This window comes from Micromonospora sp. NPDC005305, assembly GCF_040607315.1.
Classification (GTDB): domain Bacteria; phylum Actinomycetota; class Actinomycetes; order Mycobacteriales; family Micromonosporaceae; genus Micromonospora.
In genome coordinates, this window is sequence record NZ_JBEXGL010000014.1 from 57199 (window position 1) to 151202 (window position 94004).

Annotated in this window: 95 protein-coding genes; 50 read left to right on the forward strand and 45 right to left on the reverse strand. The window is 71.4% G+C overall.

What is annotated here, in order from left to right; translation table 11 throughout:
• The first annotated feature begins 162 nt into the window (after nucleotides 1–162).
• The 3 genes from ABZS80_RS22595 (at nucleotide 163) to ABZS80_RS22605 (ending at nucleotide 1667) form a co-directional block, all read left to right on the forward strand.
• Nucleotides 163–378, forward strand: coding sequence for a hypothetical protein (locus ABZS80_RS22595; RefSeq protein ID WP_355058694.1), 216 nt, complete (start codon nucleotides 163–165; stop codon nucleotides 376–378).
• Nucleotides 379–406: 28 nt separating this feature from the next.
• Entirely contained in the window at nucleotides 407–781 is a 375-nt protein-coding gene (locus ABZS80_RS22600; protein WP_355058696.1) for a hypothetical protein, read from the forward strand.
• Between the two features lie 82 nt (nucleotides 782–863).
• Nucleotides 864–1667, forward strand: a complete 804-nt coding sequence (locus tag ABZS80_RS22605) for a BTAD domain-containing putative transcriptional regulator (protein ID WP_355058698.1) — start codon at nucleotides 864–866, stop codon at nucleotides 1665–1667.
• Here ABZS80_RS22605 and ABZS80_RS22610 read toward each other — a convergent pair.
• Nucleotides 1598–2353, reverse strand: a complete 756-nt coding sequence (locus ABZS80_RS22610; RefSeq protein WP_355058700.1) for a BTAD domain-containing putative transcriptional regulator — start codon at nucleotides 2351–2353, stop codon at nucleotides 1598–1600. The two genes, ABZS80_RS22605 and ABZS80_RS22610, sit on opposite strands and share 70 nt — an antisense overlap.
• A gap of 490 nt (nucleotides 2354–2843) precedes the next feature.
• Between ABZS80_RS22610 and ABZS80_RS22615 the strand changes: the two genes are divergently transcribed.
• On the forward strand, nucleotides 2844–3152 hold the full coding sequence (locus tag ABZS80_RS22615) for a TraR/DksA C4-type zinc finger protein (RefSeq protein ID WP_355058702.1): 309 nt from the start codon (nucleotides 2844–2846) through the stop codon (nucleotides 3150–3152).
• A 19-nt stretch (nucleotides 3153–3171) separates the two neighbouring features.
• Here the strand turns inward: ABZS80_RS22615 and ABZS80_RS22620 are convergent, their stop codons facing one another.
• Entirely contained in the window at nucleotides 3172–4059 is an 888-nt protein-coding gene (locus tag ABZS80_RS22620) for an alpha/beta hydrolase (RefSeq protein ID WP_355058704.1), read from the reverse strand.
• A 110-nt stretch (nucleotides 4060–4169) separates the two neighbouring features.
• Here ABZS80_RS22620 and ABZS80_RS22625 point away from each other — a divergent pair, with 110 nt between their 5' ends.
• Nucleotides 4170–4700 (forward strand): GNAT family N-acetyltransferase, encoded by a 531-nt coding sequence (locus tag ABZS80_RS22625; protein ID WP_355058706.1) that lies wholly within the window; start codon nucleotides 4170–4172, stop codon nucleotides 4698–4700.
• 33 nt (nucleotides 4701–4733) lie between these two features.
• Here the strand turns inward: ABZS80_RS22625 and ABZS80_RS22630 are convergent, their stop codons facing one another.
• From ABZS80_RS22630 to ABZS80_RS22640, 3 genes are read right to left on the reverse strand one after another with little or no spacing between them, the layout of a single operon-like run.
• Nucleotides 4734–4982 carry a hypothetical protein gene (locus tag ABZS80_RS22630; protein WP_355058708.1) on the reverse strand — a complete coding sequence of 83 codons (249 nt, stop codon included), beginning with the start codon at nucleotides 4980–4982 and terminating at the stop codon, nucleotides 4734–4736.
• Nucleotides 4979–5308 (reverse strand): DUF4326 domain-containing protein, encoded by a 330-nt coding sequence (locus ABZS80_RS22635; protein WP_355058710.1) that lies wholly within the window; start codon nucleotides 5306–5308, stop codon nucleotides 4979–4981. The genes ABZS80_RS22630 and ABZS80_RS22635 overlap by 4 nt, the downstream gene beginning before the upstream one ends.
• A 56-nt stretch (nucleotides 5309–5364) precedes the next feature.
• Nucleotides 5365–6405, reverse strand: coding sequence for a LacI family DNA-binding transcriptional regulator (locus ABZS80_RS22640; RefSeq protein WP_355058712.1), 1041 nt, complete (start codon nucleotides 6403–6405; stop codon nucleotides 5365–5367).
• 246 nt (nucleotides 6406–6651) lie between these two features.
• Between ABZS80_RS22640 and ABZS80_RS22645 the strand changes: the two genes are divergently transcribed.
• Both ABZS80_RS22645 and ABZS80_RS22650 read left to right on the forward strand, forming a co-directional pair.
• Entirely contained in the window at nucleotides 6652–7602 is a 951-nt protein-coding gene (locus tag ABZS80_RS22645; protein ID WP_355058713.1) for a LamG-like jellyroll fold domain-containing protein, read from the forward strand.
• 37 nt (nucleotides 7603–7639) lie between these two features.
• On the forward strand, nucleotides 7640–9742 hold the full coding sequence (locus tag ABZS80_RS22650) for a PQQ-dependent sugar dehydrogenase (RefSeq protein WP_355058715.1): 2103 nt from the start codon (nucleotides 7640–7642) through the stop codon (nucleotides 9740–9742).
• Between the two features lie 116 nt (nucleotides 9743–9858).
• Here ABZS80_RS22650 and ABZS80_RS22655 read toward each other — a convergent pair whose 3' ends face one another.
• The 3 genes from ABZS80_RS22655 to ABZS80_RS22665 all read right to left on the reverse strand — a co-directional run bounded on the left by ABZS80_RS22655 (nucleotide 9859) and on the right by ABZS80_RS22665 (nucleotide 12104).
• Entirely contained in the window at nucleotides 9859–10797 is a 939-nt protein-coding gene (locus ABZS80_RS22655; RefSeq protein WP_355058717.1) for a cyclase family protein, read from the reverse strand.
• Nucleotides 10798–11464: 667 nt separating this feature from the next.
• Nucleotides 11465–11668, reverse strand: a complete 204-nt coding sequence (locus tag ABZS80_RS22660; RefSeq protein ID WP_355058719.1) for a cold-shock protein — start codon at nucleotides 11666–11668, stop codon at nucleotides 11465–11467.
• Between the two features lie 211 nt (nucleotides 11669–11879).
• Nucleotides 11880–12104 (reverse strand): hypothetical protein, encoded by a 225-nt coding sequence (locus tag ABZS80_RS22665; RefSeq protein ID WP_355058721.1) that lies wholly within the window; start codon nucleotides 12102–12104, stop codon nucleotides 11880–11882.
• A gap of 487 nt (nucleotides 12105–12591) precedes the next feature.
• On the opposite strand from ABZS80_RS22665, the gene ABZS80_RS22670 reads away from it, so the two are divergent.
• Nucleotides 12592–12855, forward strand: a complete 264-nt coding sequence (locus ABZS80_RS22670; protein ID WP_355058723.1) for a hypothetical protein — start codon at nucleotides 12592–12594, stop codon at nucleotides 12853–12855.
• Between the two features lie 405 nt (nucleotides 12856–13260).
• Here ABZS80_RS22670 and ABZS80_RS22675 read toward each other — a convergent pair whose 3' ends face one another.
• Both ABZS80_RS22675 and ABZS80_RS22680 read right to left on the reverse strand, forming a co-directional pair.
• On the reverse strand, nucleotides 13261–13497 hold the full coding sequence (locus ABZS80_RS22675; protein ID WP_355058725.1) for a hypothetical protein: 237 nt from the start codon (nucleotides 13495–13497) through the stop codon (nucleotides 13261–13263).
• A 42-nt stretch (nucleotides 13498–13539) separates the two neighbouring features.
• Complete coding sequence (locus ABZS80_RS22680) at nucleotides 13540–13947, reverse strand: glycerate kinase (protein ID WP_355058727.1); 408 nt, start codon at nucleotides 13945–13947, stop codon at nucleotides 13540–13542.
• On the opposite strand from ABZS80_RS22680, the gene ABZS80_RS22685 reads away from it, so the two are divergent.
• The 5 genes from ABZS80_RS22685 (at nucleotide 13876) to ABZS80_RS22705 (ending at nucleotide 18186) form a co-directional block, all read left to right on the forward strand.
• Nucleotides 13876–14442 (forward strand): YciI family protein, encoded by a 567-nt coding sequence (locus ABZS80_RS22685; protein WP_355058729.1) that lies wholly within the window; start codon nucleotides 13876–13878, stop codon nucleotides 14440–14442. The two genes, ABZS80_RS22680 and ABZS80_RS22685, sit on opposite strands and share 72 nt — an antisense overlap.
• A 203-nt stretch (nucleotides 14443–14645) precedes the next feature.
• Nucleotides 14646–15644, forward strand: coding sequence for an RNA polymerase subunit sigma-70 (locus ABZS80_RS22690; protein ID WP_355058730.1), 999 nt, complete (start codon nucleotides 14646–14648; stop codon nucleotides 15642–15644).
• A gap of 5 nt (nucleotides 15645–15649) precedes the next feature.
• Nucleotides 15650–16354 (forward strand): DUF6069 family protein, encoded by a 705-nt coding sequence (locus ABZS80_RS22695; RefSeq protein ID WP_355058732.1) that lies wholly within the window; start codon nucleotides 15650–15652, stop codon nucleotides 16352–16354.
• A gap of 69 nt (nucleotides 16355–16423) precedes the next feature.
• A complete protein-coding gene (locus ABZS80_RS22700) occupies nucleotides 16424–17383 on the forward strand; it encodes a WD40 repeat domain-containing protein (protein ID WP_355058734.1) in 960 nt (319 codons plus the stop codon).
• A gap of 14 nt (nucleotides 17384–17397) precedes the next feature.
• Entirely contained in the window at nucleotides 17398–18186 is a 789-nt protein-coding gene (locus ABZS80_RS22705) for a hypothetical protein (protein WP_355058736.1), read from the forward strand.
• Nucleotides 18187–18248: 62 nt separating this feature from the next.
• Here ABZS80_RS22705 and ABZS80_RS22710 read toward each other — a convergent pair whose 3' ends face one another.
• Genes ABZS80_RS22710 through ABZS80_RS22740 form a run of 7 tightly spaced genes read right to left on the reverse strand, consistent with a single transcriptional unit; the run spans nucleotide 18249 to nucleotide 25305 of the window.
• Complete coding sequence (locus tag ABZS80_RS22710; RefSeq protein ID WP_355058737.1) at nucleotides 18249–19340, reverse strand: glycerate kinase; 1092 nt, start codon at nucleotides 19338–19340, stop codon at nucleotides 18249–18251.
• Entirely contained in the window at nucleotides 19340–20179 is an 840-nt protein-coding gene (locus ABZS80_RS22715; protein WP_355058739.1) for a sugar phosphate isomerase/epimerase family protein, read from the reverse strand. The genes ABZS80_RS22710 and ABZS80_RS22715 overlap by 1 nt, the downstream gene beginning before the upstream one ends.
• A 56-nt stretch (nucleotides 20180–20235) precedes the next feature.
• A complete protein-coding gene (locus tag ABZS80_RS22720) occupies nucleotides 20236–21399 on the reverse strand; it encodes a dihydrodipicolinate synthase family protein (protein ID WP_355058741.1) in 1164 nt (387 codons plus the stop codon).
• Complete coding sequence (locus tag ABZS80_RS22725; protein ID WP_355058742.1) at nucleotides 21396–22547, reverse strand: Gfo/Idh/MocA family oxidoreductase; 1152 nt, start codon at nucleotides 22545–22547, stop codon at nucleotides 21396–21398. The genes ABZS80_RS22720 and ABZS80_RS22725 overlap by 4 nt, the downstream gene beginning before the upstream one ends.
• A 19-nt stretch (nucleotides 22548–22566) precedes the next feature.
• Nucleotides 22567–23388 (reverse strand): ABC transporter ATP-binding protein, encoded by an 822-nt coding sequence (locus tag ABZS80_RS22730; RefSeq protein ID WP_262285775.1) that lies wholly within the window; start codon nucleotides 23386–23388, stop codon nucleotides 22567–22569.
• Nucleotides 23389–23393: 5 nt separating this feature from the next.
• Nucleotides 23394–24410, reverse strand: coding sequence for an ABC transporter substrate-binding protein (locus tag ABZS80_RS22735; RefSeq protein WP_355058744.1), 1017 nt, complete (start codon nucleotides 24408–24410; stop codon nucleotides 23394–23396).
• Between the two features lie 16 nt (nucleotides 24411–24426).
• Nucleotides 24427–25305: an ABC transporter permease gene (locus ABZS80_RS22740; protein ID WP_355058746.1), complete on the reverse strand. Its 879-nt coding sequence runs from the start codon at nucleotides 25303–25305 to the stop codon at nucleotides 24427–24429.
• A 228-nt stretch (nucleotides 25306–25533) separates the two neighbouring features.
• On the opposite strand from ABZS80_RS22740, the gene ABZS80_RS22745 reads away from it, so the two are divergent.
• Nucleotides 25534–26532: a LacI family DNA-binding transcriptional regulator gene (locus tag ABZS80_RS22745; RefSeq protein ID WP_355058748.1), complete on the forward strand. Its 999-nt coding sequence runs from the start codon at nucleotides 25534–25536 to the stop codon at nucleotides 26530–26532.
• On the forward strand, nucleotides 26529–27683 hold the full coding sequence (locus ABZS80_RS22750; protein ID WP_355058749.1) for an enolase C-terminal domain-like protein: 1155 nt from the start codon (nucleotides 26529–26531) through the stop codon (nucleotides 27681–27683). The genes ABZS80_RS22745 and ABZS80_RS22750 overlap by 4 nt, the downstream gene beginning before the upstream one ends.
• Nucleotides 27684–27776: 93 nt before the next feature.
• Here ABZS80_RS22750 and ABZS80_RS22755 read toward each other — a convergent pair whose 3' ends face one another.
• Both ABZS80_RS22755 and ABZS80_RS22760 read right to left on the reverse strand, forming a co-directional pair.
• Nucleotides 27777–28202: a nucleoside deaminase gene (locus ABZS80_RS22755; RefSeq protein WP_355058751.1), complete on the reverse strand. Its 426-nt coding sequence runs from the start codon at nucleotides 28200–28202 to the stop codon at nucleotides 27777–27779.
• Nucleotides 28199–29038: an LLM class flavin-dependent oxidoreductase gene (locus tag ABZS80_RS22760; RefSeq protein WP_355058753.1), complete on the reverse strand. Its 840-nt coding sequence runs from the start codon at nucleotides 29036–29038 to the stop codon at nucleotides 28199–28201. The genes ABZS80_RS22755 and ABZS80_RS22760 overlap by 4 nt, the downstream gene beginning before the upstream one ends.
• 105 nt (nucleotides 29039–29143) lie before the next feature.
• On the opposite strand from ABZS80_RS22760, the gene ABZS80_RS22765 reads away from it, so the two are divergent.
• A complete protein-coding gene (locus tag ABZS80_RS22765) occupies nucleotides 29144–29602 on the forward strand; it encodes an Lrp/AsnC family transcriptional regulator (protein WP_355058755.1) in 459 nt (152 codons plus the stop codon).
• A gap of 208 nt (nucleotides 29603–29810) precedes the next feature.
• Here ABZS80_RS22765 and ABZS80_RS22770 read toward each other — a convergent pair whose 3' ends face one another.
• Nucleotides 29811–30779 carry a helix-turn-helix domain-containing protein gene (locus ABZS80_RS22770; protein ID WP_355058757.1) on the reverse strand — a complete coding sequence of 323 codons (969 nt, stop codon included), beginning with the start codon at nucleotides 30777–30779 and terminating at the stop codon, nucleotides 29811–29813.
• A gap of 118 nt (nucleotides 30780–30897) precedes the next feature.
• On the opposite strand from ABZS80_RS22770, the gene ABZS80_RS22775 reads away from it, so the two are divergent.
• The gene (locus ABZS80_RS22775) at nucleotides 30898–34644 is read left to right on the forward strand and encodes a S8 family peptidase (RefSeq protein WP_355058759.1); all 3747 of its coding nucleotides are present in this window, start codon (nucleotides 30898–30900) and stop codon (nucleotides 34642–34644) included.
• Nucleotides 34645–34788: 144 nt separating this feature from the next.
• On the opposite strand, the gene ABZS80_RS22780 is transcribed toward ABZS80_RS22775, so the two are convergent.
• Nucleotides 34789–35328: a GNAT family N-acetyltransferase gene (locus ABZS80_RS22780; RefSeq protein ID WP_355058761.1), complete on the reverse strand. Its 540-nt coding sequence runs from the start codon at nucleotides 35326–35328 to the stop codon at nucleotides 34789–34791.
• Nucleotides 35329–35493: 165 nt separating this feature from the next.
• On the opposite strand from ABZS80_RS22780, the gene ABZS80_RS22785 reads away from it, so the two are divergent.
• Nucleotides 35494–35664, forward strand: coding sequence for a hypothetical protein (locus ABZS80_RS22785; RefSeq protein WP_355058763.1), 171 nt, complete (start codon nucleotides 35494–35496; stop codon nucleotides 35662–35664).
• Between the two features lie 35 nt (nucleotides 35665–35699).
• Here ABZS80_RS22785 and ABZS80_RS22790 read toward each other — a convergent pair whose 3' ends face one another.
• The 3 genes from ABZS80_RS22790 to ABZS80_RS22800 are packed head-to-tail and all read right to left on the reverse strand — an operon-like array spanning nucleotide 35700 to nucleotide 37741.
• Nucleotides 35700–35933 carry a hypothetical protein gene (locus ABZS80_RS22790; RefSeq protein ID WP_355058764.1) on the reverse strand — a complete coding sequence of 78 codons (234 nt, stop codon included), beginning with the start codon at nucleotides 35931–35933 and terminating at the stop codon, nucleotides 35700–35702.
• 21 nt (nucleotides 35934–35954) lie between these two features.
• Nucleotides 35955–36797, reverse strand: a complete 843-nt coding sequence (locus ABZS80_RS22795; protein ID WP_355058766.1) for an ABC transporter permease — start codon at nucleotides 36795–36797, stop codon at nucleotides 35955–35957.
• Nucleotides 36794–37741 (reverse strand): ABC transporter ATP-binding protein, encoded by a 948-nt coding sequence (locus ABZS80_RS22800; RefSeq protein WP_355058768.1) that lies wholly within the window; start codon nucleotides 37739–37741, stop codon nucleotides 36794–36796. Before ABZS80_RS22800 ends, ABZS80_RS22795 begins: the two co-directional genes overlap by 4 nt.
• Nucleotides 37742–38256: 515 nt before the next feature.
• Here ABZS80_RS22800 and ABZS80_RS22805 point away from each other — a divergent pair.
• From ABZS80_RS22805 to ABZS80_RS22845, 9 genes are all read left to right on the forward strand, one after another.
• Entirely contained in the window at nucleotides 38257–40356 is a 2100-nt protein-coding gene (locus ABZS80_RS22805; protein WP_355058770.1) for a TOMM precursor leader peptide-binding protein, read from the forward strand.
• Between the two features lie 54 nt (nucleotides 40357–40410).
• Entirely contained in the window at nucleotides 40411–40593 is a 183-nt protein-coding gene (locus tag ABZS80_RS22810; RefSeq protein WP_046564715.1) for a hypothetical protein, read from the forward strand.
• Nucleotides 40594–40775: 182 nt separating this feature from the next.
• On the forward strand, nucleotides 40776–40994 hold the full coding sequence (locus ABZS80_RS22815) for a thiazolylpeptide-type bacteriocin (protein WP_225853738.1): 219 nt from the start codon (nucleotides 40776–40778) through the stop codon (nucleotides 40992–40994).
• Between the two features lie 75 nt (nucleotides 40995–41069).
• Complete coding sequence (locus ABZS80_RS22820; RefSeq protein ID WP_046564718.1) at nucleotides 41070–41255, forward strand: thiazolylpeptide-type bacteriocin; 186 nt, start codon at nucleotides 41070–41072, stop codon at nucleotides 41253–41255.
• Between the two features lie 97 nt (nucleotides 41256–41352).
• Nucleotides 41353–43302 (forward strand): TOMM precursor leader peptide-binding protein, encoded by a 1950-nt coding sequence (locus tag ABZS80_RS22825; protein WP_355058773.1) that lies wholly within the window; start codon nucleotides 41353–41355, stop codon nucleotides 43300–43302.
• 10 nt (nucleotides 43303–43312) lie between these two features.
• Nucleotides 43313–44914, forward strand: coding sequence for a SagB family peptide dehydrogenase (locus tag ABZS80_RS22830; protein ID WP_355058775.1), 1602 nt, complete (start codon nucleotides 43313–43315; stop codon nucleotides 44912–44914).
• Nucleotides 44915–44942: 28 nt separating this feature from the next.
• Nucleotides 44943–47723, forward strand: coding sequence for a lantibiotic dehydratase (locus ABZS80_RS22835; RefSeq protein ID WP_355058777.1), 2781 nt, complete (start codon nucleotides 44943–44945; stop codon nucleotides 47721–47723).
• The gene (locus ABZS80_RS22840; RefSeq protein ID WP_355058779.1) at nucleotides 47720–48769 is read left to right on the forward strand and encodes a thiopeptide-type bacteriocin biosynthesis protein; all 1050 of its coding nucleotides are present in this window, start codon (nucleotides 47720–47722) and stop codon (nucleotides 48767–48769) included. Before ABZS80_RS22835 ends, ABZS80_RS22840 begins: the two co-directional genes overlap by 4 nt.
• Nucleotides 48766–49995, forward strand: coding sequence for a M50 family metallopeptidase (locus ABZS80_RS22845; RefSeq protein WP_355058781.1), 1230 nt, complete (start codon nucleotides 48766–48768; stop codon nucleotides 49993–49995). The genes ABZS80_RS22840 and ABZS80_RS22845 overlap by 4 nt, the downstream gene beginning before the upstream one ends.
• Nucleotides 49996–50090: 95 nt before the next feature.
• On the opposite strand, the gene ABZS80_RS22850 is transcribed toward ABZS80_RS22845, so the two are convergent.
• The gene (locus ABZS80_RS22850) at nucleotides 50091–50603 is read right to left on the reverse strand and encodes an HAD domain-containing protein (protein ID WP_355058860.1); all 513 of its coding nucleotides are present in this window, start codon (nucleotides 50601–50603) and stop codon (nucleotides 50091–50093) included.
• A gap of 176 nt (nucleotides 50604–50779) precedes the next feature.
• On the opposite strand from ABZS80_RS22850, the gene ABZS80_RS22855 reads away from it, so the two are divergent.
• A complete protein-coding gene (locus tag ABZS80_RS22855; protein ID WP_151462299.1) occupies nucleotides 50780–51259 on the forward strand; it encodes an NUDIX domain-containing protein in 480 nt (159 codons plus the stop codon).
• 112 nt (nucleotides 51260–51371) lie between these two features.
• The gene (gene coaD / locus ABZS80_RS22860; protein WP_355058783.1) at nucleotides 51372–51857 is read left to right on the forward strand and encodes a pantetheine-phosphate adenylyltransferase; all 486 of its coding nucleotides are present in this window, start codon (nucleotides 51372–51374) and stop codon (nucleotides 51855–51857) included.
• Nucleotides 51858–52189: 332 nt separating this feature from the next.
• Here coaD and ABZS80_RS22865 read toward each other — a convergent pair whose 3' ends face one another.
• From ABZS80_RS22865 to ABZS80_RS22885, 5 genes are all read right to left on the reverse strand, one after another.
• Nucleotides 52190–52384, reverse strand: a complete 195-nt coding sequence (locus ABZS80_RS22865; RefSeq protein ID WP_355058785.1) for a helix-hairpin-helix domain-containing protein — start codon at nucleotides 52382–52384, stop codon at nucleotides 52190–52192.
• A gap of 139 nt (nucleotides 52385–52523) precedes the next feature.
• Nucleotides 52524–52895, reverse strand: coding sequence for a hypothetical protein (locus tag ABZS80_RS22870; protein ID WP_355058786.1), 372 nt, complete (start codon nucleotides 52893–52895; stop codon nucleotides 52524–52526).
• A 212-nt stretch (nucleotides 52896–53107) separates the two neighbouring features.
• Complete coding sequence (locus ABZS80_RS22875; protein ID WP_355058788.1) at nucleotides 53108–53563, reverse strand: GNAT family N-acetyltransferase; 456 nt, start codon at nucleotides 53561–53563, stop codon at nucleotides 53108–53110.
• A 171-nt stretch (nucleotides 53564–53734) separates the two neighbouring features.
• The gene (locus ABZS80_RS22880; RefSeq protein ID WP_355058789.1) at nucleotides 53735–54184 is read right to left on the reverse strand and encodes an AAA family ATPase; all 450 of its coding nucleotides are present in this window, start codon (nucleotides 54182–54184) and stop codon (nucleotides 53735–53737) included.
• Between the two features lie 66 nt (nucleotides 54185–54250).
• On the reverse strand, nucleotides 54251–55207 hold the full coding sequence (locus tag ABZS80_RS22885) for a sulfotransferase (protein ID WP_355058791.1): 957 nt from the start codon (nucleotides 55205–55207) through the stop codon (nucleotides 54251–54253).
• A gap of 104 nt (nucleotides 55208–55311) precedes the next feature.
• On the opposite strand from ABZS80_RS22885, the gene ABZS80_RS22890 reads away from it, so the two are divergent.
• Nucleotides 55312–56490, forward strand: coding sequence for a hypothetical protein (locus tag ABZS80_RS22890; RefSeq protein ID WP_355058793.1), 1179 nt, complete (start codon nucleotides 55312–55314; stop codon nucleotides 56488–56490).
• A gap of 11 nt (nucleotides 56491–56501) precedes the next feature.
• Here ABZS80_RS22890 and ABZS80_RS22895 read toward each other — a convergent pair whose 3' ends face one another.
• Nucleotides 56502–58481, reverse strand: a complete 1980-nt coding sequence (locus tag ABZS80_RS22895; RefSeq protein WP_355058794.1) for an acyl-CoA dehydrogenase — start codon at nucleotides 58479–58481, stop codon at nucleotides 56502–56504.
• Nucleotides 58482–58829: 348 nt separating this feature from the next.
• Between ABZS80_RS22895 and ABZS80_RS22900 the strand changes: the two genes are divergently transcribed.
• Both ABZS80_RS22900 and ABZS80_RS22905 read left to right on the forward strand, forming a co-directional pair.
• Nucleotides 58830–60863: a hypothetical protein gene (locus ABZS80_RS22900; protein WP_355058796.1), complete on the forward strand. Its 2034-nt coding sequence runs from the start codon at nucleotides 58830–58832 to the stop codon at nucleotides 60861–60863.
• A 466-nt stretch (nucleotides 60864–61329) separates the two neighbouring features.
• A complete protein-coding gene (locus ABZS80_RS22905; protein WP_355058798.1) occupies nucleotides 61330–63501 on the forward strand; it encodes a UvrD-helicase domain-containing protein in 2172 nt (723 codons plus the stop codon).
• Nucleotides 63502–63764: 263 nt separating this feature from the next.
• Here the strand turns inward: ABZS80_RS22905 and ABZS80_RS22910 are convergent, their stop codons facing one another.
• Both ABZS80_RS22910 and ABZS80_RS22915 read right to left on the reverse strand, forming a co-directional pair.
• On the reverse strand, nucleotides 63765–64136 hold the full coding sequence (locus ABZS80_RS22910) for a VOC family protein (protein WP_355058800.1): 372 nt from the start codon (nucleotides 64134–64136) through the stop codon (nucleotides 63765–63767).
• Between the two features lie 50 nt (nucleotides 64137–64186).
• Nucleotides 64187–65092 (reverse strand): LysR family transcriptional regulator, encoded by a 906-nt coding sequence (locus tag ABZS80_RS22915; protein ID WP_355058801.1) that lies wholly within the window; start codon nucleotides 65090–65092, stop codon nucleotides 64187–64189.
• Nucleotides 65093–65164: 72 nt separating this feature from the next.
• On the opposite strand from ABZS80_RS22915, the gene ABZS80_RS22920 reads away from it, so the two are divergent.
• Nucleotides 65165–66088: an EamA family transporter gene (locus ABZS80_RS22920; protein WP_355058803.1), complete on the forward strand. Its 924-nt coding sequence runs from the start codon at nucleotides 65165–65167 to the stop codon at nucleotides 66086–66088.
• A gap of 511 nt (nucleotides 66089–66599) precedes the next feature.
• Here ABZS80_RS22920 and ABZS80_RS22925 read toward each other — a convergent pair.
• Complete coding sequence (locus tag ABZS80_RS22925; protein WP_355058805.1) at nucleotides 66600–66962, reverse strand: metalloregulator ArsR/SmtB family transcription factor; 363 nt, start codon at nucleotides 66960–66962, stop codon at nucleotides 66600–66602.
• 283 nt (nucleotides 66963–67245) lie between these two features.
• Between ABZS80_RS22925 and ABZS80_RS22930 the strand changes: the two genes are divergently transcribed.
• Nucleotides 67246–67410, forward strand: coding sequence for a hypothetical protein (locus ABZS80_RS22930; protein WP_355058807.1), 165 nt, complete (start codon nucleotides 67246–67248; stop codon nucleotides 67408–67410).
• Nucleotides 67411–67646: 236 nt separating this feature from the next.
• On the opposite strand, the gene ABZS80_RS22935 is transcribed toward ABZS80_RS22930, so the two are convergent.
• On the reverse strand, nucleotides 67647–68390 hold the full coding sequence (locus ABZS80_RS22935; RefSeq protein WP_355058809.1) for a DUF4396 domain-containing protein: 744 nt from the start codon (nucleotides 68388–68390) through the stop codon (nucleotides 67647–67649).
• 263 nt (nucleotides 68391–68653) lie between these two features.
• On the opposite strand from ABZS80_RS22935, the gene ABZS80_RS22940 reads away from it, so the two are divergent.
• A protein-coding gene (locus tag ABZS80_RS22940; protein WP_355058811.1) for an IS3 family transposase occupies nucleotides 68654–69822 on the forward strand; the annotation gives its coding sequence in 2 pieces (ribosomal slippage) (nucleotides 68654–68938 and nucleotides 68941–69822; 1167 coding nt in all).
• Between the two features lie 332 nt (nucleotides 69823–70154).
• On the opposite strand, the gene ABZS80_RS22945 is transcribed toward ABZS80_RS22940, so the two are convergent.
• The 3 genes from ABZS80_RS22945 to ABZS80_RS22955 all read right to left on the reverse strand — a co-directional run bounded on the left by ABZS80_RS22945 (nucleotide 70155) and on the right by ABZS80_RS22955 (nucleotide 73668).
• Nucleotides 70155–71150 carry a cytochrome d ubiquinol oxidase subunit II gene (locus ABZS80_RS22945; protein ID WP_355058813.1) on the reverse strand — a complete coding sequence of 332 codons (996 nt, stop codon included), beginning with the start codon at nucleotides 71148–71150 and terminating at the stop codon, nucleotides 70155–70157.
• On the reverse strand, nucleotides 71147–72574 hold the full coding sequence (locus tag ABZS80_RS22950; RefSeq protein ID WP_355058815.1) for a cytochrome ubiquinol oxidase subunit I: 1428 nt from the start codon (nucleotides 72572–72574) through the stop codon (nucleotides 71147–71149). Before ABZS80_RS22950 ends, ABZS80_RS22945 begins: the two co-directional genes overlap by 4 nt.
• Nucleotides 72575–72717: 143 nt before the next feature.
• On the reverse strand, nucleotides 72718–73668 hold the full coding sequence (locus ABZS80_RS22955) for an NADP-dependent oxidoreductase (protein ID WP_355058817.1): 951 nt from the start codon (nucleotides 73666–73668) through the stop codon (nucleotides 72718–72720).
• A gap of 438 nt (nucleotides 73669–74106) precedes the next feature.
• On the opposite strand from ABZS80_RS22955, the gene ABZS80_RS22960 reads away from it, so the two are divergent.
• Complete coding sequence (locus ABZS80_RS22960; RefSeq protein ID WP_355058819.1) at nucleotides 74107–75192, forward strand: CapA family protein; 1086 nt, start codon at nucleotides 74107–74109, stop codon at nucleotides 75190–75192.
• Nucleotides 75193–75223: 31 nt separating this feature from the next.
• On the opposite strand, the gene ABZS80_RS22965 is transcribed toward ABZS80_RS22960, so the two are convergent.
• Nucleotides 75224–76075, reverse strand: a complete 852-nt coding sequence (locus tag ABZS80_RS22965; RefSeq protein ID WP_355058821.1) for a glycosyl hydrolase — start codon at nucleotides 76073–76075, stop codon at nucleotides 75224–75226.
• A 106-nt stretch (nucleotides 76076–76181) separates the two neighbouring features.
• Between ABZS80_RS22965 and ABZS80_RS22970 the strand changes: the two genes are divergently transcribed.
• Complete coding sequence (locus tag ABZS80_RS22970) at nucleotides 76182–77426, forward strand: phospholipase D-like domain-containing protein (RefSeq protein WP_355058823.1); 1245 nt, start codon at nucleotides 76182–76184, stop codon at nucleotides 77424–77426.
• Between the two features lie 206 nt (nucleotides 77427–77632).
• Nucleotides 77633–77983 (forward strand): hypothetical protein, encoded by a 351-nt coding sequence (locus ABZS80_RS22975; protein WP_355058825.1) that lies wholly within the window; start codon nucleotides 77633–77635, stop codon nucleotides 77981–77983.
• A gap of 575 nt (nucleotides 77984–78558) precedes the next feature.
• On the opposite strand, the gene ABZS80_RS22980 is transcribed toward ABZS80_RS22975, so the two are convergent.
• Nucleotides 78559–79731: a malectin domain-containing carbohydrate-binding protein gene (locus ABZS80_RS22980; RefSeq protein WP_355058827.1), complete on the reverse strand. Its 1173-nt coding sequence runs from the start codon at nucleotides 79729–79731 to the stop codon at nucleotides 78559–78561.
• Between the two features lie 821 nt (nucleotides 79732–80552).
• Here ABZS80_RS22980 and ABZS80_RS22985 point away from each other — a divergent pair.
• From ABZS80_RS22985 to ABZS80_RS23015, 7 genes are all read left to right on the forward strand, one after another.
• The gene (locus ABZS80_RS22985) at nucleotides 80553–81581 is read left to right on the forward strand and encodes an Lrp/AsnC family transcriptional regulator (protein WP_355058828.1); all 1029 of its coding nucleotides are present in this window, start codon (nucleotides 80553–80555) and stop codon (nucleotides 81579–81581) included.
• Nucleotides 81578–82489: a polysaccharide deacetylase gene (locus ABZS80_RS22990; protein WP_355058829.1), complete on the forward strand. Its 912-nt coding sequence runs from the start codon at nucleotides 81578–81580 to the stop codon at nucleotides 82487–82489. Before ABZS80_RS22985 ends, ABZS80_RS22990 begins: the two co-directional genes overlap by 4 nt.
• Before the next feature lie 51 nt (nucleotides 82490–82540).
• Nucleotides 82541–83854, forward strand: a complete 1314-nt coding sequence (locus tag ABZS80_RS22995; protein ID WP_355058831.1) for an MFS transporter — start codon at nucleotides 82541–82543, stop codon at nucleotides 83852–83854.
• Entirely contained in the window at nucleotides 83851–84669 is an 819-nt protein-coding gene (locus tag ABZS80_RS23000) for an SDR family oxidoreductase (protein WP_355058833.1), read from the forward strand. The genes ABZS80_RS22995 and ABZS80_RS23000 overlap by 4 nt, the downstream gene beginning before the upstream one ends.
• Nucleotides 84666–85697, forward strand: coding sequence for a 2-dehydropantoate 2-reductase (locus ABZS80_RS23005; RefSeq protein WP_355058835.1), 1032 nt, complete (start codon nucleotides 84666–84668; stop codon nucleotides 85695–85697). The genes ABZS80_RS23000 and ABZS80_RS23005 overlap by 4 nt, the downstream gene beginning before the upstream one ends.
• Entirely contained in the window at nucleotides 85694–86863 is a 1170-nt protein-coding gene (locus ABZS80_RS23010) for a M20 family metallopeptidase (RefSeq protein WP_355058837.1), read from the forward strand. Before ABZS80_RS23005 ends, ABZS80_RS23010 begins: the two co-directional genes overlap by 4 nt.
• Before the next feature lie 162 nt (nucleotides 86864–87025).
• A complete protein-coding gene (locus ABZS80_RS23015; protein ID WP_355058838.1) occupies nucleotides 87026–87562 on the forward strand; it encodes a hypothetical protein in 537 nt (178 codons plus the stop codon).
• Between the two features lie 100 nt (nucleotides 87563–87662).
• Here the strand turns inward: ABZS80_RS23015 and ABZS80_RS23020 are convergent, their stop codons facing one another.
• The 3 genes from ABZS80_RS23020 to ABZS80_RS23030 form a co-directional block, all read right to left on the reverse strand.
• Entirely contained in the window at nucleotides 87663–88160 is a 498-nt protein-coding gene (locus tag ABZS80_RS23020; protein WP_355058840.1) for a GNAT family N-acetyltransferase, read from the reverse strand.
• A gap of 372 nt (nucleotides 88161–88532) precedes the next feature.
• Nucleotides 88533–88958 carry a nucleoside deaminase gene (locus ABZS80_RS23025; protein WP_355058842.1) on the reverse strand — a complete coding sequence of 142 codons (426 nt, stop codon included), beginning with the start codon at nucleotides 88956–88958 and terminating at the stop codon, nucleotides 88533–88535.
• Nucleotides 88955–89806 carry a TIGR03619 family F420-dependent LLM class oxidoreductase gene (locus ABZS80_RS23030; RefSeq protein ID WP_355058843.1) on the reverse strand — a complete coding sequence of 284 codons (852 nt, stop codon included), beginning with the start codon at nucleotides 89804–89806 and terminating at the stop codon, nucleotides 88955–88957. Before ABZS80_RS23030 ends, ABZS80_RS23025 begins: the two co-directional genes overlap by 4 nt.
• A gap of 93 nt (nucleotides 89807–89899) precedes the next feature.
• Here ABZS80_RS23030 and ABZS80_RS23035 point away from each other — a divergent pair, with 93 nt between their 5' ends.
• The gene (locus ABZS80_RS23035; RefSeq protein WP_355058845.1) at nucleotides 89900–90358 is read left to right on the forward strand and encodes an Lrp/AsnC family transcriptional regulator; all 459 of its coding nucleotides are present in this window, start codon (nucleotides 89900–89902) and stop codon (nucleotides 90356–90358) included.
• A gap of 11 nt (nucleotides 90359–90369) precedes the next feature.
• On the opposite strand, the gene ABZS80_RS23040 is transcribed toward ABZS80_RS23035, so the two are convergent.
• Nucleotides 90370–90816: a MarR family transcriptional regulator gene (locus tag ABZS80_RS23040; protein WP_355058847.1), complete on the reverse strand. Its 447-nt coding sequence runs from the start codon at nucleotides 90814–90816 to the stop codon at nucleotides 90370–90372.
• 96 nt (nucleotides 90817–90912) lie between these two features.
• Here ABZS80_RS23040 and ABZS80_RS23045 point away from each other — a divergent pair, with 96 nt between their 5' ends.
• Nucleotides 90913–91398 carry an SgcJ/EcaC family oxidoreductase gene (locus ABZS80_RS23045; RefSeq protein ID WP_355058849.1) on the forward strand — a complete coding sequence of 162 codons (486 nt, stop codon included), beginning with the start codon at nucleotides 90913–90915 and terminating at the stop codon, nucleotides 91396–91398.
• Between the two features lie 53 nt (nucleotides 91399–91451).
• Nucleotides 91452–91577: a hypothetical protein gene (locus ABZS80_RS23050; RefSeq protein ID WP_355058851.1), complete on the forward strand. Its 126-nt coding sequence runs from the start codon at nucleotides 91452–91454 to the stop codon at nucleotides 91575–91577.
• Nucleotides 91578–91655: 78 nt separating this feature from the next.
• Here the strand turns inward: ABZS80_RS23050 and ABZS80_RS23055 are convergent, their stop codons facing one another.
• Nucleotides 91656–91982, reverse strand: coding sequence for a helix-turn-helix transcriptional regulator (locus ABZS80_RS23055; protein WP_355058853.1), 327 nt, complete (start codon nucleotides 91980–91982; stop codon nucleotides 91656–91658).
• Nucleotides 91983–92060: 78 nt separating this feature from the next.
• On the opposite strand from ABZS80_RS23055, the gene ABZS80_RS23060 reads away from it, so the two are divergent.
• Both ABZS80_RS23060 and ABZS80_RS23065 read left to right on the forward strand, forming a co-directional pair.
• Nucleotides 92061–92726, forward strand: a complete 666-nt coding sequence (locus tag ABZS80_RS23060; RefSeq protein WP_355058855.1) for a haloacid dehalogenase type II — start codon at nucleotides 92061–92063, stop codon at nucleotides 92724–92726.
• A gap of 114 nt (nucleotides 92727–92840) precedes the next feature.
• A complete protein-coding gene (locus tag ABZS80_RS23065; RefSeq protein WP_355058857.1) occupies nucleotides 92841–93932 on the forward strand; it encodes an RNA-guided endonuclease TnpB family protein in 1092 nt (363 codons plus the stop codon).
• The last annotated feature ends 72 nt before the right edge of the window (nucleotides 93933–94004 follow it).

Sequence of the window (94004 nt, forward strand, 5' to 3'; positions counted from 1 at the left end):
AGGCTGCCGGTCGTGATCAGTGCTGAAGTGCGAGCCGCGAAACGGTGGCGGGCCCGGCGCGGTCGCCAGGTGGCACGGTGACGCGGCGGGCACGGGCCGGTGACGGACAGGCGGCAGGCTGGGCCGGCCCGCGCACCAGACTCCCGCTCCGGAGGCGCTCCCGTGACAGCCCCTGACCCCGACCGCGGTGGGGTGGTGGTCGTCCGGGTGTGGTTCGAGGACCGGCCGGACGAGCTGGGCTTCCGCGCCCTGGTGACAAGCTGCGTCGACCTGGCCGGCGGCCGGCCGGAGAGCCGGGCGGTGACCTCGCCGGACGCGGTCGTCGAGGTGGTGCGCAGCCGACTGGTGGAGATCCTCACCGGTCACCGAGCGCGGTGACACCCACCGCCCGACCGAGGGAAGGACCATGACCGAGAAGATCAACTGGAGCCTCCAGGTGCGTGTGGCCCACGGGCCGCAGATCGCGGCCACCGGCGTCGTCGACGTCGAGGCGTACGACAAGGTCTCGGTCGAGATCGCGGCCGGGGAGAGCCAGCAGGTGGACCTGGTGCCCGCCGGCACCGAGCGGGTGGGCATGGTGCTGATCGTGCCGGCCACGCCCAGCGCCGACCTGTCGTACGAGATCGACGGCACGGCGATCGCGCTCGACGGCGCGCACGCCTTCCTCGGCACCGGGGCGGCCCGGCTGCTCGGCGCGGACCCGGCGAGCCTGACCTTCACCAACGACACCGCCGAACCGGCCCGGCTGGACATCCTGGTCGGCCGGGACGTCACCCCGTGAGGGCCGCCGCGATGTGACGCCGGGGTGACGCAGCGCGTTCTACCCTGCCGGGGTCAGGCCCGCGCCGCAGGGGAGGTCCCGGATGACCGCCGACTTCGTCGACGCCCTCGTGGCCGACCAGCCGGCCGGGTCCGGTCCGGTGTTGCGGCTGCTCGGCGACGTCCGGGTCAGCCACGGTTCCCGCTGGTACGACGTGCCCGAAGGCAGCAAGCGCCTGCTCGTCTACGTCGCCCTGCACCGCCGCCGCCTCGACCGGGGTCATGCCGCCGCCACCCTGTGGCCGGACGCCCCGGACGCGCGCGCGGCCGGCAACCTGCGCTCGGCGCTGTGGCGGCTCAACCAGGCGCACGTCGGGCTGATCGGGGTGGACCGGCACCACCTCGCGTTCCGGCCCGGCGTGCTGGTCGACATCGACCTCGTCACGGCCTGGGCCGCCCGGTTGATCGCGGGCCGCCCGGCCGGCGCCGACCTGTCCGCGCTGCCCACCGGCGGGGTCCTGTTCGACCTGCTCCCCGGCTGGTACGACGACTGGGTTCTCACCGAACGGGAGCGGGTCCGCCAGCGGGTGCTGCACGGGATGGAGGCGATGAGCCGGCACCTGGTCACCACGGGCCGCTGCGCCGAGGCCGTCGAGGTGGCGCTGACCGCCGCCGGGGCGGAGCCGCTGCGGGAGAGTGCCCAGCGGGTGCTGCTGGAGGCGCACCTGGCCGAGGGGAACTGGGTGGAGGGCCGCCGTGGCCTGGACAGCTACCGCCGGCTGCTGGCCCGGGAGCTGGACATGGAACCCGATCCGCGCCTGGGCGAGCTGCTCGACGCCTATCCGCGCGCCCGGCCGGCGGCCACCGCCGACCGCGAGCGCGCCTCCTCGATCAACGCCATGAGCTGAGGCGAGGGCCGGACCCCCAGCTGCTCGGCGAGCAGCCGGACCACCAGGTCGGCGTGGCGCAGCGCGTCGCTGACGTTCCCGTCGGCCAGCATCGCGGTGAGCACCAGCCGGTGGCCGCTCTCCCGCAACGCGTCGGCGGCGACCGCCTCCAGCGCCCAGCCCAGCCCGGCGGCCGGGTCACCGGCCCGGATCGCGGTCCCGGCGGCGTCCTCCAGCGCCCGCAGGGCCCGGTGGCGCAGCAGTTCCCGGTGCATGAGCACCCAGTCGTCGTACCAGCCGGGGAGCAGGTCGGGGCAGCCGTCGGCGGCGTGCCGGCGCAGGAACGCCGGGTCGACCGGGCCGCGCCCCGCGAGACAGCGGGTGTCCACCGCCACCCCGGTGGCCAGCGCGAGCGCGCCGGTGGAGTCGGCGAGCAGGCCGGGTGCGGCCTTGCGCAGCCGCCACAGCGCCGTGCGCAGGTCGGCCGAGGCCCGTTCCTCGGGCTTGCTCGCCCACATCGACCAGGCGGTGCGGGCCCGGTCCGAGGCGCCGCGCACGGCCAGGAAGGCCACCAGCCGCTGCGCGGTCGCCGGCAGGGCGACCGGCTCGCCGTCGCGGTCGAGCGCGAAGCCGCCGAGCAGCCGCAGCCGCCAGCCGGCCCGGTGCGGGGGTACGGCCTCCGGCGCTGTTCCCGTGGTGATCCACACGTCGGCGCTCCGCTCTGTCCGGGGTGTGGGGCGGAGGGTCATCTTTCGAATACCGCAGGTCGCGGGTCCCCGGGAACGGGCCTGTCGGTGGCCGGACATCCCGTTCGTCCACCCGGTCCGGCGACCGGTCATGATCGGCGGCCGGGACCGGCCGAACGGCTGCCTCCGGGAACGTGCGCGTCGGGGGAGCGGCGGTTGGGCAAAGTCGTTGGCGAACCGCGTGGGCTGGCCTATGGTGGGCGGATGTACCCGGCCGGGCTGCTGTCCACGACCGCCGTCACCACGGCGGCGTTCGCTGCTGCCCGCGGCCGGCGTCCCGAGGCCGTGCCCGCCCGTCCGGCGGGCAGCCGCTCCGTCGCGCCCATCCACGGCCTGCCGAGCCCGGTCCCCACCGACCGTGGCCCACCCGGATCCCGTTGATCCGCGTACGGCCACCCAGGGCGAAGCCATCCGGCTTCGGCCCTTTTTCTTTTCCTGGAAGGGGATCCAGATGGGCACCGACCTGCACGACGACCGGCTCACCCGGTTGCGGGCCACGCTGACCGACGACTTCGCGGCGCAGACGGCCCGGTTGACCGAGCTCACGGCGGACACCGGCGACCCCGGCGAGGCGCACACCCGGGCGGCGCTGATCGTCGCCACCCGGCAGAGCCTCGGGCAGATCGGCGACGCGCTGCGCCGGATGGCCGACGGCGGCTACGGCCGCTGCGAGCGGTGCGCCGCGCCGATCCCGGTGGAGCGCCTGGAGGCGCTGCCGCACGCCCGCTTCTGCGTGCCCTGCCAGCAGAAGCACGGCTGACCCGGCGGGCGCCGGGCCGTCACCGTACGGCCCGGCGCTCCGGCAGCCGGCGCCCGAGCCAGTCCAGCAGGACGCGCTCGTACTCCGGGCTGACGCCGGTCAGGTCGTTGCGTCCGTCATTGGTGGGCGCGTGGTCGCAGCCGGCCAGGCGGGCCACGGTCAGCTCCGCGTCGCGTGCGGCCCGCCGCCACACGGCCAGGCTCTGCTCGATCGGCGTCCACCCGTCGGTCTCGCCGTAGCAGAGCAGCACCGGGCCGGACAGCTTCGCGAAGACCGGCTCCGGGTCGAAGTCCATGTCGACCCAGGTGCCCGGAGCGTCGGGCAGCTCGCGGGGCAGGTACACCAGCGGGAACCAGGGCCGCCGCACGGCCACGTCCAGCTCCGCCTGGGCGGTCGCCCGGGGCACGTCGCCGCGCAGGAAGCCCTCCGCGACGCCGCGCAGCCGGTCCAGTTCGGCGAGGTCGGCCGGGCCGTACCCGTGTCGGCGCAACTGCTCGGCGGTGCCGTAGCGCATCTGCACGGCGGGGCTGACCCCGCTGCACCCGAGCAGGACGAGGAAGTCCACCGGGCGCCGGGTGGCGGTCAGCGTCGCCGCCCACGCGCCCTGGCTGAACCCCCACAGTCCGACGGGCACGTCCCCGACCTGTCGGCGCAGCACGTCGAGGGCCGCCGTCGCGTCGTCGGCCTGCGCCGTCAGCGGCACGTCGTGCCCGTTCACCCGGGGCCGTCGGTCGTAGCGCAGCACCGCGATCCCGGCCGGTGGCAGCAGCCGGGCCAGGTGCTCGTACAGGAAGTACGACCGCCGGTCGGCGTGCGAGCCGTGCAGCACCACCAGGCCGCCGCGCGGCGGCCCGGCCGGGACGTCCAGGGTCGCGGGCAGGTCGAGCTCACCGACGCGCAGCTCCATGCCGGCAGTCAACCACGCCGCACGGGCTGCCGGCCGCCCCGCCGATCGTCGCTCGTCGGCCGGGCTGCGTACCCTGGCCCGGTGACCCGTCGTGACCGTGGAGACCGCCGATGACCAGCCCGCGCACCGTCCGCACCGCCCGTCCCGCCGACGTGGCCGCCCTCGTCGATCTGGTCGAGTCGGCGTACCGGGGGGAGCGGAGCCGGGCCGGCTGGACCACCGAGGCCGACCTGCTCGCGGGGCAGCGCACCGACCCGGCCATGGTGGCCGAGGCCGTGTCGAGCCCGGGCGGGACGGTCCTGGTGGTAGAGGACGGCACGGAGATCGTGGCCTGCTGCCAGGTGGAGCGCCGCGACGACCACGTCTACTTCGGTATGTTCGCGGTGGCCCCGGGGCGGCAGGGCGGCGGGCTGGGCCGGGACCTGCTGGCGGAGGCCGAGCGGCACGCCCGGGAGCAGTGGCACAGCGGCGAGATGCGGATGACCGTGATCACGCAGCGGGAGGACCTGATCGCCTGGTACGAGCGGCGCGGCTACGTCCGCACCGGCGAGCTGAGCCCGTTCCCGTACGGCGACGAGCGGTTCGGCCGGCCCCTGCGGCCGGATCTGGCCTTCGAGACGCTGCGCAAGAAGCTCGGTTGACCGAACAGGTCGCCGACCACCGTCGGCGGCCGTTCACCGACCGCGTGTCGGGCCGTCCGTCGTCGGGCGCAACCGCCGGACGAGGTGGAGAACGCCCTGGTGGACTGCCACGCCCACGCCGGTGTTCAGCAGCGCCAGCCCGGACGCGGCGATCAGCCCCGGCCCGATGTCCATCGCCCCGGTGGCGACCAGCAGGGCGGGCCAACCGGCGGTGGCGACCGGCAGCGGCAGCCACCACCAGCGCCCGAGCAGCAGGCCGAGGAGGATGAGGCTCGGGATCATGGCCCGGGCCTCGACTGCGGCGGCGCGTCGGCGAGTTCGGCGATCACCTCGGCGTGGCAGCGCTCCGGCACGCACCAGCAGCCGAGGCGGCGCCCGCGTAGGTCGGGCAGCAGCGCGAGCAGGTCGGGCCGGCCGAGCAGGTACGCCCGGTACTTCTCGATCACCTCGTCGCGGGTGCCGTCCGGGCCGGGCCGGTACGGGCTGGACAGCGGGGACTGCGGCAGCCGCCAGCCGCCGCGGGACATGGCTCGCCCGACGTAGACCACGTCGGCGTACGCCGGGTCGTCGCGATGGCCCTTCAGGTTGACGACGGTGGTTGCCCGCATGGCCGCGCTCCTCCGCTGCTTCCGTTCGAGCCACCAGTGTCGCAGCACCGGTCCGGTCAGCCGCCGGTCGCGGGCGCCGGGCCGGTGGAGTCGCGGACGATCAGCGTGTGACCGGTGGACCGTCGGCGCGGCCGGGTCGACCGGGGCTTCAGCGCGAGGGTCAGCGCCATCCGCCCCATCTCGGTCATGGGCAGCCGGACGGTGGTGAGGCTGGGCGCCAGGTCGGCGGCGACGGAGACGTCGTCGAAGCCGACCACCGACACGCGCTCGGGCACCGGGATGCGCCGCGACCGCAGCACGGACAGCACGCCGATGGCCATCGCGTCGTTGAGCGCGATGATCGCTGTGCTGTCCGGGTGGTAGTGCAGGATCCGTTCGGTGGCCACCCGGCCGCCGTCGCGGGTGAAGTCGGAGTGGACGACGGCGAGGTCGTCGGGGGAGTGCCCGTGCGCGGCGAGCGCGGCGGTCACCCCGGCGAGCCGGTCGGCCACGGTGGTCAGGCCGGGGGTGCCGGCGGCGACGGCGATCCGCCGGTGGCCCAGCCCCAGCAGGTGGGCGCCGATGTCGCGGCCCCCGGCCTCGTTGTCCGGCACCACGGCGTCGACGCCCAGGGCGTGCCGTCCGATGACGGCGACCCGCCCGCCGGACCGTTGGAAGCCGGCGAGTTCGGCGCGCGCCTCGGCCTCCACGCGCGGGTCGTCGTAGCCGGAGCCGGCGATGAGGATGATCCCCACCTGCTGGGCGATGAGGTGCCGCAATTGGCGCAGCTCGTTCTCCGGGTCGCGTCCGGAGTGGGCGATCTGGACCAGCAGGCCCTCCTCGGCGGCGACCTGGAGCACGCCGCCGGCGATCTCGGAGAAGTACGGGTCGTCGATCTGGTGCACGATCAGGCCGACGGTGGTGCTGGCGCCGCCGGCGAGGGTGCGGGCGTACGGGTTGGCCACGTACCCGAGTTCCAGGGAGACCTGGCGGACGTGCCGGGCCACCTCCTCGCTGACACCCTCCCGGCCGGCGAGGGCGCGGGAGGCGGTCGCCAGCGAGACGCCGGCGCGTTCCGCCACGTCGACGAGGCGCAACCGTGGTCCGGGTCGGGGCATGGGAACTCCTGGCAGGCATTGATCCGCGCCGTGCTCTTGCGTGTGGCGTAGGGCACAGCATAGGGTACGAAAGCGCTTACGTAAGCGCTTTCGTAAGCGCGCCGCCGCCTCGACCGTCCGGCCGGCCCCACGGCGGACCGTCCTGTCCCGACACACTCCGACTCCACATCCGGGCACCGATCCACGCCCGGTACGTAAGCGCTTTCGTCACCGCCACCACCGCACCGACGAAGGGAGCACCTCCCCATGAGAAGACACTCACGCGCCGCCGTCGCGGCCACCGCCCTGCTGGCGCTGGCGCTGACCGCGGCGGCGAGCCCGGCCCAGGCCGACCGGCCCGGACCGCACGACGTCCACCCCGCCCTCCGGCAGCACCTGGTCGCCTTCTACGACTTCGACCACCCGGTGGTCGGCGACCCGGCGCTCGAGCGGGACCTGGGCCGGTCCGGCACCGAGATCGAGCTGGTCAACGGCGGCGCGGCCATGCGGGTGCCCGACCGGGCGTACAAGGGCAGCGGCGACGCGCTGCAGACCCGGCAGGTCAACCCGCAGGCCGCCGGCAACGACGACTGGAAGGCAGGCATCTGGTCCTCCAGCGGCGTCCGCACGCTGCGCGCGTTCAGCGGCGCCGAGGGCACCACGGTGATGGGCTGGTTCAAGCGGGAGATGGACGGCCCGTCGCTGAACTCCACCACCGCCAACCCGACCGACCGGTTCAACGCCATCGGCCTGGCCGGCGTGCTGACCGGCGACTCCGACGGGCACGGCGTGCGCGCCCTGCTGGAACTCATCGACGTGGGCGGCGAGCTGCACCTGGTCGCCCTCGGCCGCCGCGTCGACGGCGGCGCCTCGCAGACCTTCGCCGCCAACGAGGACTGGCGGACCCTGCTGCCGAAGGGGGAGTGGGTGCACCTCGCGGCCACCTACGACTTCACCAGCGGCACCATGGCGCTCTACCGCAACGGCGAGCCGGTCGACGGCTTCTACACCACCGCCGGCGACCCGTGGCAGCTCAACGGGCCCGGCCCGCACGTCACCAGCGCCACCGACGCGCGCGGCATCAAGATCGGCGGGAGCTTCCCGCAGAACAACCTGGAACGCAACCCGTGCGACTGCCGCATGGACGGCCTCATGTTCCTCGACAGCGTGATCCCGGCGAGCGACATCGCCAAGCAGTACCGCTACATGGCCCGCTGACCGTTCCTCGGATCGTCCCACCGAGAAGGAGAACCGCGTGTTCATTCGCGCTGGCAGCACCGGCAGGCTCCGCAGAGCCGCGCTCACCGCCGGGGTCACTGCCGCCACCCTCGTCATGTCCACCCTGGTCGCCGCCCCCGCGCGGGCCGACGGCGCCGTCTACGACCCGATCCCCGAGTCGCAGATCCAGTCGCGGCTGGGGCTGGTGCTCCAGGAGTACGCGAGCTTCCCGCAGTCCACTCCGAACCCGGCGCCGGTCGACGCGCGGCTGGTGCGCAAGGCCCGGATCAACACGATCAGCGAGCTGCCCGACGGCTCCGGCCGCCGGGCCGTGCCGGACCTCAACGGCAACCTCTACTTTGTGGAGAACGGCACGCCGCACGTCTACCTGGACCTGGCGGCCACCTTCGCGCCGCAGTTCTTCTCCGGACGCGGCCTCGGCCAGGGCTTCGGGTACGTCGCCTTCCACCCCGAGTTCGGGCGCAACGGCCGCTTCTACACGATCCACACCGAGCAGGCGTCGCTGGCCACCCGGACGCCGGACTACGCCCAGCCGAACACCATCTACCAGGCCGTGATCACCGAGTGGACGGCCAGCGACCCGGCCGCCGACACGTTCGCCGGCACCCACCGCGAGGTGCTGCGGATCGGCTTCGGCGGCCAGATCCACGGCGTCCAGGAGATCAACTTCAACCCGACCGCGAAGCCGCGCGACCGCGACTACGGGATGCTCTACCTCGCCGTCGGCGACGGCGGCCAGGGCGCCCGCAACGGCGACCCGCAGAACATGGGCATGCCGCACGGCAAGCTGCTGCGCATCGACCCGCGCGGCACCAACGCGCCCAACGGCCGGTACGGAATCCCGGCCGACAACCCGTTCGTCGGGCGGGCCGGCGCGCTCGGTGAGATCTACGCGGTCGGCTTCCGCGACCCGCACCGGTTCAGCTGGGACCGGGCCACCGGCCGGATGTACCTGGGCCACATCGGCGAGCACGCCATCGAGTCCATCTACGAGGTCCGGGCCGGGGACAACTTCGGCTGGAGCGAGCGCGAGGGCAACTGGGTCTTCGACAAGACCGCGACCAACCCCTGCGACAAGCTCTACCCGCTGCCCGCCGACGACGCCAAGTACGGCTACACCTACCCGGTCGCCGCGTACGACCACGACCCGGCGGCGAACTGGAACTGCACCTCTGACGTCGGCGTCGCCGTGGCCGGTGGCTTCGTCTACCGCGGGAAGTCCGTGCCGGCCCTGAAGGGCAAGTACGTCTTCGGCGACCTGGTCGACGGCCGGGTGCTCTACACCGAGGCGAACGAGATGCGCCGCGGCGCCGGGCTCGCCCCGATCCACCGGCTCGCGCTGTACACCACCGCCGGGGACCTGGTACGCATGCAGGACCTGTCCAGCCCGGGCGCGCCCGGCGACCCGAACCGGGTCGACCTGCGCTTCGGCACCGACACCGCCGGTGAGCTCTACATCGTGGCCAAGGCCAACGGGAAGATCTGGAAGGTCGTCGACACGAAGACCGTGGCGGAGGGCAAGGTGGGCCACACCAAGGTCGTCAACACCGCGGGCGCGCAGAACTGGACGCCGGTGACCCCGTCGAAGTGGCGGTTCGAGGGCGACCAGGTGATCCTCGCCGAGGCCGGCGTGAGCCGCCCCGGCCCGCGCCGCCCGTTCGAGTACGCCATCCTCGACAAGGGCCCGGCCTGGTCCTCGGTCCAGATCGACGCCCGGGTGCGCCTCGACGAGCCGGTGGAGGTCACCAACCGGGACGTGATCATCGTCTTCGGCTGGCAGTCGGACACGCAGTACTACTACGCGCACCTGTCCACTGACAACACGATCTACCCGCACAACGGCATCTTCAAGGTCAACAATGCCGACCGGGAGCGGATCGACCACCAGTGGAACGGGCGCTCGCGGGGCGCCAACCCGGCGATCACCGACGCCGACTGGCACAAGGTGCGGGTCGTGCACCTGCCCGCCACCGGTGAGATCGCCGTCTACGTCGATGGGCACAAGGACCCGCTGCTGACCGCGAAGGACACCACCTTCACCTCCGGTCGGGTCGGCTTCGGCTCCTTCGACAACATCGGCCGTACCCGTCAGTTCACCGTGACGGGCTCCCCGGCCTGAGTCGAGGAGCGGAGGGGACGGCGGCCGGGTGCCGCCGTCCCCTCCGGCGCTTCGGTGGCTGGGCGGCCGAGACGGCCGGCGTGATCGCGGTGGCGGGCCGAAGCCGTCCGCCGCGGTCAGAATGTGGCGATCGGGTTGACCGGGCTGCCGGACGTACCGGCGAACCGGACCGGCGCGACGGCGAGCTGGAAGTCCCACTGGCCGAGCTCGGCAGCGGCCGTCGCACACACCTCCAGGTCGCAGTTGTCGAGCATCCACAGACCCATCGCGACGAGGCTCACGGCGTGGACCGGCATCAACACGTCCTCGTACCCCGACGGCTGAACGTCCTGGGGGGTGTCAGCGCCGATCAGCGCGACCTCCCGCTCATGCAGCCACGGCAGGCAGGACGCGTGCCAGCCGGCCTGCGTGAAACCGCTGGCCTCACCGGTCTCGTGCCGGGAGCGGCCGTAGCCGGTGCGCAGGAGCACCGCATCGCCGGGTCGCACCCGCACACCCTGGCGACGTTCGGCCTCCTCGAGATCGTCGGGAAACACACCCTGCCCCGGTTCCAACCACGGCACGCCGCGGACCCTCGCGATGTCCAGCAGGACGCCACGCGTGACGATCCCGTTCGCCGCCGCCGTGACGGCGGCCCAGGCCGATCCTGTTGCGGCGTCGACCAACGAGTGCGACCGCCCGTTGTACATCGTGCCGTCCCAGAAGAGGTGGCACGGCGAGTCGAGGTGGGTGATGGTGTTGCCGTGGAACGTGATGCCGAGCCGCTCGGACGAGAAGCCCCAGCGCCGGTCGGCATGGAAGGCGGCCACCGGCATGTTCTCGGCCCCCGGCATGTCGGCGGCGCACGGGCACGTCGTCGTCGACCGCTCCATGTCCTTCGGTACGGCAACCTCCCAGGCGCACGACACGCTCCTGCCGTGGCGCACTGCCCGCGCCGCCGCCAGCCGGACGTCGTCGGTGATGTGGTTCAGAGTCCCGAGCTCGTCGTCGTCGCCCCACCGTCCCCAGTTCGACAGCGTCCGGAAGTACCCGAGCACGTCGTCCTGGGTGGGCATCGGTCGCTCTGCTGCCATCCCCAGCTCGACTCCTCCGGTCACGTAGTTCGAGGCGGCGCGGGTAAGGTGTCCCGCCCTCTCCTTTGACCTGCCAAGGCCCGCTGAACTGGCAAGACAGTACATCAGCGGGCCGGCAGTCGGCCGGTCAGAAGGTCGGGTAGGGCCACGACCAGTGGTGGCAGGTGACAGGTATCGCCGGCAAGTTGTTGTCTGAGCTCACACTGCCTGGGCGGCCATACTTACCGTCGCTCGGTGTGGCGTCGTGCCGGCTGCGACGGTGAACGGGTGGCGCAGTCGATGCATCGCCACCTCGCCGCAGTCGGATGCACGAGGCGCGGGCTTCTCTTCCTCCGCGGTGGGCGGTGAAAGAAACTGTGCCATGGAACCGCAGGTCGGAGCAGGGGTCGGGCCGCGGAAACGCGGAGCGCCGGCGACCGGGTGCGGGTCGCGGCTGAACCCGCCGGGGACCGTCGCCGGGTGGCCGTCTGGCGTGCGCGGTGACGTGGTGATCACGGTCATGCTGTGCCTTCCTCGAACGGCGCGTCGCAGAGAAGGCACGGGCCGCAGGCCACGGGACATCGCAAAAACGAACCTGAACAAGATGAGGGATGAAATGCCGAACGGCGGCCTGCTGAACCAGTCAGGCCGCCGTTCGGTAGAGCGTGGATCAGAGCGGGCGGATGTCCGACGCCTGCGGGCCCTTCGGGCCCTGGGTGATGTCGAACTCCACCCGCTGGTTCTCCTCGAGGTTGCGGAAGCCGCTCGCGGAGATCGCCGAGAAATGGGCGAAGACGTCGGCGCCGCCGCCGTCCTGGCTGATGAAGCCGAAGCCCTTGTCGCCGTTGAACCACTTCACGGTGCCTGTAGCCATGTCTGCTCCTTCGCAGGCTGTTGAAGACCGCATGGTGCGGACTCGCGCTGCCGCGTTGATCAGCCGCGCCGGGAACGACACGAAACGAAAAAAGCGCCTGGATGGGTTTTGGTGAACCCATCAGGCGCCGAAACGTCTACGGAATCAAAACTGCAACCGGGCGACCATAACACAGAATCCGTCGATCTACGCCACTCATGCGCGCGGCCGGTCACAGCACGGCACCGCGAGGCGCAACTTCGATCGCCGCGACGCCCCGGCCGTAGAGCACGACGAGCCGGTCACCGTGTTTGGTGCGCAGCACTCCCGAGTCCTGCGCCAGTGTCGAGATCACGTGTTCCACGAGATCGTCCTCGTCGGAGACTCCCGGTTCGTCGTACGTGAGGTCCATGCGGTCACCACCGATGAGCCGGACGCGTAGCACCGTAGTTGCCATGTCGTAAGAAGCTAGCGGATCAGGGATGCCAGAGGTCGTGTCGATCCTCGCCGAGAGGGAGCCACGCTCATCGCTGGAGTCACCTCCCTGAGCTGCAGCGGCACCGCTGCGGGTAGTGGGCGTAGAGTAGGCGGTGGATCAGTTCGTCAACATCGTTGGCGGGCCAGCGCCCACCGGGCGTGCTGCCCAGGTATCGGCAGTGTCCCCAGGACAACGTCGAGGTGTAAGGGCGGAGTGTAGGCAGACCATCCGATCGCCACGAACACTTCAGTGCGCTGACGGACAACGCCGCGTCCGTTGAAGGCGACGACCAGCGACGCCGTGAGGCAAATGATCATGACCGGAGGCATGGCTGGCGTCCAGTGGTGGGTCATCCCCTTCAGGCGCCCTTCGGGAAACGTCTGGCTGGCCCGACCGAGCAGCACCGACCACTCAGGAAAAGGACATGACTTTCGTGTTAGCGCCGCCCACGGTCTCTCCGTCACCAATGCGCGAGCCCACCAAGACCCTCCGCGAAAAAGGGGCAGACAGTTTTCAGGCCGCGCTCGCCGCGGTTCTGGCCACCGGGCTGGAGAAGGCTCTTGAAGCGGGTGACCACCCGAGAGCGATCAGCTTCATCAACCGCGGCTTCGCAGAAGGAAGTCCGCAGATGGGCTGCGACCTCCTCTGCCGGGCAATTGCGGTCGTCGGGACAGCCCGGACGTGGACGGTGCAGCTCGCGCCCCTGCGTCACCGTAGCTCCCTGGATTGACGCAGCCCACCGCGCTGCGAATCGCTGCTGCAACGAGTACCACCCGGCGTTCCGCGACGCCTTCACCGACCCATGCCGGCTTTCTGGCCAGGGCGGATGCCCGCACGGCGCTGGCGATCGGTTACCAACAACCGGTCGCCTGGGCCGTCGACGAGCGTTGGCCGAAGAACACCGAGCCCACACGACGTCGCACCGGCCACGCCGTCAGCACTACGAATTACCCGTCGACATCATGAGAACGACAATCCAGGCAGCGGCCGAGGCCTTCGCGCCCCCACGGCCCGATCATCGCGATGATCAATAGGCCATGACCAGGTGCACCATCTCGGAGAGTCGACGCTCCGCAACTGGAGAAAGCCACGCAGCGGGTGGGCGCAGGCACATTCGACCGCTCGGCACCAATCTTCAGTGGCAGCAACGGTGTTCGCTGCCCGTGGGTGCCGTCGCGCCGAGGTCGTCGTCACGGCCAGCGGCGAGGCGCGACCACTGCGAGGTTGGCCGAGCGTCGAGCCACCCGAAGAGCCGGTCGCCGTCCTGCTCACCACGACGGATGCCCTCCTCGCCGCCTTCGGCCGCGAGGACCTGGCCGGGCTCGTAGCGGCCGGCGCGGTCATCACCGGCGATCCCGAGGTCGTCCGCCATCTCGTCGCGCGCGTGCGGGTTTCGGCCTCCACAGACAAGTCCTCAAGCGGCACCTCTGGCCATGGAGGGCGGGCGGATCGCCGCCAGGGGTGAACCAAAACCACACGCGGCATGGATGTCCTGCAGATCTGGGAGCCGTCGATCCCCATCGTCACGGGCATCGGATCGGACGTCTGCGAACGCTTCGGTGGGCTCGTCGAGCTTCTCGGCACTGACCTGGCCCGAGCGCGCACAGCGCGCCTGGGTGCCTTCGCCGCCGTCCGCGAGGGGAAGCAGTCGTACGTCGTCGCTGGGCCGGTGGGCCAGCCAGCCGTTGGCCAGGGCCCGGGCCGCGTCGTCGGCGGCGAGCAGCCCGCCGCCCCCGTTCACAATTTGGGCATGGAGTTCTTCTGTTACCACCGCGACCGGCCCGGCTCGACGGCCCTGCGCAGGAATTTGCTGGAGGAGCACTGGGCCTACATGGACCGGTACGCGGCGAAGATGATCGCCCGCGGCCCGACCTTCGCGGCCGACGGCACGACCCCGAGCGGCAGCGTGCACATCCTCGACCTGCCCGGTCCCGCCGCCGCCCGGGCGTTCGCCTTCGACGAGCCCAACTACCAGGCGGGCGCCTACCGGGACGTGCTCCTGCGCCGGTGGCGCAACCTGCTGGGGCGCACCATGTGGGACTTCCCCGGGGGCCGGACCGGCGGCAACCGCCACCTGGTGCTCGGCCTCGGCGCGGGTCAGGCCGCCGACCTCGCCGCGCCGCACGACCGGCACGACCTCATCGCGTACGGGCCGCTGCTCTCCGACGACGGCGCCACGTGGCTGGGCACGGCGGCGCTGGTCGAGGCCTCGGACCCGGACGAGGCCCGCGCCGTCCTGACCCCGGACCGGTACGCCGACATCGAGGTGCACGACTGGGCGTTCGGCGGGCGGCCGGACGCGCATCTCCCCAGGTGAACCGGGTCTCATCTCCAAGATCAAGACCGCCCTGTCGACCTCGTGCCGTGCCCGTGCGCCCCTCTACTCGCCGCACCGCGCGGTGTGCCCCCGCCACCTGATCCGTCTCTGGACCAACCCTGCCGACCGACCCGGGTGATGAGTTGTCGCGCCCGCAGCCGTCACACCTACGGCGGGACACGACGAGACGGAAGGATGACGTGATGAGTGCGGACACGCGGCTGGAGGAGCTGGGCGTGAGCGGTCTGGGCGAGGTCGGCGAGCCGGCGTTCTCGGGGTTGGCGGAGCGGCACCGGCGGGAGTTGCACTTGCACTGCTACCGGATGCTCGGGTCGTTCGAGGACGCGGAGGACGCCGTGCAGGAGACGTTCCTGCGGGCCTGGCGGCGGCGGGAGACCTTCGAGGGGCGGTCGACGTTCCGGGCCTGGCTGTACCGGATCGCCACCAACGCCTGCCTGGACCTGCTCGCCAAGCGCCGACCGGAGCCCGCGACCGGCGGCGAGGTGCGGTGGCTGCAGCCCTACCCGGACCGGCTGCTCGACGAGCTGCCCGCGGGCGACGCGGACGAGCCGGAGGCCGTCGCCGTCGCGCGGGAGACGATCGAGCTGGCGTACCTGGTCGCGGTCCAGCACCTCGCGCCGCGCCCGCGGGCCGTGCTGATCCTGCGGGACGTGCTCGGCTGGCCGGCGAGGGACGTCGCGGAGCTGCTCGGGGACTCGGTCAACTCCGTGAACAGCGCGCTGCAGCGGGCCCGCGCCGGCATGCGGGAGCACCTGCCCGCCGAGCGGCAGGACTGGACCGGGAGCGAGGAGGACGCCGGGACGCGCGAGCTGGTGCGCCGCTTCACCGCGGCCAGCGTGGCCACGGACATCCCGGCGCTCGCCGCGATGCTGCGGGACGACGTCCGCTGCTCGATGCCGCCCACGCCGGGCCTGCACGTCGGCCGCGACGCGGTGGTGAACGACTGGATCGAGGACGGCTTCGACCGCATGACGGGCCTGCGCGGCGTCGCCACGTCCGTGAACCGGCAGCCCGCCGTCGCCTTCTACCACTGGCGGGAGCGGGAGAACGCGTACCTGCCGCTGACGATCGACGTCCTGCGCGTCACCGGCGGGGCGATCACCGAGATCACCATCTTCCACGACGACCAGTTCCCGCGGCTCGGGCTGCCGGAGCGACTGCCGGCGGACGGCACGGAGTAGCCCCGGTGCGGACGCTCACGCTGCGCGGCGGCGCGCGTGTCGCGGTGGTCGCGGCCCAGTGGTACGACGCGTTCGGCCTCGTCACCCGCGGGCGGGTGCAGCTGGAACTGCGCGACGGCGAGCCCGGGCCGGTCCTCGGACGCGACTCCGGTTTCTGGCTCGGCGGCACCGGCGTCCGCGCCCTGCGCAACCCCGGTCGTCGCACGGCGACGGTGCGCATCCTCACCCCCACTCCCGATCAATGGAGGAACGACATGAACAGCAGGATTGAACCCGGGGTCGTCGCAGACCCGGCACCGGCCCGGACCAGCCACACCCACCGATTCCGCGGGCTCGCCGTCACCGGCCTCATCACCACGCTCGCGGCGATGGTGGCCACCACCCTCGCCGCCGCGCTCGCCCGGGCCGTCGGCGTCGACTTCGAGATCCCCGACGGTGGCGAGACGATCCCGTTGCCCGGGTTCGCCGTCGTGACCGGCTTCTTCTCGGTCGTCGGCATCGTCATCGCCGTCGCTCTTCTCCGCTGGAGCGCTCGCCCGGCCCAGCGATTCGTGTGGACGGCAGTGTCGCTGACCGCGCTCTCGTTGGTCCCGCCCCTCCTCTCCGGGGCTGACACCGCCACTATCACCGCCCTCCTCGGGCTGCACCTCGTCCCCGCCGCGGTGATGATCCCCACCCTGGCCCGGAGCCTCCGCACCTGGACCGACTGACGATCCCGACCTTGACAAGGGTCTATAAAGTACTGCGAAGGTGTGTGGCGATTTCGGGGGAGAGCGCCGGTGAGACTGGTTGCGGGGGTCGCGGTGCTGGCCTGCCTGGCGGCATGCCAGCCAACTCCCAAGCAGGCGACCTCCGACGGCTCCGACCCGATCGTCACCACCAAGGCGGCACCGACGTCGATCACGTTGCCGGCCGAGGCCTTCGACCTGTCCTGGCGTCAGCTCGATCGTTATGTGAGCCAGGACGGGCGATTCGAAGCGAAGCATGTCAACGAATGGATTGTGGTCACCCGGGACGGCGAAGAGTTCGGCCGATTCGGCACCGCTGTGGAGAGAATGCTCGGCGCGGACTTCTCGCCGGACGGACACTATCTCGCCGTAGCCGACCCGGATACCGTGATCCTTTATGACTTGACGACCAGGCAGCCGAAGGCCCTGTTCACCCCGCCCGTGGAGAGCATTCGCTTCTCAACGGACAGCGCCTACCTGGTCGGCCGGGAGGACTACCAGAAGGTTCGCAACGGACGCCTCGTGGTGGTCGATGTGGCGACTGGGAAATGGATCACCTCACCGGTGCCGCCGAAGATCGAAGTGTCCAACGATCCGGGCAAGTACTGGTACTCCGGATCGCTCGCCGTTTTCGATCACGGAAAGCAGGTCGTGGCCGCCGGCAGCGACGGATTCCTGCACTGGGCGGTGGAAAGCCAGAAGCTCACCTGGGTGCCGTGCGGCTGCGGAGCCGACACGGGCGCGGTGAACCGTGCCGGAAGCCTGGTGGCCCTGGTTATCCCGGACAACAAGCTGTCGCTGTGGGAGGTGGCCGGCCGGCGCGAGCAGCGGGTCTGGACGCTGCCTGAGCGGCCGCCGCTCAACGGGGACTATCAATTGCGGTATTTCGGTGTGGAGCCGCACTTCACGGAGGACGGGAAATGGCTGCTGCTCGACGGAGGCGAGGGCGGGCAGGTCTGGTCGATACCCGACGGCGTCCGCGTGAAGATCCTGCCCCGCGGCAGGAACTGAGCCCGCGGCGGCGGGTGCTGCAGTCCATCAGCAAGGGATGGTGGTTCGTGGTCGGCGGCACCGTCCTGGCTGTCATCGGTGCCGCCGCGGGCATCTATGTGCCGAAGATGCTCGACCCGCAGGACGAGCGGCCCATCGCGGTCAACGTGGTGAGCAACCCCGCCACCGTGCCCGCCTGGGGCAACGACGTGTTCTCGTTCGTCATGCCCACGGACGCACGTCCCGCCACACGTCCTCCGCTCGACTGCCCCTCGATCGTGGATTGGGCGCACGGCAACGGCGGGGTGGATCAGGAGGCCACCAGGGTGCGGCTGGTGGTGCAGGGCGCATCCGACAAGGGCGTGCTCATCGAGGGGATGCGCGCCCGCGTCATCAGGCGTTCGGCGACCCCTGACCCGGGCGGCGCCTCACTGACCTGCGGCGGCGGGCAGGGCACCGTCACGCCGCGGCAGGTCGCCATGGATCTGGATGCGGCGGAACCGTCAGCCGAGTACGCCGCCAAGGTGGACGGCCGGCTGCCGCTCTTCGGGTTCACCCTCGAAAAGGGAGAGACCGAGGTCTTCGAGTTGACCGCCACCACCCGGGGCACGGTGGAATGGGTCATCGATCTCGACCTCGTCGTGGGCGGCGAGTCGCAGAACGTCGACGTGACCAACCACGGCCGGCCCTTCCGGACGACGGGTTTCAAAAGTCCGCACGGTTACCGGGTCATGGCCGGGACGGACCATTGGGTGGAATGCACGGGAACCCCACCGACCTGCGGCACCACAACAGTGTCGCCGGCTGAATTCCGCTACTCCTGACACCTCCGCCCCGGAGCCGGCGAGCACCGCGACGCGCGGATGCGACGAGGAGCGAGGCCCTGTCAGGGGGTCAGCCGCCGGGACAGCGCCTCGCCGGCCTCGGCCAGCCACGTCGTCGGGTCGTCCATAGCCGCGTCGATCGAGCCGGCGAGTTCCACCAGGGACACCGCCGCCGCCACCGACCCGGGAACCCGTCCGGCGACCTGCCCCGCGGCCACCGCCACGGGTACGCCGGCGGACGCGGCCGCGTCGAGCAGCGAGCCGACCACCTTGCCGGTCAGCGAGGTGTCGTCGAAGCGTCCCTCTCCGGTGAGCACCAGGTCCGCGCCGGCGAGCGCTTCGCCCAATCCGACCAGCGTGGCGATCGTCGCCGCGCCCGGCGTGATCCGCGCGTCCCACAGCGCCGAGAGACCGTACGCCGTGCCGCCGGCCGCGCCGGCGCCGGGCTGGTCCGGCGCACCGTCGGCCAGCCCGGCGAACCGGCCCAGCGCCGCGTCCAGCAGCGCCACGGCCTCCGGGCCGGCGCCCTTCTGCGGTCCGTAGGTGGCGGCGGCCCCGGCCGGGCCGGTCAGCGGCGCGGTCACGTCGACCAGCAGGTGCACGCCGCCGGGCGGCGGGGGCACCAGGCCGGTGGTGTCGAGGCGGGCCAGCTCGGCCAGCGCCGCGCCACCGAGCGGCAATTCCCGGCCCTGGTCGTCGTGCAGCCGCAGCCCGAGGGCGCGCAGCGCGCCGGTGCCGCCGTCGGTGGACGCGGAGCCGCCGAGTCCGATGACGAGGCGGGTGGCCCCGGCGTCGAGGGCGGCCCGCGCCACCACGCCCAGCCCGTAGGTGTGCGCGCCGAGCGGGTCCGGGCATTCCAGCAGCGGCAGCCCGCTGGACTGGGCCAGCTCCAGCACGGCGGTCCGGTCCGGCAGCAGCAGCCACGCCGCGTCGACCGGCCGGCCGTCCGGCCCCGGCACGACCGTCGTCCGGCGCTCGGCGTCCGGCAGCGCCGCGGCGAAGGCGTCGACCGTGCCTTCGCCGCCGTCGGCCAGGGGGAGCAGCCGTACGTCGTCGCCGGGCCGGTGGGCCAGCCAGCCGCGGGCCAGGGCCCTGGCCGCGTCGCCGGCGGTGACCGAGCCCTTGAACGAGTCGGGCGCGACGACGACGCGCATCAGTCGGCGAGCACGAGCTGGAGGTAGCGGTCCTTCATGGTGGCGAGGACCTCGTCGGGATCGGTCGCCCACACCTCGGCGTTGAAGATCTCCACCTCGGTGTCGCCGGTGTAGCCGGCCTCCTCGACGGCCCGCCGGAACGGCGGGAAGTCGATGTGCCCGTCGCCCATCATGCCCCGGCCGAGCAGCACGTCGGCCGGGAGCGGGGTGAGGAAGTCGCAGACCTGGAAGCTGGCGATGCGGTCGCCGGCCCGGGCGATCTGCCGCCAGACGTCCGGGTCCCACCAGATGTGGAAGGTGTCCACGACGACGCCCACCTGCGCCACCGGGAACGGTTCGGCCAGGTCGATGGCCTGCCCCAGGGTGGACAGCACCGCGCGGTCCGCGCAGTACATCGGGTGCAACGGCTCCAGGGCCAGGCGCACGCCCCGCTCGCCCGCGTACGGGGCCAGCTCGGCCAGGGCGTCGGCCACCCGCTGCCGGGCGCCGATCAGGTCGCGGGAGCCGGGCGGCAGGCCGCCGACGACCATGACCAGGCAGTCCGTGCCCAGGCCGGCGGCCTCGTCGATGGCGCGCCGGTTGTCCTCCAGCGCGGCCCGGCCGGCCTCGCCGCCGGCGGTGAGGAAGCCGCCCCGGCACAGCGACGACACCCGCAGTCCCGCGTCGGCGACGAGCTTCGCGGCGGCAGCCACCCCGATCTCGGCGACCGGCTCCCGCCACAACCCGATGGCCGGGATGCCGGCGCGGACGCAGCCCTCGACGGCCTCCCGCACCGACCACGACTCGGTGGTGCGCTGATTCAGCGACAACTTCGCCAGGCGGGGGTCGACGGCCCTCACGGTGTTTCCTTCCGTTCGCGACTGCGGGGCTCGCAGGACCGGCTCACTCCTCGCGCTCACGCCGACACCCCCGCCACCGACAAATAGCGGCGCATCCGGGCGACGGCCAGGTCCGGGTCGAGCAACAGCCCGGCGGCGTCGGCGAGCCGGAACACCTCCACGAGGTGCGGCACGCTGCGCCCGCTGTGCAGGCCACCCACCATGGTGAAGCCGGGCTGGAAGCCGTTGAGCCAGGACAGGAAGGCGATGCCGGTCTTGTAGTACTGCGTCGGCGGGGCGAAGACGTGCCGGGACAGCGGCACGGTGGGGTCCAGGATCTCCCGGAAGCCCGCCGTGTCACCGGCGTCGAGGCGTTGCAGCGCCGCCGACGCGGCCGGCGCGATGGCCGCGAACGCGCCGAGCAGCGCGTGGCTGAACCGGCGGCCGTCACCGGCGATCAGCTCCGGGTAGTGGTAGTCGTCGCCGGTGTAGACCTTGACGCTGGGCGGCAGCAGCTCGCGCAGCCGCACCTCCCGCTCGGCGTCGAGCAGCGACACCTTCACGCCGTCGATCCGGTCGGCGTGCGCCTGCACCAGCGCCACGAACGTCTTGGTCGCCTCGTCGAGATCCGTCGACCCCCAGTAGCCGGCGAGGGCCGGGTCGAACATGTCGCCGAGCCAGTGCAGCACCACCGGCGTCGACGTCTCCCGCAGCACCTGCTCGTAGACGCTCAGGTAGTCGTCGGGCCCGGTGGCCAGCGCGGCGAGCTGCCGGCTGGCCATCACCACGGGGACAGCGCCGCACTCCTGCACGAAGGCGACCTGCTCGGCGTACGCGCTGACGACCTCGTCGAGGGTGTCGGGCAGGCCGGTGAGCTGGTCGGTGGCCGCCCCGGCCACGATGCGCCCGCCGCAGGCGGCGGCGTCCGCGGCGCTGCGCCGGATCAGCTCCCGCGTGGCCGCCCAGTCCAGCCCCATGCCGCGCTGGGCGGTGTCCATGGCCTCGGCGACGCCGAGCCCCCAGGACCAGAGGTTGCGCCGGACGGCCAGGGTGGCGTCCCAGTCCAGCCGGGCGGGCCGGCCGGGCGCGTTGTCCGCGTGCGGATCGGCGACCACGTGCGCCGCGGCGTACGCGATCCGGCTGACCGGCGGGGTGGCCGGCCGCTGCCAGCCGGCCGGCTCGCGCAGGGTCAGCTCCGCGGCGCCGCCGTCCGGGCGGGGGAGGGCGATGCGGACGGTCACAGCCCGATCTCCTCGATCTCGACCCGTCGTCCCTCCTTGGCCGAGCGCAGCCCGGCCTCGGCGAGCTGGACGCCGCGGGCGCCGGCCAGGAAGTCCCACGGGAACGGCTCGCCGTCGACGACGTGCCGCAGGAACGCCTCCCACTGGACCTTGAACCCGTTGTCGAAGTCGTCGTTGTCGGGGACGGTCTGCCACTGGGCGCGGAAGTTCTCGGTGACCGGGAGGTCCGGGTTCCACACCGGCATGGGGGTGGCGCCGCGGTGCTGGATGCGGCACTCGCGCAGCCCGGCCACGGCGCTGCCGTGCGTGCCGTCGACCTGGAACTCGACCAGTTCGTCGCGGTAGACCCGGACCGCCCAGGAGGAGTTGATCTGCGCGGTGATGCCGCCGGCCAGCTCGAAGATGCCGTACGCGGCGTCGTCGGCGGTGGCCCGGTAGGTCTGGCCGGTCTCGTCGACCCGCTCGGGGATGTGCGTGGCGATGTGCGCGGTCACCGCGGTGACCGGGGCGAAGATCTGCTCCAGGACGTAGTGCCAGTGCGGGAACATGTCCACGGTGATGCCGCCGCCGTCCTCGGCCCGGTAGTTCCAGCTCGGCCGCTGGGCGTCCTGCCAGTCACCCTCGAACACCCAGTAGCCGAACTCGCCGCGCACGGACAGGATCCGGCCGAAGAAGCCGCTGTCGACCAGCCGCTTGAGCTTGCGCAGGCCGGGCAGGAACAGCTTGTCCTGCACGACGCCGTTCTTGACGCCCTTGGCGGCGGCGAGCCGGGCCAGTTCCAGCGACCCGGTCAGCCCCTCGGCGAGCGGCTTCTCGGTGTAGATGTGCTTGCCGGCCTCGATGGCCGCCCGGATGGCCTTCTCCCGCTGCGCGGTGACCTGCGCGTCGAAGTAGATCTGGTGGGAGTCGTCGGCGAGCGCGGCGTCCAGGTCGGTCGTGTACGACGTCAGCCCGTGCCGGGCGGCGATCTCGGCGAGCTTGGCCTCGTTGCGGCCGACCAGGGTCAGCTCGGGCCAGATGCGGCTGCCGTCGCGGGCGGGCAGGCCGCCCTGCTCGCGGATGGCGAGCAGGGACCGGACCAGGTGCTGCCGGTACCCCATCCGGCCGGTCACCCCGTTGAGGATGATCCCGATTGACGTGCGCTCCACGTGTGTGTCCTTCCAGTGGTTATTCGGCGGTCGTCGTCGCACCGAGCAGGTCCCGGATGCGTCCCGTGGCGCGGGCGAACTCCGGCGCCGACATCGTCTGGCCGTAGTCCCGCTCGACGGGCAGGTCGACGTCGATGACCTCGGCGACGGTGCCGGGTCGAGGGGTCATGACGATCACCCGGTTGGCCAGGTAGACCGCCTCGGCGATGGAGTGGGTGACCAGCAGGACGGTGGTGCCGGTCTCCCGCCAGATCCGCCGCAGTTCGACGTTCATCTGCTCGCGGGTGAGGGCGTCGAGCGCCCCGAACGGCTCGTCCATGAGCAGCACCGGGGGGCGGTGCAGCAGCGCGCGGCACAGGGCCACGCGCTGCTGCATGCCACCGGAGAGCTCGTTCGGGTACGCGTCCTCGAAGCCGGTCAGCCCCGTCATGGCGATCAGCTCGTCGGCGCGCTGCCGGGCCTGCGCCTTGGGCATGCCCCGCATCTCGGCCTGGAGCAGGATGTTGCGCCGGGCCGTGCGCCACTCCAGCAGGGCGGCGCGCTGGAAGACGTACCCGATGTCGCGCCGGGGTCCCCGCACGTCCTCGCCGTGCAGGCGGACCTGGCCCGACGACGGCCGCAGCAGGCCGGACACCAGCTTGAGCAGCGTGGACTTGCCGCAGCCGGACGCGCCGACGATGGCGACGAACTCGCCCGGCTCGATCCGCAGCGAGACGTCGCGCAGCGCCGTGACGTCCTTCTTCTTGGTGTGGAACCGGACCGCGACCTCGTCGATCTCGACCGTGGCGCCGGTCGCCGTGGCGTCCGCGGAGCGCTGCGTGGTGGTGTTGCCGACCGTCATCGGTCTCATCCCTTCGGTGCGAAGCTCGCGTCCCAGTAGGCCGACGGGGACTCCGCCTTGGTGATCACGCCGGCGTCGGCGAAGACGGTGATGGTCTTCTGCCAGTCGGACTCGTCGTTGACGCCGGGGGCCTGGCCCTTGGTGGCGTCGGTGTGCAGCAGCTGCAGCGTGGCGTTGAACTGGTCGGTGAGCACCTTGGCCGACGGCAGCTGCTGGGACGCGCCCTGCATGGCCGCGACCGCGCCGGCGGCGTCCTTCTCGGCGGCGGTCCACGCCTCGCTGCTGGCCGCGACCATCCGCTTGACCAGGTCCTGCTTGTTCTTGATGGTGTCGTTCGAGGCGATCAGGCCGTTGCTGTAGAAGCTCAGGCCGTGCTCGGCGAACTTCAGGTAGGAGACGGGCTTGCCGGCCTTCTCCTGCATGGTGGGGCCCTGGTCGGTGGCGAAGCCGAGCAGCGCGTCGGTCTTGCCCGACATGACGGCGGCCATCTTGCCGGCCGGGTCGGTGTTCTGCAGGGTCACGTCGCCCGCGGCGAGACCGTTGGCCTTGAGGAACGCCGGGAAGGTCTTGCTCAGCGCGTCACCGGCCGTGGAGGCGATGGTCTTGCCCTTGAGGTCGGCGGGGGAGGCGATGCTCTTGTCGCTGAAGAACTGCACCGACGACGGGGTGGTCTGCAGGAAGACGCCGACGCTCTTGACGTCCATCCCCTGGCCCACGCCCGAGAGCAGCGCCGGGGTGTCGGCCCAGCCGAAGTCGGTCTGCCCGGCGGCGGTGGCCTGGACGGTTTTCTGCGAGCCCTGCCCGGCCTGGATGGTCAGGTCGATGCCGTGCTTGGCGAAGATGCCCTGCTTCTTGCCCAGGTAGAACGGCGCGTGCTCGCCGTACGGGTACCAGTTGAGGGTCAGGGTGACCTTGTCCAGGCCCTGGGCGTTCTTCTCCTGCTTGTCGGAGGACGAGCCGCAGGCGGTGGCGGCCAAGAGGAGCGCCGGCACGAGCGCGACGGCGAAAGTACGCAACTTCATCCGAGGGTTCTCCTGTTCACAGGGTGGTGGTGGCGGCGTCGGTACGGCGGCTGGCGTGCCACGGCAGCACCAGGTACTCCAGCAGTTCGACGACGACGAAGAGGACCACGCCGAGCAGCGACATGATGATCAGCCCGGCGAAGAGGGTCGGGGTGTCGAGGTTGCCGTTGGCCTGCAGGATCACGTAGCCGAGGCCCTCGTTGGCGCCGACGAACTCACCGACGACGGCGCCGGTGACGGCCATGGTGGCGGCGACCTTCAGGCCGGCGAACAGGTGCGGCAGGGCGGCGGGGAACCGGATCTTCCGGAACGTCTGGGCCTGCCCCGCGCCCATGGTCGCCGACAGTTGCAGCATCTCCGGGTCGATCGACTTCATGCCGGTGACCGTGGAGATGACGATCGGGAAGAAGGCCATGAGGACCGCGACGACGACCTTGGGCGAGAGCCCGAAGCCGAGCCACACGATGAACAGCGGCGCGATCGCGATCTTCGGGATGACCTGGGCGAACAGCAGCAGCGGGTAGAGGCTCTTCTCGACGGTGGGGGAGTAGACCATGACCACGGCGGAGAGCACGCCGACCGCGATGGCGATGGCGAAGCCCAGCACCGTCTCGTACGTGGTGATCCAGGTGTGGTGCGCGAAGTAGCCCGGCTGGGCGAGGACGACGTCCAGCGTCGTGCCGGGGGAGGGAACCAGGTAGGGCTTCACCAGGTCCGCGGCGGTGACCACCCACCAGACGAGGAGGATGGCCACGAGGACCGCGGCCGGGCGCCAGGTGTTCCGGGCGAACCGGAGCAGGCCGGCGCCGGTCCCGCCCGCTCGGCGGGCGGCCGACGTGGTGGCGCCGGCGGGAGCGGTGCGCTCCCGTTGCTCGATGGTGCTCTGCGCGGCCATGACCCTCCGTTCTCCCTGGCTGGCCGGCGGTTTCCGGGTACTCAGCCGCTGGGTAGGCGCGTGCCGTCGGCAGGGCCGGACGACCCCGGTGAGGACGGGGAACCGGCCCTGAATGCGCTTTCAGTAAGCGCTTTCAGGCTGCTACGGTAACCACGCCGAAATAATCCGGTCAAGAACTTCCGCAGGGGGAACTCGATGCAGCCACGGGCGCACGTGACCTTGGAAGACGTGGCCAGAGCCGCCGACGTCTCGCTGGCCACGGCCTCCCGGGCACTCAACGGCATGCGCGTCACCCCGCAACTGCGCGACCGGGTCCTCGCCGCCGCCGAGAAGCTGGCGTACACCCCGAACGCGCACGCCCGGGCCCTGGCCGGCGCGTCCCACCGCACCGTCGGCGTCATCTGCCACGACGTCACCGACCCCTACTTCGCCGCCATCGCCGGCGGCGTCATGCGGGTCGCCGGGGACAACGACCTGCTCGTCATGCTGGCCAGCACCTTCCGCGACCCGGAGCGGGAGATCGCGTACGTGTCGATGCTGCGCGCCGAGCGCGCCCCGGCCATCCTGCTGATCGGCTCCGGCTTCGAGGATGCCCGCTGGGAACGGGCCCTGGAGGCCGAGCTGAAGCCCTACCTGGACGGTGGCGGCCGGGTCGCCGTGGTCAGCCGGCACCGCAGCCTGAAGGTCGACAGCGTGCTGCCGGAGAACAAGGCCGGCGCCGCCGCCATGGCCCGCGCCCTGCTCGACCTCGGCCACCGCCGCTTTGCCGTGCTCTCCGGACCGCGGGCGCTCACCACCGTCGCCGACCGGCTCGGCGGCTTCCGCGAGGAACTGGCCAAGGCCGGCGTGGCGCTCGACCCGGCCGACATCGTCGAGGGCCCCTTCACCCGCGACGGCGGGTACGGCGCGATGTCCGAGCTGCTGTCCCGGGGCTCGGCGGCCACCTGCGTGTTCGCCCTGACCGACGTGATGGCCATCGGCGCCTGCGCGGCGCTGCGCGACCAGGGCCTGTCCGTCCCGGGCGACATCTCCGTCGCCGGCTTCGACGACATCCCCATCGTCCGCGACCTCACCCCGGCGCTGACCACGGTCGCGCTGCCGCTGCAACGCCTCGGGGAGAAGGTGATGGAGCTGGCGCTGACCGAGAACAACGGGCGACGGCGGCGGCTCCTGCGGATGGGCGGCGAGGTGGTCCTGCGCGGCAGCACCGCGAAGGTGGGCTCGTGACCCCGCTCGCCGGCCTCACCATCGAGGCGGTCGACACGTACGCCGTCGCGCTGCCCACCATCCGCTCGTTCGGCGTCTCCGGCGGCTCGGTCGCCGTCGCCGGCACGCCGAGCATCCGGGTGCTCGTCAAGGTGACCGCCGGCGGCGTCACCGGCTGGGGCGAGGCCACCCCGATCCCGGCCTGGACCTACGAGACCGCCGAGTCCATCGTCACCACCGTCGACCGCTACCTCGCCCCGGCCGTCCTCGGCCGCCCCGCCTGGGACCTCGACGGCGTCACCACCGCCTTCGACCGCGCCATCAACCGCGGCTTCACCATCGGCTCGCCCCTGGCCAAGAGCGCGGTCGACATCGCCCTGCACGACCTGCTCGGCCGCGCTCTCGGCGTACCCGTCGGGGTGCTGTGGGGGCAGCGCCGCCGGGACACCATCCAGCTCGGCTGGATCGTGTCCGGGCAGACCGCCGGGGAGGTCGCCGACGCCGTCGCGGAGGGCGGTGACCTCGGCTACCGGGCGTTCAAGGTCAAGGTCGGCCTGCACAGCGAAGCCGAGGACGCCGCCGTGGTGCGGGCCGTCCGCGAGGCCGCCCCCGACGCCGCGCTCTGGGTGGACGCCAACCAGGGCTACACCGTCGACGGCGCGCTGCGGATGGCCCGCCGGCTGGCCGAGTACGACGTCACCACGTTCGAGCAGCCGCTGCCGGCCAACGACGTGGCCGGGCAGCGCCGGCTGCGGGAGTCCTCACCGATTCCCGTCGCCCTCGACGAGAGCCTGCGCCACCCCAGCGACCTGGCGACCTTCGTCAAGCTCGACGCCGTCGACGTGGCCATCGCCAAGGTGCAGCGCAGCGGCGGGCTGACGCTGTCGCGAAGGCTCTGCGCGCTCGCCGAGGACGCCGGGGTGCGGCTCATGGGCTCCGGGCTCACCGACTCCGACCTGGGCCTCGCTGCATCCCTGCACCTGTTCGCCGCGTACGGCATCGACACCCCCGTCGACCTCAACGGCCGGCAGTTCCTCACCTCCTCCTACGCCACGGCAGCGACGGTCGAGGTGAAGGACGGCGTCGCCCAGGTGCCGACGGGGCCGGGGCTCGGCGTCGAGGTGGACGAGTCAGTGGTGCGGGAACTCGCCGTCGACGTGCTCGCCCGATAGCCGCCTGAGCCACTGCCCGGCGTCCCAGGCCCGCCCCCTCTGACGTGCAGTGCCGCCAGCGAAACTGTCAGGCGCCGCCGCCCGGAGCAAGGCTCAGTAGTAGTTGTCGATCGGCTTGCGCGCCTCGTCGAACAGTGCCGGACCCTCATACCGCACCGGGGGAAGCGGCGGGGTGGCCGGCTTCACGTCCTCGAACTGTTCGGCGGAGAGGGCGTACACCACCCGGCCGAGGCCGGAGCGGTCGATCGCGGTCGCGCACATCGGGCAGGGTTGGCAACTGGTGAACATCGTGGTGGCGGCCGCCAGGTCGGGGGAGAGTTCCCGGGCGGCCCACCGGGCCAGCTTCAGCTCGGGGTGGGCGGTGATGTCGGAGTCGGAGACCACGGTGTTGTGGTCCTCGATCAGGACGGTGCCGTCCGCGGCTACCAACAGCGAGCCGAACGGCCGCTCACCGGATGCCCCGGCCTGGCTGGCGATCTCCACGGCGCGGCGGAGAAACTTCTCGTCGTCGAGGGTCATCGGTCCTCCTGGGATTTGTGATACGCGGCAATCGCCGCCAGGGTCCGCCACGCGCGTTCAGGCTGCCGGACTTCGGTCAGGTCGTCGTTGAAGGGGTCGAGTACCACGGTCTCCGCGCCGAGCAGGCGGATGCGGTCGAGGTCGGCGATGATCTGGTCGATGGTGCCGACACCGGCGAGCCGGTCCGGGGCGGTGACGGCTTCTCGGGTCTCGCGGAGTTTGATGCGCGGCGCCAACGCGGGCACCGGCCGCCCGAGTTCGTCGGCGGTGGCCTTCAGCCGGCCGACCGCCTCGGTCAGCCACCCGGGCGTGAACCGCAGCGGGTGCCAGGCGTCGCCGAGCAGGACCGCACGACGGGTGCCGGCGTCGCTGTTGCCGCCAACCCAGATCGGGATCGCGCCCGTGTCGTAGTCGTCGGTGTTCCGCCAGGCGTCGCGCATGGCGTGCAGGTACTCGTCGGTCAGTGCGCCGCGCCGCCGGTACGGCACGCCGAGGGCCTCGAACTCCTGCCGGGCCCAGCCGACGCCGACGCCGAGGACGAGCCGGCCGCCGCTGAGCCGGTTGAGGTTCGCCGCCATCCGGGCGGTGAGCAGCGGGTGCCGGTACGGGACGATGAGCACCGTCGTGCCCAGCCGGACGCGGTGGGTGATGCCGGCCAGCCAGGACAGCGTGGTGAACGGTTCGTAGAACGGCGCCGGGTACTGCTCGGCCACGTCCGGGGTGATCGCGATGTGGTCGGAGACCATCAGCAGGTCGAAGCCGAGGCCCTCGACCGTCTGCGCCCACTGTCGCAGCAAGTCCGGGTCGGTACCCGGGGCGAAGTTGGGTACATTCACGCCTATTTGCACGAGTCAAACGCTAGTCGGCGTCAGGCGCTTCGGGAACAGCATCTTCCCTGTCATCGCTGGCTTCCGCCGTGGATTTCCCGCTAGATTGGCCTAATGGGCGAGAATCTTGACGCTGTCGATTGGTCAATCCTGACCGAGTTGCAAACCGACGGGCGGGTACCGATCACCGAGCTGAGCCGCCGGGTTCAGCTGAGCGCGTCGGCGACCAGCGAACGGGTCAGGCGGATGGAGGCGATCGGCGTGATCGCCGGCTACCGCGCCGAGGTCGACCTGGCCAAGGCGGGCTTCGCCGTGCTCGCGGTGGTGCGGCTGAAGTATCCCGGCAGTCGGCATGAACCGCTGCACCGGTTGCTGGAGCGACGGCCGGAGATTCTGGAGTGCCTGCGCACCACCGGAGACGACTGCTATGCGCTGAAGGTGGCCGCGACGTCGATGGCACACCTGGAACAGGTCGTCAACGACCTCGCGGGGTTCGGCAGCGCCACCACCAACCTGGTCTACAGCGCCACCCTGCCGTACCGCGGCCCCCGCCCGGTGCCGCCGACCGCCTGAAGCGGAGTCACTACCGATCATCGGAAGCGGCGCCGGGGTGTCCTGGCCGTCCGCCCTTGTGCCGCCGGTAGTACCGGGCGACGCGAGCAGGCCGACGGCGGCCTCGGCGAGGCGCGCGGCGAGTTGTTCACCCAGGCTTGCGCCGCGGCGCACGCGTGCCTGCGCGGTTCCCCACACCCACCGCAGTTCCCGGATCGCGGTCGGCCTGTCACAACCACCGTCGTTCCCGGGCATGCCAGCCCAATTGAAGTCGGGACCGCGAGTTGGTGCGTTCCATCAACTGCTGCACCCGACGTACGACCGTGCGGCGGCTCATCCCGAGCCGGGCCCCGGCTGCCTCGTCGGTGAGTCCGGCGACCAGCAGGGAGAGCAGTTGCCGGTCCTCGTCAGTGATCGTCGGATCGCCGGACAGCCCATCGGCACCGGCCGGCGCCAGTGGGGTGGCCTGCGTCCAGACCGTCTCGAAGAGCGCGACGAGCGCGTCCAGCAGACCGCAGGGGTGTACGAGCAGCGCCGCGTCGTGCGCCGACGTGGTCCAGGCCAGTGGCAGCAGGGCGAGCGCCCGGTCGCCGACCGCCAGCTTGGTGGGCAGCGCCTCGACGATCCGGGCCTGCTCGCCCGAGCGCAGGTGCGTGGCCACCGTGCCGGCGAAGTCGGCGTCGTCCAGGCCGGACCGGTCGTAGACGGCCCGGTAGACCACGCCGGCGGCCTGGCGCTCCAGTTGGGTCCGGTTGACCGCCTTGGGTATGGCGTATGGCGGGGCGACCAGCACCCGCATCTCCCGGCTGGCCGCCAGCTGCACCCGCTCGAAGGCCCGGCCAACAGCCGCCCGGCCCACCACGATCTCGATCAGTTCCTCGGTGCGGCGGCTGCCCGGCGGCCGGTACGCCTCGTCGGCCAGCCGGCGGGCCGCGTCCCGGGCCCGTTCCAACTCGTCGCGCCGGCGCCGGACGAGCTGTTCGACTGCCAGCTCGGGAGGTACCGGCACCACCCGCTCCTCGGGTGCCGGGGTGAGGTGCACGAAACCCTCGCGGACCAGCGCGGAGACCTCCCGCCGCACCCGAGTCTCGCCGAGCCCCGCCCGGTCGGCGAGCCGGGCGACGCTGGTCGGGCCCCGCCTGACCAGGAGTAGATAGATCTGCTCCTGGTTGGCCGTCAGGCCCACCCCTCTCAGCACGATTCACCGCCTGGCTCATCTGAGCCATGGCGCAGGTGCGCTGCACCTAGGTCCTTTACCCTCTTGATCATCAGGTGTGACGCTGCCCCGGGCTGGACGTCGAGTCAAGGGGAAACAGATGGTCACATCGTTACGCAGGCTGCTCGCCCTGGTCGTGTCGGCGGCGCTGGTCGCAGCCGCTCCCGCGCCTGCGGGGGCCGATCCGTCCACCACCACCACCACCACCACCGTGGCGGGGCCGCCCGCCGCCGTCCACCAGGTCACCCTGGTCACCGGCGACGTGGTGGAACTGTCCACGTTCACCGATGGCCGGCAGGTGGCCACGGTCGACGACACCGCCGGCCCGGAACGCCTGGGCTACCACATCTCCGAGCAGGACGGCGACGTCTACGTCGTACCCGTGGAGGCGCTGCCGTACGTGTCGTCCGGGCGCATCGACCGGGCGCTGTTCGACATCACCGACCTGGTCGCCGACGGCTACCACGACGCCGCCCGTGACGACCTTCCGCTGCTCGTCACCGGCACCCCGGCCCGCGCCGGCGCCCGGGCGGCGGTGCCGGCAGTGCCCGCCGGCGTCACCCGTCGACGTGACCTGCCCGGCGTCGGCGCGGTCGCCGTCACCGAGCGCAAGGCCGGCGCCCGCGCCTTCTGGGACGCCGTCACCGGCGGCCACCCGGGCGCCACGGGTCCGCGGACCCTGGCCGGCGGCGTCGGCCGGATCTGGCTCGACCGGCGGGTCCACGCCGACCTGACCGACAGCGTGCCGCAGATCGGCGCGCCGGTCGCCTGGCGGTCGGGCTACGACGGCCAGGGCGTCAAGGTGGCCGTCCTGGACACGGGCTACGACCCGCACCATCCCGACCTGAAGGGCAAGGTGGTGAGGGCCGCGAACTTCACCCCCGAGTCCGGCCTGACCGACGTGACCGACCGGTTCGGGCACGGCACCCATGTGGCCGCGACCATCGCCGGCCGCGGCCGGGCCGGGCGACCCAGCGGCAAGGGTGTCGCGCCCGGCGCCAGCCTGTTGGTCGGCAAGGTGCTGGACCAGAACGGCTCGGGCGAACTCTCCTGGGTCATGGCCGGCATGGAGTGGGCCGTCGGCCAGGGGGCGCGGGTGGTCAACGTCAGCATCGGGGCGCCGGCGTCCGAGGGGCCGGACCCGATCACCGAGGCGGTCGACGCGCTGACCGCCCGGACCGGCGCTCTCTTCGTGGTGAGCGCCGGCAACTCCGGCCCAGGCGTGCAGACCATCACGACCCCGGGCACCGCGGCCAGCGCCCTGACGGTCGGTGCGGTTTCCAAGCAGGACGAGATTCCGTCCTTCTCCAGCCGAGGTCCACGGCTCGGCGACGGCGTCGTCAAGCCCGAGATCACCGCTCCCGGGGTCGGCATCGTCGCCGCCCGGGCCGCCGGTACCAGCCTCGGCGAGGTGGTCGACGCCTCGTACACCTCGATGTCCGGCACCTCCATGGCGGCTCCGCACGTCGCCGGCGCCGCCGCCCTGCTCGCGCAGAAGCATCCGGACTGGCGGGCGGACCGCCTCAAGGCGACCCTGGTCAGTTCCGCGACGGACCCGCGCGACGCACCTGTGTGGGAGCAGGGCGCGGGCCGCGTCGACGTGCCGACCGCACTCGCCCAGCAGGTGAGCGTCGCCTCGGCGACGGTGGCACTGGGCAAGGTGTCGTCTGACGCGTCGACCCAGCGCGCCACGGTCGGCTACCGCAACGACGGCGACAATCCGGTCACTCTGACTCTCGCCGCCGGGGCGCGGGTCGCGGGTGCGGACGACCGCCGGGCGGCGCTGTCGATCAGCCCTCGTACGCTCACCGTCCCGGCGCACGGCCGGGCCGAGGCAGCCGTCACGCTCGACCCCGGCCGGACCCACCCCGGCGGGTACGCCGGCCTGATCACCGCGCGCGCTGCCGGCCACGAACTTCGCACTCCGGTCGGTTTCGCCGTCGTCCCGCCGGTCCACACCCTCACCATCGAGGCGTTCGACCGGGACGGGAAGGCGGCGCACGGGTTCTCGAGCCGGGCCGAGGTGTGGAACCTCGACACCGGCGAGACCAGCTTCGCGTTCTTCTCCGAGGGGACGGCCCGGGTCGAGCTACCCGCCGGCCGGTACCACGTGATGACCGACGTGCTGAGCCTCGACGCCGGCGGCTGGCCGAAGGACGTCAGCCAGTTCGGCGAGCCGGAGCTGACGCTGGACCGCGATCGGGCGCTGCGCTACGACGCGCGCACCGCGACCGAGGTGCGGGTCGACACGCCCGAGCCGACCGTCACGTCCCGGTTCGCGCTGAGCTGGCAGCGCACCACAGCCACGCGCTCCCGGCTGAGTGGCTCGTCGTACAACCAGGCCACGGTGCGCCGGGTGTATGCGGCACCGACCCGACCGGTGACGACGGGCACGTTCCAGTACTTCGTCCGCTGGGACCTGACCGCGCCGCCGCTGACCGCCGAGGTGTCCGGCGGCATGACGCTCACCGAGCCGCGACTGCTCGACGGTGCGCAGGCTCTGGACGGCCGGCTGACCACGCGGCTGGTCGACGGCGGGGCCGGCACGTCGAGCGAGCTGGCTGGGGCCCGGGACGCGGCGGTCCTGCTGCGCTACTCGACCGCCGAGGCGGTGCCGGGCCAGTTGGCGGCGGCCCGGGAGGCCGGAGCGAAAATCGTCCTGCTGGCCCCGGAGGAGCCGGGCCTGCACTATGCCGACGCCGTCGGCGCCTCGGTCCCCGCGTACTGGATCCAGCCGGCCGACGCCGACCGGCTGCGGGAGCGGCTCGCCGCCGGCGGGGTCACCATCGCGTTGCACGGCCGACCTTACACTCCGTACCGGTACGACCTGCTACTCGTCGAACCCGCGGGGATCCCGCGCGACCTCCACTACACCGCCCGGGACCTGCGACTGGCCACGGTGGACACCGAATTCCACCAGTACCGGGCGGACATGGTGGCCACGGAGTCCCGCGCTGGATTTCCGGACGGGGTGACCACGGCTTTCGCCTTCTCGCGGGCGGTCGGTGGGGCGGGCCGGCGCACCGAACACGTCAGCACCCAGGCCGTGACCTGGCAGGGCTCCGCCGTCGTGGAGTCGGTGGCCCCGGGCCAGTCGGTCGGAGCCATGTGGGGGCCCCAGCGCCGGTTGCGGCCCGGCGACCGGGTGCGGGAGGTCTGGTTCCCGGCCCTGCTGCGGCCCGCCGTGCCGCGGACGCTGCCGAACTACGCCTACGGTGCGCCGCCCAACCGCTTCCACGACGCGATCCGGGTCGGCATCCCCCAGTACGCCGACGGCGACGGGAACCAGTACGGCTGGGTGGACGGCCGCTACCAGCGCGCCGAACTCGTCCTGCGGCGGGGCGACGCGGTGCTCGGCCGAAGTACCCGCTCGTCCGAGCAGTTCACCGTGCCGCACCGGCCCGGCTGGTACCGGCTGAGTCTCGACGTCACCGGCCTGCCCGGCGCGGCGGTGCTGCGCGACACGTCCACCGCGACGCATACGGCGTGGACGTTCCGCTCGGCGGCGCCGAAGGACGATCACCCGGTCGTGCTGCCGCTAATCCAGTTGGCCTACGACATCGACACCGACCTGACCAACACCGTCCGCGCCGACCGGGCGTACCCGTTGCTCGTGCGGCCGGGCTACCAGCCCGGCGCTGAGGGACCGGGCCGGTTCGATCTGGCCGTCCAGGTGTCCTACGACGACGGGGCGCACTGGCGGGCGGCGCCGCTGCGGGGCGCCGCGGCTTCGGTGCCGCCGGCCCCGGCCGGGGCAGGCTTCGCCAGTGTCCGGGTGACGGCCCGCGACCGGGCCGGCAATCGCATCGAGCAGACCGTGATCAGGGCCTGGAAGGTGCGGGGCTGACGGTGCTGACCGGCCGGCACCCCGCGGTGCCGGCCGGCCAGCACGGACCTACGCACGTCCGGCGTCGAGGACGTGGGCCACGACGCGCCGGTGCCCAGCCGCAGGAGGGCGAGGCCGGGCTGCGTCGCGCTGCCGAGCGGGAGCTCACGCAGACGGCGTGACCGGGGACCGCAGGCCGAGCCACTGCTCGGCGTCCCAGGCGTGGAACCGCTCCACCTCGGTGAACCCCAGCTTTGCCGCGAGGCGCATCGAGGCGGCGTTGGCGGTCTGGGTGGTGAGCACCACCGACTCGCCGGGAAGGACACCGTCGAACCAGTCGAGTGCCGCCGTGCACGCCTCGGCGGCGTACCCGGATCCCCAGGCCTGCGGCAGGAACAGGTACCCGAGATCGGCCTTTCCCACGGCCGCCGGGCGACGGTGCCCGGTCGCTCTCCTGAGCAAAACCTGGCCGATCATCGCCCCGTCGAGATCAACGACGAAGCTCCCGGGCCACCGCTCGGGCACCTCGGGCATCTCGCGCTCCAGCTCGTCGCGCGCACGGGGACCGCCGAGGTAGGTGTGCACCTCGGGTGACGCCAGCAGGTCGATGAACGCCGCACGGTCCCGGGCCTCGGACTCACGGAGCACGAGCCTCTCGGTCCGGACCGGCTCAGGCGGCCAGGCGACGGGTCCGAGGTCAGTCATGCCGGCCAGCCAATCAGCAGACCCGGCAGCGATCAAGGGATGGCGAACGGCAGGATCGGGATACGCCGGCGCGGCTCATGACACTGCCGGATCATCGCCGCCGACCTGTGGGACACGGGCGTCACCGGCAACCTCCTGCTGCCCGGGGCCGCGACCGTCACCGGAATGCTGCCCCTCGATGCCGTACCCGAGGGCCGGGCTTTCCTGGACCCGTCGGTGATGTGCCCGCCCGTGGTCTGGTTGGCGTCCGACGAGGCGTCCGGCGTGCACGACGAGCGCATCGTCGCCGTCGACTTCGCGCAGTGGTTGCGGGACAGGAACCCGGCGGCCGGCTGAATGCGGGGCGCGCCGCCGAGGCGCGGCCCGATCCGTCAGCGTTCCGGGTGGCGGCGGACGAAGTCCTCGTAGGTCTCGTTGGCGAGTTCGATCTCGCGGACCTGCGCGGCCAGTTCGGCGCGCCGGATGTCCGCGCTGGCCCGGGCGCGGGCCAGCCGCAGCTCGTGGCGCCGGTCCCGGGCGCACGACCAGCCCCGGACCGCGGCCCAGGCGATCCACCCCCCGGACGCCGCCAGGCCGGTCACCGCGAAGGCGAGCAGGAAGTCCATCTCGACATCTCCTTCGCTCCGTCAGCTGACGTCCCGCCGCGCGGCCAGCCAGCTGCCCGTTCCGAACATGACCAGAACGTAGCCCAGCAGGACGAGGGTCGGCACCAGCGCGCTCGAGGACTCCAGCACCCCGGGAGTGCCCCCGTCGAACTGGGACCGCGCGCCCAGCGCGCCGGCCAGGGCGCCGGAACTCGGTGCCAGCAGCACCTTCTGGAGCACGGTCAGCGGGCTCAGCGCGAGGGCGAGCGCGCTGACGGCGTTCTCCAGGACCAGCGTCCAGATGAGACCGACCGCGATGGCCGTGGTGGCGCTGCGGAAGGCGATCGCGAGGAACCAGCCGACGGCGGCGTGGGCGGTGCAGATCAGCCAGGCCCCGGCCACCGCCGCCGCGAGCCGCCCGGCCGACGGCCAGTCGGCGGACCGTCCCTCGACGGCGGCCAGAGAGCCGGTGCTCAGCGCCAGCACGCCGAAGGTGAGCACCGCGATGAGCAGGGTCAGCCCGCACAGGACGACGGCCTGCCCGGCCATGACCTGCACCCGCCGGGGCCGCTGGGTGAAGACCAGGTTCCACGTTCCCCAGCGGTATTCGTTGCCGACCACGAGCGCGCCGAGGATCACCAGGATGGCGCCCCCGAAGAGCGGGAACAGCCCGATCCCGGTGGGCACGAGCTGCCCGGGCAGGACGGCGGCCAGCAGGGACTCGGCGGACTTCGCCTCCTCCGGGTCGCCGGCCAGGGCCAGGTGCACGAGGTAGGGCACCCCGATGCCGAAGCCGAGCGCGAGGACGAGCCAGGTCGTCGTCACGGTCCACACCGCCGGCCGCTTCCGGTCGGCGAACCAGGCCGCCCGCACCGCCGCCATCATCGGACGCCTCCCGTCGTGGTTGCCGCTTCCTGCTCCCGGCCCGGCGGTTCGGACCCGGCCGCCGGCGGCCGCGCGGGCGCGGTCAAGCTGAGGAACGCCTCCTCCAGCGAGTGCCGCACGGGGCGTAGTTCCCGCACGTCGATCCCGGACTCGACCAGCCGGCGGTTCAGGGCCGCGGCCAGGGCGGGGTCGGTCGTGACCCGCAGCCGCCCGTCAGCCAGCTCCACCGACCGGACCCCGTCGTGCCCGTGCAGGCACTCCGCCGCCCGGTCGGCCGGGTCGGCCTCGATCACCAGCACGGCCTGGCCGAGGGACCCGCGCAGCTCGTCCGGGGTGCCGTCGGCGACCAGCCGCCCGGCGTCGATGACGACGATCCGGTCGCAGATCTGCTCCACCTCGCCGAGGACGTGACTGGACAGCAACACGGTGCGGCCGGACCGGCCGAGCGTGCGGAGCAGTTCGCGGATGTCGGTCACCCCGGCCGGGTCGAGGCCGTTGGTGGGCTCGTCCAGGATCAGCAGGCTCGGCTCCTTGAGCAGGGCGGCGCCCACGCCGAGCCGCTGCTTCATGCCGAGGGAGTACGTCCGGAACGGCGAGCCGGCCCGGTCGGTCAGGCCCACCTCCGTCAGCACCCGGTCGGCGGCCCGCTCCGGCGCGCCCGCGTACCGGGCGGCGAGCCGCAGGTTGTCCCGGCCGGACAGGTGCGGATAGAAGGCCGGCGACTCGATCAGGGCGCCGACCCGGGCGAGCTGCTCGGGGGTGCCCGGCGGCCGGCCCAGCACCTTGATGCGGCCGCTGGTCGGGCGGACCAGCCCGACCAGCATGCGCATCGTGGTGGTCTTGCCCGCGCCGTTGGGCCCGAGGAAGCCGAGCACCTCGCCCTCGCGCACCCGCAGGTCAAGGCCGTCCACCGCGGTGATCCCGCCGGGATAGCGTTTGGTCACTTGATGAATTTCAATGGCAAAACGGTCATTCCTCAACGTGCCACCGCAATCGTGCGATGCCGTGCCGTCGGAGCGTCGGTCGGGTTTTGCTTCGCGTTCATCCCGGATTCCTTCCCATTCCGACTGCACTCCGGGGTTTTTATTTCTTCGCCCGGACTTAGCGCTGCTTAAGGCTGGTCCCGCTGGTTTGGTGCGCCGTCGTGCCGCCACGCTCCCGCGTCAGAGGCGACACCCAGTGGCGGGGAATCGAGCCTCTGACCTGCGACGGAGTGACGACGCGCACAGAGTACCGAAGATCCATCGACTCCGGTAGGGCCGCCGTCCGGGCCGGCCGAGGTTTTTGTCTTAGCCGCAGCTCGACGCGCTCAAATCTGCTCGCGGCACTACCTCGTGCGAAACAATCTGTTGACGAAAGACATGACCTTGGGCAGCATGAAGACGCTTTCGAAGTGACCGTGGTCGTTGTCATGGGGGGTCGCATGAGCCAGCCGCCGGACGGTGCAACAAGCCTGGAAATGCGCCCCAAGTTGCGGCACGATGTCGTTTTCCTGGACGCCCCGGCCGGCGCGTATCTGCGGGGGCCGGACAGCGCGTTCCTGATCAAGGGCAGGTCGGCGTTCCGCTGGCTGACGTCGCTCAGCCCCTACCTGACCGGGGAGCACACGCTCGCCCAGCTCACGGCCGCCCTCGACCCGGGCCAGCGGCAGACCGTGCTCACCCTGGTGCGGGCGCTGCTCGAGCGCGGCTTCGCCAAGGACGCGGGGGACCGCACCCCGCTGCCCGAGCCGCTGGCCCGCCGCTTCGCCGCCCAGATCGAGTTCGTCGACCACTTCGCGGACGACCCCACCGGCCGGTTCCAGCGCTTCCACTCCGCGCGGGTGGCGCTCTGCGGCGGGGGAGCGGCGCTGCTGGCCGCGGCGAGCGGACTGCTCCGCAACGGCTGCGTCCGCCTCGACCTGCACCCCGACGACGGCCCCGAGGGGTACGCCGAGGCCCTGGCGCCCGAGCTGGCGGACCTGCGCGCCGACGGCCTGCCGGTCGAGGTGCGCTACCCCGGCGGGGCGCCGGACCTGCGCGCGGTGGACGTGGTCGTCTGCTGCACCGGCCCCGACGGCCTGGCCCGCCTGGCCGCCCTGGCCCGCGACTGCCACCGGCACGGGCCGCTGCTCGTGCCGGTGCGCTGGGACGACGCCCGCGCCGTGGTCGGCCCGACCGTCCTCGCCGGGCAGACCCCGTGCTGGCACTGCGCCCAGCTCCGGCTGGCCGCCACCGCGGACCCGGCGACGGCGGCCGAGTTCTGGCGCCAGCTGGCCGTCGGCGGCGACGTCGCCGCGGCCCTGCCCGAGGTGACCGCCCGGATGCTCGGCAACGCCGCCGCCTTCGAACTGTTCCGCGCGCTCACCGGCGCGTTCGCCCCGGACACCGGCGGCGGGGTCCTGCTGCTCGACACGGCCACCCTGGAGTCCACCCGGGAGCGGGTGCTCCCGCACCCGGCGTGCCCGGTCTGCCGCGACGTCGAGGTGGCCGACCCGGGGCCGACCGCCGGCTCCGACGAGGAGACCTACCAGCGGGCCGAGGCGCTGGTGACGCCGAACGCCGGCGTGTTCACCCGGTTCGTCGACGACCCGCTGGAGCAGGCGCCGCTGAAGACGGCCCGGCTGCGGCTGCCCGGCCGGCGCGGCCCCCGGGAGGTGACCGCCTTCGACGTGCACACGGTGATGGGCGCCCGGCTCACCGCGTACCGGGTGGCGGTCCGCGACCATGCCGCACGCCACGCGGACCCGGCCGCGGCGGTCAGCGCGTCGGCGGCCGAGCTGCGCGAGCGGGGCGAGGAGCCGGTCCCCTGGTCGGAGCTCGCGCCGACCGCGGTGCCACCGGGCGACGACCGGCGGCGCACCCGCTGGCTGACGGCCACCGTCCTGGGCGGGACCGGGTCGGTCCGGGTGCCGGCCGCGCTGGCGTTGCCGACCTCCGGGTTCAACGCCGATGGCTGGGCCGAGCCAACGGTGGCCGGCGCCGCCGCCGGTGGCTCCCTCGACGAGGTCGCCGACCGGGGGCTGGCCGACGCGCTGGCCTACCGGGCGCTGATCGACGCGCTGCGCGGGCGGGCCGAGGTGCGCCCGGTCGGCGAGGAGGAGCTGGTCGGCGACGACGACACCGCGTTCGTGGTCAAGGCCGCCCACCGGTTCGGCCGCCGGCTGTCGGTCTACACGTTGGCCGGGGCCGAGCCGGCGCACGCCGTGCTCGCCGTCGCCGAGCCGCCCGACGGCGGTGACCGGGACTGGGCGCTCGCCGGCGGGTACGACCCGGTCGCGACCCGGCTGGCGGCCGTCCGCGACGCGGTCGGGCGGGTCCAGGTGCGGCACTTCGAGGGCGCCGCCGCCGACCTCGGCGACCCGGTGCTGCCCGACTTCGACCCGGCTGTGCTGACGGTCGGCGACATCCCGGCCGCCGCGGCGGCCACGCCGACCGACCGGGCGGCCGTGCTGGCCGCGCTGGCGCAGCGGGGGACGAGCGCCCTGCTGGTCGAGACGACGACCCGGGACGTCCGGGCCACCGGGGCCTTCCGCAGCGGCGTCGTGCTGCTGCGCCGGCACGCCCCGGCGGCCGACTGAACCACCACGTCAGTGGTTTCGGCGAGGCACGCACCACGGGAAGGAGGTGACAACATGCCGATCACCCTGAACGACGAGCTCCGCGAGCTGGAGACCGAGACCTTCGAGATCGAGGAGGTCGAGGACGGCGGCGAGGCGCTCGCCGCCACCAGCTCCAGCTGCTCCTGCTCGAGCTGCTGCAGCTGCAGCACGTCGAGCTGCTGCAGCACCAGCACCAGCACCTCCAGCTGCGGCTGACCGGTCCGACGGGGTTGCCCCCGACGCTGACGAATCCGGTCCCCGGTGGGACACCGCATCGATGACGCACCATCCGCCGCCGGCCGACGCCGGCGAGTAGCCCCCTGCGTGCCTCCGCAGCCACCGTGGTGGTGCGGGCGGACCACCGACGACCGGCTCGAACGCGGCTCAAGGAGAGGCCTGTGCCCACACAACCCCCGACATCCGGCGTACTGCCCGACTCGGTCCGCAGCGAGCTTCGCGACCTGCAGACCGAGACGTTCGAGATCGAGGACATCGCTGATCTGTCCGCCGAGCTCATGGACATCTGCAGCAGCAGCACGAGCACGTCGAGCTGTTCCAGCTGCAGCACGTCCAGTTGTTGCAGCTGCACCTCGTCGAGTTGCAGCAGCACCAGCTGAGCGACGTCGCCGCCGGTCGCTCCGGACGGCCGCCGGCGCCGCGCGCCCTGACCGCCCGAGGGGAGGTGGAAGGAAATGCCGGAACTGACTGAGGAACTGCGCGCGCTGGAGACGGAGACGTTCGAGATCGAGGACGTCGACGCCATCGACGCGATGGTCATGGACTGGTCGAGCTCCAGCTGCTCCTGCTCCAGCTGCTGCAGTTGCAGCACGTCGAGCTGTTGCAGCAGCAGCACCAGCACCGGATGCGGCGGCGGGTGATCTGAACCCACCGCCGTACCGCCCCCGCCGGCGAGCCACGCCGGCGGGGCACCGGTTCCCCGCATCACAGCCCCGCGACCGCAGACAGGTGAACCGCATGATCGTCGATGTCCGGACCACCTCCACCGGGTGGGACAGCAGCCTCAAACAGCTCGGCGAGGCGTTCCACGAGCGATTCCAGGATCGCGCGCGGCAGCCGGCCGGTCCCGACGCGCCGCTGCACGGCGTCACCGTCCGCATCGCCGCCCTCGGCCTGACCGACGCATACGCCGAGGGCGGGGACGGCAGGACCGGCGCGGTGGTGCCGATCTGGTTGCACGGCGCGACCGCGCTGGTCGGGCCGCGGTGGACGGGCACCCCGCCGGGCCCCTGCCCGCTCTGCACGCAGCGCCGCTGGCAGGCCATCCGGGTACGCGAGGAGCGGCACGCCCTGGAGCACCAGGCCCGGGTCGGCACGGTCGCCGCGCTGCCCCACCTGACGCCGTTCGCCGTCGACGCGCTGTGGCAGCTCCTGCTGGACGCCGCCCGGCCGCGCACCGACCGGCCCGGCCTCGGACGGCTGTGGCAGCTGCGGATGGACACCCTGGAGACCACGGTCGTGCCGGTGCTGGCCGACTCCGAGTGCCCGGCCTGCGCCACCGTCGCGCCGGACACCGCCGAGGCCGCGGTCATCCCGCTCACCAGCCGGCCCAAGCCGGACCCGTCCGCATACCGGCTGCGCTCGGCCGGCGAGCTGGATCTGCCCGTCGCGGCGCTGGCAAACCCGGTGGCCGGCGCGCTCGGCGGCGGGGCGCTGCGGGCGTACAACGCCACCGCCACGGCGCCGGTGACCGGCTACTTCCGCATCCGCAGCCGCTACGACCTGCACGAGATGTGGTGGAGCGGGCACGCCAACAGCTACGGCGGCAGCGAGACGTACGCGCTGCTGGAAGGGCTGGAACGGTACGCCGGCCAGTTCCCCCGCACGCGGCGGACCAGCGTCTTCGACAGCTACGCCAACCTGGCCCCGGACGCCCTGGACCCCGCCGGGCTGGGCTACCACCCCGCGTTCTACCAGGGGCACGGCCTCTACTACGAGCAGTACGCGCCGGAGCGGCCGATGCCCTGGGTCTGGGGCTGGTCGCTGCGGGACAAGGTGCCGCGGCTGGTGCCCGAGCAGCTCGTCTACTACCTGGACCGGCGCACCGACCACCGCAAGTTCGTCCAGGAGTGCTCCAACGGCTGCGCCAGCGGCAGCTGCCCCGAGGAGGCGCTGCTGCACGGCATGCTGGAGCTGGTCGAGCGGGACGCGTTCCTGCTCGCCTGGTACGGCTCCGCCCGGCTCGCCGAGATCGACCCGGCGACCTGCCGCGACGAGCGGGTGCACTTCATGCTCGACCGGGTCGACCTGCTCGGGTACGACATCCGGCTGTTCGACACCCGGGCGGACCTGCCCGTGCCGGTGGTCACCGCGGTCGCCGTGAAGCGCGGCGGCGGGCTCGGCCAGCTCTGCTTCGCCGCCGGCGCGAGCCTCGACCCCGACGACGCGGTCCGCGCGGCCGTCTGCGAGACCGCGTCCTACGTGCCCGGCTTCGACGAGCGCGTGGCCGCCAGCGAGCCGGAGCTGCGCGAGATGATCCGCGACTACACGAAGATCACCGAGCTGAGCCACCACGCCCTGCTGTACGGGCTGCCGGAGATGACCCGCCACGCCGGCTTCCTCTTCGACCACCCGCCGCTGCGCCCGATGGACGACCTGTACGGCGACTGGCTGTCGACCCGGCCGGTCCACGACGACCTGCGCGCCGACATGGAATACCTGTGCGGGCTGATCGCCGGGCTCGGCGGGGACGTCGTGGCGGTCGACCAGACCTGCCCGGAGCAGGAGGTCGCCGGCGTGCACACGATGGCCGTGGTGGCGCCCGCGCTGGTCCCCATCGACTTCGGCTGGCAGCGCCAGCGGGTGCTGTGGAGCGACCGCCTGGAGCGCCACCTGGCCCGCGGCACGCACGGACCGGACCGGCTCGGCGCCACCGGCCGCAACCCCCACCCGCACCCCTTCCCCTAGGAGCACCGCCATGCAGCAGGAGGCCGTCCAGGTCGTCCGGGAGTACGCCGAGGCGGTGTTCCGCCGGGCGCGGGTGCCGATGGAACCGCTCAACCACGAGGTGGACTGGGTCGACCAGCCCTCCCGGCACATCAGCTACCCCGACGCGCCCCGGGTGCCGCTGCCCGCCGACCCGCCCACCCTGCCCACCCTGCGGGACCTGTTCACCGGGGACGGCCTGCCGCCGGCCGGAGGCTGGTCGCTGCCCGCCCTGTCGGCGCTGCTGCGCCTGTCGTACGGGGTGCTGGACCGGCGGCTCACCGTGAACTGGAACCAGGACCTGGCCAAGCGAGCCCACTTCGAGCACGCCGTCTGGGGGCGCGGCACCGCCTCGGGCGGCGGCATGTACCCGGTGGAGCTCTACCTGGTGGCCGGCGGCTCCGCGCCGCTGCTGCCGGGGGTCTACCACTACGGCACCGGCCCGCACGTGCTGGAACGGCTGTTGCTCGGTGACGCCGGCGACCGGGTCCGCGCCGCGGTCGGCGAACAGGCGGGCGAGGCGGACAGCTTCCTGGTGGCGACCATCCGGTTCTGGAAGAACTCGTTCAAATACAACAGCTTCTGCTACCACGTGGTCACCCAGGACCTCGGCGCCCTGCTCGGCTCCTGGGACCTGCTGGCGCGCGCCCTCGGCGTACCCCTGCCCCGGCTGCTCGGTTTCGACCCGGCGCCGGTGGACCGGCTGCTCGGCCTCGACGGCGACCGGGAGAGCGCCTTCGCCGTCGTACCCCTGACCTGGGCCGGCGCCGAGCCGGCCGGACCGGCCGGGCGGAGCCCGGACGTCCGGGTCCGGTACCCGGCCTTCGAGCGGTCCCGCCGGCTGCGGGAGTTCCCCGCGGTGACCGCGGTGCACCGGGCGGCCGCAGCCCCGGCCGTCCCTGCGCCGCAGGCCCTGGCCGCGGCCGCGCCCCGGGACCTGCCCGGCGAGCCCGTGGCCCTGCCCGCGCCGCTGCTGGACCGGCTGGAGAGTCCCCTGTCGACGGTCCTCGCCACCCGGTCCAGCAGCTTCGGCCGGTTCCGCCGGCCGCCCGACCTGACCGCCGCCGAACTGGGCACCACCCTCGCCTTCGCCGCCGCCGGGCGTCACCACCCGGCCGACGCCGGGCTGCCCCCGGACGCGCCGGCGCTGACCCGCCTGTGGGTGTTCGCGAACCACGTCGACGGCCTCACGGCCGGCACCTACGGCTACTGCCCCCGGCGGCACGCGCTGCTGCCCGCCGCGGCCGAACCCGACGGCGGCATGTCCGCCTTCCTGCAACAGCAGTACTTCCTCACCAACTACACGATGGGGCAGGTCGGCGCCGTGCTGGCCATCTCCGGCCGGCTGGACGCGGTGCTCGACGCCGTCGGCCCGCGCGGCTACCGGCTGCTGAATGCCGAGATCGGCGCGGTCGCCCAGCGCGGCTACTGCGCGGCCACCGCTCAGCGGATCGGCTGCGGCGCGGTGCTGGGCTTCGACAACGTCGCCATGGACGAGGCCCTCGGCCTGTCCGGCACCGACGAACGGACTGTGCTGTTCCTGCTGCTCGGGCGGCACCCGGACGGCACCGCCGATCTCGTCCACCGGCTCTGACCCCCACACGTCGACGAAGGAGAGACCCGTGACGGTGTCCCTGCCCGCACCAGCGGCCGCCGAGGTGTCCTGGCGGATGCCGGAGGTGTTCATGCTGCGCACCGCCGGCCTGCCGCTGGAGGTCGCCGACCGGCTCGCCTTCGACCGCAGCGCCGCCTGGGCCCGCCGCACCCTCGACCTGGAGGACCGGCTCCGCGCGACCGGCCCGCCGCTGGCCGACGCGCTCCAGGAGGCGGTGGCTCGCAACCTCGCCGACGACCGGCTGCGGCGGCGGCTCATCCGGCTCCGCCGCGACGTGTGGAACCTGCGCCGGCCCGACCCCGCCGACGCCGACGCCTGGCCGGCGGCGGAACTGGGCGCCGACACGCACCGGATGCTGGCCGGCTGGCTGGACACCTTCGCGGCGTACCGCCGGGAGCTGGCCGACGGCGCGGCGGTGCTGGCCGCGGAGCTGGCGCAGCGCCGGGACGTGCTGCGCCAGCTGGCCGACCACCCGGACCTGCGCGGCGGCATCCTGCTCGCCTCGCCGTCGCTGGACCAGTACCTGCCCACCTACCTGGCCGCGCCCGGCCGCCTCGGCAAGCGGGCCCGGCGGGTGGAACGGTCCCTGCTCGAGTACGCGTTCCGCACCGCCTGCAAGACCAGCCCGTTCAGCCGGCTCACCACCGTCAACGTCGGCACCTTCGCCCCGAGCGCCGGCCCGCTGCTCGACGTCGAGCCGGTGACGGACCACACCGGCGACGCGAAGCGGGGCGCGGCCCGGCTCAACCTGGCCGCGCTGGGCCGGCTCTCGGCCGTCGTCCTCGCCGACGAGACGCTGCGCGCGGACCTGCCGGTGGCCCTCACCACCGGCTGGCGCATCGAGCGCGGCCGGCTGCGCTACCTGCGCCGCCGTCGCACCAGCTCCGAGGACGGCGAGGCCGCCATCACCCTGGAGTCGATCCACGAGTCGCTGTTCGTGCTGCCCACCGGCCGGGTGCTGCACGACATCCTGGCCGCGCTCGACGGCGGCCGGGTCCGGCGCCTGGCCGACCTGGTCGACGAGCTGACTACCGACGACCGGCCCGCCGCGGAGATCGCGCAGTACCTGCACCACCTGCTGCGGGTGGGCCTGCTCGTGGTGCCGAACCTGCACCTGGACATCCACGCCGACGACCCGGTCGAGGGCTACCGGCGGGCGCTCGGGGAGATCGGCCGCGACTGGGCCGACCGGCTCGCCGAGCGGGTGGGGTCCGCCAACCGCCTCGCCACGGGCTACCCCGATCACGACGTGGCGGGCCGCCGCCGGGTGCTCGCCGACATCCGCCGCGAACTCGTCGCCGCCCACACCGACCTCGGCCGCGCCGACGTGCCGGCCCCGCGGACCCTGCTCTACGAGGACGCCACGCTGCGCACCGGCCGGCCGGTCACCGCCGACCGGGCCCGCTGGGAGCGCGACGTCCTGCCCGGCCTGCGGGCGCTGGCCCGCATCATGCCGGTGTTCGACATCAACCTGCCGCGCCGGCTCGCCACCAAGGGCTTCTTCCGGGCCCGCTACGGCGCCGGCGGGCGCTGCGACGACCTGCTCACCTTCGCCCACGAGTTCCAGCAGGACTTCTTCGAGCACTACAGCGGGCGGATGATGCGTCGCCGGGCCTTCGACGCCGACAACACCTACGTGCGGCAGGAGAACTGGTTCAAGCAGGACGAGATCACCGCACTCGACGACGCCCGCGTCGAGGTCGCCCGGCGGATGAACGAGGCGTACGACCGGCTGCCGGCCGGCGCCGAGGAGCTGCGCCTGGACGACGACGTCATGACCGACGTGGCCGCCATGGTGCCCGAGACCCTCGGCACGCTCGACCCCCGGTCGTTCTTCCTCCAGATCGCCGACCAGGGCGACCGCCACCGGGTGGTGGTCAACCGGATCTACTCCGGCATGACCCTGCTGTTCTCCCGCTTCGCCCACCTCTTCGCCGACCAGGACCTCGCCGGCACGCTCCGCGCCGAGCTGGCCCGGCTGGCGCCCCCGGGCGCCGTGCTCGCCGAGCTGAAGGGCGGGTACGACGCCACCAACCTCAACCTGCACCCGGCGGTCACCCCGTACGAGCTGGTGTGCCCGGGGGAGGTCAGCTTCCGGCCGGCCGCCGAGCAGATCCACATGGACGACCTCAGCGTCGAACACGACCCGGTCACCGACCGGCTGCTGCTGCGCTCGCGCCGGCTCGACGCCGAGGTCATCCCGGTCTACCTGGGCTTCCTGCTGCCCATGGCGCTGCCCGAGGTGCAGCAGGTGCTGCTCACCTTCGCCTACCTGGGCATGGCCCAGCCCGACCTGTGGGCCGGCACCACCGTGCCGCTGCCCGGGCACGGCATCGCCGGCTACCCGCGCATCGTGCACGGCGACCTCGTGCTGCAACGGCGCATGTGGAAGCTGCACCCGGACTACCTGCCGCCGCCGCGCACCCCGGAGCAGAGCGACGCCGACTGGTTCCTGCGCTGGCAGCGCTGGCGCCGCGACAACAACCTGCCCCGCCGGGTCTTCGCCACCCCCGAGGGCACCCGGCTCACCCCGGCTGCCGACGACGGCCAGCCCGCCGTGCAGCCGGGCGGTCGGCCCGACCACAAGCCGCTCTACGTCGACTTCGACAGCCACTTCTGCCTGCAACTGCTGGAGGCGACCGGGCGGGGGGCGGGCAGCCGCCTGGTGCTCACCGAGATGCTGCCGGACCGCGACGAGCAGGTGCTTCGTGGCCCCGGCGGCACCCACGTCACCGAACTGACCGTGGAGCTCAACGGCGTCCGCGCCGGAAAGGTGGATGACCGATGACGTCCTTTCCCTCCCCGGTCGAGCACGACTGGCTCAGCGTCCACGTCTTCTACGCCAGCAACGCCAACCCCATGCTGGTCGAGGGGGTCCGGCCGCTGGTCGACGAGCTGCGGGCCGAGGGGCTCATCAGCCGGTACTTCTTCATCAAGTACTGGATGGAGGGGCCGCACGTACGCCTGCGGGTGCTGCCCGCGCCCGGCGCCGACCCGGCGGTCGTGAAGGCGCGGGTGGACGAGGCCATCGCGGCGTTCCTGCGCCGCCGCCCCGCGCTCTACGAGGTGGACAGCGAGGGCCTGGGCGACCTGTACAAGCAGATGTTCCTGGCCGAGTACGGCCGGGAGCGCTGGGACGAGGAGTACGGCCCCGACGGCGTGATGCCGATGCGAGCCAACAACAGCTGGCACCACATCCCCTACGAGCGGGAGTACGGCCGCTACGGCGGGCCGGCCGGGATGGAGCTGGCCGAGTGGCACTTCGAGCACTCCAGCGACGTGGTGCTGGACCTGCTGGCCACCACCAACGTGCACGTGCGTCCGGTGCTGCTCGGGCTGTCCGCCCAGCTCACCATGATGATGTGCGCGGTCTTCCTCACCGACGACGAGCGGATCGCCGGGTTCCTCGACGAGTACCGCCGGTTCTGGGAGGTCTCCTACTCCGAGCCGAGCGACGACTACCACGCCAGCTTCGACAACAGCTACCGGCGCATGGACGCCGCGCTGCGCGACCGCCTCGCCCAGATCCGCGCGGCGGCCCGGGAGCACGCCGACGTCCGGCCCGGCGGCGTCGAGGGCCGCTGGTCGGCGCACTGCCGGGAGCTGCGCGACCGGGTGGTGGCCGCGACCGAACGGGGCGACCTCGTGTTCCAGCGCGGCGGCGCCGAGCCCACCGAGGTCCGTGACCTGGACGCCGCCCTGCCCATCCTGCTCAGCTCGTATGTCCACATGACCAACAACCGGCTCGGCGTGAGCATCCTCGACGAGATCTACCTGTCGTACGTGCTGCGGACCGCCCTGCTCGACGACCTCGCCCCGGCCGGCCCACGGTGACCACGACGGACGCCACCTGGACCCGGCCCCGCCTGCGGGCCGAGGTCGTGCTCGGCCCCGGCCAGTGGCGGGGGGAGAAGCTGGTCCACCACGTGAAGGACCCGGAGACCGGCTGGTTCTACCGCGTCGGACCGCGCGAGCACTTCCTGCTGTCCCGGATGGACGGCACCCGGACGCTGGACGACCTGGCCACCGAGTACGCGGCCACCTTCGGAAAGCGGCTCGGGCCGGAGAACTGGCAGCAGCTCTTCGGCATGCTGCACCAGCGGCAACTGCTCCACGGCGCCACCGACCCGGCGGCCCTCGCCCGGCTCACCGACACCGCCGTCGAGGGCGCGGCCCGCAGCCGGCGGGGACCGCTGTCGGCCCGGTGGCCGCTCTACGACCCGGACCGGTTCTTCGACCGGCTGCTGCCCCGGCTGGCCCCGCTGTTCACCTGGTGGTTCGTGCTGCCGGCGCTGCTCGTGGTGCTGGCCCTCGCCGGGTACGTGGCCCTGCACCTGCCGGCGCTGCTCGACGTCGTGGCCCGGGGCGACCGGCCCCTGGTCGCGATCCTGGCCTCGGTGGTGATCACCTGGTTGATCGTCTTCCTGCACGAGTGCGCGCACGGCCTGACCTGCCGGCACTTCGGCGGGCGGGGCACCGAGATCGGCGTCATGTGGCGCTTTCCCATGCTGGCGCCGTACTGCAAGGTCGACGACATCGTGCTGTTCACCGCGCGCCGGCGGGTCGCCACCGCGTTCGCCGGCGTGTTCGTGAGCATGCTGGCCCTCGTGCCGTTCGCCGCGCTCTGGATCTGGGGCGGTCCCGGGGCGCTGCACGACCTGGCCGGCACCATGCTGCTGTTCGGCACGGCGACCGCCGCGCTCAACCTGGTGCCGTTCCTGCGGCTCGACGGCTACTACATGCTCAGCCACGCCTTGAACCTCGCCGACCTGCGGACCGACAGCTACCGCTTCTGGGGCCGCCTGCTCCGCCGGGGTCCGGCGGCGGTGCGCGGCTACCGGCCGCGCGACCGGGCGGCGTACGCCCTCTACGGGCTGGCCTCGCTGGTGTTCGCGGTCACGCTGCTCACGCTGCTCGTGCGCTACTGGTACGTCACGCTGGCCCGCTGGACCGGCGGCGGGTGGGCTGTGACGATCCTGGTCGCGGAGGCGCTGGTGCTGCTGGGTCTGGCCGGATGGGTCGCCCGCCGCCGGGCCGCCGGGACGGCCCGGCCGGGCTGACGTTGCTTAGCCTCACCACCTGTCACCTGACGGTGCCCGTGCACGGCGCCAGGCGAGACGACCACCCATGTTTGGCGGCATGAGCGTGCGGGCCATCACGCATCGCCGTCGATCTGCCTGAGCCAGCGACGGACCGTTGCGAAGTTCGCCTCGGTCAGGCCCACGTAGGGATCGACACGTTGCAGCAGCGCCGGCGCCCGGTGGTGTGCCGCTACCCATCGCCGGTCAGCATCGGTTGTCTCGTCGTCGAACCAGACGAACGGGTGGGCGCCCGCCCATCGGGTGAGGAACACGGTCTTCCAGTGCAGGCCGCGCGCCGGAACCTCGTCGTCGTCCGGCCATTCGACGACCGGCAGGTCCGGGAGCCCGAGCCGCGGCGAGATGACCTCGTTCGCCTCCGCCATCCACGTCGTCGCCCAGACCAACTGGCAGCCCAGTGCCAGCAGCCTCGGCCCGTCCTGCGGGTCAAGGCGATCGAGCAGGGGATTGCCCGGAGCGTCCAACGGCTGCGCAACGCCGCGCTCGTCGTGACCCGGCCGGGCCTTGAACGGGATCAGGGGACCGTCAACATCGAGGAAAATCAGCGGGCTGTCGGTAGGGCGGGTCATCACGCCCGAACCGTACTGAGGGCTCACCGGGCTGAGCCAGGTGCGCCCGCTCGCCCGGGGGAGGACCGGCTCGTCGCTGCACGCACCTTTCGTAACGCCCTTAGAACTCCCGGTCAGCGGCGGATCAGCCCTTCGGCTGGAGCGAGCCTGTCCCATCCCTGTGCTCTACTCCCGCCATGCATGTCGTCGTCACAGGCGCACTCGTTGAGAACGGCGCGGTCCTGCTAGTGCACCGCAGGCCGACCAAGCGGGCCTTCCCAGACGTCTGGGATCTGCCCGGGGGGCAGGTCGAAGCGGGTGAGTCGGAACTACAAGCCCTCGCGCGTGAGATGCACGAGGAGCTCGGTGTTCACATCGTGGCGGAGTCCGCTTCACGGTTGGGCGTCGTGCATGCCAGCGTCGGTGAGGACGCCGTTCAGGTGGGCGTCTGGCAGATCGGAGACTGGGTTGGCTCTCCGACCAACCGTGCACCTGACGAGCATGACGACATCGCATGGGTCGGGATCGGCGAGCTGGGCGGCCTCCCCCTCGTGGATGGCGTCTTGGCGGCGTTGCTTCGTTCTGTGCCCGATCCTGACCGGCTGTTTCGTCGCGATGAAGCACGGACAGCCGCATCGCCGAGCGGTCCAGAGGTCCATCGCCCTGCATCGCCATGATCGGGCCTTTCGAGGGTCCCTCGCGGTGGGTAGCGATCGGTCGGCGGCAGATTAGGATGCCGGCGGTGGTCGACGGTGACGACAAGGCCGTGGCCAGTTGATTGGAGTCCCGGTGACCGCTACGCCGGATCGTGGAGTGGTGCCAGCACAGGGTGCCTTGGCGGTCTATCCCGGCACCTTCGATCCGTTCACCCCGGGGCACCACGACCTGGTGGCCCGTGCCCGGGTGCTCTTCGACCGGATCATCGTGCTGCTGGCGGTGAACCCCGACAAGCAGCCGACCGCCGAGGCCGCGACCAGGGCCGCACGTGTACGGGACGCCATGCCGACCGCCTGGGCCAATGTCGAGGTGGACACCTGGACGGGCCTGACCACCGCCTACTGCCTGCGCCGTGGCGCAACGGTCATCGTCCGCGGCCTGCGTACGGCCGCGGACCTTCGCCACGAGTACCGGCTCGCTGCGATGAACGAGCACCTCGGCATTCAGACCGTCTGGTTGCCGTCCCGTCCGCAGTTGGCGGCCACGTCGTCCACGGTCGCGCGCGCCTACCGCTCGGCCCGCGACGCAGCACTGACTGGGCCACGTGACCATGTTTGACTCTCGGTGCCCGGAGTGTGGTCGACGAGGGTTGGTCGACAAGCAGGAACGCCGCGGCCACCTCTGCTGGGGCTGCTCGGCGGCGGCCACCTGGGGAGTCACTCGACCCGGACGTGCGGTCCGCGATCGATGCCGCGATCCGCCGCGGACTGATACTCGGGCTGATCGCCATGCGCGACGCCACACCGCCGATCCGACTGCCCCATGCTGCCGACCTGCTCCACTACCGGCTTGGTTCAGGCATGGGCCCCGAAACGGTCGGCCAGTAGCCGGTCGCGCCCCTCGCCGCAGGTGTGCGTCTCGGCGGTTCCACGTGGCGCGTCCGGCCGGCGTCAGGTGAGCCGCAGATTGTGCTGTTCGAGGGCGGCCTCGATGATGTTCAGTGCCTTCGGACCCATGCCGTGCAACCTGGCCAGCTCTGCGCGCGGCACACCCGCGAGCTGGCGTAGCGCGGTGTAGCCGGCGGCGTTCAGCGCCCGCGTCGCCGGCGCGCCGATCTTCGGCAAGGTGTCAAGAGACTGGTCCACCGCTCGATGCTAGACCGTCGATCCCACGCCGATGCCCTCGTCGCGGGCAGATGAGAATGGAGCGAGCCGTACCTCTATGGAGGGACAGCCCGCCACCGCGCAGCCTGACCTCGACCCCTCCAACATTCATGGTCATGCACTAGCCGGCACATCCCGGCGGATGCAGCCAGGGCGCGGCCTTGGGCGCCGCCGCGATCAGGGCGACCGCGAGCGCCGTGACCACCGCCTGCCCGATCCGGCCGGGCGTGATCCCCGGCGTGGTGTCCAGCACGTAGTTGGCATACCCGTTCGCCGCCGCGTCGCTGGCGAGCAAGGCACAGCCGAGCAGCAGCCCTTCGATCCGGCGCATCGCCAGCAACAGCGCCGCGAGCGGGTCGAACACAGTGAGCGAGGTGAAGTACACCATCAGCCAGACGGGGGTGGATGGCCTTGGACCACCCGGCCGAACACCGAGCAGATCGCCCAGGTGCACGATCCCTCCGTACGCGAGGACGCAGGCGGCGGCGATCACGACAACCCGAACCCACCCGGGCGCCCCGGCCCACCGCCGAAGCGATATCCGTCTCACCGCCACTGGCCCCCTTCGGGTCGGGCAGTGGCCCGCCCGCGCCGCATCGATGCTAATGCGGCGTCCAGAGACGCTTGCCGCGCCGGCTCCAGACGACGACCAGCGGCATTGGAGTCATGCCGGGGCCCCGCGGGGGCAGCAGTTCAGACTCGTGGTCAGGTGAGCGACTTGCGCATCTGTTGTGTCACGACGCGATAGCCGGACGTCTCATACAGCCGGATCGCCCGGGCGTTGTCGCGGAAGACGTTGAGCTCCAGGCGGTCCACGCCACGAGATCGCACCGAGTCCTCGGCAGCAGCGAGGAGCGCGCGTCCGTAGCCGGCTCCGCGGTACGCCTCATCGATCTCGATGTCGTAGATGAACGCGCAGTCGGGCGCACCGCGCGGATGCGTCAGGCCCAGCCACAACACGCCGACATAGCTGTCGTCGGGAAGCACGGCCCGCAGGAACAGCATTCCGGCAGTCGCAAAGCCATCCGGCAACAGGACCTTGTGTGCCTTGGTGGCCAACTTGAGGGCCTCGTCCGCGGCCCAGTTTCCGGCTGCTACCTGCTCGTCGGCGTATGCCCGGATGGTACGGGCACGCCACTCCTCGAACTCGTTCCTCGTCATGTCCCGCACGATCAACCCAGGCACAGCGTGATGGTCCCACGCCAATCGGTGGACGGCTGCCCGGTTATCCGCGGAGCGTAAACGAAGCACGCCGACATGCTCCACTACCGGCTCCGCTCCGGGTTGGTTCAGACGCGGGTGGCCAGAGCCGGTCAGGCGCCGCCGGGCAGTTCAGGGTGCCGCACCGAGCAACTGCTCGATGATGTCGGCCAGCTCTCCCACTGGACGTTGGCCGTCGAGTTCACACGTGGCGCCGCGCCGGAGCAACGGCTCCACCTCGCGCACGTAGCGCGCGATCTCGGCGCGATGCTCGGCGGTCTTCCCGTACGGATTGGTCGATCGCGCCGTGACCCGATCGAGCAGGACGCCGAGTGGTGCACTCAGCAGGACCACGTGGTCGAAACGGTCGTAGAAGCGGCCCTGGTTCGCCACCGTCCCCGATACGACGACCTCGGGCCGGTTTGCGAGCAGGGCTGTCATCCGTGGTTCGTCCCACTCGCCGTCCGGCAAGCTCCAACCGTCATAGTCGGTGTCGATGGTGTCGTAGCCGCGGCGGGACAGCTCAGTCAGCAGCGTGGTCTTTCCCGTCCCCGACATGCCCGTCACCAACACTCGTGCCACCCCTCGACCCTACGTAGGTCGGGTGCGCACGGGGCGCGGCGTGGTCAAGGTGAAGAGCCGGAGTCGTCACTCATATCCCATGGCCGGGATGATCTTGCCCAGCGACTCCTTGACGAACTCGCGGGTGTCGTCGTCGAACTGGTTGTTGCGGTTCGCCAGCTTGTGCGACTGAAACGTCGAGGGGGTGGCGAAGTCGTCGACGCCGAGCCGTTCGAACAGGGCCTTGCGCTGCCCGGGCCAGTCGGCGGCGAGATCTTCTGCCTTCACCTCGATGTATCGCCGGCCCGTCAGGTCGACCGTGTTCTTCCAGGTGAGCCATCGGTGGTAGATGGGCTTGAGGTACGCGAGCGCGCCGTCGACGGTGGGCGGCGCCCATGGCTGGGCCAGGTGGGAGGCGAGCACCGAGACCGGGTGACGTTTGATGTGCACGATGGTCGCTTCAGGGACCAGCTCCCAGAGGAAGTCCATGCACAGCAGGTTGAACGGTGTCTTCTCGCACCAGGTCGGCTTGCCCGCGTCGGCGGCCGCTCCGCCGAACAGGGTGTCGACCAGGCCCCGCAGGATGCCGAGCAGTTCGCTCCGGTCACTGAAGTACCTGGGGACCACCCGCGGGCGGCTCGCCGGCGCGAACGGTCCGGCCGGCCGGTCGGCGTTCCCGAAGCCTTCCGCGGGCGCGGGTTCGTCGAACGTGTGCGTGATCAACTGAGGCCAGAGCTGCTGCACCGCGTCCCGGTAGCGCTGCTCGCCGACGAGTTCGGGAACGGTTTTGCCGCGATCGTCGCGCCGGCCGGGCACCCGCACCGTGAGGAAGTCGCTGAGCCGGTGCAGGGCGTCCTCACCGACGGTGGGGTCGTATCGATCGGTGAGCGCGTCGGCCAGGTCCCGCAGGCCACCCGGGTCGATGAGGAACTTGGTCTCCATGGGAATCCGGTGGATCAGCGGATGCTGGCCGATGATGTCGGCGATCCGTGAGGTTCCCGAACGACCCGTACCCGCGACGAAGATCGGTGTGGGGGAGGACATGACGAGCAGCCAACGCTCGGCCCGGCACAGGTGCAAGCCATTTAGCCCCTTCACCCGCTGCTACGGGCCGGACCGCACGCCATGTCCCGCCGTACCATCCTCCGGTGATCTCCTCCCGCCGACGGCTCGTCGTCGCGTGCGTCCTCCTGGTGCTGGAGGCGGTGGCGTTCGCGCTGTTCGTCGCCGAGTCCGTGGCGGGTGCGATCGTGGCCGTCGGGTTCACCTGCGTCTCGTTGTGGGTGCACATCGTCCTGCACGAGTGCGGGCACCTCGTCGCGGCGAAGCTGCTGCGTCTCCCGGTCGTCGCGGTCCGGATCGCACCCTTCACCGGCCGGCGGAGCGAAGTGTGGGTCCGGCCGACGCCGACGGCGACCGCCTTGCCGCTGCGGATGGTGCTGTTCTACCTCGGTGGCTCGATGGCGAACCTGTGCGCCGCGGCGGTGCTCGGTGCCGCAACGACGTTGCCGAGCACGGCGTTGACCCGAGTCGTACTGCTCGGGGCAGCGCTCGTCGGGGCGCTGCTCGGGGTGGTCAATCTCGTTCCCGGCACGTCGCCCCGCAGTGACGGCCGCAACCTGCTCCGCTGGCTCTCGTCGCCAACGGCCACCCGCGCCGCGCTGCGGGCCGGCTACTACCAGGACGAGGTGCGCAGGACATTGCGAGCGATGGCCCCGGCGGACCATCATCTCGGAGGTCCAGTTGCCGACACCACCGATCCGCTACTGGCGCTCGCCGCCCTTGAACGGCGCTGGAGCACGGGGTACGCCCAGTCGGCCGCGGATTACATCGCCGACGCCGAGCGGCTCGCGGCGCTGGCCCGCGCCGACAGCACCGATCCCCTGGCCGCGGCCGCCATCGGGCAGGCGCTGACCGTCCAGTTCGGGCTGTGGTACCTGTACGACGCGGTGGTCAACCGCGCACCTGTCGACCACCGGGAGGTCGTGGAGATCTCGGAACTGGCCCAGCTGGCCGTCCACGCGCAGCCGCACCGGTTGTCCGCTCGTGTCGCCATGGGCCTGGCGCACCTGCTCAACCAGCGGCCGGAGCAAGCGCGGTCACTGCTTCTCGACGTCCGGCCGGGTGTCGACCCACCGGACCTGTGCCACGTCGCGTTCCTCCTGGCGGCCATCGCCGAGTGCTACCTCGGCAACCACGCTGCTGCGGACGCCCTCATCGGGGCGGCCGGCGGCGGCTACCCGCAGCTGACCCAGGTCGTTGTCGCGATCCGCGCCGCCGACCCGGTGCCGCGCCTGTTCGCCCCGGCACCGATGGCTGACGCCTGACCCACGCGCCGTCAGGCCCCGACGGTCTGCGGGTCGCCGGCGGCGTCGTGGGTGGCCATCGACTCCTGCCGGAGAGGTTCCTCGCGCAGGATGGCGCAGTGCAGCCACGCGTCCGGGATGCCGAAGCCGTCCACCAGCGTCCGCATGTGCGGGCGCAGCTCCTTGAGCAGGCCGTTCACGACTCCGGTGATCGCCTTCGAGCGGGCCGGCGTGAGTCGGCCGTGCTCCAGCAGCCAGCCCTTGTTGGCCTCGATGACGCTGAGCGCGTACAGGTCACAGACCCGAGAGAGCAGCGCCCGGACCGACGGGTCGGCGGTGTCCTCGATGCCGGCGACGAACGCCTCCAGGGTGACCCGGTCGATGTGCGCGGCCGCGACGGCGAGGACATGGTCCTGGACGTCGTTGAAGATGTCGAAGGGGTGGTCCTTCTTCGTGGCCGCGCCGTTGCGGAGGCGGCGGACCGCGCCGTCGAGCAGGTGCCGCTCGCGGTCCTCGAAGACCTTGAGCTGCCAGCCGCGGTCGGTGACGGCGACCTCCTCGTCGCGGCCAGGCACGGCGCTGATCAGCCGCTCGATGAGCGACCGGGCGGCGGTGCGTTCGAGCACCATCTCGCGGACGTGTTCGGCGACGAAGGAGGCGCGCCCCCAGCCGTCCAGCGAACCGAACGCGTCGCGGTAGCCGGTGAGCAGGCCCTTGGCCACGAGTTGCAGCAGCACCGTGTTGTCGCCCTCGAACGTGGTGAAGACGTCGGTGTCGGCCTTGAGGCTCGGTAGCCGGTTCTCGGCCAGGTAGCCGGCGCCGCCGCACGCCTCCCGGCACATCTGGATGGTGCGGGTGGCGTGCCAGGTCTGCGCGGCCTTGAGGCCGGCGGCCCGGGACTCCAGCTCCCGCTGCCGGTGCTCGTCGACCGGGCCGTCGCCGCCCTGCACCTCGTGCAGCGCGGCGACCAGCTCGGTCTGGGCGAAGTGCAACGCGTACGTGGTGGCCAGGGCGGGCAGCAGCTTGCGCTGGTGGGCCAGGTAGTCGTTGAGCAGCACCTCCCGATCCGCGTCGGGCGTGCCGAACTGCCGGCGGATGTCGCCGTAGCGCACGGCGATGGCCAGCGCCGACTTGGTGGCCGCCGACGCGGCGCCGCCCACGCTCACCCGGCCGCGCACCAGGGTGCCGAGCATGGTGAAGAAACGGCGGGAGTCGTTCTCGATCGGGCTGGAGTACGTGCCGTCCGGCGCGACCTGACCGTACCGGTCCAGCAGCATGTCCCGCGGCACCGTCACGTGGTCGAAGCTGAGCCGCCCGTTGTCCACGCCGAGCAGGCCGGCCTTGGCGCCCGCGTCGCCGATGGTCACGCCGGGCAGGGGCTTGCCCTGCGCGTCGCGGATCGGGACCAGCCACGCGTGGACGCCGTGCCGCCGCCCGTTGGTGACCAGCTGTGCGAAGACCACCGCCATCCGCCCGTCGCGCGCCGCGTTGCCGATGTAGTCCTTGCGGGCGGCCTCGTGCGGGGTGTGCAGGTCGAAGGTCTGCGTGTGCGGGTCGTACGTGCAGGTGGTGCGCAGTTGCTGGACGTCGGAGCCGTGACCGGTCTCGGTCATCGCGAAGCAACCGAAGATCCTGCCGGAGATGATGTCCCGCAGGTACGCGTCGTGGTGCCGTTTCGTGCCGAGGGCGCTGACCGCGCCGCCGAACAGGCCCCACTGCACGCCCGCCTTGACCATCAGCGACAGGTCGACCTGCGCCAGCATCTCGGTGGCGACGATCGAGCCTCCCACGTCGTTCCTGCCGCCGTACTCGGTCGGGAAGGCCGACGCGATCCCCAGCTCGGTGGGGAGTTCGGTGAGCAACCGGGTGATCCGCGCACGGGCCTGGTCGCCGGTCTCGCCGTAGACCGGGAGGAAGCGCGCGCCGAGGTGGTCCCGGATCGCGTTGCGGACGTCGGCCCACGGCCCGTCGAGCACCTCCCGCAGGCGAGCGAGGTCGATGTGATCGGACATGGGCACGCCTCCGCTGACGGACATATGGGTACAGTCTGTACTCGATCAAGGTTACCGGCCGGTTGCGTGGCCCGCCGGGCCACGCCGCGGTGAGACCGGACACCCTCGCAACTCCCGCCGCGCGCGCCATCCCTCCGGCGGCCCGGATGGTAGCGGGCGACGATCATGCCGGTCGTCGTCGGCGCTGGCGGCGAACAGGTCGAACGTCGGCGGGAGCCCCGGTCGGCGACTCCGGAGCGGCGGATGCCCGGTCACCGGGACCTTGCCGAGATCGATTCACGAGCGTAGGAAGAACACCACCCGTGGACCGCCACGTCGACGCACCGTCCAGTGTCGAAGGAGGAGCGCGTGAGCACACTCCGACGGCTCCGTCTCGCCGTGTCCGTGCTGGTGACCGCGGGCACCATGCTGCTCGGCACCGCCGCCGCCGCGGCGCCGGCGGCGACTCCGCCGCCGGCCGGAGACCGGACGTGCGACCCCATCGACCCGACGGCCTGCCTGCTGCCGTTCCCGAACGACTACTTCACCGTGCCGGACCGGACCAGCCCCACCGGCAAGCGGGTGCGGTTCGCGACCTCGGCGATGCCCGCCAACGTTCAGGGGGCGCCGATCGACCCGGCGGAGTGGAACCGGCAGGACGGGTTCAGCCCCGGCTCGCCGATCCTGGTGCGCGTGCCCGGCCTCGACGCCGCCGGGACCGGTATCGCGCCGGTCACCGACATCGGCCGCTCGCTGGCACCGGACGCGCCGATCGTGCTGCTCAACGCCCGGACCGGCGAGCGCACCCCGTACTGGGCCGAGCTGGACGCGCACGCCGCCGGCCAGCCCGACCGGCAACTGCTGATCATCCGGCCGGCGGTCGCGCTGACCGAGGGCACCCGGTACGTCGTGGGCCTGCGCGGCATGCGCGACGGCGCGGGGGCGACGATCCCGGCGCCGAAGGCGTTCCGCGCGTACGTGACCGGCGCTGGCCTCGGCCACCGGGACGGTCGCGCCGCGCAGATGAAGCGGATCCTCGCCGACCTGAGCCGGACCGGCGTCAAGCGGCGCAGCCTCTACCTGGCCTGGGACTTCACGGTGGCCAGCCGGCACGGGCTGACCGGGCGGATCCTGGCGGTCCGTGACAGCGCGTTCGCCGCCCTCCGCCGGGCCGCACCGTCGTTCACCGTCACCCAGGTGACCGACTACCCGCCGGAGCAGGAGCCGCTGATCGCCCGGCAGGTGACCGGGACCATCGACGTACCGTCCTACCTGACCGGCGACGGCGGGCCCGGCTCCCGGCTGCACTACGGACCGGCTGCCGGCGACGGTACGCCACCCTCACCGAACGCCCTGCCCACGCCGTCCGGCAGGACGGTGGCGGCGGACTTCGTCTGCAACATCCCGCGCAGCGCCTCCGCCGCGAAACCGGCGCACCTCTCGCTCTACGGCCACGGCCTGCTCGGCCGGCCCACCGAGATCAACGCCGGCAACGTCAAGACGATGTCGAACACGTACGACTTCACCTTCTGCGCGACCAGTTGGATCGGCATGGCCGCGGCCGACGTCCCCTACGTGGCCGGCGCCTTCACCGACCTGAGTGCCTTCCCCGCCGTGGTGGACCGGTTGCAGCAGAGCTTCCTGAACTTCCTCTTCCTGGGCCGCGCGATGATCCACCCGGGCGGGTTCGCCGCCCATCCGGCGTTCCGGGACGCCGCCGCGCGGCCGCTGATCAACGTGGCCGGCGGGCTGCACTACGACGGCAACAGCCAGGGCGGCATCAACGGCGGCGCGCTCACCGCCATCGCCCAGGACTGGACCCGGTCGGTGCTCGGCGTGCCGGCCATGAACTACTCGACGCTGCTGCAACGGAGCGTGGACTTCGCCCCGTTCCAGCAGGTCATGGACGGCTCCTACCCGGACAAGGTCGACCAGCAGTTGATCCTCGCGCTGCTCCAGATGCTGTGGGACCGCTCCGAGGCCAACGGGTACGCCCAGCACATGACCGACCGCCCGCTGCCGGGCACCCCGGCGCACCAGGTGCTGATGCACGTGGCCTTCGGCGACCACCAGGTCTCGCCCGCCGCGGCCGAGGTGCAGGCGCGCACGATCGGTGCCCGCATCCACACGCCCGCGCTCGCCGACGGCTGGTCGGCGGACGTGCGGCCGTACTGGGGCATCGCGCCGATCCGCAGGTACCCGTACGTGGGGTCGGCGATCGTGATCTGGAACAGCGGCACGGCGTACGCGCCTCCGCCGACGAACCTCGCCCCAGCCGGGCCGGAGTACGGGGAGGATCCGCACGAGTTCCCGCGCGCTCAGGCCGGGGCCCAGCGACAGAAGGCGGTGTTCCTGCTCACCGGCAAGGTCGTCGACGTCTGCGCGGGCACACCCTGCCCGTAGAAGGGGCCGTGACCGCGGGGGACTCCGGGATGATGCCCGGTCCGCACTCGGACCCAGATTCTGAGCATCTTCTCGGCAGATCGGCGCCGCCATCGCTCCTCGCCTCCTGGGTGCGGAGCTGCGGGTGATCCGATGGCCCTGCGGCGTTCGCTGTCGGTATGGGCGCTGGTCGCCGCTGTCGCCGCGGGGGGTAGCCCGTCGATGATCGCCGCCGCACCGTCTACCTAGGAGGTCCGTGCACGTTCGCCTGAGGCCCCGGGCGAAATACCCGCCTCACCAGGACGAATGAAGATCAACTAACCAATTTGGCTTGAGGCCACAAACGGCTTCGAACTGCAAGGCATGGAGATTCCCATCTCCGCCGGCAGGATTCCTGGTCGACGAGGAGAAACCAACCCTATGCTTGCCGCCGGAATGCCTGCGGCTCATCCGGGCCGAGGGAAAGCACCAATGCAAGGATTTGCGAATGCGCCGGAATTTCGCTCGGAACAACGGCACTGCTGGCGCCAGCGAAATGACACCAAACGGCGAACCGCCAACCTCTACCGCAGAGGGCGTCGCGCGCCGATCCGCGGTCGCCGAGGAACAAGAGTTTCTCGACCTGGCCACGGCCCGGCGCGACACCCTTGTCGACCACCTGCAGGCCGAGCTTTCGTCAGACCCCCTGGACGCGTTGGAACGGGCGCGGCAGCGCATGCTCCGCCAGCAGTACGAGGAGCTACGGCGAGCACGGGAAGGGCTCGTCTTCGGCCGACTCGACGGCCTTGATGGCACCGTGCGACACGTAGGCCGTGTCGGTCTGCGCAACGACGGCGAGGACAGTGAGCCGCTGCTGCTGGACTGGCGGGCTCCCGCAGCTCGGCCGTTTTACACCGCGACGGCTGTCGACCCACAAGGTCAGGCACGGCGCCGTCACATACGCACGACGGGATCGGCCGTCGTCGGCGTGGACGACGAGCCACTGGACGGGACCATAACGGCCGAACTCGTCGGTGAAGGCGCCCTACTGGCCGCCCTGGACCAGCGGCGCACCGGTCGCATGTCGACGGCGATCGCCACCCTGCAACGCGAACAGGATGACATCATCCGGGCCGAGGCGACCGGCCCGCTGATCGTTCAGGGCGGTCCCGGCACGGGCAAGACCGTGGTTGCCCTGCACCGTGTCGCCTACCTGCTGTTCGCCCAGCCGAAGATGGCCGACCAAGCGGTCCTGGTCCTCGGCCCCTCGCCGCGGTTCCTCCAATTCATCGCCCAGGTGCTGCCCGCGCTCGGTGAGACCGCAGTCGTCTCGGCGACCTGTGACACTCTGCTGCCCGAGATCCGCGTCGGCCGCGACGAGAGCCGGCTTCTCGCCGAAATCAAGGGCCGCGCCCTCTGGCAACCCGCGCTCGAAAACTACGTCACGTCGCTGCTCCCGCGGCCCCGTGAGCTGGAGCTGCGCTGGGAGGGCGAGTTCTACCTCATCACAGCCGAAACAGTGGCACAGGCGCTCGCCTCGGCGGTGCAGGGACGCCCGTACCACCGCGCCCGTACGGCGTTCGCCGAGCAGCTGCACCACCTCCTTGCCGACGCTGTCGTCGAGCAGCGCGAGGCGCTGATGAACGAGATGGAGGAGGGCTTCGAGGAGATCCTCGCCCGCGTCGACCGGGGGATGCAGCATGACCACCATGTTGGCAGGAGCCCCACCGGCAGTGACGTCGACGGGTTGCTCTCCGAGGAAGAAATAGAGGGCCTTCGCGATCGTATTGCGGAGAACGCCACCATCGCTCGGTTCATCGAGGCATGGTGGCCCACCCTCGACGCCGAAACCCTACTGTGTGGTCTTCTGAGCGACCGCGCCCTGCTGGCCCGGTTTGCCCCGCAGTTGTCCATGGAGGAGATCACCGCAGTCTCGGCCGAGCCCGCACAGTGGGCATCGAGTGACATCCCCCTGCTCGACGCCCTCGCCGACCTCCTAGGCGAGGTCGAGGCCCCGCAACCGCAGGGCGAGTTCGTCGCCGACCATGCTCGCCGGCAGCGCGACTGGGTGTACGGCCACGTCGTCATCGACGAGGCGCAAGAGTTGTCCGAGATGCAGTGGCAAATGGTCCTACGGCGTTGTCCCAGTCGCTCCATCACCGCGGTCGGCGACATCGATCAGGCGGAGGCAGCACATCGGCACACCAGCTGGGCACAAGCGGTGCAGGCTGTTTTCGGAGACCGCTGGGCCGCTGCGGAACTGACCATCTGCTACCGGACCCCGCGCGAGGTTATGGCCCTCACCGAACCCGTCCTGAAAAAGGCTGGCAGCCACAACGCGCCACCACGGGCGGTACGCTCCTCCGGCATCGCCCCCTGGGTGCACACGATCACGCCCGCCGAGCTTGCCGGCGCCGCCGCCCAAGCTGTGCGACAGCTGCAGCAACGGTGGCATGGCGGTACGGTCGGCGTCATCGCCCCCGCCGACCGCATCGCCGAACTCCTGGCCGTGCTGAGCGATGTGCCGGTGCTCACCGCGGCTCAGTCCAAGGGACTGGAATGGGACGCGACGCTACTCATCGACCCACAGGGCATCGCCGCTGAACCGCGCGGCTGGAACGGCCTCTACGTCGGGCTCACCCGATGCACCCAGGAACTCGGACAGATGGTGCTCACGTAGCAATCGCCACACTGGTGAATTGATTCGGCCCACCGGGGTGCAGCAGGTCGTCACCGAGGATGTAGACCCCCATGCCTAACGCGCCCGGCACAGTGGACACGTGGTACTGGCAGTGACTGACTGACAGCCGCGTCCAGCCGGGGACCGATCCCGGAGCTCGATGATCTCCACGAGCCAGGTCGTCTATCCGGGATCCTCCGACCGTCATGATCAAGCGACAGGGGCAAATCAGTGCACTGCCGGGGGCTGTTGTGGACCGTCGGTCAGCCGTTGGGGCGTGACTCGATCGCCTGCAGCGACCATTTGTTGCCGTCCGGGTCGCCGAAGTAGACGAAGTTGCCCCATGGCTGCACGTCGACCTCGCTGGCCTCGACGCCGGCGTCGAGCAGTTGCCGGCGCGCCGCCTCGGCGTCGGCGACCACAACCTGGATTTCCTGCGTGCCGGGGGTCTTGTCGGTGATGCCCTGGCCGATCACGATGGAGCAGGCGGAGCCGGGTGGTGTCAGCTGGACGAAGCGCAGGCCCTCGTGCACCGTGTGATCGTGGTCGGGGTTGAAGCCCACCTTCTGGTAGAACGCCTTGGCCCGGTCGACATCGGTCACCGGAACGGGGATGAGTTCAATCTTCCAGTCCATGGCCCCACCGTAGGACGTGGTTGACATTCGGGCTCACCACACCACTCGGCTCAGGTCCGGGCTTCGGTCGGGCCGCTCAGCTCGGCCAGGAAGGCGTCCACGGCGGGCCGTTGCGCCGTGCCGCCGAGGGCGCGGGTGACCGCGAAGATGCGCCGCTCGGTGACCGGCTCGACCAGCGGCTCCACGTGCACCCCGGGTGGCACGTGTCGCAGCGCCAGCTCCGGCACCAGCGCGGCGCCCAGCCCGGCCGCGACGAGGTCCAGCGTGAGCGCGAAGTCGACGCAACGGTGCCGGATGTCCGGCTCGAAGCCGGCGAGCCGGCAGGCGTGCAGTGTGGACCGCAGGCACGGCGTGTGCTCGGCGCTGGCGATCCATGGCACATCGCGCAGCTCGCTCAGCCGGCCGGTGCGACGGCGCCATCCGACCGGGGTTATCAGGTGCATCGGGTCGGTGGTGACCGGGTGCCGGTCCAGGTCGTCGACCAGCGGCGCGGGCACGTGGTCGTACTCCTGCAGCACCACCACGTCGAGGGTGCCGGAGCGTAGGTCGAGGCGGCTCTGCTGGTCTTCGGCCTCGACCACCCGCACGTCCAGCTCCGGGTGCTTCGCCCGCGCGCGGGCGGCGGCGGGGGCCACCAGCGCGCCGGCCGCCGACGCGAACGCGCCGACCCGCACCGTGCCGATGACCCCGTGACGGATCGCCGCGAGCCCGGCCACCGCCTGTTCCACGGCCCCCAGCACGGTCCTCGCGTGGCTGGCCAGCACCTCGCCAGCCGGTGTGAGCACGATGCCGCGCCCGGCCCGCTCGACCAACTCGTGCCCGGACTCTCGGGACAGCTGGACGAGCTGCTGGGAGACCGCCGACGGCGTCACGTGCAGCGCCGCGGCGGCGGCGGTGACGCTGCCGCGCAGTGCGACCTCATGCAGCACCCGGAGCCGGCGAACATCAAGGTCCATGTAGGCAAGCTACAGCAGCGATGAAGAACTTTGAACTGGTCCTTAAGCGTTCGCTCCGGCAGCGTAGCCGGCATGAAAGCATCGCACCGACTTCTCGCCGTGCTCGTTGCCGCCATCTGGGGCGTCAACTTCGTCGCCATCGAGCTGGGCCTGCGCGACCTGCCGCCGCTCGTGCTGACCGCGCTGCGCTTCGTCGCGGCGACCCTGCCGTTGGTCTTCCTGGTGCCGCGCCCCACCGCCCGGCTCCGCTATGTGGTCGCCTACGGGCTGGTGCTCGGCGTCCTGAAGTTCGGCGCGCTGTTCACGGCGCTCGCCGCTGGCATGTCGGCCGGTCTGGCCTCGCTGGTGCTGCAGGCGCAGGCGCTGATGTCGGTACTGCTGGCGGCGGCGGTGCTGGGCGAGCGGCCGGGGCGGGCGCAGGTGGCCGGCGTACTGGTCGGATCGGTCGGGATCGGCGTGCTGGCGATCGACAGCGGCGGCCACGCCACGGTGATCGGCTTCGTGCTGACGCTGTTCGCGGCGGCCAGCTGGGCCGTGGCAAATCTGGTCATGCGAGCCAGCGGCGAGACGCGACCGCTCTCGCTGCTGGTCTGGTCGAGCCTGGTGCCACCGTTGCCGCTGCTCGGCCTGGCCGGCGTGGTCGACGGCCCACAGGCGGTGCTGGAAGCGATCACCGGCCTGTCATGGCACGGGCTGCTCGCCGTCGCGTACGTCGCGTACGTGTCGACCCTCGTCGGCTTCGGCATCTGGAACCGGCTGATCGCCCGGTACTCGATCGCGCGGGTGGCGCCGTTCAGCCTCCTGGTGCCGATCTTCGGGCTCAGCGCGGCGTGGCTGCTGCTCGACGAGCCCGTCGGCCCGATGGAGCTGGCCGCGGGCGCCACCATCCTCGCCGGGCTGGCGCTGGTGGTCCGGCGTTCCACGGCGGACCGCGGCAACGCCTCGGCTGCGAGCGAGGGCCGCGACCCCGAGTACGCCCCGGCCGCGCCTGCCTAGTCCGCGGCCAGGTCGAGTAGCCGGGAGGAGTCTCTTACCTCCCGGCTCGCGTTGCGAGTTCAGCCGATGGGCTCGGCCAGCGAGACGGCGATCCCTTCGGGCCCTCGGACGTAGGCCATCGCCAAGCACCCTCGTACTCGCCGATGCCACCGACCAGTCCGTAGCCCTCGCTCGCTGCCCAATCGACAGCGGCCTGCAAGTCGTTGAGCTCGAAGGACACGTTTCGCAACCCCAGCTTGTTGGCCATCGCGGCGGCGAGCCCGGCACGGAATCGGGCCGCACGAACCTCGCGAGTTCCAGGCGGGCACCATCGTCCGCCCTGCAAAGCATGTTGAACACCTGCGGCTCCTGACGCCCCTGGAGTACGCGCGCTCATAGCCCCCGAGGTCGCCGCTCGGCGGTGGGTTGCCGAAGCGGGAGTGCTGCCAGATCTTTTCAGCGGTCAGACCGGCCACGACCAGAGCGGACGCCATGGCCGGCGGGGCCGGCGCCAGCGCCGTCACCGTGGCGCTTAGCGGGTCTTCCTGGTCGCCCGCTTGCGGGGCGGTGTCAACAGCTCGGCGATCGCCGCGATCGCGGACGGCACCAGGCGGTAATAGGCCCAGACGCCGCGCTTTTCCCGTTCGAGCAGCCCGGCCTCGGTGAGGATCCGAAGGTGATGGCTGACGGTCGGCTGGGAGAGGCCGAGCGGCGTGGTGAGGTCGCTGACGGACGCCTCGCCCTCGGGAGCGGACTGGATCAGGCTGAGCAGTCGCAGCCGGGCCGGGTCGGCGACGGCTTTCAGCACTCCCGCGAGTCGTTCGGCATCGGCACGCTTGATCGGCTCGCCGGCAAGCGGCGAGACTGCAGGTGCAGCGGTTTTCGGGGTTCTCACGTCATGCATCGTTGCATCAACAGCACCAAGAGGCTGGCGGAACCCAGTACCAGGCCACGGACGGCCGCCGGGGCGGCGCGCTGGCCCTGCGGCCGAGCGGGCTTGAGGGCGTGCCCGTTTGCCGCGGGTCATGCCGGCGAATCCCCGCGCTTGCGTGCCTGAAAGACGCGGTACATGACCTATGCCCGCCTATCAAGGCTGCTGGGAATCCCGATACGGCTGTCCATCGACGTGGACGTCCCCACCACCGGTGTTGTCGTTGTGACCTACAGGAGGTCATCTCTTGGATACCAGGATCCAGAACGTCCAGGAGGCACACGACGGGATGGCCACGCACTTCACGGAGGACGAGATCCTGGAGATCGTGGCCGTTGTGATCAATATGAACATCTGGACGCGACTCAAGCTCGCCGAACGTGCCATGCCCACGACGGCGCCTCCCGTCTGAGTTGATACCCGGCCCTGTCATCGGACTAAGATGGCCGCCGTCCGGTCTGCCTGCTGGCGACCTCGAACTCCTCGCTCAGGGCTGGCGGAGCGGCGCCACCACCCGGACCCGGAGCCGGTGAGCATCAGTAGCTGCTCATCCGACGTTCCGGCCCGGTCGCGTGAGGAGCCAATGACGTCCGATCGCCCGGCGAACAAGAACCGAGCATCTCGCCGCGGGCGCTCGCGCAGCGCCACCTACTGCGGCTTGCCCAGCAGTTCCGCTTTGGCGCCGCGGCGAATCAGCCACAGGGTTGGCGGCCAAGCGGCGAAGAAGCCGATGATCGACCCAATCTGGACAATGAGCCAGAACACCGGACTACTAGGCTGCAGCGTCTCGTGGAAAACCGTCAACTCCATTAGCGCCAACCAACCCAACAGGGCGAACTCGAAGACGGACACGCTCAGCAAATCTCCCCTGATGAATCTCCGCATCGCGGCCCACGCTCTTCGGCCACCCGCCTCAGCCTCAGCGAAGTAGCGGAACAAGAGGCCTACCACCACTGCGGCTACATAGTCGCCGATGAACTCAGGCCACAATCTTTTGTCGAATAGCTCGAGGCTCAAGCCGAAGACGACGAAAGTGGCAATGATGGCACCTAGAACGCAGTGCGTCGCACAATGTAAGGTTTCAATTATCGTGACAGCAAGTCGCGGCCGCCTGGGCGGGGTGCGGTGCCGCTCCAGCCACCGCGGAGACTGGGGTCTACCCCACTGTTGGTAGGCCAGGACGGCTGCTGGGCCAAAATAGAGTGCGGTTGCCGGCCAGACAATCTCCATGACCTTGACCGGCTGACGATATCGAAGAACAAAGTGGTCAATGAGGATGATGGCGGTGCTGGCAAGGCCCACAGAGAGCACGGCCCACGAGAGCACCACGAGCCATGTTGGTTGCAGAACCGTCTCCCTCTCACGACGCTCAATGCGATGCCAGGTTGCCATCGGCGTCCTTGGACACTCCGACGAGCCGGCCGGGGAGCATCCGTTCCTACCGTCGGCGCTCACGCTAGTGCGTGGCTGTCTCGGCCATACTCCTTTGCCGAACCTTCATTCGCGGGGGTGCGCGGCCGGGATGGCCGCACCACGTCACGGGCCAACCAAGAGCGATGACAGATGGAACCGAAGACGATCGGGAACGGGTCTGCTGCACCGATAGGTGACATCTGAGATGGCTTGCCCTGGTGGCGGGCTGGAAGGATGTCGCTGTGCCCAAGCCCTACCCACGTGAGTTCCGCGATGACGTCGTGCGGGTGGCTCGTGACCGTGACCCGGGCGTGACGGTCGAGCAGGTCGCGAAGGACTTCGGAGTCCACCCGATGACGTTGTTCAAGTGGTTGCGCCAGGCTGAGGTTGACGCTGGAACCAAAGCCGGCGTCAGTGGCAGTGAGTCAGCCGAGCTACGGGAGGCCCGCAAGCGGATCAAGCTGCTGGAGCAGGAGAACGAGGTCCTGCGCAGGGCGGCGGCGTATCTGTCGCAGGCGAATCTGCCGGGAAAAGGCTCTACCCGCTCGTGAGCGAGCTGGCCGCCGACGGTATCCCCGTGGCGGTGACGTGCCGGGTGTTGAACATCGCTCGTCAGCCCTACTACCGGTGGCTCGCCCGGCCTGTCGGCGACGCCGAACTCGTCGCCGCTTACCGCGCGAACGCCCTGGTGGATGCCCACCGAGACGATCCGGAGTTCGGGTACCGGTTCCTGGTCGATGAGGCCCGCACCGCTGGCCAGGCGATGGCTGATCGCACCGCATGGAAGATCTGCTCGGATAACGGCTGGTGGAGCGCCTTCGGCAAGCGCAAGAAGCGCGGCAAGGGTGGCAAGGTCGGTCCGCCGGTGCATGACGACCTCGTGAAACGAGACTTCACCGCCGACGGCCCGAACCGGCTGTGGCTGGCCGACATCACCGAACACCGCACCGGCGAGGGCAAGCTCTACCTGTGCGCGATCAAGGACGTGTGGTCGAACCGGATCGTCGGCTACTCCATCGACTCACGGATGAAGTCCCGGCTGGCCGTCAACGCGTTGCACAACGCCGTAGCCCGACGCGGCCCAGTGGCCGGCTGCGTGCTACACACCGACCGCGGATCGCAGTTTCGCAGCCGGAAGCTCATCCGCGCCCTGCACCAGCATCACATGATCGGATCGATGGGCAGAGTCGGTGCCGCCGGCGACAACGCCGCCATGGAATCGTTCTTCGGCCTGCTGCAGAACAACGTCCTCGACCGGCGGACCTGGACCACCCGCCAGCAGCTAAGGACCGCGATCGTGACCTGGATCGAACGGACCTACCACCGCCGCCGACGGCAGCGATCCCTGTCCCGGTTGACCCCAATCGAGTACGAGATCATCATGACCCCACCGGCCAGTCAGGCCGCGTGACTGAAACTGTCACCTATCGGTGCAGCAGACCCAACTTGCCTGCGCCTGCGACGCGTGGATCCACCGTGCCGGTGACGTGACCGACCTGCCCCTTCACCGCCCCCAACATGGTCGGCGAGGACATCCCTGAGGTGGTCGAGGTGCTCCTGGGCGCCGGACCACCGGCTGTGGCCGCCCGATCTCGTACTCCTCTGCTGGGCTGCGGGCGCCGTTGACGTGCCCGGAGCACTGCCCTAGCCGAGCACAGCTTCGACGCACCGGCGTAGGACGCGCGGTTGACCGACGGGTGGGCTGGAGGGCCGCCGTCCGGCACGACGCCAGCGTGAACTGAGTCAGGTGGTGTCCAGACGACCGCGCTGGTGCAGGACGAACAGCAGTGCCATGGCCGGCACCACGAGCAGGAGCGCCGCGGCGGCGACAAGGGTGAGCGATGCCAGGGTGGCGTCGGGAGCCGCGGCCTCGTCGAGGCGTAGGTGGGTGCCGAGCAGGTACGGGTACTGCGCGACGCCCCAGCCGGCCACCACCGTGCCGGCCGCGCCGACGGCGAGCGCCTGCAGCAGCCGCGGCACCGCCCGATGCAGCAGCGTGAGACTGGCCAGCCCGCATGCCGCGGAGACCAGCACCAACGGCAGGCCGCGGCCGGTCAGCCCGTCGAACAGGCGTCCTGCGTCGGCGTGCAGGATGGCGATCCCCGCCAGCGCCACGGCGCCGGTCGCCACGGCGCTGGCCTGGGCCCGACGGCGGAACCAGACCTCCAGGCGGGCGTCAGCGCGCGTACGGGCTTCGGCGGTGAGGAACACCGCGGCGACGAACGCGCACACCCCGACCGCGAGCACCCCGCCGAGCAGCGACGTCGGGTTGACCCAGCTCGTCACGGGATCGCCGTGCCCGTCGGCGGGCACGCGCCCGGAGGCGATTCCACCGGCGACCGTGCCGAGGAAGAACGGCGTGATCACCGACGAGGCGGCGAACGCCGCCCCGGTCGCCCGCTGCTGGTCGGTCTTCACCACCACCTTCCGGAACGCGAACCCGCTGCCGCGGACCACGATGCCCAGGGCGGCGAGGCCCAGCGGAATGTAGAGGGTGGTCATGATCGCGGCGAACGCGGACGGGAAGCCGGTCCAGAGCATCACCAGGCAGAAGATCAGCCACACGTGGTTGGCCTCCCACACCGGCGCCAACGTCTGATCGATCAGGTGCCGTGAGTTTCGCCCACGTCGCGCGCCACCGGCAGTGAGATCCCAGAACCCGGCACCATAGTCCGCGCCCCCGAGCACGGCATAGGCGGTGACCCCGATGAACAACACGACGGCGGCGAAGGTACTCACCCCTGCCCTCCCGCGGGCGCGGACTGCGAGGACCGGGATGGGCCGTAGGGCACGTCCGTCTCGGTCGCTCCGCCCTGGTCGCGCCAACGGCGCCGCAGCAGTCGCAGGACGTACACGGTGGTGGCGCCGACCGCGACGTACAGCGCGACGGTGGCGGCGAAGAACAGCCACAGGTTGCCGGACGTGGTGACCGCGTCCCGGGTGAGGAGGTGACCGACGACCGTCCACGGCTGCCGGCCGACCTCGGTGACCACCCAGCCGGCCTCCAACGCCACGACCGCGAGCACGCCGCTGATCGTGGTCGCCCGCAGGAACCATCTGCTGCGCGGCAGGTCGCGGCGGCGCCACCAGGCCAGGGCGTACCAGGCGGAGAGGCCCAGCAGCGCCGTGCCGATGCCGACCATGACGTCGAAACTCAGGTGGACGATCGCGACCAGGCGGTCCGGTGGTCGCACCTCGGCGGGGATGGCGTCCAGGCCCTGGATGCGGGTGGACGGCGAGTAGCCGGACAGCAGCGACGCCCCCGAGGGAATCTTGATGCCGCCGTGCACCTTCCCGTTCGCGTAGTAGCCGCCCAGCACCTCCGGCACGTGGGTGCCCGTGGTCGGGACGGCCTCGATCGCGGCGAACTTCGCCGGCTCGTTCCGGTAGACCTCCCGCGCGGCGATGTCGCCGACGAAGATCTGCAGCGGGGTGACCAGAGCCGCGACGGTCAGCGGTATCGCCAGGCCGAGCCGGTGGTACCGGTCGCGGCGGCCGCGCAGCATCCCGGCGGCGTACACGCCGGCGACGACGAACCCGGCGACCATGTACGCGGCCAGCAACATGTGGATGGCCTCGAACCCGAACGCCCCGTTGAAGATCACCTCCAGCGGACGGACCTCCACGATCTTGCCGTCCCGCATGGTGAATCCGCCCGGCTGGTTCATCCACGCGTTCGCCGCGACCACCGACAGCGTGCCGCCGACCCCGGACAGCACCACCGGCACACCGGTCCAGAAGTGCGGCCATGGTCGCATCCGCTGCCACCCGAAGACGTAGATGGCGACGAAGATCGCCTCCAGGAAGAAGAACAGACCCTCGATCGCGAACGGGATGCCGAACGCCGCGCCGTAGGTGCCCATCAGTCGCGGCCAGAGCAGCCCGAGCTCGAACGACAGCACCGTCCCGGACACCGCGCCGACGGCGAACAGCACCGCCGCCACCTGCGACCAGCGGCGGGCCAGCAGCAGCGCGGTCTTGTCCTTCCGACGAATGCCGCGGGCGTTCGCGATCAGCATCAGGAAGGTGAAGGCCACCCCGAACGGCACCAGGATGATGTGGAAGCCGAGGGTGAAGGCCATCTGCTCGCGCGCTGGCAGCAGCTGCGCCGGATCGGCCGGCACCAGACTGGCGCCGACCGTCACCAGTGACAGTCCAGGCATGGCCCATGCTACCCGGTCACGGCGGCCGGAAACGTACCGATGGGGTGATAACCAGGCAGAGCGTAGGGTAACGGGCGACTATCCCGTCGCTGCCCCCACGAACAGCGGGCAGCAGGTGCCCGCAGCGGCACCGACGGCAGTGACTAGTCGGCGACGTGGATGACGATCTTCCCGCGGCGTTTGGCCGTCTCGAGCGCCTCGTAACCGGAGCGCGTCTCACTGAGGGGCAGCACGCGGTCCAGCACCGGCCTCAACCGGCCGTTATCGACGAGCTCGGCGACGGAACGCAACGCGTTCTGGTCGGGCTCGACGATGAAGTACACCCCGCGGACGCCGTGCCGGGCGGCTTCCTGCTCATCGGGTGGGGTGACGAGGGTGACCAGCACACCGCCCGGTTTCAGGATCGACCAGGACCGCGACTGCGTGGCTCCGCCAACAAGATCAACGACCACGTCGACGTCGCGAACGTGATCCTCGAAGCGGTCGTGCGCATAGTCGATGACCTGCTCGGCACCCAGACCTTTGACGAATTCCAGGTCGGCCGCCGCCGCCGTGGCGCTGACGCGAGCACCGAGACCGGCCGCGAGTTGCACCACGTAGATCCCCACGCCACCGGCGCCGCCCTGCACCAGCACGTGCTGACCGGCCTGCAGGTCGGCGTGGTCAACGAGGGCCTGCCAGGCACTCAACGCGGCCAGTGGGAGCGCTGCGGCGTGGTCGTGGTCAACGCTGGCGGGTTTGGCCGCCAGGACGGTCGCGGGCAGGGTGACGTACTCGGCGGCCGCACCATCGCGGGTGAAAGGGATCAACCCGTAGACGGCCTTCCCCTCGGCGGGGCTCTCCACCCCCGCCCCGCACGCCGCGACGACGCCGGAGAACTCATGTGACGGGATGATCGGAGTGCGCTCAGGCCCTGACCCGTCCGAGCTGTGCGTCCAAGTCTGCGGCCAGGTGAGCTCGGTGGGTGTCATGGAAGCAGCCTTCACGGCCACCAACACCTCACCAGGCCCCGGCTCAGGCCGCGGCGTCTCCTCGTACACGAGCTGCTCCGGCCCGCCTCTGGTGTGGGCTCTCACGGCGTGCATCGTGCTCATCCGACTGCTGCTCCCTCCCGACCGCATGTCGATCAGCCCGCCGGCCGCCCTGGGGATGAGCCGCGGGCCGTCTCCCGCATTATCTGGCGGTTCGGCAGTGCGCCCGTGGGACTTCCGTAACCCTTGCCCCTTCGGCTCATAAGCGCGCTGATGGGTTCGGTCCGTATGCCCCTACGGGGGCATGCGAGGCGAGCATGAAGCCGGCCACAGAGGCGAGTTGACATCGGTGCCTGACATCAGCGCGTTCCGTTGACTCGACAACACGCCGGTCGGCCGTCATCACCTGGCAGCCGACAAGCGCAGCGGCTGCCTAACCGGGAGCGTGCATCCGGCGAGGGTTTCCGTGCCCTGACGGCGTCCAGCAGGGCGTCATGGTCGAGTTCTGTGGTGGCGGCCGCCGGGTCACTGGGCATCGCGCGGAGCGCGTACCCTCGGCCGGTGATTCGCAGGACGGCGCGTTCCTGGCTGGCGGCGCTGACGGCGGTCGCGGTCGGCGTCGGGCTGGCTGGATGCGCCGCCGAGTCGACCGGCCCGGCGCCGGTCTGGCGCGGGGCCACGCTGGGTCCGACCTCGTCAGCGACGCTGGAGCCGAGCTCTGCGGTCGAGGTGCGGTTGGCCTTCGCCGGTGACGTCCACTTCACCGGCCGCACCCTGCGCCTGCTCGACGATCCGGAGACGGCCTTCGGCCCGATCACTCCGATGCTGCGCGACGCCGACGTCACGCTGGTCAACCTGGAGACGGCGGTGACCGACCGGGGGACCCCGCAGCCGAAGACGTACCATTTCCGGGCTCCGAAGGCCGCCTTCGCGGCGCTGCGCGCGGCCGGGGTCGACGCCGTGTCGATCGCCAACAACCACATCCTCGACTACGGCCGGCAGGGGCTCGCCGACACCCTCGACGCTGCGGCGGAATCCCGGTACCCGGTGTTCGGCGCGGGCCGCGACGCCGACGCGGCCTACGCGCCCTGGCTCATCACGGTACGAGGGCTGCGGATCGCGGTGCTCGGCATGTCACAGGTGCATGACCTGGCCGGGTCGTGGCGGGCGACGGACACCCGATCAGGGGTGGCGATGGCGTTCGATCCCGCCCGGGCCACCGCCGCGGTGCGTTCGGCGCGGGAGCGGGCGGACCTGGTCATCGTCTTCATGCACTGGGGCATCGAGGGCAATTCGTGCCCGAGCGGCGAGATGAAAGCGTTCGCCGGGAAGCTGTCCGCGGCCGGCGCCGACATCCTGGTCGGTGCACACGCGCACACGCTGCTGGCCGACGGCTGGCTGGGCCGGACCTACGTGCACTACGGACTGGGCAACTTCCTCTGGTACGCCAATTCGCACAGCACGGACTCCGGGGTGCTGAACCTGGTCGTGCGCGGCCGGGCGGTGGTGGACCGCCGCTTCGTTCCGGCGACGGTCTCCGCCAGCGGCCAGCCGGTTCCGGCCACCGGGGCTGGCAAGCAACGCATCCTCGACAAGCTCGCCACCGCACAGCGGTGTGCCGGCTTGGCCGCCAAGCGCCCCGAATAGCGCGGCGGACGGCGAAGGCGTTCAACGAGGACTACCGGCAGGACTCCGGAGTGGACAGCAGGGAGTAGTAGAAGGGCTTCGGGTTTCCGGCCCCGTCGCGGAGCCCGAAGCCGGGGACCATCGCGTCGGTGTAGGAGAAGACCGAGTTCCAGACGCTGGACCGGCCGGCGAGCATGCACTGGAAGTTCCAGGTGTCGTCCTCGTTGTGCCACTCGGTGGCGACCACCGGACGACCGACGGCGTTCCACATCTGGTCGAAGTCGCCTGCGGCCTGCCCGCTGGTCTTCGCGTACGGGTGGATGGCGACGAGGTCGGGCAGGGGAGCGCGGCCGCCGATCGCGGCGAACACCGCGGCGGCGTAGTTGACGGCGTTCTGCCCGCCCGAGGCCAGACCGGCCATCACGAACCGGCCGGCGAACTGCGGGTACGTGTTGCGGTACAGCACCCACGTGTCGGCGTACTCCGATGGCGACAGGTAGGTGCCGGGAATGTCCGGCTCGTTGCCGATCTGGAGGTAGTCGGCGTTCCACGGCACGTAGCCGCCCGACTCGTCGGTGACCACCGCCATGACCTGGAGACCAGCCTGTTTCAGCTCGTCGATACGCGGCTGGATCCATTGCCGGGACACGAAGCGGACCCCCCGGAATCCTTCGGCTGCGAGCCGGGCGGGTGCCGACTGCTGCCAGGCCGCCTCGTTGCTGGGGTCGATGTTGACGGCGAACAGAGATGCGCTGGAGGCCCGGAGGTCCTGGCGATGGGAGGCGCGCGCCTCCGCAGCGGGGGCGGTCCATCCGAAGGCCGCCGCAGCGACCACGGCCGCACACAGCGACGCGAGCATCCGGGCGGGCGCGGTGCGGCTCGCGTGCCGGCTGGAGCCGACCATCATCCACCTCCGTGGCGACACGATCTGGACGTACGCAAGGGCGCCTGCGGAGAATCATGCCAACAGGCATTGACTTACGGAAGGTCTCCTCCAACGATGCCTATCCATGAATATCAGTGGGGTGAGTGCCGCGGCCCGTCGCACGCTGGTGTGTTCTCTGCTCACGGGGGCGCTGGCGGTGTCGCCGGGCGGGGTGCCGGCGGCCACGGCGGCACCGGCGGATGTGTCCGCGGCATCGGCGACGCTGGCCGGCTACCCGGTGTGGGCGCACTTCAGCAACCCGACCGCGGGACGCGACTACACCATCATCACCGAGCTGCAACGGCTCATCGACGCCACACCGGCCGGGGCCACGATCCGGGCGGCCATCCATTCCCTCACCGTCGACTCGGTGGCCGACGCGCTGGTGCGGGCCCAGACCCGCGGCGTCACCGTGCTGGTGGTCCTCGACGGCAAGAACGCGACCTCGACGGACCCGGCCATCACCACCATCAAGCAGCTGGCCAGCCACCAGTTCTGCCTGAACAGCAGCGGCGGTCACGGCTGCATCAGCACCAGCGCCGCGGGGGACATGCACACCAAGCTGGTCACCTTCTCCAGTACCACCGACCCGAACGGCGTCGCCCGCGGCAACGTCGTCTGGTTCGGGTCGAGCAACCTCACCTACGCCACCGGCCCCGACGCGTTCAACAACGCCATCACCGTCTACGGCGACGCGGCGCTCGCCGCAGGCCTGAACGCGAACTTCACCGACCTGTGGAACCGGCGGCACTACAGCGGCGACGACTACTACGACTCCGCGTCCGGCCGGGGCTACTACCAGGCGACCGCAGCCGACGCCTACGCCTCACCCGAAGGAGCGGGGCAGACCGACACCATCGCCACCCGGCTCAACGACCTCACCCCGGACGCCGACTGCCGGCTGCGCGTCGGCATGGCGGCGGTCACCACCGGACGCCCGCAGATCGTCAGCCTGGTCAGCCGGTTCCGCGCCGCCGGGTGCAAGGTCTGGATGGTGATCGGTACGAACGCCGACGGCGGAATCGCGATGAGCCAGTCGGTCTACAACCAACTGCTCGACGCCGGAGTGTCCATTCGCCGCAAGGACAAGGTGCACCACAAGTTCTTCGCGGCCTACGGCCGGTACGGCAGCGCGTACCAGTACCGCGTCTACACCGGCTCACAGAACTGGACGCAGGACGCGCTGAACGAGAACGACGAGATCTTCGTCAAGATGGCCCCCGAGGGCGGAAGCACGCACCCGCTCTACGACGCCTACTACACGCACTTCAACGACGCGTACAACACCGGAGTGACCTGCGCGAAGAGCAGCTTCCCCTGCCGATCCTGACCCCCGGGCCGCGGCAGCACGGTGCCCGCCATGTCTGGCGCCTCCGTCGCCGGGACGAATGGCCCCTCGCGCCTGACCGCCCCGTGGGTTCGGCGCCTGACGCCGGCCGGACGCCGTGACTTCAGGGCCGGACCACCTCACAAGCACATGGGCTTTGGCCTGTCTACCGCGGCGGCCGTCAGGAGGGGACCGGCGTCGTCGTACCCGTGGGGCTTGCCGGGGGCGACCCCGGGTCGGTGGACGCGGAGCCGCTGGGCGCCGGGCTGCTCGGCCCCGGAGTGCCGCTCGACGGGGTCGGACCGGGGGAGGACGGGGACGGGGTGGGGGTGGCGGACGGGGTGGGGGTGCCGGACGGGCTGGGGGTGCCGGACGGGCTGGGTGGGGCGGTGGTCGGGGGCGACGAGGGGGTCGATCCGGGCGTCGGCGGCAGCGTCGGCTTCGTGGTCGGTGGCCTGGTGGCCGGGCTTGTGTCCGTCGGCTTCGGTGCGCCGGTCGCCGGGCGTGTAGTCGCCGGGGCGGCGGTCGGCTGCCGCACCGACTCGGTCCGGGCCACCTGATCAGTCGGCGGAACGTCGGTGGGAGACGGACCGGAGACGGCGGGGGCACTGGGCGTCGCCGGGGGATCCGGCGTGGGGGCGGCCGGTGCCGGCCGGAGGTCCGGCGCGCCGGCGGCCCGCGCCGGCGCGGTGGTGCCGGGGTCAGCCTCGGCGTCTCCGATCAGCGCGAACCCGAGACCCGCTCCGCCGACCAGCAGGGCGGCGAGGGCTCCCGTCGCGACGGGCAGCGCGGCCGAACGGGGTGGGCGGGGACGCCGGTGGGCGGGCAACGAACGCTCCTGACCTGCTGGGATGTGGTTGGCGCGACGACGCCGACCCATGACCCTGCCGCCCGCCCTGCGCGACCGCCAACGGTCCGACCGCGGAGGTGACCGGGATCACCACCAGGCAGGCATGCGGCGGCCGAAGCAGCCATCAGACCGACATGTCGGACGAGTGCACTGATGCGGTGGAGCCATCGCGCTGCCGCGGCTCGCCGAGCCAGCAGTACGTCATCAGGTAGTCGAGGTCAGAGCCTCCCCGGCGATCCTTTCCGAGGAGGCTCTGACCACTGCTGGCGGACCGGTGCGGCTATCTCATAGGCGCGGGTCCTCCTGAACCTTCAGGGCGTTGAGGATCGGGTCGCTCTCGCCCTTCTCGCGGCGAAGCTCGATCGTCAGATCGCCACCGGCATGCTCGACGGTGACCGTGTTCATGTCCGCGGTCAGCGCACCCACCTTCGCCTGCACGTCGTGGTCGTAGAGCACGACCTTGCCGTCGGCCAGAACATCGAAGGCACGCTTGCCGACCTTGACCTTCTCGATCTCCGCGAAGTCGAGGCCGATCCGGTACGTCCCGGCGGGGGCGTTCTTGAACACGTAGCTGAACGTCTCGCCGGTCCGCTGGGTGCGGAACAGCGCGTCGTCCTCGGTGCCGGCGATGTCGGCCTTGGTGGTACGGGCCTTGCCGCCGACGTAGCCCCACGGCGACGAGCCGAGTTGCTGGTCGGGCGACCAGACGAAGCCGTCGGTGCCGACCTGCCCGGATCTGCCCACGTCGACGCCCTTCCAGTAGGCCGAGGTCGCCAGGCGGACCGACTTGAGCTGGACCTCGCCCTTGCCGGCGTTCGACGCCACGAGCACGTCCCCGACGAGCACACCGGGCTCGACGCCGCCGTTGTCGGCCGTCGCCGTGACCGTGGTGGACTCCCCGGCCGCGAGCGTGACCGTGCCGGTTGCGGCCGCGCCCGTGAGGGTCAGCCACGGAAGGTCGGCGGCCTCGTGCCCGCCGTCGCTGGTGCGTTTCTGCTCGCTGAGCCGCACCTCGAGCGGGGCGGAGCCGCTGTTGGTCACGGTCACGTCGGCCGTCGCCTTCTGGTCCTTGTCGAGGAGCCAGTCGAAGTCACCTCCGGCGACGGTGGCGACGCCCGTGGTCAACGCCGTGTCGACCACCTCGGCCTGATCCTTCTTGGCGATGGTCACCGGGTGCTTGGCGGTGACGTAGTTCGGCGCGTCGACCTGCACGGTGTTCTCGCCGACCAGCGCCTGGGCCTTCCACCGGCCCTTCGCGTCGGCCGTGATGACCCGCTCACCGTTCGGCCCCTTGAGCGTGACGATCGCGCCCTCGATCGGCTTGCCGTCGTTCTTGTCGGTGACCGTGCCCTCGATCGTGCCCGCGGCCGGGAGGGTGTACTCCAGCCCCAGGCCGGCCTTCAGGATGGGCTGGTTGAACGAGTACTGGCCCGCGGGGTTGCGCGTCAGGCTCTCCACGCCGACCGTCGCCGACGACCCGCGGGTGAGGGGGTTGTCGCCGCCGACGCCGTCCCCGTACCTGCGGCGTGGAAACCGTCGGTGAAGGCCGTTCGTCCTCGGGCGAGGGGTCGAGCATGCGTGATGATCTCGCTTTTCGCTGCTCGGGCGCAAGTAGCGTCGCGGCGACTCGCGTTGCGGGATCCCCAGCCGGAGTGAGCGATGTCCACCGATAGTGGTGACGGGGCCCTGCGCCCAGGGTGACCCTCTGGGACGTGATGTCAACGGTCATCGACCAGGCCGTGTTGGAAGCAGCGCTGGAATGCCTGCCGCCGCATCCACGACACGTCGGCCGGGATCTGGCTGCGGCAGGGCAGTCCCGGAGCGTCAGAGCTGGCAGGACATCGCATCCACCTCCGTCACCTGTGGCGCTGACCGGGCCATTGACCCTGCGCTCCAACGGAAGATGGCAATGCGCTGCGGGACCTTCCGGGAGTGGGCGACAGGACATTCGCCCTTCGTTGGACGCCCCGATCTGGTGATCGGCCTGCTGAACGAGTTGTTGAACGTGTGACCGCCCGGTTGAGTTGCCGCCTGGCGGCGTCGACTAGCCGGGCCGGGGGTAGACCGCGGGTCAGGGCGTTCGCCGAGGCAGGCTTCGTCAACACCTGCAGCGAAACCGGACAGACGGGTTGCTGGGGGCGAAGCGTGATTCCGAAGGACGACGAGCGATCTGATACCGCCCAGCTATGCCGATAAGCAGCAGTGCAGAGCTGATTCGCGATGGAAATCCCCAGGGATTGGCCTTGCGATGCGTCTTTTCGTCACGCAGGATGGGTTGCATGGATGACACGCCCACCCTCGACGCGCTGGACCGCCGCCTGCTGGCCGCGCTGCAGCTCGACGGCCGCGCGCCCTGGGGTCTGATCGCCCGCGTGGTCGGGGCCAGCGAGTCGACGGTGCAGCGGCGCTTCGCCGCGCTGCGCAACCGGGGAGGCGCCCGCGTCATTGGGGTCGTCGACGTCCTGCGGTGCGGCCTGGGGGTTCCGGTGCTGGTCCGGATCTCCTGCCGACCCGGCACCGCCGGGGAGGTCGTGACCCGGCTGGCCGCCCGGCCCGAGGCCCGCTTCGTGGCCATGGTCGCGGGCAGCGTCGACGTGGTCGCCGAGTTCGTCGTGCGGACGCACCGGGATCTCGCCCAGGTGCTCGTCCACGACCTGCCCGGCGCCGACCTGGTCACCGACACCGAGACGTTGACGGTGATGCGGACGTTCACCTCCGCCCACGACTGGGACACCGGCCTGCTCGACCAGGAGGCGGCCGCCCTGCTGCGTCCCACGCCGGTGCGCCCGTTCGAGGACCAGGTCTGGGAGCGCCCGCCGGATCGCCTGGACGACCTGGAACTGGCCATCCTGGCCACCCTCGGGGAGGACGGGCGGATGCCGGTCCGGGAGATCGCGGCGCAGGTCAACTCCAGCGAATCCACGGTCGCCCGGCGCATCGACTCGATGGTCGCCCGCGGCTGCCTGCGCTTCCGCACGCTGGTGGAGCCGACGCTGCTGGGCTTCGCGGTCGAGTTCATGCTCTGGCTCGACGTCGAGCCCGCCCAGCTGGACGCGACGGGTCGCCGGCTCGCCGAGGACCCCGGCACGAAATACCTGTCCGCCACTGCCGGCCGCTTCAACCTGTGCGCCCAGGTGTCGCTGCGCCACTTCGCGGATCTCTACCGATTCACCACCGACGTCGTCGGCGCCCTGCCGGGCGTCCGCCGCGCGGACACCACATTGCAACTCGACACGCTCAAGCGCGCCTGGCTGCCCACCGCGTCGCACCTGTCCGCCGAGTCCGTCACCGAGAGGAACAGCCGATGAGTGCCACCACCGAGCCGTGGCAGTGGGACGAGGCCACCTGGCGCGGCCACGTCGACCGCGTCCGGGCAGGACGCCGGCTCGCGCCCCCATGGCCGGGCGGCGCCAAGGTCGCGGTCGCGATCTCCTTCGACTCCGACCACGAGACCATTCCGCTGCGCGAGGGGGAGACCCGCCCCGGCAAGCTCGCCCAGGGCGAGTACGGCTCCCGGGTCGGCGCGCCCCGGATCCTCGCCGCCCTGGCGCGGCACTCGGTGCCCGCCACCTTTTTCATGCCGGCGGTGTCCGCGCTGCTGCATCCCGACGAGGCGCGCGGCTACGTCGAGGCCGGGCACGAGATCGCCGCCCACGGGTGGATCCACGAGCGCAACATGCTGCTCCCGCCGCAGGACGAACGTGAGCTCGCCGCGCGGGCCCTGGACACCCTGGAGAAGGTCACCGGCGTGCGCCCCGTCGGGGTACGCACACCGTCCTGGGACTTCTCCGACGCCACCCTCGGGATCATCGCCGAGCTCGGGCTGATCTACGACTCGTCACTCATGGCCGACGACGACTGCTACGAGCTGCTCGCCGACGGCCGGCCCACCGGCATCGTCGAGCTGCCGGTGGAGTGGATCCGCGACGACGCCCCGTACTTCATGATGGAGCGCTACGGCTCCCTACGGCCCTACACACCGCCGCGCGACGTGCTGCAACTGTGGCGCGACGAGTTCGACGCGGCCCGTACCGACGGCGCCCTGTTCCAGCTCACCATGCACCCGCACATCATCGGCCACCGCGCCCGGATGGTCGTGCTCACCGAGCTGCTCGGCCACATGGCCTCCTTCGACGACGTCTGGTTCGCCACCCACGCCCAGGTCGTCGAGCACGTGCGGACGGAGCTGTCCGAGCCGCCGAAGACCGCCGCGTAGTAAACGCCGCCCCCACCCCCTTTTCCACCCCGACCACCCCGGAGGTCCGCCGTGACCGCGACCACCGCGACCGCACCCACCCGTGCGCCCGCTGTGCCCCTCACCGACAAGCAGCGCCGCGCCGTCATCGCCGGCTCGATCGGCAACACCGTCGAATGGGTCGACTGGGCCCTGTACGCGTCGTTCGCGCCGATCTTCTCCGCGCAGTTCTTCCCGAAGGGGGACGCGGGCGCCGCCCTGCTGGCCACGTTGGCCGTGTTCGCCGTCGGGTTCCTGATGCGTCCCATCGGTGGCGCCCTGCTCGGCAGCTACGCCGACCGGCACGGCCGCAAGGCCGGCATGACGTTGACGATCGCGATGATGGCCGGTGCCGCGCTGGTCATCGCGATCTGCCCGCCGTACTCGGCCATCGGCATCCTCGCACCGGTCGTCCTGGTGCTCGCCCGTCTGGTGCAGGGCTTCTCCGCCGGCGGGGAGTTCGGCACGTCTTCGGCCTTCCTCATCGAGTCCGCCTCGCCCGGCCGCCGGGGCTTCGTCGGCTCCTGGCAGCAGGTGTCCGTCGGCGCCGGCGCGCTGATCGCCTCGCTGCTGGGCACGCTGCTGACCCGCACCCTCAGCGACGACGCCCTGGCCACCTGGGGCTGGCGGGTCGCGTTCGGCGTCGGTGGCCTGCTCGGCCTGGTCGGACTGTGGCTGCGGGTCTCGGTCGAGGAGACCGACGCCTTCACCGAACTCGCGCAGCGGCGTACGGGGCAGGCCAAGCCCCAGCCGGTGAAGGACATGCTGGTCAAGCACCCCCGCGCCGCGCTGCGGGTCGTCGGGATCACCATCGCCGGCACCCTGCTCTACTACATGTGGGTCAGCTACATGCCCGGCTACGCCCACACCGCCGAGGGCATCCCGCTGACCACCGCGTTCCTCGCCAACACCCTGGCCATCGCGATCTTCCTGGTGCTGCTGCCCTTCGGCGGCAAGCTGTCGGACCGCTTCGGTCGCAAGCCCACCCTGCTCGCGTTCGCCATCGGCTTCCTCGTGCTGGCCTGGCCGGCGTTCCAGATCATCGGCGAGGGCTTCTGGTCGCTGTTCCTCGTCGAACTCGCCGGGGTCTTCTTCCTGGTCGGCTACTCCGCCAACTGCGCCGTGGTGATGGCCGAGCAGTTCCCCGCCGACGTCCGCACCACCGGCATCGGCCTGCCCTACGCCCTCGCCGTGGCGATCTTCGGCGGCACCGCCCCCTACGTCACCACCTGGCTGGCCACCCACGGCCACCGCGACAAGGTGTGGATCTACGCCGCCGCAGCCGCCGTCATCGGGATCGTCGTCTACGCCACCATGCCGGAAACCAAGGGCAAGGAAATCGGATGAGCAAGCACGTCCTGGTCACCGGAGCGGCCAGCGGAATCGGCGCCGCAGTCGCGGCCCGGTTCGCCAACGACGGCTGGGCCGTCACCGGCGTCGACCTCCGCGAGCCCGAACTGCGCGCCACGCTGTCCGCGTTGACCACCGACACCGACGCCCACGTCGCCGACCTCGCCGACCTCGCCGACCCGACGGCACCGACCCGCGTCGTCATCAAGGCCTGGGAGCGCCGCGGACCGCTGGACGCCGTGGTCAACGCCGCCGGCATCTATCCCGCCCGGGGCTTCCTCGACCTCGACGCCGCGGTGTGGGACCGCGTCCAGGCCGTCAACGTCCGCGCGCCGATGCTCACCACCCGCGCCTTCGCCGAGCTGGCCGTCGCGACCGGACGGACCGGCAGCGTGGTGAACATCAGCTCCGGCGCCGCCCTGCGGGCCCGGCCCGGCGCCGCCCACTACAGCACCTCGAAGGCCGCCCTGGAGATGCTGACCAGAGCCGCCGCGGTCGAGTTGGGCGCCGCCGGCATCCGGGTCAACGCCGTCAGCCCGGGGTTCGTCACCGTCGACAGCCCGGCCAACCCGGTGACCGAGGAGTACGCCGCCGCCGTGTCGGTGAACCCGCTCGGCCGGCGCGGGCGCCCCGACGACATCGCCGCCGCGGTCGCGTGGCTCGTGTCGCCGGCCGCCGAATGGATCACCGGCACCGTCCTCCGGGTCGACGGCGGCGCGTCCGCCGGCACCACCACCCTGCCGCCGCACTGGCCCGGCCTCAGCGAGGTGCAGGCACCCGATCCGCACCCCACGCAAGGAGCAACCCTGTGACTTCCCGCAGCTACACCATCGTCGGCGCCGGGGCGATCGGCGGCACCGTGGCCTGGCACCTCGCCCGGGCCGGGCATCGGGTGACCGTGGTGGACGCCGACCCGGCACACGTCGCCGCCATCGCCGAGGACGGGATCGTCCTGGAGCGCGCCGGCACCCGGCTGGCGCAGCGGGTGGCCGCGGCTCTGACGCCCGACCAGGTCACCGCCCCGCTCGAGCGGGTGCTGCTGGCCGTCAAGGCGCACGCCACCGACGGGGTCGCCGCCTGGCTCGCCAAGCACCTCGCCGACGACGGGTTCGTGGTCAGCCTGCAGAACGGGCTCAACGAGGACGTCATCGCCCGCCACGTCGGCGCCGAGCGCACGATCGCGGCCTTCGTCGACCTGTTCGCCGACGTCACCGCCCCCGGAGTGATCACCGACGGTGGGGCCGGCGCCATGGCGATCGGGGAGCTGACCGGTGCGGTCTCCGACCGGGTACGCACCCTGGTCGAGGACCTGCAGGCCTGGGGTCCCGCCGTGGCCAGCGACAACGTGGCCGGCTTCCTGTGGTCCAAGCTCGGCTTCGGCGCGATGCTGACCGCGACCGCCCTGGCCGACGACGCGATGGGGGAGCTGCTCGACCGGCACCGTGCCGCCGCGCACACCCTCGCCCGTGAGGTCTTCGCGGTCGCCGCGGCGGAACGCCTCACGCTGGAGCCCTTCGACGCGTTCCGGCCCACCGCCTACACCGGCGACGCGAGCCCGGCGGACGCCGACGCGGCCACCGACGCTCTCGTCGCGTGGCTGGGCACCCAGACGAAGACCCGCAGCGGCATCTGGCGGGACATCGCCGTGCGCCGTCGCGCCACCGAGGTGCCCACCCAGTACGCGCTGGTGCTCCAGGCGGCCGAGCGTCACCACATCGACGTGCCGGTGTTGCGCGCGATGCTCGGTCAGCTCGCCGAGGTCGAGGCCGACCCGTCGACCATGAGCGAGGACCGGCTGACCGCACTGGACCGGATGGTGAAGGCGGAGGCGGCCCGATGAGCGTGGACATCCACCTCGATCTGGATTCGCTCGACGGCTTCCTGCGCGCACACCGCGACGATATGCTGGCAGACCTGGCCGCGTACGTCCGGCTGGAGACGCCCAGCGACGACCTCGACGCGCTCGCCCGCGGCCGCGACTGGGTCCGCGCCTGGGTGGAGCAGCGTCTCGGCCCGCCGGCCGCCGCGCGCACCGAACCGGGCGGCGACCACGGCGACACGCTCGTGCTCGACTACCCGGGAACCCCGGAGGGTGCCGCGCCGGTTGCCGTGCTGGCCCACTACGACACCGTCTGGCCGCTGGGCACCATCGAGGACATTCCGTTCGACGTCAGCGGCGACATCATCCGCGGGCCGGGGGTCTTCGACATGAAGGCCGGCCTCGTGCAGGCGGTGTGGGCGCTGGGTGCCCTCGACGCGCTGCGCCTGCCCCGTCCTCCGGTGCGTCTGATCCTGAACGGTGATGAGGAGCTGGGCAGTCCTGCCTCCCGTCCCGTCATCGAAGAAGCCTGCCGGGGTGCGGCCGCCGTCCTCGTGTTCGAAGCCAGCGCGGACGGCGCGGTCAAGACCGCCCGCAAGGGTGTTGGCCTGTTCGACCTCACCCTCACCGGCGTCGAGGCCCACGCCGGGCTCGATCCCACCGCGGGCGCCAGCGCCATCAGCGCCCTCGCCGAGTTCGTCCTGCACGCCACCGCGCTGACGGACCTCGCGGCTGGCACGAGCGTCAACGTCGGCACCGTCTCGGGCGGCACCCGCCGCAACGTCACCGCCGGTTCGGCGCACGCCGGCATTGACGTACGGGTCTCCTCCGAGGCGGAAGCGGAGCGGGTGGAGCGGGAGCTGTGCGGGTGGCGGCCGAGCAATCCGCTGGTCCGGGCGCGTGTCGACGGCGGGTGGAACCGGCCCGTCATGGTGCGGACCCCGGCGATCGCCGACCTGTTCGCCCGGGCCCAGGGGCTAGCCGGCCAGCTCGGCTTCGAGCTGCGGGAGATCGCGGTCGGCGGCGCCAGTGACGGGAACTTCGCCGCGGCCCTGGGATTGCCAGTGCTCGACGGCGTGGGTGCCGTCGGGTCGGGCGCACACGCCCGCGACGAGCACGCCACCGTCTCTGGGATGCTGCAGCGCGCCGCCCTGGCGGCAGGGCTCGTCACCGCACTCGCCCACTGAAACAGGCCCAGGCGCCGTCGCCGCTCGGGCCCCTCTGTGAGCAGGTCTAGCCGGTGGGACACCCGTCGCCCGCAGATTCGCCTCGGTGGCCGCGTCATCGGTAGTGGCAGTCCTCCCGGGTACAGCCGGCCAAGATCAGCCGAGCCGTTCCGGGAGGACGCCATGACCTCAGAGTTCGCCCGCGACGCAGCCATGACGGCCGCCATTCTTGGCTTCTTCGCGATGGGGTGGTTCGGCTGGGCGCAGGAGCAGCCACCGAAGCCCTGGAAGAAATGGCTAATCACCGGGTCCGTGCTGGCAGCACTGATCCTGGTCACGGCCGGCCTGCTGTCCTGGAGCATCTGGAACACCGGCACGGTGTTCGACCGCGACACCTCTCAGCTGTTCGGCATCATCGTAGGCGTCGAGTTCGCCCTGGCCGGCATCAGAGCGGGCGTGCCGATCCGGCGTGGCCGTCGCGAACTCGTCCCGGTCTGGATCGCCCTGGTGGTGGGAGTGCACTTCATCCCGCTCGCGCCGCTGCTGCGGTCTCCGCTGCTCTACCTGGTGGCCGCGGTTGTCATCGTCGTGGCAGCTGCCGCTGTGCCTGTTGCCCGTCGCCGTTCACTTCCGGTCAGCGCCGTCAACGGAATCGGGGTTGGCCCGACACTGGTTACCGCCGCGATAATCGCGCTCACCGACGCCTTCGCTCGCTCCTGACACCGAAGACGCGGGCGACGACCGCGACGCCCTGACCCGGGAGCGCGACTGGATGCAACAGCGTTTCAACGACACTATCCAGGCACCGAGCCGGAGCAGGTCACGAGGCGCGCGGCAGCGCGAGCCAGTCCTGCCACGTGATGTCGCGGCCCAGATAACGGGGCTGCCGGAAGGGCCAGTCGGCGGCGATCCACTGCGGCACCAGCGCGTCGAGCGCGCGTTCCACCTCGCCGCCGGCAAGGTCGTCCACGACCCACCAGGAGATTTCGCCGTCGGATCCGGTGCGCTCGGGCGGGTCGATGTAGACGCAGCCGAGGATCGCCGTCTCGTCCTCGTCCAGCAGCGCGTAGTTGAACGACTGGTGCGCGGCTATTTCCTTCTCGTGTCGCAGCAGGTCGATGCGGTCCTCTTCATAGGTCATCGTCTCCTGGGGCCAGGCCCAGGCCGGGCCGAAGATCTCCCACAGGCGCTCTCGGGAGCCCATCACGGCGGGGTAGTCGAGCGGGGTGTCCGCCTCCCGGATCGGCCGCAGGTGAAGCGCGGTGTTGGGCACGGGCACGTGGACGGGGTGGACGAAGTCGTCAGGCAGCCAATTCATGAGGGCCGAGGCTACAACCGGTGGGCGCGGGATGATCCAGGAGGCGCTCAACCGAGGCGGCGACCGCCAGCTCAACACCGCTCTACAGCGCATCGCCGTCACCCGGCTACGCACTCGCCGGCCAGAACACTCGTGGAACGACGTCTCAAGCAGGGCAACTCCAAGACCGAAGCCATCCGGATCCTTTGCCGCCATCTCGCCGACGTCGTCTCCCAGCACCTCCGGCACACCACAGCGTGGGCTCAAACGCCGACGACTTGACATAGGAGGTTCACGAGGTCTCCGGTTGTGGGTTCTTCTTGGTCGCTGAATCTCCGACACGCGCTCAATCCCGGGGCAGCTCACGCCCTGGCAAAGACTTTGACAAACGTCCTAGTAGTAGTTGTCGATGGGCCGGCGCGCCTCGTCGAACAGCGCAGGCCCCTCGTAGCGCACTGGAGGCGACGGCGGGGTGGCTGGTTTGACCTCTTGGAACTGTTCTGCGGACAGGGCGTACACCACCCGGCCGAGGCCGGAGCGGTCGATCGCGGTCGCGCACATCGGGCAGGGTTGGCAACTGGTGAACATCGTGGTGCCGGCCGCCGCGTCGGGGGAGAGTTCCCGGGCGGCCCAGCGGGCCAGCTTCAGCTCGGGGTGGGCGGTGATGTCGGAGTCGGAGACCACGGTGTTGTGGTCCTCGATCAGGACGGTGCCGTCCGCGCCGGCCAGCAACGAGCCGAACGGCCGTTCGCCGGATGCCCCGGCGTTGCTGGCGAGTTCCACGGCGCGGCGGAGAAGCTTCTCGTCGTCGGGGGTCATGGGTCCTCCTGGGATTTGTGGTACGCGGCCACGGCCGCGAGGGTCTGAAAGGCGCGTTCGGGCTGGCGGATCTCGGTCAGGTCGCCGTTGAACGGGTCGAGCACCACCGTCTCCGCGCCGATCAGACGGATCTGTTCGAGGTCGGCGATGATCTGGTCGATGGTGCCGACACCGGCGAGCCGGTCCGGGGCGGTGACGGCTTCTCGGGTCTCGCGGAATTTGATGCGCGGCGTCAACGCGGGCACCGGGCGGCCCAGTTGGTCGGCGGTGGCTTTCAGCCGCCCGGCTGCGTCGGCCAGCCATCCGGGCGTAACGCTCAGCGGGTGCCAGGCGTCACCGAGCAGCACCGCGCGACGGATGCCGGCGTCGCTGTTGCCGCCGACCCAGATCGGGATCGCGGCCGTGTCGTAGTCGTCGGTGTCTCGCCAGGCGTCGCGCATGGCGTGCAGGTACTCGTCGGTCAGTGCGCCGCGCCGCCGGTACGGCACGCCGAGGGCCTCGAACTCCTGCCGGGCCCAGCCGACGCCCACGCCGAGGACGAGCCGGCCATCGCTGAGCCGGTTGAGGTTCGCCGCCATCCGGGCGGTGAGCAGCGGGTGCCGGTACGGGACGATGAGCACCGTCGTGCCCAGCCGGACGCGGTGGGTGATGCCGGCCAGCCAGGACAGCGTGGTGAACGGTTCGTAGAACGGCGCCGGGTACTGCTCGGCCACGTCCGGGGTCACCGCGATGTGATCGGAGACCATCAGCAGGTCGAAGCCGAGGCCCTCGACCGTCTGCGCCCACTGTCGCAGCAAGTCCGGGTCGGTGCCCGGGGCGAAGTTCGGTACGTTCACACCAATTTGCACGGGTCCCACGCTAGCTGCGACGCGTCCGGGGTGGAACACATAGTTCCCGGCCTTTGCTGGCCTTCGCCGTGAACCCGCCGGTAGATTGGCCCTATGGCCGAGAATCTTGACGCTATCGATTGGTCGATCCTGACCGAGCTGCAGGGCGACGGCCACCTGCCCATCACCGAGCTCAGCCGCCGGGTTCAGCTGAGCGCGTCGGCCACCAGCGAACGGGTCAGGCGGATGGAGGCGATCGGCGTGATCAGCGGATACCGCGCGGAGGTCGACCTGGCCAAGGCGGGCTTCGCCGTGCTCGCGGTGATCCGGCTGAAGTACCCCGGCAGCCGGCATGAACCGCTGCACCGGTTGCTGGAGCGACGGCCGGAGATCCTGGAGTGCCTGCGCACCACCGGAGACGACTGCTATGCGCTGAAGGTGGCCGCGACGTCGATGGCGCACCTCGAACAGGTCGTCAACGAAGTCGCTGCCTTCGGCAGCACCACCACCAACGTGGTCTACAGCGCCACCCTGCCCTACCGCGGCCCGCGCCTGACACCGCCCCACTCGTGAGCCCGGCGTGATCAGCGGCCCTGGGGCGGTGCGGGGATCATGCTGACCCGCGCCGCCTGGTCTTCTTGAACCTGGCGGGCGGTCTGTAGAAAGTCGAGGATCGTGGCGAGTTGGTCCTTGTTGTACCTGCCGAGGGCCTGTGCTCCGGCAGCGCCGACAGGTAGATAGATGTCTTGTTCAGCGGTGCGCGCGGCGTCCGTTGCGGTGACCAGGACCCGCCGTCGGTTCTCGGCGTCACGGGTACGGCGGACCAGGCCGGCGCGTTCCAGGCGGTCGATGACCGTGGTGGTCGCCGCTGGGCTGAGTTTGAGGGCGCTGGTGAGTTCCCCCGCCGACAGCGGACCCCCGTTGGCGAGCACGAGATCCATCGCGCGCAGGTCAGTGCGGTTGAGGCCGAGCCGAGCGGCGGCCGCTTCGTCGAAAGCGTCGAAGCTCTGCTGGAGCAGCCGCAGTTGCATCGCTACGTCCCGGACGAGACAATCCTTCGACATTCGAAACTTTCTGCTATCGTAGTTTCCGGCGAACGAAACGATACCAGTTTTGCGGAGGGCACGATGATCACCGACGACCGCCAGATCCAGGAACTGTTCGGCCGACTCATGCAGGCCTGGACCGACAACGACGCCGTCGCCTACGGGGCCTGCTTCACCGAGGACTCCGACTACGTCTCCTACGACGGAACCCGCGCCATCGGCCGCCTCGACATGCAGAACGCCCACGACCAGCTCTTCCGCGGCGTGCTCGCCGGTTCCGCACTCGTCGGTGACGTCGAGTCGATCCGGCACGTCGCTCCAGGGGTGGCGATCGTCCACGGCACCGCCTCGGTGCTGATGCCCTGGCGCTCGAAGCTGCCCAAGCGACGCCTGTCCCGCCAGACACTGGTCGCCGTGCGCACCGACCGTGGCTGGCGGTTCACCGCACTGCACAACGGGCGGGTGCGTCCTGTGCAGATTCCGCCCCCGAATTCGCTGCCTTCGCGGATGGCTCAGGCCGTGGGCCACGCAGCCCGCCGCGTCGGTGTGGGCCGGCCTACGGCCTGAACATCGGCCCTGCCCTGGGCGGCGTCATCGGCGGGTACTGGCCATGACCTTCTATGTGGAGCTCCTCCTGGGGCAAAGCCGCCGCGGGCCTGCTGTTCGGCGTGGTCGTGGCGGTGCTGCTGCGGGCCGCGCCCCCGCCGCGATCCGACCAGGACGCCGCGCGGTCGGCGGCAGTTTGAGGACGGGTCGGGCTCTGGACGGGATGCTGTCTCTGCGCTGCCGGGATTGTTGTTGCCAGTTCGGTGAGACAGGCGCGCCTACTCCTGTGAACTCCTCGCGGCGCCGTGAATCGCCTCGAGCAGCCCAGGAAAGCGGCTTTTCAGCTCCTGCCGGCGGAGTCGGACGAAGCTGCCGTTGCCGGCGTCGCGTTGAGTGATCAGGCCGGCCTGCCGCAGTATTCGCCAGTGGTACGTGCGGGTGGACTTGGCCACCGGCAGATTGAAGGAGCTGCAGGCGTGCTCGTCGTCGTCTCGCCCAAGTAGGTCGAGGACGACACCGCGGCGCAGCGGATCGGCCAACGCCGCGAGCAGGGTGCCAAGCTCGATCGCGCCTGGAGCTGGCACGTCAGAGTATGTCGCCATCATGTCGCCCCCTCCTTAGGTATGGCGATCGTAGTACCTTGTCCGAGTACTATAAAAACCGAACCTACGAACGGCGGACCGATGCTCTGGATCTTCGATGTCAACGAGACCATGCTGGACCTCTCACCGCTGGACTCGGTGTTCGCACAGCACCTCGGTACGCCGAACGCCCGCCGCGACTGGTTCAACCTACTGGTCCGCAGTGCGTTGGTCGCCACTGCCACCGGCCAATACCGGGACTTCGCCCAACTAGGAGCCGACTGCGCCCGAACGGTCGCGCAGGGGTTCGACGTCCAACTGCCGCCGGCAGCTGTTGAGCAGCTCGGAACCACCATGCGACGGTTGCCGGCACACGTCGATGTGCCTGACGCGTTAGCAGCCCTCCGAGCCGCCGGGCACCGACTCGTCGTGCTTGCCAACTCGCCGCAGGCCGTCGTCGAGACTCAACTCGCATACGCCGGCCTGACTGGGCTGCTCGACCAGGTCTACTCGGCCGAGCACGCCGAGACCCTCAAGCCAGGCCGGGCCGCTTACCAGTTCGTTCTGGAACGTGAGGGCCGCCAACCCGATGATGCGGTGATGGTCGCGGCACACGACTGGGACATCGCCGGCGCGCAGGCAGCAGGCATGCACACGGTATTTGTCGCCCGCCCCGGTCACACACTGCTGCCCACGTGGCCAGACCCGGACGCGGTCGTGGTCGACTTTTGTTCGCTCGACGCGCTGGTACTACGGCGTGTTTCATAAGTGAGCGGCTGGTGCTCGGGGTTGTGAGCCGTTGTTGTCGGTTGGCCCGTGGGGTTTCTGGGTCTGTGCGGGTGGTGGGCTGTTTGTCGGTGGTGTGTGGCATGGTGTGCTGCCGTGGCCCGTTTCACCACGTTCCGGTTCTGTCTGAACCCGACTTCCGAGCAGGAGATGGCGTTGCGTCGGCATGCGGGTGCGGCCCGGTTCGGCTACAACCAGTGCCTGCGGCTGGTCAAGGACGCTTTGGACGGCAAGCGCGGTGGGACGGTCGGCAAGGTGCCGTGGTCGGGCTTCGACCTGATCAACGCGTTCAACGGGTGGAAACGGTCGGGTGACGCGGGCCGGGTGCTGGTCGCCGCCGGTGACGGGACCGTCACGGTGCAGGTAACCGGTCTGGCGTGGCGGGGTGAGGTATGTCAGCAGGTCTTTGAAGAAGCCGCGGTTGATCTCGGCCGCGGCCTGTCCGCGTACACGGCATCGCGCACCGGCCACCGGCGGGGTCGGCGGGTCGGTTTTCCGAGGTTCAAGTCCAAGAAACGCGCACCGCTGTCGTTTCGCATCCGCAGCAGGACCTCTGCCGCAGGCCGGGCGGGTATCCGGATCGGTGAGCAGGCGCCGCGTACCGTGACCCTGCCCGGCATCGGCGCCCTGGCGGTACGGCAGGACACCCGCCGGCTGCGGCGGATGCTGGCCACGGGGCGGGCGAAGGTCGTGTCCGCGACGGTCAGCCACCGGGCCGGCCGGTGGGCGGTGTCACTGACCTGCGAAGCCGCCGACCTGCACGATGCCCGCCGCCACCAGCCGAACACCAGCGCCGCAGGGTGGGTGGGTGTCGACCGGGGCCTGTCGACGTTCGTCGCCGCAGCGCGCGCCGACGGCACGCAGGTCCTGCGGGTCGACGGCTGGCCACGGCCCGCCCGGGCCGCGATGGCGCGCCAGCGCCGCCTGTCCCGGAAGGTCACCGGCAAACAGCGCGGCTCCAACAACCGCGCCAAGGCCGCGGCCCGGCTGGGCCGCCACCACGCCCGGGTGGCCGCGATCCGGCGCCGTTTCCTGCACCAGGTTTCCAACCAGCTGGTCAATACCCACGGCCGGCTCGCCATCGAGACTCTCACCATCACCGGCATGCTCGGCAACCGGCGCCTGGCGTCGGCGATCGCCGACGCGGCATGGGGCGAACTGGCCCGCCAACTGGATCCTGCTGGCTAATTGGGTGTGTTGCGGCGGTTGCTGCCTCGCCGTGAATGCATGATCGGTTTTGCGGCTTCCTTCCCCTCTACA

What these genes read in the sequence shown, in the direction of transcription:
- ABZS80_RS22915 (WP_355058801.1), bottom strand. Translation starts at nt 65,092, where the DNA reads ATGGACCTTGATGTTCGCCGGCTCCGGGTGCTGCATGAGGTCGCACTG.
- ABZS80_RS22955 (WP_355058817.1), bottom strand. Translation starts at nt 73,668, where the DNA reads ATGAGCACGATGCACGCCGTGAGAGCCCACACCAGAGGCGGGCCGGAG.
- ABZS80_RS22950 (WP_355058815.1), bottom strand. Translation starts at nt 72,574, where the DNA reads ATGCCTGGACTGTCACTGGTGACGGTCGGCGCCAGTCTGGTGCCGGCC.
- ABZS80_RS22615 (WP_355058702.1), top strand. Translation starts at nt 2,844, where the DNA reads ATGGGCACCGACCTGCACGACGACCGGCTCACCCGGTTGCGGGCCACG.
- ABZS80_RS23015 (WP_355058838.1), top strand. Translation starts at nt 87,026, where the DNA reads ATGACCTCAGAGTTCGCCCGCGACGCAGCCATGACGGCCGCCATTCTT.
- ABZS80_RS22640 (WP_355058712.1), bottom strand. Translation starts at nt 6,405, where the DNA reads ATGCCCCGACCCGGACCACGGTTGCGCCTCGTCGACGTGGCGGAACGC.
- ABZS80_RS22780 (WP_355058761.1), bottom strand. Translation starts at nt 35,328, where the DNA reads ATGACTGACCTCGGACCCGTCGCCTGGCCGCCTGAGCCGGTCCGGACC.
- ABZS80_RS22970 (WP_355058823.1), top strand. Translation starts at nt 76,182, where the DNA reads ATGAATATCAGTGGGGTGAGTGCCGCGGCCCGTCGCACGCTGGTGTGT.
- ABZS80_RS23025 (WP_355058842.1), bottom strand. Translation starts at nt 88,958, where the DNA reads ATGACCCCCGACGACGAGAAGCTTCTCCGCCGCGCCGTGGAACTCGCC.
- ABZS80_RS22620 (WP_355058704.1), bottom strand. Translation starts at nt 4,059, where the DNA reads ATGGAGCTGCGCGTCGGTGAGCTCGACCTGCCCGCGACCCTGGACGTC.
- ABZS80_RS22775 (WP_355058759.1), top strand. Translation starts at nt 30,898, where the DNA reads ATGGTCACATCGTTACGCAGGCTGCTCGCCCTGGTCGTGTCGGCGGCG.
- ABZS80_RS22790 (WP_355058764.1), bottom strand. Translation starts at nt 35,933, where the DNA reads ATGGACTTCCTGCTCGCCTTCGCGGTGACCGGCCTGGCGGCGTCCGGG.
- ABZS80_RS22645 (WP_355058713.1), top strand. Translation starts at nt 6,652, where the DNA reads ATGAGAAGACACTCACGCGCCGCCGTCGCGGCCACCGCCCTGCTGGCG.
- ABZS80_RS22965 (WP_355058821.1), bottom strand. Translation starts at nt 76,075, where the DNA reads ATGGTCGGCTCCAGCCGGCACGCGAGCCGCACCGCGCCCGCCCGGATG.
- ABZS80_RS22840 (WP_355058779.1), top strand. Translation starts at nt 47,720, where the DNA reads ATGACGTCCTTTCCCTCCCCGGTCGAGCACGACTGGCTCAGCGTCCAC.
- ABZS80_RS22670 (WP_355058723.1), top strand. Translation starts at nt 12,592, where the DNA reads ATGCGCGAGCCCACCAAGACCCTCCGCGAAAAAGGGGCAGACAGTTTT.
- ABZS80_RS23035 (WP_355058845.1), top strand. Translation starts at nt 89,900, where the DNA reads ATGGCCGAGAATCTTGACGCTATCGATTGGTCGATCCTGACCGAGCTG.
- ABZS80_RS23045 (WP_355058849.1), top strand. Translation starts at nt 90,913, where the DNA reads ATGATCACCGACGACCGCCAGATCCAGGAACTGTTCGGCCGACTCATG.
- ABZS80_RS22785 (WP_355058763.1), top strand. Translation starts at nt 35,494, where the DNA reads ATGCTGCCCCTCGATGCCGTACCCGAGGGCCGGGCTTTCCTGGACCCG.
- ABZS80_RS23050 (WP_355058851.1), top strand. Translation starts at nt 91,452, where the DNA reads ATGTGGAGCTCCTCCTGGGGCAAAGCCGCCGCGGGCCTGCTGTTCGGC.
- ABZS80_RS23000 (WP_355058833.1), top strand. Translation starts at nt 83,851, where the DNA reads ATGAGCAAGCACGTCCTGGTCACCGGAGCGGCCAGCGGAATCGGCGCC.
- ABZS80_RS22855 (WP_151462299.1), top strand. Translation starts at nt 50,780, where the DNA reads ATGCATGTCGTCGTCACAGGCGCACTCGTTGAGAACGGCGCGGTCCTG.
- ABZS80_RS23055 (WP_355058853.1), bottom strand. Translation starts at nt 91,982, where the DNA reads ATGATGGCGACATACTCTGACGTGCCAGCTCCAGGCGCGATCGAGCTT.
- ABZS80_RS22910 (WP_355058800.1), bottom strand. Translation starts at nt 64,136, where the DNA reads ATGGACTGGAAGATTGAACTCATCCCCGTTCCGGTGACCGATGTCGAC.
- ABZS80_RS22830 (WP_355058775.1), top strand. Translation starts at nt 43,313, where the DNA reads ATGCAGCAGGAGGCCGTCCAGGTCGTCCGGGAGTACGCCGAGGCGGTG.
- ABZS80_RS22685 (WP_355058729.1), top strand. Translation starts at nt 13,876, where the DNA reads ATGGAGTTCTTCTGTTACCACCGCGACCGGCCCGGCTCGACGGCCCTG.
- ABZS80_RS23060 (WP_355058855.1), top strand. Translation starts at nt 92,061, where the DNA reads ATGCTCTGGATCTTCGATGTCAACGAGACCATGCTGGACCTCTCACCG.
- ABZS80_RS22985 (WP_355058828.1), top strand. Translation starts at nt 80,553, where the DNA reads ATGGATGACACGCCCACCCTCGACGCGCTGGACCGCCGCCTGCTGGCC.
- ABZS80_RS22990 (WP_355058829.1), top strand. Translation starts at nt 81,578, where the DNA reads ATGAGTGCCACCACCGAGCCGTGGCAGTGGGACGAGGCCACCTGGCGC.
- ABZS80_RS22625 (WP_355058706.1), top strand. Translation starts at nt 4,170, where the DNA reads ATGACCAGCCCGCGCACCGTCCGCACCGCCCGTCCCGCCGACGTGGCC.
- ABZS80_RS22690 (WP_355058730.1), top strand. Translation starts at nt 14,646, where the DNA reads ATGAGTGCGGACACGCGGCTGGAGGAGCTGGGCGTGAGCGGTCTGGGC.
- ABZS80_RS22655 (WP_355058717.1), bottom strand. Translation starts at nt 10,797, where the DNA reads ATGCCCACCCAGGACGACGTGCTCGGGTACTTCCGGACGCTGTCGAAC.
- ABZS80_RS22740 (WP_355058746.1), bottom strand. Translation starts at nt 25,305, where the DNA reads ATGGCCGCGCAGAGCACCATCGAGCAACGGGAGCGCACCGCTCCCGCC.
- ABZS80_RS22605 (WP_355058698.1), top strand. Translation starts at nt 864, where the DNA reads ATGACCGCCGACTTCGTCGACGCCCTCGTGGCCGACCAGCCGGCCGGG.
- ABZS80_RS22805 (WP_355058770.1), top strand. Translation starts at nt 38,257, where the DNA reads ATGCGCCCCAAGTTGCGGCACGATGTCGTTTTCCTGGACGCCCCGGCC.
- ABZS80_RS22935 (WP_355058809.1), bottom strand. Translation starts at nt 68,390, where the DNA reads ATGGCAACCTGGCATCGCATTGAGCGTCGTGAGAGGGAGACGGTTCTG.
- ABZS80_RS23010 (WP_355058837.1), top strand. Translation starts at nt 85,694, where the DNA reads ATGAGCGTGGACATCCACCTCGATCTGGATTCGCTCGACGGCTTCCTG.
- ABZS80_RS22660 (WP_355058719.1), bottom strand. Translation starts at nt 11,668, where the DNA reads ATGGCTACAGGCACCGTGAAGTGGTTCAACGGCGACAAGGGCTTCGGC.
- ABZS80_RS22820 (WP_046564718.1), top strand. Translation starts at nt 41,070, where the DNA reads ATGCCGGAACTGACTGAGGAACTGCGCGCGCTGGAGACGGAGACGTTC.
- ABZS80_RS22675 (WP_355058725.1), bottom strand. Translation starts at nt 13,497, where the DNA reads ATGGCGGACGACCTCGGGATCGCCGGTGATGACCGCGCCGGCCGCTAC.
- ABZS80_RS22765 (WP_355058755.1), top strand. Translation starts at nt 29,144, where the DNA reads ATGGGCGAGAATCTTGACGCTGTCGATTGGTCAATCCTGACCGAGTTG.
- ABZS80_RS22630 (WP_355058708.1), bottom strand. Translation starts at nt 4,982, where the DNA reads ATGATCCCGAGCCTCATCCTCCTCGGCCTGCTGCTCGGGCGCTGGTGG.
- ABZS80_RS22635 (WP_355058710.1), bottom strand. Translation starts at nt 5,308, where the DNA reads ATGCGGGCAACCACCGTCGTCAACCTGAAGGGCCATCGCGACGACCCG.
- ABZS80_RS22825 (WP_355058773.1), top strand. Translation starts at nt 41,353, where the DNA reads ATGATCGTCGATGTCCGGACCACCTCCACCGGGTGGGACAGCAGCCTC.
- ABZS80_RS22755 (WP_355058751.1), bottom strand. Translation starts at nt 28,202, where the DNA reads ATGACCCTCGACGACGAGAAGTTTCTCCGCCGCGCCGTGGAGATCGCC.
- ABZS80_RS22875 (WP_355058788.1), bottom strand. Translation starts at nt 53,563, where the DNA reads ATGACGAGGAACGAGTTCGAGGAGTGGCGTGCCCGTACCATCCGGGCA.
- ABZS80_RS22735 (WP_355058744.1), bottom strand. Translation starts at nt 24,410, where the DNA reads ATGAAGTTGCGTACTTTCGCCGTCGCGCTCGTGCCGGCGCTCCTCTTG.
- ABZS80_RS22710 (WP_355058737.1), bottom strand. Translation starts at nt 19,340, where the DNA reads ATGCGCGTCGTCGTCGCGCCCGACTCGTTCAAGGGCTCGGTCACCGCC.
- ABZS80_RS23040 (WP_355058847.1), bottom strand. Translation starts at nt 90,816, where the DNA reads ATGCAACTGCGGCTGCTCCAGCAGAGCTTCGACGCTTTCGACGAAGCG.
- ABZS80_RS22920 (WP_355058803.1), top strand. Translation starts at nt 65,165, where the DNA reads ATGAAAGCATCGCACCGACTTCTCGCCGTGCTCGTTGCCGCCATCTGG.
- ABZS80_RS22850 (WP_355058860.1), bottom strand. Translation starts at nt 50,603, where the DNA reads ATGACCCGCCCTACCGACAGCCCGCTGATTTTCCTCGATGTTGACGGT.
- ABZS80_RS22795 (WP_355058766.1), bottom strand. Translation starts at nt 36,797, where the DNA reads ATGATGGCGGCGGTGCGGGCGGCCTGGTTCGCCGACCGGAAGCGGCCG.
- ABZS80_RS22885 (WP_355058791.1), bottom strand. Translation starts at nt 55,207, where the DNA reads ATGTCCTCCCCCACACCGATCTTCGTCGCGGGTACGGGTCGTTCGGGA.
- ABZS80_RS22810 (WP_046564715.1), top strand. Translation starts at nt 40,411, where the DNA reads ATGCCGATCACCCTGAACGACGAGCTCCGCGAGCTGGAGACCGAGACC.
- ABZS80_RS22895 (WP_355058794.1), bottom strand. Translation starts at nt 58,481, where the DNA reads ATGTCCGATCACATCGACCTCGCTCGCCTGCGGGAGGTGCTCGACGGG.
- ABZS80_RS23020 (WP_355058840.1), bottom strand. Translation starts at nt 88,160, where the DNA reads ATGAATTGGCTGCCTGACGACTTCGTCCACCCCGTCCACGTGCCCGTG.
- ABZS80_RS22905 (WP_355058798.1), top strand. Translation starts at nt 61,330, where the DNA reads ATGCGCCGGAATTTCGCTCGGAACAACGGCACTGCTGGCGCCAGCGAA.
- ABZS80_RS22600 (WP_355058696.1), top strand. Translation starts at nt 407, where the DNA reads ATGACCGAGAAGATCAACTGGAGCCTCCAGGTGCGTGTGGCCCACGGG.
- ABZS80_RS22730 (WP_262285775.1), bottom strand. Translation starts at nt 23,388, where the DNA reads ATGACGGTCGGCAACACCACCACGCAGCGCTCCGCGGACGCCACGGCG.
- ABZS80_RS22665 (WP_355058721.1), bottom strand. Translation starts at nt 12,104, where the DNA reads ATGGCAACTACGGTGCTACGCGTCCGGCTCATCGGTGGTGACCGCATG.